Source organism: Marinobacter sp. NFXS11, assembly GCF_040148675.1.
In the GTDB taxonomy this organism is placed as follows: Bacteria; Pseudomonadota; Gammaproteobacteria; order Pseudomonadales; family Oleiphilaceae; genus Marinobacter.
In genome coordinates this window covers 922,747-1,038,089 of record NZ_JAGDDV010000002.1, presented here as the reverse complement: position 1 = coordinate 1,038,089, position 115,343 = coordinate 922,747, and the positions used below count along the sequence as shown (strand labels likewise).

The 115,343-nt window shown below is 54.7% G+C and carries 108 protein-coding genes and 1 pseudogene (2 of these 109 only partly in view); 46 read left to right on the top strand and 63 right to left on the bottom strand.

The genetic code is table 11. The features are described 5' to 3' along the window. The 4 genes from J3362_RS13750 to J3362_RS13735 form a co-directional block, all read right to left on the bottom strand. Positions 1–571, bottom strand: the 5' portion of a protein-coding gene (locus tag J3362_RS13750) for an SDR family NAD(P)-dependent oxidoreductase (protein WP_349520398.1). Its footprint begins 197 nt before the window's first position; only the first 571 of its 768 coding nucleotides appear in the window; its start codon is at positions 569–571; the stop codon falls past the left edge of the window. Positions 572–734: 163 nt separating this feature from the next. After that, entirely contained in the window at positions 735–1,937 is a 1,203-nt protein-coding gene (locus tag J3362_RS13745; RefSeq protein WP_349520397.1) for an acyl-CoA dehydrogenase family protein, read from the bottom strand. A 47-nt stretch (positions 1,938–1,984) separates the two neighbouring features. Continuing rightward, on the bottom strand, positions 1,985–2,425 hold the full coding sequence (locus J3362_RS13740; protein WP_349520396.1) for a PaaI family thioesterase: 441 nt from the start codon (positions 2,423–2,425) through the stop codon (positions 1,985–1,987). Beyond that, the gene (locus J3362_RS13735) at positions 2,425–3,219 is read right to left on the bottom strand and encodes an SDR family NAD(P)-dependent oxidoreductase (protein WP_349520394.1); all 795 of its coding nucleotides are present in this window, start codon (positions 3,217–3,219) and stop codon (positions 2,425–2,427) included. The genes J3362_RS13740 and J3362_RS13735 overlap by 1 nt, the downstream gene beginning before the upstream one ends. 148 nt (positions 3,220–3,367) lie before the next feature. On the opposite strand from J3362_RS13735, the gene J3362_RS13730 reads away from it, so the two are divergent. The 5 genes from J3362_RS13730 (at position 3,368) to J3362_RS13710 (ending at position 8,886) form a co-directional block, all read left to right on the top strand. Beyond that, entirely contained in the window at positions 3,368–4,963 is a 1,596-nt protein-coding gene (locus J3362_RS13730) for a class I adenylate-forming enzyme family protein (protein WP_349520392.1), read from the top strand. A gap of 242 nt (positions 4,964–5,205) precedes the next feature. Beyond that, positions 5,206–6,252: a TRAP transporter substrate-binding protein DctP gene (dctP, locus tag J3362_RS13725; protein ID WP_349520391.1), complete on the top strand. Its 1,047-nt coding sequence runs from the start codon at positions 5,206–5,208 to the stop codon at positions 6,250–6,252. Positions 6,253–6,337: 85 nt separating this feature from the next. Further along, positions 6,338–6,886: a TRAP transporter small permease subunit gene (locus tag J3362_RS13720; protein WP_349520389.1), complete on the top strand. Its 549-nt coding sequence runs from the start codon at positions 6,338–6,340 to the stop codon at positions 6,884–6,886. Next, positions 6,883–8,193, top strand: coding sequence for a TRAP transporter large permease (locus J3362_RS13715; RefSeq protein ID WP_349520388.1), 1,311 nt, complete (start codon positions 6,883–6,885; stop codon positions 8,191–8,193). The genes J3362_RS13720 and J3362_RS13715 overlap by 4 nt, the downstream gene beginning before the upstream one ends. A gap of 99 nt (positions 8,194–8,292) precedes the next feature. After that, a complete protein-coding gene (locus J3362_RS13710; RefSeq protein WP_349520387.1) occupies positions 8,293–8,886 on the top strand; it encodes a hypothetical protein in 594 nt (197 codons plus the stop codon). A 94-nt stretch (positions 8,887–8,980) separates the two neighbouring features. Here the strand turns inward: J3362_RS13710 and J3362_RS13705 are convergent, their stop codons facing one another. From J3362_RS13705 to J3362_RS13695, 3 genes are all read right to left on the bottom strand, one after another. Continuing rightward, a complete protein-coding gene (locus tag J3362_RS13705; RefSeq protein WP_349520385.1) occupies positions 8,981–10,378 on the bottom strand; it encodes a sodium-dependent transporter in 1,398 nt (465 codons plus the stop codon). Positions 10,379–10,544: 166 nt separating this feature from the next. Beyond that, the gene (locus J3362_RS13700; protein ID WP_349520383.1) at positions 10,545–12,119 is read right to left on the bottom strand and encodes a methyl-accepting chemotaxis protein; all 1,575 of its coding nucleotides are present in this window, start codon (positions 12,117–12,119) and stop codon (positions 10,545–10,547) included. 152 nt (positions 12,120–12,271) lie between these two features. Further along, positions 12,272–13,144, bottom strand: a complete 873-nt coding sequence (locus J3362_RS13695) for a carboxylate/amino acid/amine transporter (protein WP_349520382.1) — start codon at positions 13,142–13,144, stop codon at positions 12,272–12,274. A gap of 85 nt (positions 13,145–13,229) precedes the next feature. Between J3362_RS13695 and J3362_RS13690 the strand changes: the two genes are divergently transcribed. After that, positions 13,230–14,651 (top strand): MATE family efflux transporter, encoded by a 1,422-nt coding sequence (locus J3362_RS13690; RefSeq protein WP_349520381.1) that lies wholly within the window; start codon positions 13,230–13,232, stop codon positions 14,649–14,651. On the opposite strand, the gene J3362_RS13685 is transcribed toward J3362_RS13690, so the two are convergent. After that, positions 14,615–15,625 (bottom strand): GGDEF domain-containing protein, encoded by a 1,011-nt coding sequence (locus J3362_RS13685; RefSeq protein WP_349520380.1) that lies wholly within the window; start codon positions 15,623–15,625, stop codon positions 14,615–14,617. The genes J3362_RS13690 and J3362_RS13685 overlap by 37 nt on opposite strands. Before the next feature lie 275 nt (positions 15,626–15,900). Here J3362_RS13685 and J3362_RS13680 point away from each other — a divergent pair, with 275 nt between their 5' ends. Next, positions 15,901–17,025, top strand: coding sequence for an HD-GYP domain-containing protein (locus J3362_RS13680; protein ID WP_349520379.1), 1,125 nt, complete (start codon positions 15,901–15,903; stop codon positions 17,023–17,025). Between the two features lie 14 nt (positions 17,026–17,039). Here J3362_RS13680 and fghA read toward each other — a convergent pair whose 3' ends face one another. Further along, positions 17,040–17,882 (bottom strand): S-formylglutathione hydrolase, encoded by an 843-nt coding sequence (fghA, locus tag J3362_RS13675; protein ID WP_349520378.1) that lies wholly within the window; start codon positions 17,880–17,882, stop codon positions 17,040–17,042. 29 nt (positions 17,883–17,911) lie between these two features. Then, positions 17,912–18,343 carry a CBS domain-containing protein gene (locus J3362_RS13670; RefSeq protein ID WP_148609786.1) on the bottom strand — a complete coding sequence of 144 codons (432 nt, stop codon included), beginning with the start codon at positions 18,341–18,343 and terminating at the stop codon, positions 17,912–17,914. A 182-nt stretch (positions 18,344–18,525) separates the two neighbouring features. Between J3362_RS13670 and J3362_RS13665 the strand changes: the two genes are divergently transcribed. Both J3362_RS13665 and J3362_RS13660 read left to right on the top strand, forming a co-directional pair. After that, entirely contained in the window at positions 18,526–19,887 is a 1,362-nt protein-coding gene (locus J3362_RS13665; RefSeq protein ID WP_349520377.1) for an alanine/glycine:cation symporter family protein, read from the top strand. A 122-nt stretch (positions 19,888–20,009) separates the two neighbouring features. Beyond that, on the top strand, positions 20,010–20,663 hold the full coding sequence (locus J3362_RS13660; protein ID WP_349520376.1) for a peroxiredoxin: 654 nt from the start codon (positions 20,010–20,012) through the stop codon (positions 20,661–20,663). 112 nt (positions 20,664–20,775) lie between these two features. Here J3362_RS13660 and J3362_RS13655 read toward each other — a convergent pair whose 3' ends face one another. The 3 genes from J3362_RS13655 to J3362_RS13645 all read right to left on the bottom strand — a co-directional run bounded on the left by J3362_RS13655 (position 20,776) and on the right by J3362_RS13645 (position 23,419). Beyond that, positions 20,776–21,558 carry a MetQ/NlpA family ABC transporter substrate-binding protein gene (locus J3362_RS13655; protein ID WP_349520374.1) on the bottom strand — a complete coding sequence of 261 codons (783 nt, stop codon included), beginning with the start codon at positions 21,556–21,558 and terminating at the stop codon, positions 20,776–20,778. 188 nt (positions 21,559–21,746) lie between these two features. Then, positions 21,747–22,412, bottom strand: a complete 666-nt coding sequence (locus J3362_RS13650) for a methionine ABC transporter permease (protein ID WP_349520373.1) — start codon at positions 22,410–22,412, stop codon at positions 21,747–21,749. Beyond that, a complete protein-coding gene (locus J3362_RS13645) occupies positions 22,412–23,419 on the bottom strand; it encodes a methionine ABC transporter ATP-binding protein (protein WP_349520371.1) in 1,008 nt (335 codons plus the stop codon). The genes J3362_RS13650 and J3362_RS13645 overlap by 1 nt, the downstream gene beginning before the upstream one ends. A 210-nt stretch (positions 23,420–23,629) precedes the next feature. On the opposite strand from J3362_RS13645, the gene J3362_RS13640 reads away from it, so the two are divergent. Next, complete coding sequence (locus J3362_RS13640) at positions 23,630–25,051, top strand: HDOD domain-containing protein (RefSeq protein WP_349520370.1); 1,422 nt, start codon at positions 23,630–23,632, stop codon at positions 25,049–25,051. Between the two features lie 7 nt (positions 25,052–25,058). Here J3362_RS13640 and J3362_RS13635 read toward each other — a convergent pair whose 3' ends face one another. After that, positions 25,059–25,760 carry an anti-sigma factor gene (locus J3362_RS13635; protein WP_349520368.1) on the bottom strand — a complete coding sequence of 234 codons (702 nt, stop codon included), beginning with the start codon at positions 25,758–25,760 and terminating at the stop codon, positions 25,059–25,061. Further along, the gene (locus J3362_RS13630) at positions 25,757–26,314 is read right to left on the bottom strand and encodes a sigma-70 family RNA polymerase sigma factor (RefSeq protein ID WP_349520366.1); all 558 of its coding nucleotides are present in this window, start codon (positions 26,312–26,314) and stop codon (positions 25,757–25,759) included. The genes J3362_RS13635 and J3362_RS13630 overlap by 4 nt, the downstream gene beginning before the upstream one ends. 153 nt (positions 26,315–26,467) lie before the next feature. Here J3362_RS13630 and J3362_RS13625 point away from each other — a divergent pair, with 153 nt between their 5' ends. From J3362_RS13625 to J3362_RS13610, 4 genes are all read left to right on the top strand, one after another. Then, positions 26,468–27,952, top strand: coding sequence for a DUF4331 domain-containing protein (locus tag J3362_RS13625; protein ID WP_349520364.1), 1,485 nt, complete (start codon positions 26,468–26,470; stop codon positions 27,950–27,952). Between the two features lie 13 nt (positions 27,953–27,965). Next, positions 27,966–28,202 carry a hypothetical protein gene (locus J3362_RS13620; RefSeq protein WP_349520363.1) on the top strand — a complete coding sequence of 79 codons (237 nt, stop codon included), beginning with the start codon at positions 27,966–27,968 and terminating at the stop codon, positions 28,200–28,202. Positions 28,203–28,353: 151 nt separating this feature from the next. After that, entirely contained in the window at positions 28,354–29,397 is a 1,044-nt protein-coding gene (locus tag J3362_RS13615; RefSeq protein ID WP_349520361.1) for a tetratricopeptide repeat protein, read from the top strand. Continuing rightward, on the top strand, positions 29,394–30,524 hold the full coding sequence (locus J3362_RS13610) for a HupE/UreJ family protein (RefSeq protein WP_349520360.1): 1,131 nt from the start codon (positions 29,394–29,396) through the stop codon (positions 30,522–30,524). The genes J3362_RS13615 and J3362_RS13610 overlap by 4 nt, the downstream gene beginning before the upstream one ends. A gap of 17 nt (positions 30,525–30,541) precedes the next feature. Here the strand turns inward: J3362_RS13610 and J3362_RS13605 are convergent, their stop codons facing one another. After that, on the bottom strand, positions 30,542–31,159 hold the full coding sequence (locus tag J3362_RS13605) for a hypothetical protein (protein ID WP_014579014.1): 618 nt from the start codon (positions 31,157–31,159) through the stop codon (positions 30,542–30,544). 131 nt (positions 31,160–31,290) lie between these two features. Continuing rightward, positions 31,291–32,778 (bottom strand): amidase, encoded by a 1,488-nt coding sequence (locus tag J3362_RS13600; protein WP_349520358.1) that lies wholly within the window; start codon positions 32,776–32,778, stop codon positions 31,291–31,293. Positions 32,779–32,830: 52 nt separating this feature from the next. Between J3362_RS13600 and J3362_RS13595 the strand changes: the two genes are divergently transcribed. After that, positions 32,831–33,970: a lysozyme family protein gene (locus J3362_RS13595; RefSeq protein WP_349520357.1), complete on the top strand. Its 1,140-nt coding sequence runs from the start codon at positions 32,831–32,833 to the stop codon at positions 33,968–33,970. After that, a complete protein-coding gene (locus tag J3362_RS19820) occupies positions 33,949–34,275 on the top strand; it encodes a hypothetical protein (protein WP_502882434.1) in 327 nt (108 codons plus the stop codon). The genes J3362_RS13595 and J3362_RS19820 overlap by 22 nt, the downstream gene beginning before the upstream one ends. 405 nt (positions 34,276–34,680) lie before the next feature. Here J3362_RS19820 and J3362_RS13585 read toward each other — a convergent pair whose 3' ends face one another. From J3362_RS13585 to J3362_RS13575, 3 genes are read right to left on the bottom strand one after another with little or no spacing between them, the layout of a single operon-like run. Continuing rightward, positions 34,681–37,803 (bottom strand): efflux RND transporter permease subunit, encoded by a 3,123-nt coding sequence (locus J3362_RS13585; RefSeq protein ID WP_349520355.1) that lies wholly within the window; start codon positions 37,801–37,803, stop codon positions 34,681–34,683. Next, positions 37,800–39,095, bottom strand: a complete 1,296-nt coding sequence (locus J3362_RS13580; protein WP_349520353.1) for an efflux RND transporter periplasmic adaptor subunit — start codon at positions 39,093–39,095, stop codon at positions 37,800–37,802. The genes J3362_RS13585 and J3362_RS13580 overlap by 4 nt, the downstream gene beginning before the upstream one ends. A gap of 5 nt (positions 39,096–39,100) precedes the next feature. Next, a complete protein-coding gene (locus tag J3362_RS13575; protein WP_349520352.1) occupies positions 39,101–40,420 on the bottom strand; it encodes a TolC family protein in 1,320 nt (439 codons plus the stop codon). A 215-nt stretch (positions 40,421–40,635) separates the two neighbouring features. On the opposite strand from J3362_RS13575, the gene J3362_RS13570 reads away from it, so the two are divergent. Both J3362_RS13570 and J3362_RS13565 read left to right on the top strand, forming a co-directional pair. Beyond that, positions 40,636–40,920 carry a hypothetical protein gene (locus J3362_RS13570; RefSeq protein WP_349520350.1) on the top strand — a complete coding sequence of 95 codons (285 nt, stop codon included), beginning with the start codon at positions 40,636–40,638 and terminating at the stop codon, positions 40,918–40,920. A 149-nt stretch (positions 40,921–41,069) separates the two neighbouring features. Further along, a complete protein-coding gene (locus tag J3362_RS13565) occupies positions 41,070–41,336 on the top strand; it encodes a hypothetical protein (RefSeq protein ID WP_181259083.1) in 267 nt (88 codons plus the stop codon). A 119-nt stretch (positions 41,337–41,455) separates the two neighbouring features. On the opposite strand, the gene J3362_RS13560 is transcribed toward J3362_RS13565, so the two are convergent. The 9 genes from J3362_RS13560 to J3362_RS13520 are packed head-to-tail and all read right to left on the bottom strand — an operon-like array spanning position 41,456 to position 49,465. Continuing rightward, entirely contained in the window at positions 41,456–41,944 is a 489-nt protein-coding gene (locus tag J3362_RS13560; RefSeq protein ID WP_108019656.1) for a hypothetical protein, read from the bottom strand. Continuing rightward, positions 41,932–43,062, bottom strand: a complete 1,131-nt coding sequence (locus J3362_RS13555) for a hypothetical protein (protein ID WP_349520348.1) — start codon at positions 43,060–43,062, stop codon at positions 41,932–41,934. The genes J3362_RS13560 and J3362_RS13555 overlap by 13 nt, the downstream gene beginning before the upstream one ends. After that, on the bottom strand, positions 43,055–45,562 hold the full coding sequence (locus J3362_RS13550) for an FtsX-like permease family protein (RefSeq protein ID WP_349520347.1): 2,508 nt from the start codon (positions 45,560–45,562) through the stop codon (positions 43,055–43,057). The genes J3362_RS13555 and J3362_RS13550 overlap by 8 nt, the downstream gene beginning before the upstream one ends. Then, positions 45,559–46,245: an ABC transporter ATP-binding protein gene (locus J3362_RS13545; RefSeq protein WP_349520346.1), complete on the bottom strand. Its 687-nt coding sequence runs from the start codon at positions 46,243–46,245 to the stop codon at positions 45,559–45,561. The genes J3362_RS13550 and J3362_RS13545 overlap by 4 nt, the downstream gene beginning before the upstream one ends. Positions 46,246–46,254: 9 nt before the next feature. Beyond that, complete coding sequence (locus tag J3362_RS13540; protein ID WP_108019662.1) at positions 46,255–47,001, bottom strand: outer membrane lipoprotein-sorting protein; 747 nt, start codon at positions 46,999–47,001, stop codon at positions 46,255–46,257. Between the two features lie 41 nt (positions 47,002–47,042). After that, a complete protein-coding gene (locus tag J3362_RS13535) occupies positions 47,043–47,465 on the bottom strand; it encodes a c-type cytochrome (RefSeq protein WP_349520345.1) in 423 nt (140 codons plus the stop codon). Next, a complete protein-coding gene (locus J3362_RS13530) occupies positions 47,462–48,127 on the bottom strand; it encodes an isoprenylcysteine carboxylmethyltransferase family protein (RefSeq protein WP_349520343.1) in 666 nt (221 codons plus the stop codon). The genes J3362_RS13535 and J3362_RS13530 overlap by 4 nt, the downstream gene beginning before the upstream one ends. Continuing rightward, the gene (locus J3362_RS13525) at positions 48,120–48,353 is read right to left on the bottom strand and encodes a DUF2933 domain-containing protein (protein WP_349520342.1); all 234 of its coding nucleotides are present in this window, start codon (positions 48,351–48,353) and stop codon (positions 48,120–48,122) included. The genes J3362_RS13530 and J3362_RS13525 overlap by 8 nt, the downstream gene beginning before the upstream one ends. 41 nt (positions 48,354–48,394) lie before the next feature. Continuing rightward, on the bottom strand, positions 48,395–49,465 hold the full coding sequence (locus J3362_RS13520; RefSeq protein ID WP_349520341.1) for a YncE family protein: 1,071 nt from the start codon (positions 49,463–49,465) through the stop codon (positions 48,395–48,397). Between the two features lie 188 nt (positions 49,466–49,653). On the opposite strand from J3362_RS13520, the gene J3362_RS13515 reads away from it, so the two are divergent. Beyond that, entirely contained in the window at positions 49,654–50,946 is a 1,293-nt protein-coding gene (locus J3362_RS13515) for an ATP-grasp domain-containing protein (RefSeq protein WP_349520340.1), read from the top strand. A 41-nt stretch (positions 50,947–50,987) separates the two neighbouring features. Here the strand turns inward: J3362_RS13515 and J3362_RS13510 are convergent, their stop codons facing one another. Next, positions 50,988–51,446 (bottom strand): hypothetical protein, encoded by a 459-nt coding sequence (locus tag J3362_RS13510; RefSeq protein WP_041338076.1) that lies wholly within the window; start codon positions 51,444–51,446, stop codon positions 50,988–50,990. Between the two features lie 784 nt (positions 51,447–52,230). On the opposite strand from J3362_RS13510, the gene J3362_RS13505 reads away from it, so the two are divergent. Next, positions 52,231–52,743, top strand: coding sequence for a DUF411 domain-containing protein (locus J3362_RS13505; RefSeq protein ID WP_041338074.1), 513 nt, complete (start codon positions 52,231–52,233; stop codon positions 52,741–52,743). Between the two features lie 50 nt (positions 52,744–52,793). Beyond that, positions 52,794–53,516, top strand: coding sequence for a cytochrome c biogenesis CcdA family protein (locus J3362_RS13500; protein WP_285359621.1), 723 nt, complete (start codon positions 52,794–52,796; stop codon positions 53,514–53,516). Positions 53,517–53,601: 85 nt separating this feature from the next. On the opposite strand, the gene J3362_RS13495 is transcribed toward J3362_RS13500, so the two are convergent. The 8 genes from J3362_RS13495 to J3362_RS13460 all read right to left on the bottom strand — a co-directional run bounded on the left by J3362_RS13495 (position 53,602) and on the right by J3362_RS13460 (position 61,628). Then, the gene (locus J3362_RS13495; RefSeq protein ID WP_349520337.1) at positions 53,602–53,988 is read right to left on the bottom strand and encodes a DUF302 domain-containing protein; all 387 of its coding nucleotides are present in this window, start codon (positions 53,986–53,988) and stop codon (positions 53,602–53,604) included. 31 nt (positions 53,989–54,019) lie between these two features. Next, entirely contained in the window at positions 54,020–56,386 is a 2,367-nt protein-coding gene (locus J3362_RS13490; protein ID WP_349520336.1) for a heavy metal translocating P-type ATPase, read from the bottom strand. Next, entirely contained in the window at positions 56,379–56,606 is a 228-nt protein-coding gene (locus J3362_RS13485) for a DUF805 domain-containing protein (RefSeq protein ID WP_022990675.1), read from the bottom strand. The genes J3362_RS13490 and J3362_RS13485 overlap by 8 nt, the downstream gene beginning before the upstream one ends. Before the next feature lie 27 nt (positions 56,607–56,633). Continuing rightward, positions 56,634–57,989 (bottom strand): APC family permease, encoded by a 1,356-nt coding sequence (locus tag J3362_RS13480; RefSeq protein ID WP_349520334.1) that lies wholly within the window; start codon positions 57,987–57,989, stop codon positions 56,634–56,636. Positions 57,990–58,000: 11 nt separating this feature from the next. Continuing rightward, the gene (locus J3362_RS13475) at positions 58,001–58,357 is read right to left on the bottom strand and encodes a hypothetical protein (RefSeq protein WP_349520333.1); all 357 of its coding nucleotides are present in this window, start codon (positions 58,355–58,357) and stop codon (positions 58,001–58,003) included. A 152-nt stretch (positions 58,358–58,509) separates the two neighbouring features. Next, positions 58,510–59,259, bottom strand: coding sequence for a copper resistance protein B (locus tag J3362_RS13470; protein WP_108019684.1), 750 nt, complete (start codon positions 59,257–59,259; stop codon positions 58,510–58,512). Beyond that, the gene (locus J3362_RS13465) at positions 59,256–61,013 is read right to left on the bottom strand and encodes a copper resistance system multicopper oxidase (protein WP_349520332.1); all 1,758 of its coding nucleotides are present in this window, start codon (positions 61,011–61,013) and stop codon (positions 59,256–59,258) included. Before J3362_RS13465 ends, J3362_RS13470 begins: the two co-directional genes overlap by 4 nt. Positions 61,014–61,100: 87 nt before the next feature. Beyond that, the gene (locus J3362_RS13460) at positions 61,101–61,628 is read right to left on the bottom strand and encodes a cupredoxin domain-containing protein (RefSeq protein WP_108019687.1); all 528 of its coding nucleotides are present in this window, start codon (positions 61,626–61,628) and stop codon (positions 61,101–61,103) included. Between the two features lie 200 nt (positions 61,629–61,828). Between J3362_RS13460 and J3362_RS13455 the strand changes: the two genes are divergently transcribed. Further along, positions 61,829–62,494, top strand: a complete 666-nt coding sequence (locus J3362_RS13455) for a response regulator transcription factor (protein ID WP_108019689.1) — start codon at positions 61,829–61,831, stop codon at positions 62,492–62,494. Continuing rightward, a complete protein-coding gene (locus J3362_RS13450) occupies positions 62,481–63,833 on the top strand; it encodes an ATP-binding protein (protein ID WP_349520329.1) in 1,353 nt (450 codons plus the stop codon). The genes J3362_RS13455 and J3362_RS13450 overlap by 14 nt, the downstream gene beginning before the upstream one ends. Positions 63,834–63,898: 65 nt before the next feature. Here J3362_RS13450 and J3362_RS13445 read toward each other — a convergent pair whose 3' ends face one another. From J3362_RS13445 to J3362_RS13435, 3 genes are all read right to left on the bottom strand, one after another. Then, positions 63,899–64,357, bottom strand: coding sequence for a hypothetical protein (locus tag J3362_RS13445; protein WP_285359629.1), 459 nt, complete (start codon positions 64,355–64,357; stop codon positions 63,899–63,901). Between the two features lie 232 nt (positions 64,358–64,589). After that, entirely contained in the window at positions 64,590–65,897 is a 1,308-nt protein-coding gene (locus J3362_RS13440; protein ID WP_349520327.1) for an MFS transporter, read from the bottom strand. Between the two features lie 13 nt (positions 65,898–65,910). After that, on the bottom strand, positions 65,911–66,189 hold the full coding sequence (locus tag J3362_RS13435) for a metal-sensing transcriptional repressor (protein ID WP_349520325.1): 279 nt from the start codon (positions 66,187–66,189) through the stop codon (positions 65,911–65,913). Positions 66,190–66,269: 80 nt separating this feature from the next. On the opposite strand from J3362_RS13435, the gene J3362_RS13430 reads away from it, so the two are divergent. From J3362_RS13430 to J3362_RS13415, 4 genes are all read left to right on the top strand, one after another. Further along, positions 66,270–66,632, top strand: coding sequence for a hypothetical protein (locus J3362_RS13430; protein WP_349520323.1), 363 nt, complete (start codon positions 66,270–66,272; stop codon positions 66,630–66,632). A gap of 46 nt (positions 66,633–66,678) precedes the next feature. Further along, entirely contained in the window at positions 66,679–67,413 is a 735-nt protein-coding gene (locus tag J3362_RS13425) for a HupE/UreJ family protein (protein ID WP_197463823.1), read from the top strand. Between the two features lie 15 nt (positions 67,414–67,428). Next, positions 67,429–68,109: a hypothetical protein gene (locus tag J3362_RS13420; RefSeq protein ID WP_061331744.1), complete on the top strand. Its 681-nt coding sequence runs from the start codon at positions 67,429–67,431 to the stop codon at positions 68,107–68,109. A 276-nt stretch (positions 68,110–68,385) separates the two neighbouring features. Next, a complete protein-coding gene (locus J3362_RS13415) occupies positions 68,386–69,072 on the top strand; it encodes a response regulator transcription factor (RefSeq protein ID WP_108019702.1) in 687 nt (228 codons plus the stop codon). A gap of 124 nt (positions 69,073–69,196) precedes the next feature. Here the strand turns inward: J3362_RS13415 and J3362_RS13410 are convergent, their stop codons facing one another. Together J3362_RS13410 and J3362_RS13405 are read right to left on the bottom strand one after the other, a co-directional pair. After that, on the bottom strand, positions 69,197–69,925 hold the full coding sequence (locus J3362_RS13410) for a TorF family putative porin (protein ID WP_108019704.1): 729 nt from the start codon (positions 69,923–69,925) through the stop codon (positions 69,197–69,199). Between the two features lie 536 nt (positions 69,926–70,461). Next, positions 70,462–70,692: a hypothetical protein gene (locus tag J3362_RS13405; RefSeq protein ID WP_108019707.1), complete on the bottom strand. Its 231-nt coding sequence runs from the start codon at positions 70,690–70,692 to the stop codon at positions 70,462–70,464. A gap of 304 nt (positions 70,693–70,996) precedes the next feature. Here J3362_RS13405 and J3362_RS13400 point away from each other — a divergent pair, with 304 nt between their 5' ends. Further along, positions 70,997–72,364: a sensor histidine kinase gene (locus tag J3362_RS13400; protein WP_349520320.1), complete on the top strand. Its 1,368-nt coding sequence runs from the start codon at positions 70,997–70,999 to the stop codon at positions 72,362–72,364. An 88-nt stretch (positions 72,365–72,452) separates the two neighbouring features. Here J3362_RS13400 and J3362_RS13395 read toward each other — a convergent pair whose 3' ends face one another. From J3362_RS13395 to J3362_RS13385, 3 genes are read right to left on the bottom strand one after another with little or no spacing between them, the layout of a single operon-like run. Continuing rightward, complete coding sequence (locus tag J3362_RS13395) at positions 72,453–75,650, bottom strand: efflux RND transporter permease subunit (protein WP_108019711.1); 3,198 nt, start codon at positions 75,648–75,650, stop codon at positions 72,453–72,455. Between the two features lie 14 nt (positions 75,651–75,664). Next, positions 75,665–76,915, bottom strand: coding sequence for an efflux RND transporter periplasmic adaptor subunit (locus J3362_RS13390; protein WP_232903143.1), 1,251 nt, complete (start codon positions 76,913–76,915; stop codon positions 75,665–75,667). A gap of 24 nt (positions 76,916–76,939) precedes the next feature. Continuing rightward, a complete protein-coding gene (locus tag J3362_RS13385) occupies positions 76,940–77,944 on the bottom strand; it encodes a TolC family protein (protein ID WP_502881565.1) in 1,005 nt (334 codons plus the stop codon). A gap of 281 nt (positions 77,945–78,225) precedes the next feature. Here J3362_RS13385 and J3362_RS13380 point away from each other — a divergent pair, with 281 nt between their 5' ends. Further along, on the top strand, positions 78,226–78,441 hold the full coding sequence (locus J3362_RS13380) for a hypothetical protein (RefSeq protein ID WP_349520318.1): 216 nt from the start codon (positions 78,226–78,228) through the stop codon (positions 78,439–78,441). Between the two features lie 98 nt (positions 78,442–78,539). Then, entirely contained in the window at positions 78,540–80,681 is a 2,142-nt protein-coding gene (locus J3362_RS13375) for a TonB-dependent receptor family protein (protein WP_349520316.1), read from the top strand. Between the two features lie 425 nt (positions 80,682–81,106). Here J3362_RS13375 and J3362_RS13370 read toward each other — a convergent pair whose 3' ends face one another. The 5 genes from J3362_RS13370 to J3362_RS13350 all read right to left on the bottom strand — a co-directional run bounded on the left by J3362_RS13370 (position 81,107) and on the right by J3362_RS13350 (position 88,667). Beyond that, a complete protein-coding gene (locus J3362_RS13370) occupies positions 81,107–81,451 on the bottom strand; it encodes a P-II family nitrogen regulator (RefSeq protein WP_232903139.1) in 345 nt (114 codons plus the stop codon). 17 nt (positions 81,452–81,468) lie between these two features. Further along, positions 81,469–84,576: an efflux RND transporter permease subunit gene (locus J3362_RS13365; protein ID WP_108019721.1), complete on the bottom strand. Its 3,108-nt coding sequence runs from the start codon at positions 84,574–84,576 to the stop codon at positions 81,469–81,471. A 14-nt stretch (positions 84,577–84,590) separates the two neighbouring features. Next, the gene (locus tag J3362_RS13360; protein ID WP_108019722.1) at positions 84,591–85,775 is read right to left on the bottom strand and encodes an efflux RND transporter periplasmic adaptor subunit; all 1,185 of its coding nucleotides are present in this window, start codon (positions 85,773–85,775) and stop codon (positions 84,591–84,593) included. Positions 85,776–85,822: 47 nt separating this feature from the next. Then, positions 85,823–87,124, bottom strand: a complete 1,302-nt coding sequence (locus J3362_RS13355) for a TolC family protein (RefSeq protein WP_108019724.1) — start codon at positions 87,122–87,124, stop codon at positions 85,823–85,825. A 289-nt stretch (positions 87,125–87,413) separates the two neighbouring features. Beyond that, positions 87,414–88,667: a DcaP family trimeric outer membrane transporter gene (locus J3362_RS13350; protein ID WP_260312596.1), complete on the bottom strand. Its 1,254-nt coding sequence runs from the start codon at positions 88,665–88,667 to the stop codon at positions 87,414–87,416. A gap of 335 nt (positions 88,668–89,002) precedes the next feature. Here J3362_RS13350 and J3362_RS13345 point away from each other — a divergent pair, with 335 nt between their 5' ends. Together J3362_RS13345 and J3362_RS13340 are read left to right on the top strand one after the other, a co-directional pair. After that, positions 89,003–89,299 carry a hypothetical protein gene (locus J3362_RS13345; protein WP_150994150.1) on the top strand — a complete coding sequence of 99 codons (297 nt, stop codon included), beginning with the start codon at positions 89,003–89,005 and terminating at the stop codon, positions 89,297–89,299. Positions 89,300–89,484: 185 nt separating this feature from the next. Then, entirely contained in the window at positions 89,485–90,798 is a 1,314-nt protein-coding gene (locus tag J3362_RS13340) for an ATP-binding protein (protein WP_150994149.1), read from the top strand. A 30-nt stretch (positions 90,799–90,828) separates the two neighbouring features. On the opposite strand, the gene J3362_RS13335 is transcribed toward J3362_RS13340, so the two are convergent. The 4 genes from J3362_RS13335 to J3362_RS13320 all read right to left on the bottom strand — a co-directional run bounded on the left by J3362_RS13335 (position 90,829) and on the right by J3362_RS13320 (position 96,456). After that, positions 90,829–92,370 carry a hypothetical protein gene (locus J3362_RS13335; RefSeq protein ID WP_108019730.1) on the bottom strand — a complete coding sequence of 514 codons (1,542 nt, stop codon included), beginning with the start codon at positions 92,368–92,370 and terminating at the stop codon, positions 90,829–90,831. A gap of 73 nt (positions 92,371–92,443) precedes the next feature. Next, positions 92,444–93,850, bottom strand: coding sequence for a hypothetical protein (locus J3362_RS13330; RefSeq protein ID WP_108019732.1), 1,407 nt, complete (start codon positions 93,848–93,850; stop codon positions 92,444–92,446). Between the two features lie 248 nt (positions 93,851–94,098). Beyond that, entirely contained in the window at positions 94,099–95,088 is a 990-nt protein-coding gene (locus J3362_RS13325; RefSeq protein ID WP_260312598.1) for a porin, read from the bottom strand. Positions 95,089–95,361: 273 nt separating this feature from the next. Next, positions 95,362–96,456 carry a saccharopine dehydrogenase NADP-binding domain-containing protein gene (locus tag J3362_RS13320; protein ID WP_349520312.1) on the bottom strand — a complete coding sequence of 365 codons (1,095 nt, stop codon included), beginning with the start codon at positions 96,454–96,456 and terminating at the stop codon, positions 95,362–95,364. Between the two features lie 182 nt (positions 96,457–96,638). Between J3362_RS13320 and J3362_RS13315 the strand changes: the two genes are divergently transcribed. The 9 genes from J3362_RS13315 (at position 96,639) to J3362_RS13275 (ending at position 103,086) form a co-directional block, all read left to right on the top strand. Next, positions 96,639–97,532, top strand: coding sequence for a cation efflux transmembrane domain-containing protein (locus tag J3362_RS13315; protein WP_349520310.1), 894 nt, complete (start codon positions 96,639–96,641; stop codon positions 97,530–97,532). Positions 97,533–97,536: 4 nt separating this feature from the next. Then, positions 97,537–98,061 carry a signal peptidase II gene (gene lspA, locus J3362_RS13310; protein WP_349520308.1) on the top strand — a complete coding sequence of 175 codons (525 nt, stop codon included), beginning with the start codon at positions 97,537–97,539 and terminating at the stop codon, positions 98,059–98,061. 24 nt (positions 98,062–98,085) lie between these two features. Beyond that, a complete protein-coding gene (locus J3362_RS13305) occupies positions 98,086–98,436 on the top strand; it encodes a DUF3703 domain-containing protein (RefSeq protein WP_108019743.1) in 351 nt (116 codons plus the stop codon). 102 nt (positions 98,437–98,538) lie between these two features. Continuing rightward, positions 98,539–99,453 (top strand): cation diffusion facilitator family transporter, encoded by a 915-nt coding sequence (locus J3362_RS13300; RefSeq protein ID WP_108019745.1) that lies wholly within the window; start codon positions 98,539–98,541, stop codon positions 99,451–99,453. 14 nt (positions 99,454–99,467) lie between these two features. Further along, positions 99,468–99,929 (top strand): SRPBCC family protein, encoded by a 462-nt coding sequence (locus tag J3362_RS13295; RefSeq protein ID WP_349520306.1) that lies wholly within the window; start codon positions 99,468–99,470, stop codon positions 99,927–99,929. 29 nt (positions 99,930–99,958) lie between these two features. Further along, the gene (locus J3362_RS13290; RefSeq protein ID WP_349520304.1) at positions 99,959–100,918 is read left to right on the top strand and encodes an arsenic resistance protein; all 960 of its coding nucleotides are present in this window, start codon (positions 99,959–99,961) and stop codon (positions 100,916–100,918) included. 47 nt (positions 100,919–100,965) lie between these two features. Continuing rightward, on the top strand, positions 100,966–101,604 hold the full coding sequence (locus J3362_RS13285; RefSeq protein ID WP_108019749.1) for a DsbA family protein: 639 nt from the start codon (positions 100,966–100,968) through the stop codon (positions 101,602–101,604). A gap of 22 nt (positions 101,605–101,626) precedes the next feature. Further along, positions 101,627–102,469 (top strand): cytochrome c oxidase assembly protein, encoded by an 843-nt coding sequence (locus J3362_RS13280; protein WP_349520303.1) that lies wholly within the window; start codon positions 101,627–101,629, stop codon positions 102,467–102,469. After that, the gene (locus tag J3362_RS13275) at positions 102,466–103,086 is read left to right on the top strand and encodes an SCO family protein (RefSeq protein WP_349520301.1); all 621 of its coding nucleotides are present in this window, start codon (positions 102,466–102,468) and stop codon (positions 103,084–103,086) included. The genes J3362_RS13280 and J3362_RS13275 overlap by 4 nt, the downstream gene beginning before the upstream one ends. Positions 103,087–103,395: 309 nt before the next feature. Here J3362_RS13275 and J3362_RS13270 read toward each other — a convergent pair whose 3' ends face one another. After that, a complete protein-coding gene (locus tag J3362_RS13270; RefSeq protein WP_349520299.1) occupies positions 103,396–103,911 on the bottom strand; it encodes a hypothetical protein in 516 nt (171 codons plus the stop codon). Between the two features lie 8 nt (positions 103,912–103,919). Continuing rightward, entirely contained in the window at positions 103,920–105,032 is a 1,113-nt protein-coding gene (locus J3362_RS13265) for a helix-turn-helix domain-containing protein (protein ID WP_349520297.1), read from the bottom strand. A gap of 170 nt (positions 105,033–105,202) precedes the next feature. Between J3362_RS13265 and J3362_RS13260 the strand changes: the two genes are divergently transcribed. Beyond that, positions 105,203–105,979, top strand: coding sequence for a class I SAM-dependent methyltransferase (locus J3362_RS13260; protein WP_349520295.1), 777 nt, complete (start codon positions 105,203–105,205; stop codon positions 105,977–105,979). A 5-nt stretch (positions 105,980–105,984) separates the two neighbouring features. On the opposite strand, the gene J3362_RS13255 is transcribed toward J3362_RS13260, so the two are convergent. Continuing rightward, the gene (locus J3362_RS13255; RefSeq protein WP_349520292.1) at positions 105,985–106,212 is read right to left on the bottom strand and encodes a helix-turn-helix domain-containing protein; all 228 of its coding nucleotides are present in this window, start codon (positions 106,210–106,212) and stop codon (positions 105,985–105,987) included. Positions 106,213–106,326: 114 nt separating this feature from the next. Between J3362_RS13255 and J3362_RS13250 the strand changes: the two genes are divergently transcribed. The 3 genes from J3362_RS13250 (at position 106,327) to J3362_RS13240 (ending at position 108,736) form a co-directional block, all read left to right on the top strand. Then, positions 106,327–106,878 carry a VspR family transcription factor gene (locus J3362_RS13250; protein ID WP_349520291.1) on the top strand — a complete coding sequence of 184 codons (552 nt, stop codon included), beginning with the start codon at positions 106,327–106,329 and terminating at the stop codon, positions 106,876–106,878. Beyond that, positions 106,875–108,272 carry a DEAD/DEAH box helicase gene (locus J3362_RS13245; RefSeq protein ID WP_349520289.1) on the top strand — a complete coding sequence of 466 codons (1,398 nt, stop codon included), beginning with the start codon at positions 106,875–106,877 and terminating at the stop codon, positions 108,270–108,272. The genes J3362_RS13250 and J3362_RS13245 overlap by 4 nt, the downstream gene beginning before the upstream one ends. 77 nt (positions 108,273–108,349) lie before the next feature. Continuing rightward, complete coding sequence (locus J3362_RS13240) at positions 108,350–108,736, top strand: HipA N-terminal domain-containing protein (RefSeq protein ID WP_349520287.1); 387 nt, start codon at positions 108,350–108,352, stop codon at positions 108,734–108,736. 253 nt (positions 108,737–108,989) lie between these two features. On the opposite strand, the gene J3362_RS13235 is transcribed toward J3362_RS13240, so the two are convergent. Genes J3362_RS13235 through J3362_RS13220 form a run of 4 tightly spaced genes read right to left on the bottom strand, consistent with a single transcriptional unit; the run spans position 108,990 to position 114,487 of the window. Continuing rightward, positions 108,990–109,433 (bottom strand): hypothetical protein, encoded by a 444-nt coding sequence (locus J3362_RS13235; RefSeq protein WP_349520286.1) that lies wholly within the window; start codon positions 109,431–109,433, stop codon positions 108,990–108,992. Continuing rightward, complete coding sequence (locus J3362_RS13230; RefSeq protein ID WP_349520284.1) at positions 109,430–111,280, bottom strand: tyrosine-type recombinase/integrase; 1,851 nt, start codon at positions 111,278–111,280, stop codon at positions 109,430–109,432. The genes J3362_RS13235 and J3362_RS13230 overlap by 4 nt, the downstream gene beginning before the upstream one ends. After that, positions 111,280–113,358, bottom strand: coding sequence for a site-specific integrase (locus tag J3362_RS13225; RefSeq protein ID WP_349520283.1), 2,079 nt, complete (start codon positions 113,356–113,358; stop codon positions 111,280–111,282). The genes J3362_RS13230 and J3362_RS13225 overlap by 1 nt, the downstream gene beginning before the upstream one ends. Beyond that, positions 113,351–114,487 (bottom strand): tyrosine-type recombinase/integrase, encoded by a 1,137-nt coding sequence (locus J3362_RS13220; RefSeq protein WP_349520282.1) that lies wholly within the window; start codon positions 114,485–114,487, stop codon positions 113,351–113,353. Before J3362_RS13220 ends, J3362_RS13225 begins: the two co-directional genes overlap by 8 nt. A 178-nt stretch (positions 114,488–114,665) precedes the next feature. On the opposite strand from J3362_RS13220, the pseudogene J3362_RS13215 reads away from it, so the two are divergent. Further along, positions 114,666–115,262, top strand: a pseudogene (locus J3362_RS13215) (sulfite exporter TauE/SafE family protein); the annotation flags it as partial. On the opposite strand, the gene J3362_RS13210 reads toward J3362_RS13215, so the two are convergent. Further along, positions 115,245–115,343: the end of a sensor domain-containing diguanylate cyclase gene (locus J3362_RS13210; protein WP_349520280.1), read on the bottom strand. The gene runs 2,250 nt beyond the window's last position; only the last 99 of its 2,349 coding nucleotides appear in the window; the start codon falls outside the window, past its right edge — the gene reads right to left on this strand; its stop codon occupies positions 115,245–115,247. The pseudogene J3362_RS13215 and the gene J3362_RS13210 sit on opposite strands and share 18 nt — an antisense overlap.

The following is a 115,343-nucleotide window of genomic DNA, read 5'->3' as shown; positions in this document are numbered from 1 at the left end:
CGGGGGCGATGCTGTTAATGCGGATACCTTTCGGGCCCCACTCCACTGCCAGATTCCGCGCCAGGGCGGCTTCTGCGGCCTTGGAAACGCCATAAGTGCCGATGGTAGTGTTACCACGGATACCGGCAATGCTGGACAGAAGAACAACCGCGCCTTCGCCTTTTTCCGCCATCTGCGGCAACACCATGTTGGTCAGCCAGAAGGTGCCTTTGACGTTGGTGTCCATGATCTTGTCCCAGGCGTCATCCGTCATTTCGGCGGTGGTGCCGTAGACCGGATTGGTGGCCGCGTTGCACACCAGCACATCGATGGTGCCCCAGGCTTCGTTGGTTTTATCCACCAGGTTCTGCAGCTCGTCTTTTTTACCGACATGACAGGGAATAGCGATGGCCTCGCAGCCCTGAGCTTTCAGCTCATTGGCCACCTGTTCACAGGCCTCGGCCTTGCGGCTGGAGATCACGACCTTGGCACCCAGGCGGGCCATTTCTTCGGCGATGGCGCGGCCGATGCCTTTGGTGGAGCCGGTAATCAGGGCGACCTTACCGGTCATATCAAACAGCGGGTTATCCATTCTTCGATCCTCATGCACTGAAGCACGGGAGTGGGCGGGGTGATGTCCTTCCGGGACTGTGCAAAACAAGGATGTTTTGCTCAAGCCTACATGGACGTATTCACGGCGTGTCCCGGAAGGACATCACCCCGGCCGCTCTCCCCCTGATTCAGAGGTTATCGGTTTAGCGGTATTGGCGAAGCTCTATCTTGGCCACAGAGTCCAGATGCACTTCATCCGGCCCGTCCGCCAGCCGCAAGGTGCGCACCTTGGCCCAGGCTTCGGCCAAGAAAGTATCCTGGGAGACACCGGCGCCACCATGCACCTGAATGGCCCGGTCCAGCACCTTCAGCGCCATACTCGGTGCAATCACCTTGATCATCGCGATTTCCTGACGAGCCACCTTGTTACCAACGGTGTCCATCATATGCGCCGCCTTCAGGGTCATCAGGCGAGCCTGCTCGATCTCGATGCGACTGCGGGCAATATCCTTGCGGATGGAATCAAAACTGGACAGCGGCTTGCCGAAGGCCTCCCGGGCATTGGCACGCTTGCACATCAGCTCCAGTGCACGCTCGGCGACGCCGATGGTCCGCATGCAATGATGGATACGGCCCGGCCCCAGGCGGCCCTGGGCGATTTCGAAACCTCGCCCTTCGCCCAAAAGAATATTCTCCACCGGCACCCGCACGTTCTCGTAATGGATCTCTGCATGGCCATGGGGCGCGTGGTCATAGCCGAACACCGTGAGCGGTCGAATCATTTTTACACCCGGCGTATCCAGCGGCACGAGAATCATCGACTGCTGCTGGTGTTTCTCAGCCTCGGGATTGGTCTTTCCCATCACAATCGCAATTTTCGAGGTGGTGGTCATGGCGCCGGAGGACCACCACTTTTTGCCGTTGATCACATACTCGTCGCCCTCGCGGCGGATTTCACAGGCAATGTTGGTGGCATCCGACGAAGCCACATCCGGCTCGGTCATGGAGAAGCAGGACCGGATCTCACCAGCCAACAGTGGTTTCAGCCATTGCTCCTGCTGCTCTTTATTACCGTAGCGGGCGATGGTTTCCATGTTGCCGGTATCCGGCGCGGAACAGTTGAACACTTCTGGGGCCATGGCAGAGCGGCCCATCACTTCGCACAGGTGGGCGTATTCATAGTTGGTCAGCCCGGCGCCGAATTCGCTCTCCGGCAGAAACAGGTTCCACAGCCCGGCGGCTTTCGCCCTCTGCTTCAGCTCCTCAATGATCGGTACCGGCGCCCAGCGGTTTTCTGCCTGCTCGATTTGCTCGTGGTACTTGTGCTCATTCGGGTAGATATGGGCATCCATGAATTCATTCAGCTGCGCCTGCAGTTCTTTCGCTTTGTCAGACAGCTCAAACATGTCCGCTTCCTCTTGATGTTGTTGTCAGTGAGTCGGTAACCGCTCCGTCAGATCGGAACGCCCTCTGGTTTGTCGCTGCCGGACCGTATCCGGAAAGTGCCTTCGGCAATGGCCAGCAGGTTGCCCTTGTCGTCATGAACCTCGCCGGTGCTGTTAAAGATACGGGTGCCTCCCGCGCGCTTACGACCGCTGACCTTTATGGTTCCGCCGGAGCATTGGCCCGTAAAGGTGGTGGTCAGGGACAGGGTAATGGCTTTGCGCATTCGCCCAGGATAGGGGCAATGCGTGCCCGCCTGGGCCAGCGCAATGTCCAACAGTGATGTGAGCACCCCCCCGTGGATCACTCCACCCAGGTTCAGGTGCCGGGGCTGAAGCTCCAGCTCAAGCACCGCCTCGTTCTCCTCCCAGGAGACCTGACGATAACCCAGCAGGCTGTGAAAGCCGGGCAGGTCCTTACCGTCGGTAAACAGGGGCTCTTGATCATTCATTACACTTTCATTCCTGGCAGGTTAAGGGAGGCGGTATTGCCGCCGTCCACGGGCAAGGACTGGCCGGTGATGTAGCTGGCATCGTCGCTGGCCAGAAACAGGATTGCCGCGGCGATTTCTTCCGGATTGCCATACCGGCGCAGCTCACAGCGGGCGCCGAGCTTATGGGCTTTTTCATTGGCCCGGGCGTAGTCGAACACCGCCCGGGTCATGCCGGTTTCCACCAGACCGGGGCACACTGCATTTACCCGTACGTTGTCGCCGCCCAGGTCACAGGCGGCAGTCATAGTCAGATTGATGACGCCGGCTTTGGAGGCACTGTAGGCGTTGCCGCCCGCGCCGGACCGGATACCTGCCACCGACGCGGTGTTGACGATAGCGCCGAGCTTGCGGGCCTGCATGTGGGGCGCCACGTGCTTGATCAGCAGCATGGTGCCTGTCAGGTTCACCGATAGCACCTGGTCCCACTCTGCACGGTCGTTGCCGGTCACCGGCGGGTGGCCCTGACCGGTACTGGCAATGCCGGCGATATTGCACAGCACGTCGATCTGACCGAAGCTGGCGATAGCCTCGTTGACCAACGCATCGACCTGGGCTTCGTTGGCCACATCCACCAGCCGTCGAAGGCGCGGAGCTTGCTCGGGCAACTGGTTTTCAGTTTCCACCAGACCGGCCTCAGAGGTATCCGCCAGGATCACTGACGCACCCTCCCGAGCGAGTCGCAGAGCCGTCGCCCGACCAATGCCGCTGCCGGCGCCGGTGACAATGGCTACCCGTTGATCAAACCGTCCCATATGCCGATGCTCCCCGGTCTGTCTCATTGTTGTTGATGGTGCTGGGGTCTTTCCATTCAGTTAATTTGTCACGCCTGTTGGTTTTGAGTCAATATAATCGGAAGTTAATTTCACTAGATAAAACACGATAACGTTTGAGGGGCAAAAAATGGAAAGTGGCAAGCGAGACATGCCGGTCTATGCGCCAATCGATCCCAGTGAGTCCATGAACGGAATCGGAAATCGTATCCAGCAACACGCCCAGACCCGTGGCAGCCACCCGGCCCTGATTGACGAACAGGGCACCCTGGACTGGCGAAGCCTTGTCGACCAGGTTAACCGCATTGCCAACCGGTTACGCGAGGCCGGTCTGCGGCCGGGCGAGTCTGTGGCTGCCTTGTCAGGAAACAGCCGGGACGATGTCGCCCTGTACCTCGGCACCCTGGTGGCCGGGGGCTGTATGGTGCCGCTGTCTGGCATGGCCAGTACCGAAGCACTTGCACTGATGGTGACGGATTGCCAGGCACGCTTTCTGTTCATTTCCGGCCAACAGCGGGAGCTGTTTGGCCGCCTGCGAGCACAGCTGACCAAGGTACCCGGCGAGCGCATCATCAGCCTGGCCGGCCCCCTGGACGGAGCCGGTTACACCCTGGTTGACTGGCTGGCGCAGACTACGGCCACCGCCCGGCCCGAACCGGTCACCCTCGACGATCCGTTCAATATCATTTACAGCTCCGGCACCACAGGCACGCCCAAGGGTATCCTGCACGATTATCGCTTCCGCCAGCGTCAGATGGTCAGGATGAGCCGCTATGGGCTGGATGGCGAGGCTATCAACCTCGTATCAACGCCACTTTATTCCAACACCACCCTGGTTTCAGTGTTACCCACGCTTTACCACGGCGGCACCCTGGTGCTGATGGCGAAATTCGATGCCCACAGGTTCCTGCAACTGGCCGAAACCCACCGTGTTTCGCACGCCATGCTGGTACCGGTGCAATACCAGCGGATCCTGGCGCAGCCGGATTTTGACCGGTTTGACCTCTCCAGCTTCAAACTGAAGCTCTGCACCAGTGCCCCGTTGCGGTCGGCGGTGATTGCCGATGCCATGGCGCGCTGGCCCGGCAATCTCCGGGAGGTCTACGGCCTCACCGAAGGCGGCATATCCACCAGCCTCGATTGCGCTGCCCACCCGGACAAGTGGGACTCGGTTGGTGTGCCTACCCAGGGCGCCGAGGTACGGGTGATCGACGAAGATGACAGAGAGCTGCCAAGAGGCGCTACCGGCGAAATTGTCGGCCGTGCCATTTCCATGATGCGCGGCTATGTGAACCGCCCGGAGCAGACCCGGGAGATGCTATGGACGAGCCCGCAAGGTGAGGTGTTTTACCGCAGCGGTGACATGGGGAGAATCGACGAGGATGGTTTTATTTATATCCTTGATCGACGGAAGGACATGATCATCTCTGGCGGCTTTAACATCTACCCTGTGGATCTGGAAAAAGTACTTTTGACGCACCCGGCGGTAGCCGACGCCACGGTCATTGGCATTCCCAGCGAACACTGGGGGGAAACGCCCCTGGGCCTGGTGGTTCTCCAGCCCGATCGTGATGAAACCGAAAACGGGATACTGGAGTGGGCCAACACACAGCTGGGAAAATCCCAGCGTCTGGCGGCCATTGAATTCCGTGCCACGTTGCCCCGCTCTGCCATTGGCAAGGTGCTCAAACGGGAACTTCGCGCGCCTTACTGGCCCGGAACCTGAAGCAGCGCAAGACAGATCGGCCGTCGGTACTGCTGACGTTCAATCCATGAACTATCCTTTTATGAATTCTGTAATCAATGACCAATCAACCGCCTATTGCAAAAAACAAGACATGTGTTAGATTCAGAAAACTATGATTCACCATGCAGTCATCAATTCCGCACTGTGAAACAAAGAAAGATCCATTGGTCATAACTAAACAGTCATTTAATGCACAAGTACAACAACGAAAGAGGCCTACCATGACTCTAGTTAATAACGCTCGAAGAAAACTGACCGTCTTTGCCTCGGCACTGACCCTTGGTCTGTCAGCCGCCCTGGCTGCCACGCCGGCCGCCGCGCAGGACACCGTAACCTGGAAAGTCCAGTCCCACTGGCCCGGTTCCAGCAGCTCCTACACAGACAGCCTTGGCCGGATCAAACGGGTTCTGGAAGAGCGAACTGATGGCCGTCTGAAACTGCAGCTTTACGAGGCCGGCGCGCTGTTCAAGGCCACGGACACTTTCAACGCAGTGAGCCGTGGCATCCTGGAAATGGGCACCATTTCCCCGTCCTATGCCCAGGACAAGATCTCCCTTGCCGGCATTGCCTCTGGCCTGCCGTTTGCCTTCCGCAACGTTTGGGAGGCCGCCTATTTCCACCAGAACCTGGGGTTCGAACAGATGCTCCGGGACGAAGCGGCAGAGCATGACGTTTACTGGGCCACAGACAAAGTCTACCCCACTGAAATGGTGGTCAAGGAGCCGGTTGAAAGCGTGGAGGACTTCAACAGCCTGAAGATCCGCTCCTCCGGCGCCCTGCAAACCTTCCTGACCGAAGCCGGGGCCGCCGCTTCTTATATTCCTGGCAGTGAACTCTACTCAGCCCTGGATTCCGGAATCGTGGACGGCGCCCACTGGGGTGCGGCACAGGGTGCCTACAGCATGGGCCTGTATGAAGTGGCCAAGTACCATGTGCAGCCTGCCCTGAACATTGCCGGCACCGACGTCATCATCGTCAGCCAGAAGGCTCTGAACAAGCTGCCGGAAGACATGCAGAAGATCGTCAAGGATGCCCTCAACGAGCAGTTCTGGATCCGCACCAACGAGTACCAGTACAAGGAGCGCATCACCCTGGCCAAGGCCATCGAGGAACAGGGCGTGCAACTGAATGTCCTTCCGGATGAAGTCCAGGACAAGCTGGTCGCCACCGCCCAGGCCATGTGGGATGAAGAAGGCAAGCGCAGTGAGAATGCCAAGAAGGCGCTCGACATGCTGAAAGGTTACCTGGCCGACCTCGGCTATCTCTGATCAGCCAGCGCTCTGACCAGGGCCGGGGTCTTCGACTCCGGCCTTTCTTTCCCCGAACCAAACCAGCATCCCGTGGGAGAATGCCATGAGTGTGATGATCGCCGCATTCATGAGAGGGGTTACCCGTCTCAACGATTTCATCGGCCGGTGGGTTGCCCTCCTGATTTTCGCAATGTTCGTGTTCCTGCTTCTTGAAGTTGGGTTCCGCTATCTGCTCAATTCTCCCACGGTCTGGACCAACGAACTGACCCAGATGCTTTTCGGCATCTACGCAGTGATGTCCGGTGGCTACATCATGGCCCATCGCGGCCACGTCAACGTGGACCTGTTGCATTCACACCTGAAGCCACGGAAACGCGCGGCTCTGGATATCGTCACCTCCGTGGTCTTTTTCATTTTCACTCTCGCCCTGCTGTGGTTCGGAATCGACATGGCCCAGGAGTCCATCTCCAGCTGGGAGACCTCCTATTCGGCCTGGAATCCACCCATCTGGCCGGTGAAGCTGGCCATTCCCATCGGCACCGCGCTACTGGTGCTGCAAGGGCTGGTGAAACTGCTTGAAGACATCGCCGTGGCCTTCAACCTGGATTACTACACGTCTCAAGAGTCCGAATCTGAAGGAGATCAGCTGTGAGCATTGAAGCCCTGACGCTCCTGTTCTTCGGTTCACTGCTATTTTTCCTGCTGCTGGGCCTGCCACTGGCGTTCGTGCTCGGCGGCGTCTCGGTTGTGTTCCTGTATTTCACCTGGGGTTTTGATTCCTTCTACATGGTGGCCTCCCAGATCTGGGGCACCATGGAAAGCTTCACCCTGGTCGCCATCCCTCTGTTCGTGTTCATGGCCATGATCCTCGAGCGTACCGGTGTGGCCCGCGATCTGTACCGGATGATGCACCTGTGGTGCGGCGGCCTCAGAGGCGGCCTTGCCCTCGGCACCCTTGGAATCTGCGCGGTGTTTGCTGCCATGGTCGGCATCAGCGGTGCGGCCGTTGTTGCCATGGGCACCATCGCGCTGCCGTCGATGCTTGAGCGGGGCTATGACAAGAGCATGGCCCTGGGCGTGATCAACACCGGCGGTGGCTGGGGCATCCTGATTCCTCCCAGCATCCTGATGATCCTCTACGCGCTGATCACCGGTGTTTCCGTTGGCAAGATGTTCGCCGCCGGTATCATGCCCGGAATCCTGCTGATGGTATTGACGGCTATCTACATCCTCGTGCGCTGCCACCTGCAACCGGAACTGGCACCCGCGCTGCCGAAAGAAGAGCGGGGCACCTGGCCGGAGAAACTCCGTGCCCTGCGTGCTGTGCTGCTACCAATCGGCGTTGTCGTTATGGTTCTGGGCTCCATCATCGGCGGTATCACCACCCCGACGGAAGCGGCTGCCATGGGCGTTCTGGGCGCCCTGATATCGGCGGCAGTATACCGGGAGTTCAAGTGGAGCATCCTGAAGGAAGCCGCCATCCGCACGTTCAAGCTTACCGGCATGATCATGTGGATCCTGTTTGCCGCCCACGCCTTCAGCGCCGCCTACCAGAGCATGGGCGCCCAGGAGCTGATCGAAGGCCTGATGAACATGGTCCCCGGTGGCCCTTGGGGCATCATCATCGCCATGATGGTGATCGTGTTCCTGCTGGCCATGGTGCTGGACCCGGTAGGCATCATGCTGATCACCCTGCCGGTGTTCATGCCAATTGTGGAGTCCCTGGGCTTCGATCCGATCTGGTTCGGCATCCTGTTTGTGATAAACATGGAAATTGGTTACATGACGCCACCCTTCGGCTTCAACCTGTTCTATCTGAAGGGCATCGTGCCACCGTCAATCACCATGAAGGACATCTACAAGTCGATCATTCCCTTCGTGATTGTGGAGATCATCGGCATCATTCTGATCATGATCTTCCCGGAAATTGCCACCTGGCTGCCGGATCTGTTTTTCTGAACCTGATCTGAAAGCAAAGTTGCCAGCCAAAGCGGGTAAGCGCTAATCTCGTGGGACTTCCGGACAAAGGAACCGGAAGCCCACACAAGGAGAACAGCCATGCATAACCCGCAACGAGAGCCGATGCTGGTATTGAACAGCGTCATCTTCACAGCCATTTTCTTCCTGTTTCCACTACTCCCTGCCCAGAGCCAGGCCGAGACCCTTTCCGACCAGCGAGTGGCCTCGTTTATCGAGAGCGTTCGGGCTGCACAAACACTGGCACCGGAATTCGAGGAGCTGGAGCGCCAGATGGACAACCAGAACGAGAACGCCATGCCGGATTTCTCCCGGATCGTGTCGGAATCGCTGGAGCAGATGAAAGGTCATGAAGCCTACGACCGCCTGGAAGACGTGGTGCAGGATCACGGCTTCGACAGCCTGGAATCCTGGGGTGCCACCGGAGACCGGGTTTTCCAGGCCTGGATGGCCATCGAAATGGCGGAGCAGAAGCCTGCCGCCAGGCAAGAGATGGAATCCGCGCTCGCCGAGATGGAAAACAGCCCTCACATGACGGCCGAACAGAAAGCCCAGATGCGGGCCATGATGGAGGGTGCGATGGGCGCGATGCAAAGCGCGAGCAACGCTCCGGCGGAAGATATCGAGGCGGTGCGTCCCCACGTAGAGGCGCTGAGACAGCTAGGCGAGGATTAGGAAGCAGCCTCTGGAAAACAGAAAGCCCGGCAAGATATCTTGCCGGGCTTTTTCATTGCCACGTTTTATTCAACCGTGATGTGGACCCCTTTGGTCAGGACATCAGGTTGTAGAAAAAGACGATGGCAACCGCAATGGGCGTAACGAACCGGATCAGGTTGTACCAGAGGGTAAAGGCTCCGCCCTGAAGCGCCAGATCGGATTTCAGCGACTCTTTGGCCACGAACCATCCGACAAACACTGCAGTCAGCAAACCGGAGAGCGGCAGCAGCACGTTGGCCGTGAAGAAGTCCAGCAGGTCAAAGATGGTCTTGCCTTCGAAGCGCTCAAACATGGCGAGCGGCGCCACGTCTGCCCAGACATTCAGCGACAGAATCGAAGCAATGCCCAGCGCCCAGCAGAGAACACCGACAAGGATGGAACTACCTGTACGGGCCAGGCTGGTTTTTTCCTCAACCCACTCAACTACCGGCTCCAGCAGGGAAATACCGGAGGTCCAGGCGGCGAACAACAGCAGGATAAAGAACAGGGTGCCAAACAGGCTCCCCATGGGCATATTGCCAAAAGCCAGCGGCAGGGTCTGGAAAATCAGTCCGGGGCCGGCACCGGCTTCCAGGCCGTTGGCAAAAACCACCGGGAAAATGGCCAGGCCGGCCAGGAGCGCGACGACGGTATCCATGATTGCAACGCTGACCGCCGTGCGGCCAATGGAAACATCCCGGCCAAGATAGGAACCGTAAGCCATCATGATGGCCATGCCCAGGCTAAGGGTAAAGAAGGCATGGCCAAGGGCGATCAGAACCCCGTTGATGGTCAAAGCCCCAAAATCCGGCGTGAACAGGAAGCTGACGGCCTCACCAAAATGACCGGTCGTGGTGGCATAGCCAACCGCCACCAGAAGCAGGATGAACAGCGCCGGCATAAGGATGGTGACCGCCCGCTCGAGGCCACCTTTCAGCCCCTGGGAAACCACCAGGATAACCAGCGCCATAAAGATGGTATGCCAGAGCAGTAGCTGACCAGGGCTGGCCAGCAGGCCGCCAAACAGCTCACCGATGGAATCCGCGGTACCGCCGGTGAAGTCCCCCATGGCGGCATGTCCGACGTAGGACGCTGCCCAACCACCAATCACCGAATAGAAAGAGAGGATCACAAAGGCCGCGATCATCCCGATGATGGCCGAGATCCGCCAGCCCGGCGCGCTGAGGTTGCGCTCTGCCACCAGGCGCATACTGGTAATGGGGTTGTGACGACCATTCCGGCCGATAAACACTTCCGCCATCATGATGGGAATACCGATTACTGCGATACACAGCAGGTAAACCAGCACGAAGGCGCCACCACCGTTCTCGCCGGTAACGTAGGGAAACTTCCAGATATTACCGAGACCGACGGCCGAACCGGTTGCCGCCAGAATAAACGCCAACCGGGAAGACCAGAGACCACGGGCGGCCCCTGAACCGTTGCCCGAAACCGAGTTGGACTGAGTCATGTTGTGTTCCTGTGCTTTTGGCTGAGGAATGTCTTCAAAAAGGGATAGCCACGGCGTTGCCGGGGCAATTGGGGCGGGATTCTGCCAGCACTGGCGCGTCGATGCCAGTGCTGGCGCCCTCCCGGGCCGGGATGATCCGGCGGGAGGGCAAGGAAGGGAAAGCTAACTAGCCGTTTTTGCTGATAAACCTGGCGATCAAGTCTTTCAGGCCACGGGACATGGCGCTGAGCCGGTCACTGCTCTGCTTGGCGGAGTCGGCCTGGGCATCACTGTGATCGGCCAGCTCGGCAATATTGGTAATCTGGCGATTGATCTCGTCGGACACCTGGCTCTGCTCCTCGAAGGCTGCAGACATACTGATAAAGCTGTCGGAAATAGTCTGGATCGAGGTCACGATATCGCGCAGCGAGTTCTCGGCCTCCCGCACCTTTTCAAGGCCCTGACCGGCGACAGCCTCACCGTCCCGGGTTGCCTGAACCGCCGAGTCCACCTGCTGACGGAAATCATCGATCACGTTCTGGATCCGCACAGTGGATTCCCGGGTCCGGCGGGCCAGTGAGCGCACCTCATCCGCTACCACTGCAAAACCGCGGCCCTGCTCACCGGCACGCGCCGCTTCGATAGCCGCGTTCAATGCCAGAAGATTGGTTTGCTCGGCAATCTCGGAAATCAGGTTGGCGGCTTCACCGATGCTGTTAGTGGACTCACCCAGCTTGCTGATCGTCGAACCGATTCCGTTTACACGGGTTACCAGCTCTTCAATCGCAACCAGCGCTTCAGCGCTCCGGTCGCTGCCCACACCAGCCAGACGATTGGCCTCTTCCGCTTCACGGGCGTTGCTGGTCACCGACTCGGCCACTTCCTGAATTGAGGCGGTCATTTCATTGATTGCCGAGGCGGTCTGGTCGGTTTCCGCCCGCTGCCGGGCGATCGCCGCCGCGCCATCGCTAATATAGCCGTGGGAAGCCCTCGCCTGCTCGTAGAGCAATTCTGCCTGGTCATCAATCCGCGCCAGGGCCGTGCGAACCCGGGCCTCTTCACTGACCAGCAATAGCGACAGCTGCGAGAACAGTCCGCGCTCGTCGCTGTAGGTACGGGCGACAATGGGATCGCGGAAGGCATCTGGGCGAAGGTCCAGCAGCTTGCGCAAGCGAGCGGCCAGGGAACTGAACACCAGGCCGAACCCCAGGGCATGACCGATCACGACCAGGCCCGCTGCCAGCCAGGGCTGGTTGAGCTGAAGCGCCCCCAGGCTCAACACCAGGGAGACCAGGAATGGCCAGCCGGAACGAAGCATCGACAAGGCGCGGTTGCTGAAGGATGAGGTCATCTTTCCGGCAGAAATCTTGCCATACAGCCGCTCGGCCCTGGCGATCTGCTCGCGCGTCGGCTCGACCCGAACCGACTCAAAGCCCACCATCTGGCCGTTCTCACGGATCGGCGTAACGTAAGCACTGACCCAGTAATGGTCGCCGCTCTTCGCCCGGTTCTTCACCACACCCATCCAGGCCTTGCCGGCCTTCAGGTAATCCCACATATCCTTGAATACGGCCTGGGGCATGTCCGGATGGCGGATAATGTTGTGAGCCTGGCCAACCAGTTCTTCCCGGGAGAAACCACTGATTTCCACAAACTCTTCGTTGCAGTAGATGATCACCCCTTTCACGTCCGTGGTGGTAATCAACCGCCCGCCTTTCCGCATTTTGACTTCACGCTGGGTAACCGGGAGATTCTTGCGCATAAACGGACCTTCTGACTCGGAGCTGACCACGGGAATAGATATGGGCGAACAAGGGTAAGCCCCGATGAACATCATTGATATTCATCAAAGGTTACCCTGCGTATGAGGAGTGTAACGGCAGCCGTAAACGGAACCTTAGTCCGTGCAGGTACTTATGTGGAAACCGCCAGCCGGGCCCGGGGATGGAAGCGAGCGTTTACCCAGAGGGAGAAGGCAATAACCCCACCCCCAATGGCCAGCCTGAGCAGATCGGCATCGCGGTTCCAGATCAGCAGGTTCACGATCAGGCCCGCAGGCACCAGGGCATTGTTCATGATGGCCAGGGTGCCGGCGTCAACCACACAGGCACCGCGATTCCACAGGAACAGACCCAGTCCGGAAGCTGCCAGACCGAGCCACGCGAGAATGCCCCACTGCACGGAGGTCGTCGGTAGCTTGTCGGCATTGCCGAATATAAGGAAGGACGGGAGCGCTATGATCAGGGCACCAAAGAAGAAATAGCCGAAGGTGCGGTAGGCCGGCAAATCACTCTGGTAGTGTTGCATCACATGCTTGTAACCTACCTGGCCGGCGGCAAAGGTAAAATTCGCCACCTGCAGCAAAAGGAAGCCGGTGATGAAGTCCTCACTGAGCCCGTCGTAGCGTATGATACCCGCCCCGACAGTTGCGATGGCTGCAGCCAGGAGCGCCACCGGTGAAAACCGGCGAAACAGGGCGTCATCCAGCAGTGTCACATACAGCGGAGTGAAAATCGTGAACAGCAGGACTTCCGGGACGGTCAGGTAGCTAAAGGACCGGTACAGACAGAGATAGGTAATCCCGAACTGCAACATGCCGGTAACCAGGATGCCCAGCTTCTGTCCGGAAGCCACGCCGCGCCAGCGGATAAACGGCAGAAAGACCAGGGCACCGAGCAGAACACGGCTAAGCACCGCAAAATCGCTGTCCACCTGGCCGGCCAGAAATTCGCCGATCAGACTGAATGAAAACGCCCACAGAACGGTAACAAAAACCAGAAGTCCCATCGCCACTGCCATCTGTTGTGATCAAGGCGCGTACTTTAACGGTTTTCGGAGAAACTTGCAGTGCAGAAACACGGGATAACACCCCATGGATGAGATCCACCAGCCATTACCGGAATCCCGCCAGCCGCTAGTCACCAGAACGCTGACAGAGTGGCGAACCCTTGCCATTCTGGGCGGGCCGATCCTTATCGCCCAGCTCGCCCAGATGGCCAACGGGGTGATCGATACCATAATGGCCGGCCACGCGAGTGCCGAGGATCTTGCGGGAGTGGGTATTGGTAGTAGCCTGTGGATGCCCCTGTTCCTGTTTTTCATGGGCATGCTGGGGGCGCTGCAACCCATTATTTCCGGCTACAACGGTGCCCGGGAGGTGGGGAAAATCATGCCTGCAACCTGGCAGGGGCTGTACCTGGCCGCCGCGGGGTCCGTGATCATGATCCTGCTGCTGACCCACGTGCACCCGGTGCTGGCGCTTCTGAACCTGGAAGCCAAGACCGCCCGCATCACCCAGGGCTACCTCAACGCCTTCGCCTGGGGCATCCCGGCCCTACTGTTAATGACGGCACTACGGGGCCTGACCGATGGCCTCGGGCACACCCGCGTGATCATGGCGTTCTCTGTACTCAGCACACTGATCAACCTGCCCATGAACTACATCTTCATCTACGGAAAGCTGGGGCTGCCTGCGATGGGCGGTGTTGGTTGTGGCTGGGCCACATCCATTTCCAATGGTGTCGCGGCAGCGGCACTGCTCGTGTATCTGAATCGAAGCCGGGTTTACCGTCAGTTCCACCTGATTGCCGATTGGGTGAAGCCGGACCTGGCAGGCATGCGCTACATCCTCGGCATCGGCGTGCCCATCGGCTTCACCATCTTTGTCGAGGCCAGCCTGTTCTCGGTAATTGCACTGTTTCTGGCGCCCCTTGGCCCGGTGGTCGTGGCCGGGCACCAGATTGCCCTTAACGTGGTGTCTTTACTGTTCATGCTGCCGTTGAGCATCGGTATGGCGCTGACCCTCCGGGTCAGCTTCCTTATGGGCGCCCGGGCGCCCGCCACCGCACGACTTATCTCCCGAAGTTCACTGATTCTGGCGGCTGCCACAGCGCTGGTCTTCGCGATACTGCTGTTTGTATTCTCCCGGGAAATCGCAGCACTCTATACCAGTGATACCGAGGTACAGGCGGTCACCGTGAGGCTTCTGATGTTCGCGGCCCTGTTCCAGATTGCCGATGTTATCCAGGTAACCTGCATCAGTGCCTTGCGGGGCTACAAGGATACCCGCATTCCGATGTTCATCATGCTCTTCTCATTCTGGGGTGTAGGCATGCCACTGGGGTATGTGCTGACCTTCATGGACTGGCTGGTACCGGCCATCGGCGCAGCCGGCTTCTGGGTAGGTCTGACTGGCGGGCTAGCGTCCGCCAGCATTCTGCTGGGATGGAGGCTTTTTCTATATGCACCGAATGACGGTCAGGCCGTTTCGGCCGCAAGCTCCGGCGCCCGCTGAAGATCCGCAAATACGACGCGATCCCGGCCGGCTTCCTTGGCTTCGTAGAGCGCCGCGTCCGCTCGGGCCAGCCAGCTATCCACGCTCTCGCCATGCTCAAGCAGCGCCACGCCGAACGAGGCCGTAACCGAACCGCCGGGGTACTTCATGTATTTGCGCAGCACTTGCTGCAGGTTGTTCATAACTGCCTCGAGGCCAATTCCGTCGACGCCCGGCAGTAGCAATACAAACTCTTCACCGCCGTACCGGAACAGCTGGTCTGATTTGCGGGTGTTCTGTTTCAGCAGGGCCACAAGATCGGTCAACACGCCATCACCCACGCCATGGCCATGTTCGTCGTTGATCTTCTTGAAATGATCGATATCCAGCATAACCAGGGCGTAGGGCAAGCCTGTGCGCTCGGCACCCGCCGCCGCCAGATCCAGTTCCTGATCCATCGAGCGCCGGTTCTTGATGCCGGTCAGCGGATCGATCGTTGCCAGATGCTCCAGACGCTCCCGCTGATCGTGGTTCCTGTGGGCAAAGACATAGGCACAGGCACTGACCACAAATGCCGTTGAAGCAAACGACCACATCTGGACATCAGAGCGGAAAGCCCCACCATGAACCATCAGGGCAATGACCGAGGCAATGTTCAGAGATACCGCAATCCTGGGATTAACAAGAAAGAAGGTAGTGACAAGACACGGGTATAGCCAGAAGAGTCCCGGCTCGCCTACCACAATGCCCACGACGACCGCGCCGCCACAAGCAACACTGGCGACAACCACGCCACTTCGTCGCGTGTCCCCGGTTACCCATGCATAGACCAGGGCAGAGCAGATACCGAGAAGAATCGTTGTATCCACCAGTCCGGCCAACAGATTTCCCTGCAGGTAGCGCATCACGGCAAACGGAGTAATTCCCAGAAATGCGCTCACCCCCAACAGGGTGATGATCGATAATCGGAAATCGGTCTTGAGGCGATGGAGCATTTAGCGTTTTCGTCCGGCAAAAGTACTATCCTGAATTCCAGAATAGCCCAACCAATTTGAATGATCGTTAAAGGACAACGATTCTTTACATATTCTCTATCAAAAAAGACAAAGTGTGAACGCCTGCTCATTTTTATGTATCCCGAAACAGGCCAGCGGTAAAATAAGGTAAAACCGCATTGCTTCTTGGCCAGAGCCAAGCCTCTTCTGTGGAGCCTCAGCCGCATTCGGGGTTACACTGGCGACACAATTAACCTGTACCCGAGACACCTGATTTGACCGAACTTGTCCGAATCGCACCCGGCGCGCTGACCATCGGCCGGCCCCTACCTTGGGACGTCTACGATGCAGACGGCAATATCCTTCTGCGCCAGGGCTATGTAATTCAGACAGATTCCCAGCTGGAACAATTGTTCGAGCGGGGCCGATTCAAACCTCGGAAGATCGAGCGCCCTCAGGAAGAAGTGTTCGAGGATACCAGGGATAGGAACCCGTTTGCCGATTACCCGGACCTGCTCCATTCCCTTGAAGCAACCCTGAAAGCCATTACCGATTCCGATCCTTCGGCCCAAAAACGGCTGCTCGGCCTGGCCCGGATGATCGAGCGCACCTGCACGGAATCACCAGATGCAACCCTGGCACTGGTTCACCTCTACTCAATCGGCCCGGTCATTCACGAACAGATCCTGTTTTACGCCATTCTTTGCCAGTTCATTGGCCGGCAATTCGGCCTGGAGGAGAAAAGGGTGGCAGTACTGACTGCCGCCGCCCTTACCGCCAATCTTGCCCTCGTGCCCATCGCCGACAAGCTTAATGCGTCCAATACAGTGCTGAACGATGAACAGCGCGGCGTCATTCGCAAACACCCCGAACGCAGCATCCAGGCCCTGAAGGCCGCGGGTATCGACAACAAGCTGTTGCTGACCATCATTGCGCAACACCATGAGCAAGCCGACGGAAGCGGCTATCCGAAAGGTCTGAGTGGCACCGAAATACGGCCGGAAGCGGAAATCCTGGCGCTGGCTGAGCGGTACGTGGCCATGATCACCAAGCGTGCCTACCGGCAGCGCATGAACGTGGCCGACGCCCGAAAGCTGATTGCCAACCTGGCCGACGGCAAATTCCGCCCGGCCATTCCAAAGGCCTTGCTGCAGATTCTAGGCGATTATCCACCTGGCATACTGGTGCGTCTGGAAAACAACGAAGTAGGCGTGGTTACCCGCCGGCCGGTTCGGGCCCGGGGGCCTTTCGTTAAAGCCATCTTCGGCCCCCGAGGCAACCGTTACACCGGTACCTTCGAGCGGGATACCAGCGAGCCGGACTTTGGCATCCAGGCTCTGGAAGAGCCTGAAGTCATGCCTTCCATGGACTTCAGCCTGGTCTGGGGCTTCCGCTCCTGACCGTCGTCACCCCGTTATAAACCCAGTGCTTTTGCATGATGATCGAGGTGATCATCAATGAACGAGGCAATAAAGAAATAGCTGTGATCATAGCCTCGATGCATGCGCAGGTTGATGTGATGGTGGAACTTCTCACAGGCGTCCGCCAGAGCATCCGGGTTCAGCTGGCTGTCCAGAAACTCGTCCGCAGTGCCCTGGTCCACCAGTAGCGGCAGCCGCTCCCGAGCGGTTGGAATCAGCAGGGTGGCATCCCATTCTTCCCAACTGCGCGGATCATCTCCGAGATAGCCCTTGAAGGCTTTCTGGCCCCACGGGCACTCGGTGGGATTGGCGATGGGCGCAAACGCCGACACTGAAGCATAGCGGCCGGGGTTTTTCAGCGCGCAGATCAGAGCGCCGTGGCCCCCCATGGAATGGCCGCTGACGGAGCGCTTGTCTGTTACCGGCAATTCATTCTCGATCAACTGCGGCAATTCCTTCACCACATAGTCGTACATCCGGTAATGGGGTGCCCAGGGTTGCTCGGTGGCGTTGATGTAGAAGCCGGCGCCGGAGCCAAAGTCATAACTGTCATCCTCACCCGGCAGGTTCACTCCACGGGGGCTGGTGTCAGGACAAACGATGGCCATGCCCAGCTGCGCCGCCCGTTTCTGGGCGCCGGCTTTCTGCATGAAATTCTGGTCATTACAGGTCAGCCCTGACAACCAGTAGAGGACCGGCACCTTCTTCGGGTTGGAGCCCACAGCCACGGGCGGCAGATACACCGCAAACTCCATGTCGCATTCGAGGGTAGCGGAAGTATGCCGGTAGCGGCGGTGCTCGCCTTCGAAACTGACGTTCGTGGATAGGAGTTCCATAGTGTCCTCAATTCTGGGAAAAGTGTGTTTCAGTATTCGGCACTGGCGTGCTTTGGCGGCTCCAGACCAAAACCGGTGCGTGCCAGCTCGGCCAGGATAGCAGTACGCGTGACAATCCCGATCAGTTTGCCGTGATCCACAACCGGGTACACTTTTGGCTTGCCCGCACCGAGGTTCTGGGCGAGATCGACCACCGACATCTCTGCCGAAATCGTGACCGGTTTCCGGAACATAACATCGTCAACGAGCGGGTCGCCCTCCCGATGATAGCCGCTGACCAGCAGGGCATGGATGCAATCCTGCTCGGAGATAAAACCGATCACATGGCGCTGGTCATCAACGACCGGCAGACCAGTCACGTGGTTGTGGAGCAGCGTCTTCACCACTTTGGTGAGCTGCGTGCCACAACGGATTGGCTCGATGTGGTTCCACATGACATCTGACACTTTCAGTGAACGCATGGGCAGAATCCCTCTCCTTGGTGGATGATCGCCATTGTAATGAGCATAGGCAATCACTTCAGAATCCACCACTTTTCCTGGACCATCGGTTTACACGGCAAAATATCTGACTAAACTCAGCCGGTTATACCCAATCCGGGTCAAAAATCCAAACCAATCCATGGCAGACAGGGGGAGATCCCATGGAAGCTATTTCTGAATTCGTAGGCCAGATCAACGGGCTGGTCTGGGGCCCGCCCATGCTGGTTCTCATTCTGGGCGTCGGCCTGTTCCTCAGCCTCGGGCTCAAACTGATACCGGTTCTGAAACTGGGCGCAGGTTTCCGGCTCATGTGGAAGGGCCGCTCCGCCGCCGGTGCCGAATCCGAGGGTGAAATCCCGCCGTTCCAGGCGTTGATGACAGCGCTCTCTGCCACCGTTGGCACAGGCAACATTGCCGGGGTCGCCACTGCGGTGTTCTTGGGCGGCCCCGGCGCCCTGTTCTGGATGTGGCTTACTGCCCTGGTCGGCATGGCTACCAAGTATTCCGAGGCGGTGCTTGCTGTGCGTTACCGGGAAGTGGACGAACGTGGTGATCACGTCGGTGGCCCCATGTATTACATCCGCAACGGCCTGGGCCGCAAGTGGGCCTGGCTTGGCGTCCTGTTTGCCGTCTTTGCCGCCATCGCCGGTTTCGGCATCGGTAATACCGTGCAGGCAAATTCGGTTGCCGATGTCATGGAGACCAACTTTGGGCTGCCGCACTGGGTGACCGGCCTCGTTCTTATGGTTCTGGTGGGTATGGTCCTGATCGGCGGTATCCGCAGGATTGGCCATGTCGCCAGCGCCCTGGTGCCGTTGATGGCAGTTTCCTATCTGGTCGCCGGGCTTGTGGTACTGGCTATCAACGCCGCCGACATTCCAGCCGCTTTTTCTCTGGTGATCAAACATGCCTTCAGCCCCATCGCCGCCGAGGGTGGGTTTGCCGGTGCGGCAGTCTGGGCAGCCATCCGCTTCGGGGTGGCCCGTGGCATCTTCTCGAATGAAGCCGGCCTGGGCTCCGCACCGATTGCCCATGCCGCCGCCCAGACCCGCAACCCGATCAATCAGGGAATGGTGGCCATGCTCGGCACCTTCATCGATACCATTGTTATCTGCACTATTACCGGGCTGGTGATTATCACGTCCGGCACCTGGACCTCCGGAGAATCCGGGGCGGCACTGACTTCCATGGCATTCCAGGAGGCGCTTCCCGGCGTTGGCAACTATCTTGTAGCCATTGCCCTCGCGGTTTTTGCGTTCACAACCATTCTGGGCTGGTCGTTCTACGGTGAGCGCTGCATCGAGTTCCTGTTCGGCGTAAAGGCGATCGTGCCTTACCGGATTGCGTGGATTCTTGCCATCCCCGTGGGCGCCACCCTGAATCTGGGCTTCGTCTGGCTGGTGGCAGACACTCTGAACGCCATGATGGCGCTTCCGAACCTGATTGCCCTGCTGATGCTCAGCCCGGTTGTGTTCAAACTCACCCGGGAGCACTTTGAGAAGGAGAAGGCGTTGGGGGTCTGACCCCCTTGTAATTGCCTCACCTGGCACCAAGATTTGTCGTATACACTCAGAACATAACCCGGCAGTTTTCAGGCCGGAATAACAAACGAAATTGTCACTAACATGATCAAAGGAGAGTACACATGACTTTACGTCTCGGAGATACCGCCCCCGATTTTGAACAGGACTCCAGTGAAGGGAAAATTTCGTTTCACGACTGGCTGGGCGACAGCTGGGGCGTGCTGTTCTCGCACCCGGCGGATTTCACCCCGGTCTGCACCACCGAACTGGGCCTGACCGCCAAGCTGAAGGATGAGTTCGCCAAGCGCGGCGTCAAGGCCATCGCCTTGAGCGTTGATCCGGTCGATTCCCACCAGGAGTGGATCAAGGACATCAACGAAACCCAGGGCTGCTCGGTAAACTTCCCGATCATCGCGGACCACGACCGCAAGGTGTCGCAGCTGTACGACATGATTCACCCCAACGCCGACAGCAGCCTCACCGTGCGCTCCCTGTTCGTGATCGACCCGAACAAGAAGGTTCGCTTGATGATTACCTACCCGGCCAGCACGGGTCGTAACTTCAACGAAGTTCTGCGGGTGATCGATTCGCTGCAGCTGACCGACGAGCACAAGGTCGCCACACCGGGCAACTGGGAGCGTGGCGGTGATGTGGTTATCGTCCCGTCCCTGCAGGATGAAGACGAGATCAAACAACGCTTCCCGAAAGGCTACAAGGCGGTGAAATCCTACCTGCGTATGACACCAGACCCGAAAGCCAACTGGAGCGGTGACTGATCACCAGCCTCCAGGCTAAATAAAAAGGCCGGGCAGCTTAAGCAGCTGTCCGGCCTTTTTTGTGAAAGCGGGGTCAGACGAACGCTTTCATCCGACGCCGATACTTCAATTATCAGAATGCCGGAACAACGGCACCCTCATACTTCTCCATGATGAAGTCGCGAACCGCATCAGACTTCAGCGCCGCAGCCAGTTTCTGCATAGCCTCGCTATCCTTGTTGTCCGGACGTGCCACCAGAATGTTCACGTAGGGCGAATCTGAACCCTCAATCACCAGTGCATCTTCTGTCGGGTTAAGACCCGCTTCCAGGGCATAGTTGGTATTGATCAGCGCCAAGTCTACCTGATTAAGGATACGCGGCAATGTGGCTGCTTCCAGCTCCTTGAAGTCCAGGTCTTTCGGGTTATCGGCAATATCACGGGGTGTCGCTGTGATCTTGCTCTCGTCCTTCAGGGTGATTAGACCCGCCTTCTGGAGCAGCAGCAGGGCACGACCTCCGTTGGTGGGATCGTTAGGGATGGCGACGACCGCACCGTCTTCAAGTGCGTCCAGCGAATCAATCTTACTGGAGTAGGCCCCGAACGGCTCCACGTGGACACCGGCTACGGTTACAAGGTCGGTACCACGGCCTGCATTAAACTCGTCCAGATAAGGCTTGTGCTGGAAGAAGTTGGCGTCCATCCGCTTCTGGTCCACCTGGATGTTTGGCTGGATGTAATCAGTGAAAACCTTCACGTCCAGCTCTACACCCTGCTCGGCGAGCTGAGGCTTCACGAATTCCAAAATCTCGGCATGAGGCACGGGAGTGGCGGCAACAGAGAGCTCTTCGGCAGCGACGGCGCCGGAGAAAGTAGCTGCTGCAGCCAGTGCTGCGAGTGTTTTCTTCAGATTCATAGATCGATTCTCCTGTTGAGCATCTTGAACAAATGAGTTCGGGTTCGGAGTACGGCCGGCGGTCGGTCGGAGTACCCTTCCGAAAAACGCCCGTGAATACGTCCGTGTGGGGCTCGGTCGCGCCATCCTTGGCGCTCCACGTTTTCGGAAGGGTACTCCGACCGCTCACCGGCCTATATCCAGCTTTTCTACTTTCTGCTGAAGTACAGAACCAGACGGTCGCCGACCATCTGCAGCACCTGTACGAAAATAACCAGTAGAGCGACTGTAATGACCATCACGTCCGTCTGGAATCGTTGATAGCCGAAGCGGATTGCCAGATCGCCAAGACCGCCGCCACCTATGACTCCGGACATGGCCGCATAGGACACCAGCGTTATTGCAGTAACGGTAATGCCGGCGATGATGCCCGGAAGCGCTTCCGGTAACAGGGCACCGAAGATAATCTGTTTTACGCTGGCGCCCATGGCCTGGGTAGCTTCGATGATGCCTCTGTCCACTTCCCTGAGGGAGGTTTCCACCAACCGTGCGAAGAACGGCGCGCCGCCAGCCACCAGCGGCGGGATTGCTCCGGCAACGCCCAGCGACGTGCCGATCAGCATTACGGTGAACGGGATCATTACGATCAGCAGGATGATGAACGGCACGGAACGGAGTACGTTCACCACGAACGAGAGCACCGCATAGGCCACCGGCTGTTCCAGCAGCTGGCGCTTGCCGAACAGGAACAGCAGAACGCCGATGGGCAGGCCGATCAGAACGCTGAACAGCAGGGACATACCCACCATGACCAAGGTGTCCCAGCTGGCCCAGCCGATTTCGTTCCAGTCTACATTGCTTAACAGGTCTTCCATCAGCGCAACACCTCCACGTGAACGTCGGCGGCTTTGAGCGCCTGCATGGCCACATCGAGATCACCGCCCACCAGTGACAGGGTCAGCTGGCCATAGGGTGTGTCTTTGATGTGGTCGATACGACCAGAGAGGATACTAAAGTCCACACCGGATTCCCGGGCAACGCTGCCCAGCAGCGGTTTGTAGGTGGATTCGCCCTTGAAGGTCAGGCGCAGGATGCGGCCGTCGGCCTTGCTCAGGTCTTCCTGGAGTTCGTCCCGGTCAATGCTTTCGCTCTCGAAGACAAAGTCTCGTGTGGTCGGGTGCTTCGGGTGCAGGAACACCTCGCTGACCGGGCCCATTTCAACCACTTCACCGGCGTCCATCACCGCCACCCGGTCGCAGACTCGGCGGACCACGTCCATTTCGTGGGTGATCAGGACGATGGTCAGGCCCAGTTCGCGGTTGATGTCTGCCAGCAGCTTCAGAACCGACTGGGTGGTTTGCGGGTCCAGGGCGCTGGTGGCTTCGTCGCAGAGCAGGATCGTCGGGCGACAGGCCAGGGCGCGGGCAATACCCACACGCTGCTTCTGGCCACCAGATAACTGGGACGGGTACTTGTTCGCCTGATCGCTAAGGCTGACTCGGGCGAGCAATTCCTGAACCCTGTCCCGGATCTCGTTCTTCGAGTAGATGCCCGCCAGCTTCATCGGGAAGGCAATGTTGTCCGCCACGGTTTTCGAGGACAGGAGGTTGAAGTGCTGGAAGATCATTCCCACCTTGCGGCGAAAGGCGCGGAGTTCGGCGGCGTCGTAGTCGGTGATGTTCTCGTTGTCGATCAGAATACGGCCGCCGGTGGGTGGTTCCAGCAGGTTGATCAGACGCACCAGCGTCGATTTACCGGCGCCGGAATGGCCAACGATGCCGAATACCTCGCCGGTTTCAATGGTCATATCGGTGGGATGAAGCGCGGGGATCGCCCGGCCGCCTACCTGATACGACTTCTGTACCTGGTCAAATACAATCACGGTCAGCGCCTTGTGGGTGCAGCGTTAAAACCGGCGATTATAGCCCATACCGTCGTCAAACCCGAATTCCGGAATGATTCTCAGTGTGGGTAGATGTCCCTACACAAACGGTTACCTGACATCCGCCACAGCCCTGAACTAAACTTGGATGTCAGAAGAACCTTAAATTTCCTCAGTTTCGAGAGCCACGCCATCCAGAGATGCCAAAACGTGACCATTGAAAAACAGCCAACGCCCTCACGGATGAACTCCACCCAGGCATGGGTCACTTATCTCAGCAAGGTCGAGCTACCGGTTCTTGCCAACACTCTCAAGCGCATCAATGAGTTGACCGACAGCCGAAACAGCACGGTTAACGAACTGGCCAACGTCATTCTCAACGATGCCCAGCTCACCTCCCAGGTGCTGAGGCTGTCCAATACTGTGTTCTACAACCAGACGCGGACTCAGGTCAGCACGGTCAGCCGGGCCATTACCCTGATCGGCTTCGATGCCGTGAAATCCATGGCTATTTCCTCGCTGATCGTCGACGCGCTCCTGAAACGCAACGACCGCCCGCACCTCTTACGCTGCCTGGCCCGGGCCATTCACGCCGCGGTTCAGGCCCGGTGTCTGATGCCCAAACGGAATGAAACGGCCCTGGAAGAGGTTTTTATCGGGGCCTTGCTGATGAACATCGGCGAGCTGGCGTTCTGGTCCTGCGAGACAGAACAGGCGACGGAACTCGAGGAACGCCTGCGGCTTGAGGAACCTCCGGTTGAAGCCCAGAAAGCCGTGCTGCACTCAACGTTTACCGAAATCACCCGCGGTCTTGTAGATGCCTGGTCCCTCGGGCCATTTATCAGGGATGTTGTTTCTCCGGGACAGGCCAATTCCATGGCCTCGAGCCTGGTGCGAAATTCTGTGGAAATGGCCCGACTTTCGGAACAGGGCTGGAGTGGTCCGGACATGGACAAGGTACTGGAACGCCTGGGCAGGGATATTGGTGAGCCCCCGGCGGTGGTTCGCGACCAGCTCAAGGTGAACGCATCGGAGGCCACCCGCGTGGCCGTTTCCCTGGGAATTCCGCAAGTCACCGCCATGATGCCGGGCGCCGAGGGCAAATCAGGCGACACCGGAGCGAGGGCGCCGGACATGGATGCGGAGCTTCAGCTGGAAATCCTGCGCGAATTAAGCCATTGCCTCGCCGAGAAACCAGATATCAACGAGGTATGTCAGCTGGTGATTGAGGGTATCCACCGGGCGATAGGCATGCAGCGGGTGGCCCTGTTGATGAGTGACCGCACCGGCAACGAACTGGTGCCCCGAAAACTCGGCGGTCGCGGCACCGAGGAATGGCGTGAACACTTTGTGATTCCCAAGGACGGAACCGGGCCACTGGGCTCGCTTCTACCCCATGCCCACTGCAGTATCTTCGAGCCCAGGCCAAACCCCGAAGGCGTGGCCTACGATCGCTGGCTGGGCAAAGTCCCGGCATTGATTGGTCCGATCAAGGCAAATGGCCGGCTGATCGGCCTGTTCTATGCCGACAATGCAGCCGGTGCTTACATGCCATCAAAAGAGCAGTTATCAGCCTTCGGCCATTTTATCCAGAACGCGCAGCTTTGCCTCACACTACTCTCAACCCACTAGCACCCGTTCAGAGCTTGTAGAGCTTGGTAACGTGCAGAATCGGCCCGGTTGGTCCCCCTGTCGGCGAACCACCCTCGGGTTCAAGACTGATGGCAAGGGTCCGGTTCCGGGTCAGGGAACTCTGTGCTTCAACTGACAGCGCCACCTCATGGGTTTCACCCGCCGGGAGGACTCCGAGAGACAGAGGCTCACCTTCCTCTGGCACCACCCATAGCTCGTAATCTTTGCCCGACTCCGCAGAGCCTGCTGCAACAGAGCGCAACTTCAGCAGGTTGCCGGGACCGGCTTCGCTCAGCAGCCACAGCGGATCGCCTATGCCTGCCTTGATGATCGCCCCCGCCAGCAGGGGCCGTTCCAAACCAGGAGACGGCTGCTGGAGCAACAGAACCGCGAAAAGCAATGCCGCAGCGGTTGCCACCAAACTCCAGCCTGGCCAGAACCAACCGGCTTTTGATGCGGCCGGGGCGGTCGCCGTGGCCTGTTCGGGCCACAGCCGCCCCTGAATGCCTGACCAAACCCGGGATGGTGGCGCTTGCGCCGGTGCTGCCGTCGATAATGCGCCGAGCTGCTGCTCCCAGAACCAAACCTCCTGTCGGACGCGGCCTGACTCCATCATCCAGCCTTCAAATCGCAGGCGGGCAGGGCCATTGAGAGACCCTAGAACATATTCCGCGGCAAGAATTTCGACTCGTTCGGGTGATTTTCTCATCGTTCAAGACACCTCTTCAGCGCCATGAGTCCCCTGCGGATCCAGCTCTTCACGGTTCCGACCGGCGAGTGCAGGGTTTCCGACAATTCATCGTGCGTAAAGCCCCTGTAATAGGCGAGCAGAATGCTGTCCCGCTGGACATCGCTCAGCTCCTCCAGGCAGCCGGTCAACTGGGCCGAGCCAAAGGTGCGCAGCGAATCATCCAGGGGCCCGGCCCGCTTGTCTGCAACCTGCTCGAGGTGCTCATCTCCGGCGGTCTGCCGGACCTTTCGGGCGCGCATCAAATCGAGAGTCCGGTACCGGGCAATGGTCATCATCCAGGCCAGGGGCGCACCCCTATCACGGTGGTATTCGCCCGCGTGATGCCAGATCTGTATGAAGCTCTCCTGCATCGCTTCTTCCGCCAACTCGCGATGGCTCGCCAATTTGACGCACAGGCCAAACATTCTCGCCGCTACCTGGCTGTAGAGTTGTTGGAATGCGTGTCGATCCTTCCTCGCCACTGAACGCAACAGTCGCATCAGTTCGTCCTGATCTACCTCGGCAGAAGCCATAAACACCCTCGTTTTTATGGTTAATGCGCAAGGTACGGGCCCACGGAAACGGAAGTTGCGCCGATCAGAAAAGATTTTTTCCTGACCGGTGCAACTTTTCGACACCCCCGTCCGTTTCTTACTCCGACGTACTCAAACAGAGAGGAAAGCAAGATGAAAACAATGATCAAACGGTCCGGCCTCGCAATCGCCGTTGCCGGAACTTGCCTTGCTACCGGTCTTGCCCAGGCCTCAAGCCACCGTGAAGCACCCTTCATCACCGAAGTTCCAAAGGTGGACGGTACCGACTTCTACATGTTCCGGAGCTATGAAACCGGCCGGGGCGATTTCGTCACCCTGATTGCCAATTACCTGCCCCTGCAGGATGCCTATGGCGGACCCAACTATTTCGATCTGGATGACGATGCCATTTATGAGATACACGTCGATAACAATGGCGATGCCGTCGAGGATCTGACGTTCCGGTTCCAACTGGAGGACAACCTCAATGACATCCAACTGCCAGTCGGCCCGGATGGCGACCAGCGTATGGTCTCCGTGCCCCTGAAAAATATTGGCGACGCCAGTGATGACGGTAACGTTCAGTTGCGCCAGACCTACACGGTGGATGTCGTTACAGGTGATCGCCGGACAGGTGCCGTGCAAACCGCGACCAACGTGAACACGGGGACCGAAACCTTCGAAAAACCGCTGGATAACATCGGAGCAAAGTCATTCAGTGATTACGCCGGTTACGCGAACCAGCATGTATTTGATATCAATATTCCGGGTTGCGGCACCAATGGTCGTGTTTTCGTCGGCCAGCGTCAGGAGGCGTTTGCGGTAAACCTGGGGGAAATTTTTGACCTGGTGAACACCAACCCCCTTGGAGCCCGGGATGGTGAGGGGCCGGGGGATCTGGCAGATAAAAACGTGACGTCCTTTGCCTTGGAAGTGCCCACCGAGTGCCTGACCGGCACCGCCATGAATTCCAACGGCCAGCCGGTAATCGGCGCCTGGACAACCGCCAGCGTTCGCCAGGCACGGGTAATCAACCCGGCCCCTGGTAGCGAAAGTCGCGGCGCAACCGTTGAAGGTGGTGCCTATACCCAGGTTTCCCGCCTCGGGATGCCACTGGTGAACGAAGTGGTCATCGGTCTCAAGGACAAGGATCGGTTCAACGCCAGCGAACCCAAGGATGATGGGCAGTTCGCCACCTATGTGACCCACCCGACACTGCCCGAGCTTCTGGAAGTGCTTTTCCCGGTGACCGCGCCGAACAATTTCCCCCGCAATGACCTTGTCACGGCATTCCTGACAGGCGTGCCCGGCGTCAATATGCCCGTTGGCGTTACGGCCTCCGAGATGCTGCGGCTGACACCCTCCATTGCACCCACATCTTTGGGCAGTCAGAACGACCTCGGTGTGCTGGCAGGCGATAACGCCGGCTTCCCGAATGGCCGCCGGCCCTATGACGATACCGTCGACATTGCGCTCCGGGTAGCGATGGGTGTGCTGGCAGATCCCGCCGACGCGCCGGATGGCACCCTTGAGTACACCGACGGCGTCCAGCTGGCATCGGACCCTGCCAACCTGCCGGCAGATTATGAGTCCTTCCCTTACCTGGCGACCCCCATCGCCGGTTCACCCAATCAGTAATCGGGAGATGGTTATGAGGGCATTTACTAAGATTTCGGCAGTCGGAGCAATCGCGCTGTTTATGACCGGCTGCTTTGATGGCTCAAGCAGCCGTGCGGAAGCGCCGGCGCCGAGCGTCGATTTCACGGCATTCGTAAAAACGCAGTTCGCCCGGACCAGTGACACTGCCGAGCCGGCAGGCGTCAACGGGGTCGATCTGAGTTTTAATGACCAGAATAATCCGCAGGCCTACAATGATCTGCTTCAATAAAACCCTACGTGGCCGGACTCCCCGCATCAGCGGCGCGGCCTTCCGTTTACCTGCCCTTCGGGGCAGGATTTTTTGGCTCATCACGGCCTTTGTGCCATTTCAGTTACAGGCAGCGCCCAGCCCAATCATCACCGATTTCAGGAATGAACAGGTGCTCGCCGAATTGCCTCGAAATGCCCCGGACATCCGACAGAACACAGGCTCGGCCGAAGAGGCTGGAAACCACCTGCAAAGGCTGATCACTCAGGCGAGAACCAGTGGCGACCCGCGGTACCTGGGATATGCCCAGACCCTGATCAACGAGTGGTCAGAAGAACACCTGACCGACCGTCTCCGGGTCCTCCGGGCAACTCTGCGCCAAAGCCTTCATCAATTTGAACCGGCAAGATCGGATCTCGAACAGGTGCTCACCACGTCCTCAGACGCGGAACAACGTATCCAGGCTCGCCTGACGCTGGCCAACCTCGAGCTTGTGCAAGGTCGATATGACGTCGCCATAAAACAGTGCAAAGCACTTCAAGCTGATTACCCCGGCCTTGTAGCAGCAAGTTGCCTGGCTTCCGCAGAGGCGAGGACAGCCAACCCGGAACAAGCCTACGCGAGCCTGGCCCTGGCGCTTGTCGAGACAAGCAAACGCCAGCGGCCCGATTCAACCAGTCGACTCTGGACCGAAGGCACGCTCGGAGACATCGCCGCTCAGGCGGGGCTTCCTCAAGCCCAGGTGCACTGGCACAGGGTGCTTGTGGCAACCCCGGATGACTTGTATATCAGAGCCCAACTCGCCGACTGGCACCTTGCGCAGACTAATTTTGAACGCGTTTTGACGCTGACCGACGGGTTCGACACGGTCGACACGCTGGCCGTGATTCGCGCCATTGCCATGGCGCGCATGGGACACCCGGACAGTGACGGACTGAACGATCGTTTGCGACAACGCTTTCAAGAGGCCCGCTGGCGAGGCGCCCTATTGCATGCCAGGGATGCCGCGCGATTTCTCCTGGATGTAGATGGCCAGCCACAAGAGGCTCTGGAACTGGCAATTGAGAACTGGCAGAACCAGAGGGAGCCTCTGGACACACGCCTGCTACTGAGATCGTCCCTCGCCGCGAACGACATAGCTGAATACCAGAACGTCAGGGACTGGCTCAGAGAGCAGGGGCAGCGCGATGCCCGCTATCCGGAGTTTGAGCAATGACGGTAACAAAAAGGATCTGGCTTGCTTTACTGACGTTGGCGCTGGTAACAGCCAGCCCCGTGGCCTTGGCCCACAAGGCCAGCGACAGCTTTCTTTACCTGGATAGCGGCCCTGCGGAGCTGCGTATTGATGTTGCATTGCGGGACCTGGCGTTGCTGACCGGCATTGATTCCAACGGCGATCGTCAGGTGTCGGGCCTGGAGCTGCGACAGGCAAGACCAGAGATCACGCGAACCGTAGAGTCTGGACTTACCCTCTCGAACACCAGTGGAATCTGCACCCTTTCCGGCAGGGAATGGGGCGTCAGTCAGCACAGCGACGGCTCATATGCTGCTGCACGATACTCTATCGAGTGCCCGGATGGTGGGCCACCTGTGGAAATGGAGTACAACCTTTTGTTTGAGCAGGATGCCTTGCATCGGGGCCTTGTTAGCCTTGACCAGGGCGGTCAGGAACGTCTCGCTGTCCTGGGCCCCAACGCCAGAACACTCGATCTCTCAAGCGAGCACGACGCAGGTTATTTCGGTGTATTCACAACCTTCGTTCACGAGGGCGTCATCCACCTGCTGATCGGACTCGATCATATTCTGTTTCTGCTGGTTCTGACCATTCCGGCAACTCTTGCAACCTACAAAAGCAGGAAATCCAGCACCGAAGCACCCTGCTTGCGTGCTCGTCTGGTGGATCTGGCCGGCATTATCACTGCCTTTACGCTGGCCCATTCCATCACGCTTGCCCTCGCCGCCCTGGATATCGTTGCCCTGCCGATAGCGTGGGTGGAAACGGTTATCGCGCTTTCAATTGGCCTGGCGGCCTTGAACGTTGCCTGGCCGGTGCTAGGAAACAAGACATGGAAGCTGGCTTTCGGGTTCGGTCTGGTGCACGGTTTCGGCTTTGCCAGTGTCCTCGGCGATCTCACCAGTGGTGTATCCGGATTGGCGGTAGCGCTGGCAGGTTTCAACCTGGGTGTGGAGCTGGGGCAACTGGCTCTGCTGGTGCTGGGATTTCCGATACTGTACTACCTGGGAAAAAGCCAAGTTTACCGGCAGGCTGCTGTGCCAGTGTTACTGGCGGGCATCGGCGCGGTCAGCTTGTACTGGGTTGTCCAGCGCGCGCCCCTATTCTGAGCGCGCGCCGGATGACCTTAGTGCAGGGCCCGCATCTGGCGCGGGTAAAGTGCGGCACTGACTTCCGGCTCTTCCAGCAGGTCGGCCAGTTCGCGGTCTACCGTGGTCTCTTCGCCTTCTTCCGGCAGCGGCTCGAACAGGGTGCTCAGCCAGGAGGCGACGGAAGGCGCTTCGTCTCGTTTGTAATCGGTGGACAGCGCCTTGATCCGGCGGAAGCCGATAATGCGCTGGTGCTTGGGATCCCGAATCTGCTCAAAACCCCGCCAGTAAACGTGATCCCTGGTGTGCAGCTGCACAAACAGGGTGTCTATAGGTCCGTCTGAATCATCAGAACCTTCAGATTCCTCCGCAAGAGTTTCGGGAGCCGCTTCGGCCTCCACTTCTGGTTTCTTGTGACGGATGGTGGTCCAGGCCGGGTAGAGCACGGCCACGGCATCCGCTTCCACATGCTCGCGGGCAGCGCGGAGGATCAAACCCCAGCGGGCCTTGTCGGCATCGGTTTCAAGGGAATTGATGGGCAAGTCGTAGCTTTGTTCACTGGACAGGACGATGGCCATCATCGGGGCGTCTAGCTCCCCCATGGCCTCGGCTTGTGCTACTGATACCAGTTCATCGATTGCCATCGGTTGGTTCATAATACGCTCGCCTCCTCGATGCCATCAGGATCTATCAGGAAGAAGGGGTCTTCCTGACTAACAGCATAGCCTGTTACGGCTACAAAGATAAACGTGGAGTTTGACCTGCCGGATCACAACCCCCGCATTAATCAGAACGCATCCTCAAGCCTTTCGTAGTTGCCAAACCAGGGGTTCGCCTCTTCCAACTGCCCCGCCAGCTGCAGCAGGGTCGCCTCGGCGCCGTGGGGACCGCCCAATTGCACACCCACCGGCAAACCTTCGGCGGTCCAGTGCATGGGCACCGACATGGCCGGCGTTCCGGTGAGATTGGCCAGTTGGGTAAAGGGGGTTCGCGCCAGGCTTTCCAGCGCCATCTGGTCCACCTGGCCGGTTCGATGCACCAGTTTACCGGCATTGAGTTTCAACATCAGGCGGGCGGCGAGCTTGAGATGGGCTGGTGTTTCCAGCTCCCCGATAGCCGCAGGCAACTGCCCGGTAGTGGGGCTCAGATATAGATCGTAACGGCCGAAGAACACGCCAAGGGCCCGGGCAAATTCGTTCCATTGCTGACGCCGGCGAACGTAATCGGAGAGCGGCATGGTGTTTCCCAGCATGCCAATTAACCGGGTATCCAGCTCGAAATCACTGTCGGCAGCACCGAATTGTTCTTTCGCCTTCGCCATCAGGGCAGACACTTCGCCGAAGTACAGTCCCAGATAACAACGGGCCAGGGCCATGCCATCGTACTCCGGCGCAGCGTATTCAACCTTGTGACCGAGACTCTCGAGAACCCTGGCGGTTTCCTCGACGGCAGCAACGCACTCGGGGGCCACCTCCGTATTATAAGGCGACGAGGTAAACACACCGATTGTCAGGCTGCCGGGGGACCGCTGCACCAGCTCAGCGAACGGCGCCGGCGGCTGCGGAATCACAAAGGGATCCCCCGGTGCCGGACCACTGAGCACATCCAGCATCGCGGCACTGTCTCTGACCGTTCGGCTGACCACATGATCGGTAGAGGCGCCTGTCCAGGCTTCGCCCATGAATGGCCCCGAAGAGATGCGACCACGGGAGGGTTTCAGTCCGAACAACCCGTTGTAGGCGGCAGGAATACGGATGGAGCCGCCACCATCGTTGGCGCCCGCCATTGGCACGATACCCGCCGCCACCGCCGCGCCGGAACCGCCACTGGAGCCACCGGGGGTGAGCTGGGTGTTCCAGGGGTTACGGGTAGGCCCCCAGAGCTCGGATTCGGTAACCGCTTTCAGACCAAACTCGGGCGTGGCGGTGCGCCCCAGGAATACCAGGCCACCATCCCGGGCCCGACGAACAAACTCCGAGTCCCGGGAGGCTATATTCTTCGTCATGCCCCGGCTTCCGTAGGTACACGGGTGGTCTGCCTGTTCCTGGGCAAGGTCCTTGAGCAGCAAGGGGACGCCCGCAAAAACGCCCTGTTCGGGGAAGCGCTGAGCTGGCGCTTCGGAGAACTGGGGATAACAGATCGCATTGAGTTTGCCGTTTACGCGGGTTGCCCGCTCCACCGCCGCCTCGCATACTTCCCGGGAAGTGACGGCGCCGCGGCGGATAAGATCAGCGAGAGCAGTTGCATCGTAACGGAGGTACTCGGATTGCTTCATGGCAGGTTCCATTTGTTATTCTGATTCGAGGAAGGTCACGGGTATAACGTCTATGATCAGATTTCTCAAGAGCTTACGCCAGCTTGCCGTGATTTTCATCCTGACGGCATCGGTCGCTGCGAGCGCGCAGGAGGCCCAACCTGACTCCAGCGAGAACAGCGAGTGGACCCGTGTTGTCCGGACGTCACCCTACTGGGTCAGTCAGGGGGTCTTCGAGAACATCCTCACCATAAGGCGCTGGGTGCTCAAGGAATCCGGCTATTGCTCCAGTGCTGATCGACATGTTCTCTATGACATGCGCGGCCGGTTTCTGGCCTGGATCAGTGACGGTGATGACCGTGAGGCCACCCAGCGCCTGCTGAATGCCACGCGACAATCACTGTTTGAGAATAACAAGGTGGAAGACTGGGTGCCTGGCGAGACGGGCCAGACCGGTTATCCATTCGCCCTTTCCTGCGATCAGCCTCATGTTAACGTGGATGAAGCCGTTGCCCGCTATCTTGGCACCCTGCCTGCGGACCGGATCTGGGGCGCCTGGGACGACCTCAGTTTTGCTACCAGTGGTGCGCCGGAAAGCCTGCATGACGCGCTCATGTACGTCTACAACCACCGCAGCAACCAGAATCGCCTTACCCTGCCGCAAGCCTTGCCCCGATACCTGGCCGGCCAGATCCTGATCGAAAGTGGAGCCCAGGCGAGGGCCCACTCCCGGGCCAACGCCAGGGGAATCCTTCAGCTGTCGCCAGCTGCCCTGTCCGACTGCGAGATTGCCCCGGACAATTTCTGGCACCGACTGGCACAGATAGACTGTGCCCTGCGCCTGATGAACCAGAATGCCCGTAATCTGGCACCGGTTTTCCAGCAACGTTTTGGCCATTTGCCTGAGGCCAAAAGAGACCGATTATTCACCCTCCTGCTGGTTCAGGCGTATCATGGCGGCGCCGGACGGGTGCAGGCGCTTCTGGACGATCCTGTACTGGCGCAGCCAGCCGAGTATTTTGCCGCAAACCATGAACGCTTCACCGCCGGTGATATTGCTTTCGGCCTGATTTTTCACAACCTGGGGCGGGACCGTCTGGGACTTGCCTCGCTCTACTATGTGGCCGACGTTCAGCTGGCAACCGAGGCCCTGTGTCGCACGGCCAAACTGAAATCAACGGAATTTTGTGAATGGAAGTACTCAACCAACTGATACCTGAAAGCCTCAGCCTTCCAGTCGCCGTTTTCCTGCTTGCCAGCTCCACCATTACTTCAATGATCACCGCCAGCCTCGGCGCCGGCGGCGGGGTTTTGCTGCTGGTACTGATGGCCAGCTGGATGCCACCCGCGGCCATTATCCCGGTGCAAGGATTAGGAGGACTATCAAATAGCAATCTATGCTGCTTAGCTCTTCTTCCGGATCATACACGTGCATCGCCCCAATCCGAGCCGATATATGACGAAGCCATCTACATAGCAGAGGTCCATCGAACCTTCGCAAGTGTGCCGGGGAAATAGTTGTGAATTTACCCACAACTTTTCAAATTTTTGAAGCATAAATTTTTCACTACTGAGCCAATCCACTGCTAATAGTGATCCAACTATAGTCTGACGTGAGCGTCCAGATTTTGGTGAGGCAAGTTTCTGAATTACTGCTAGCTAAAAAAGCAGGCCCTTTTAAACAAAAGCGAACACTCGCCGAACCTCAAATTTTTGGCTTTTATCCCCCCGAGTTGCCCAAAAAACGCCCCTGCATGCAGCCCCATTCCAAAGGAATCATCGTGGTAACCGGTATAGACGAGCCTTTTTAAGCAACTGAATACAAGGCGCATAAGTTAAATTTCAGGCACTGTTTCTTTCAGTTCACGAAATCAGGAATGATAGCAAAGTGCCAGGCCGAATCCTGGCACCTTGCTATCGGCGTTACTCACTAAGAGTTCGCTGTTTCCAGAGATAAAAGAGCACAGGAATCACTAGCAACGCCAGAATGATGGCGGAAATCATACCGCCCACCATGGGTGCCGCAATCCGGCCCATCACCTCCGACCCTGTACCGGTGCCAATCATAATGGGCACAAGCCCCCCGATAATGGCGGCCGCCGTCATCATGATCGGCCGAACCCGCATACCGGCACCGTGTAGTACTGCATGGCGAAGTGTTTCTCGCCTTGGCTTCAGCCCTTTGTCTTCACACGTTTCCAGCATTGCGTTATAGGCCTGGTTCAAATACACCAACATGATCACTCCAATCTCCACGGCAACGCCGGCCAGCGCGATGAAACCGACACCGACGGCTACCGAGAAATTATAGCCAAGCAGATACATCAGCCAGATAGCACCGATCATCGCAAACGGCAGCGTGCCCATAATAATTCCCACTTCGGCAAAACGGCGGAAGTTAAGAAACAGCAGGATGACGATGATGGCCAGCGTTAACGGCACCACATAGGTCAGTTTTTCCTTCGCACGGAGCATGTACTCATACTGACCAGACCAGTTGATTGAATAACCGGGAGGTAGATCCAGCTCTTCACTCACGGTAACCATGGCCTGTTCAACATAGGTGCCTACGTCGACACCCTCAATGTCCACAAAGGTCCAGCCGTTCAGGCGGGCATTCTCACTCTTAATGGCCGGCGGGCCATCCTCCACGCCGATCTCCGCCACATCTGCCAGGGCAATGCGCTGGCTGGATGCGGTCACGATGGGCAGTTGCTCCAGCTTCTCGGGCGAATCCCGGTAATCTTCCGGATAACGAAGATTAATGGGATACCGCTCAAGTCCCTCGATGGTTCGGGAAACGTTGATGCCACCAATCGCCGAGGCCACAACCTGTTGAACATCCGCGATATTCAGCCCATAACGAGCGGCACGCTCACGATCAATATCCACCTTGATGTAGCGGCCACCAGCGACCCGCTCAGAGTAAACAGACGCTGTGCCGGGTATGTCGACCATGACTTCCTCAAGGCGTTTACCGATATCCTGAATGACGGTAAGGTCCGGGCCGGCAATCTTGATGCCCACCGGCGTTTTAATACCCGTTGCCAGCATATCGATGCGCGTGATGATCGGCATAACCCAGGCATTGGTTACCCCCGGGAACCGAATCAGAGCATTGAGCTCCTGCTTCAGCTTTTCGGTGGTCATGCCTTCCCGCCATTGATCCCTCGGCTTGAGCTGGATGAAGGTCTCGATCATCGTCAATGGCGCCGGATCGGTAGCGGTATCCGCCCGCCCCACTTTGCCGAACACGGTTTCGACTTCGGGGACGGTGGCAATCAGCTTGTCCGTTTGCTGCAACAGTTCCCGTGCCTTACCAATGGAAATGCCCGGGTAGGTGGTGGGCATGTACATCAGGTCGCCTTCATCCAGTGGCGGGATGAACTCACTACCGATTTTGGTGGCTGGCCAAAGGCCCACAGCCAATACCAGCAACGCAGCAATAACCGTCGTTCTCGGGAAGCGTAACACCAGCTTCAGAACCGGCATATAAACGCCAACCAGCAGACGGTTCACGGGGTTCTTGTGCTCCGGCAGCACCTTGCCACGAATGAAATAGCCCATCAGCACCGGCACCAGCGTCACCGCCAGGGCCGCACTCGCCGCCATGGCGTAGGTCTTGGTGAACGCCAGGGGCGAAAACATCCGCCCTTCCTGCGCTTCCAGCGCAAACACCGGCACAAAACTGACAGTGATGATCAGAAGCGAGAAAAACAGCGCTGGTCCGACCTCAGAGGCCGATCTGGCCACGACCTCCCATCGGTTCTCAGGGGTTAACGGGGTTCGCTCCATGTGTTTGTGCATGTTCTCGATCATGACGATGGCGCCATCAATCATTGCCCCGATCGCAATGGCAATCCCCCCGAGTGACATGATGTTGGCGTTGATTCCCTGCCAGTGCATGACAATAAAGGCCGCCAGAATGCCAACCGGCAGGCTGAGAATCGCCACCAACGACGAGCGGACATGGAACAGGAAGATAATGCACACCAGGCCCACCACCAGAAACTCTTCAAGCAGCTTGAACCCGAGATTGCTGACCGCCCGCTCAATCAGACCAGAGCGATCGTAAACCGTCACCACCTCGACGCCTTCAGGCAAACTGGATTTCAGGTCTTCCAGTTTCGCCTTCACGCCATTAATGGTTGCCTGAGCGTTCTCACCGAAGCGCATCACCACAACACCGCCGACGGTTTCACCTTCCCCATTCAGTTCGGCAACCCCACGCCGCATCTGCGGGCCAACTTCAACGCTGGCCACATCTTTCAGCAATATGGGGGTACCGTTGTCATCGAGTCCTAATGGAATCGACAGAAGATCCTCACGGGACTTTATATAACCGGACGTGCGCACCATGTATTCCGCCTCGGCCATCTCGATGACGGAAGCGCCCACTTCCTGGTTGCCTCTCTTGATGGCGTTCTGAATGTGAGCCAGAGGAATTCCCAACGCCCTGAGTTTTTCCGGGCTGACCTTGACCTGGTACTGCTTCACCATACCGCCTAGCGCAGCCACCTCAGAGACACCCGGCACCGTTTGCAGTTCGTACTTCAGGAACCAGTCCTGCAGGCTGCGCAACTGGCTTAGGTCCTGGTTCCCAGTGCGGTCTACCAACGCATACAGGTAAACCCAGCCAACTCCGGTAGCGTCTGGCCCGAGCTGAGGCCTTGCAGAGTCTGGCAGGCTGGGCGCAACCTGGGACAGGTATTCCAGTACCCGGGAGCGGGCCCAGTACATGTCGGTGTCTTCATCGAAGATCACGTAAACATAGGAGTCACCGAAGAACGAGTATCCCCTGACCGTTTTCGCGCCCGGTACCGAGAGCATGGCTGTCGTCATCGGGTAGGTCACCTGGTCTTCCACCACCTGCGGCGCCTGGCCCGGGAAACTGGTTTTGATAATGACCTGCACATCGGACAGATCCGGCAGAGCATCCACCGGAGTTTGTTTCAGCGAATAAAGGCCGAGCCCTGTGATGAGCAACGTCGCCAGCAACACCAGGAAGCGGTTACGAATAGACCAGTGAATAATAGCGGCAATCATGACTCGCCTCCGCCATGGCTCATGGTGCTGTGATCCATGCCTTCATGATCCACCCCCTGCTCATCCATATCCTGAGGCGATGACATCCGTTGGAAGTCCGAGGTTTTGCTGGATTCCGAATCGATCAGGAACTGGGCGGATGTGACCACCGTGTCGCCTGGCGAGAGGCCATTGAGTATTTCCGCATACTTGTCGCCGACGCGCCCAACGGTCACGTTAACCGACTTAAAGGCGCCCTTTTCCATCGCCAGAACCAGTCGGTCGCTCTGTCCGGTGCGGATGACCGACTCCCGCGGCACCAGAAACTGCCGCGGTCCCCGTTCGCCCTGAACATCCAGGCGGGCGAACATACCTGGCATCAGGGCGCCATCATCGTTATCAAAGCGCATCCGCACTTGCGCCGTCCGGGTTTTCGGGTTCACTTCAGGGTAGACGTAATCCACACTTCCACGCCATTCGCGACCGGGCATGTAATCCAATGTCATCTGCACCCGGTTACCGGCCTCTACGGCGGAAAGCTGGCTTTCAAACACTTCACCGATAACCCAGACCTCGTCCAGTGCGGCAATCGATAAAACCCGGTCTCCGGGCTTGATGAACATACCCTCACGAACATTCAGATTCTCGATCACCCCGGAACCCGGAGCGTAAACCGTCATGGTTCTCTGCACTTCGCGGTTTTGACGCAGTTGGCTGATCAGGCTAGCTGGTACATTCAGCGCCACCAATCGCTCGGTAGCAGCATCAACCAGTCTCTGATTGCCGCGGTTCATCGCCAGAAGCAGTTCTTCCTGCGCATTTACAAGGGTGGGCGAGTACAGCGTGTACAATGGCTTGCCTTGCTCAACAGGCTCGCCCTCGGCTTTTACATAGAGCGCTTCGATCCAGCCTTCAACACGAGGGTGCACGTGGGCCATCTCGTCTTCGTTGTACTGCACGTAGCCTACTGTAGTGACGTTGTTGGGCAGGCGTCCCTGAATCACCGGCTCCGTGCGGACCCCAAGGTTGTTCACGACCATTGGTGAAATACGGACCGTGCCGGCTGGATCCTCAGCCGACCCACCCTCCTCGTATACCGGGATCAGATCCATCCCCATCGGTGATTTTCCGGGTTTTTCACTTTTGAAATTGGGGTCCATCGGGGCTACCCAATACAGCGGCTCCTTTGGGCCTGAAGCTGCCATTTCAGCTGCAGGCGTCGAAGGAGCATCAGTATCAAGCCAGTACGTGGCCCCTGCACCGGCGAGACCGCCGAGCAATACAAAGCCCAAAGGGCGAGCAAAATTAGCCATGATGGTCAGTCCTGGTAACGATTCAGTGAAAAGGAAGGTATGTCGGAAGTGTCGGTCGTCAGATAACGGAAACTCGCCAGATTCTTGGCCCGCTCGGCCATCATCTGTATCAACTCAACCTGGGTATTAAGCTCTGCAATTCGTGCTCGCACCGCTTCGGCGAAGTCGCCATCATCGTTGTTGTAAGCCGTCAGTGCGGCGCTTGCCTGCTCTTCCATTTGCGGCAGCAGTGTCTGTTCATAGAGTTCTATGCGGTCATCAAGCCGTTCGATCCGGGCCACGGCAGCACGGGCTTTGGCCTGAAGTCCCCGGATCTGCAAAATACGCTCTGTTTTTGCCGCCTCCAGTCGCGCCACTGATGCATTCAGTTTTCGATCCTGCCGGTTGCCGGTAAAAATCGGGAGATCAAAACCAATGCCTACAGAAAACAGATCGGACCTGTCCTGACCGTTAGGAGCCCGCTCCCGATACCCGTATTGAGCAGATACTGACCACTCCGGTTTATAGGTCTGACGAGCCAGGTCAACATCAACAGTCTGCGCATCAATCAACTGATCAGTGGCGCGGATTGACGGGTGACGGATCACAATCTCTGTGGAGGTTTCAGCCCAGCCCAGAGGAAACACTCTCAGCAGCTCATGGGGTACATCGTCCGTGACTGAAAGTTGGGCCTGGTCCAGGCCGATCCATTCTGCCAAAGCCTCGCGACTCGCTGCCTGCTGCGAATGCAGCGCCGTCAGCCGGTCCTCAAGTCGCGTCAGCTCCAGCGAGGCACGGATAACATCCTGCTGCCTGGAACCCATGGTTGCAGAGGTATACCCCGCCTCGGCGACGTCCTCTAACTGTTCAAACAACCCCCGGTTGCCTTCAATCAACCGGATGCTGTGCTCAGATCGCCAGACCTCAAGCCAAAGATGTGTCACCGTTTCCATGACCAGCGCCCGGCGGTTTTCGCGTCGAAAAGGCTGAGCGCCGGCCATTTCCTCTTTTTTTGCGCTGGCCAACTGGCGGCTATTGCCTCGCGGAATTCGCTGGGTAAATCCAATGGTGGCCTGAGTCATTGCCTCCTGTCCGGTATCAAAAGTATCCGTGGGCAAATTCGCGGCACCAATCGTCATCCGGGGGTCCGGGAGTGCGCCATCGGCAATAGATTCTTCCAACAGAGCACTCTGCATCTGAACACTTTGGCGCAGCCAGGGATCATTCTCGATAGCCGCATCAATTGCGCCCGTCAATTCAAGTCTGGGTACCGCCCAACCGGGCAGACTGGTTAAAAGCAGAGCACCGAGGAAGGCCGGCTTTATAAGGCGAAGAAGAAGGGACAATTTAAAATCTCCATTGAATTATTTCTGAAACGCAATCTTATAGCGCTTATCTGAAACCAAACTGAATTACAGATCAAAATGGTTTAATTTGATTTATATCAAACCGCTGTTATTCCTGAATAAAATTACTTTTTTTGAATTCTTTATCTTAATTTCAGGATCAATTCAGAAACCGATGTTTTAATTAGCACATCAACCAATCAGGAGGTGTGATTATGAAAAATGTACTTATATTTGCAGCAGCAGTTACCGTTTCAACATCCGTGCTTGCCGGCAACATGTCAGACAGTAAGGACATGAAAGTTATGCACAACCAAATGATGGATAAATCATCTGTTGAAGAAATACTTCAGAATGAAGATATGCAGCGTTTACATAGAGAAATGACACGTTATGCGATGTCTGAAGGAGGTTTTGAGGCTCGCGTGCAAATGATGACGGATGAAGGCCGGGCTTATCATAAGGCGCTGAAGCAAAGCCAAAAAAATACCGCAAGGTAATCATTGCGGTAAAGTCAACTCGTGGAGACACAAGCGTCGGCTGGCTCGGGCTTCAAGCAGTCGACGCCCTGATCACGCTCAAGTAAACCACAGAAACCTGAAACTGAACTGAATTTCTTGAACAGTTTAAGGTTATTAAGGAGAGCATCATGAAAAAAATCATTATTGCTGCAGCAGCTGCCACTTTATTTTCTACCATGGCCACTGCCAATTCAGGGTTGGCCGACCGGATTAATGAAGCGCGCACTTACCCGAACAAAACAGCCAGCACCGAAAGTACGCAAATGCACTGTATGAAAAACAAACAAAGCGATCGGCATATGGGTAAGCATCAGGTAATCCGGGGTGAGTTACGACATTTAAATTACGAAGCAAAGGATTCAGATGCCCATTCCATGGGTCATACTCATTCCTGATAAAAGCAGTGATTATTAAGTAAATAAATAGTCGATCACCTTTTATAAAAGGTGATCGACTATTTATTGAATATTTAAACTTTTAAAGGTACCTCCCCTCAGTTTCCATAGTGAATCTTTCATTTGGCTCTCAAGGTCAACCATCCAAGAAACATCCATTCGACGACTAATACCGTTAGCAGTGGCAGGAAGACCCATTGAGCGAGAGGGAGCACCCCGGTGCCTGTCCATGAGAGCACGGGCATCAACTCACTATAGTTCCACCTTTCACCTTCCCCTGTCGCCCAATACTCAAAAACGATCGTTACAACTAGTCCGCCTGCAAGGTAAACCGACAGACTGGTTCGTCTCCAGCCGCTCACTGCCCAAAACCAGTCCCTTGATATCAATGCCGCAACGGCATATGCGCCGATGGCTATATTGGCATCTCCGATAGTGGCGCGGGTGCATAACCACACCACATCCAAATGACGGGCCTCAGTCATATCGGTGAAGAACGGAACCTGCACCATTTCCCAGAAAAAGTGCAGAAAAAAACTGACGCCCCAGATCATCAGAACGAGTACAACAGCGGCTCCTGGCCGGTAGGTACTATTCAGAAAAACCATTGAACCTCCATCAGCCCAAGCGCTTCCAATTTCCCGTACTCGCTCTCTCTGTCACCCCCGAACCACTGGGCCCCAGCAGTGAAATAGATCTCGTGGCTCAGCGGTAGTATCCACGTGGATCTCGGGTAAAGCACCCAACTGGCATCATCGACATTCCGGATGGTCACCAGCCGATACTGCCAGAAGGGGGTGATATCCTGCCATACCAGAAGCCCGGCATAATGGCGCCCTGCATAGACTGGTTGCGTGGACACCAGGCCGGCCAAGCCAGGAAGTCCCGGTGATACGGGCCGACCATTGTAGAAATATTCAACGGCCAGGTTGAGTCCGTTGCGAAATGCCCAATTCAAATCTGCAACTCCTTGCCAGTAGCTGTCCCCGGCATCCGGCTCGCTCCAGACGAGCTCAGAACGCCAACCGGTGCCAGCCACTGAGCCACTGCCGCTGAAACCCGCTTTGGTGACGTCGGCGAACTCACCCACCATCAATCCTGCATCAACGCCGGCGAAAAAACGCTTGGCCCGCGCCGCCGTGCTGGCATTCTCGCTACTATCCTGCGGTGCATGAACGGCACTGAATCGGCCGGTTGCGCCCCAGGATCTATCCCATAACAGGGCGTCTACGCCAATCCGTTCATCGGGCTCTAACTGAAGAGGGCTGACAGGATTGAGGATGTCCATGGGGTTCCAGATCAGGGCTGTGGACCAGTTGACCTGTTGACGCCCCAGTCGGAAGTCGCCTACCGGCGAGCGCCATTGCACGGTACCCCGGTAGAGTTGGTGGCGGGCGACCAGATCACCGGAATCGTGGAGTTCGTCTTGCAGCGTCCAGTAGCGCGGGTCCGGCGCACTCTTGAGAATTTCGAATTCCGGTGAATCCAGGAAGCTGCCGGTGAGCAGCTCCAGATCGTAGGCCGCCTCCAGAGCCCAATCGACCTGGCGGTAGCGCGGCTCCAGGCGCAGCCGGGTCAGATTGGACAGGTAAGGGTCACCGTCCACCAGCGAGCGTGAACCCACTGTCTGATTCTTGAGGGAGCCAGAATGGCTGAAATCCGCCTGGACCCCGGACGCTGAAAGTGCCGCCAGCAGCCCCAGAATGGGACGAAACCGCCTAACCATGGCGAATGGCCTCCACTGGGTCCAGCCGGGCCGCCCGTCGTGCCGGGTACAGCGCCACCAGCACCGAGCAGGCGAACAGCAGCAGGCTGGGCAACCAGACATGGTCGATGATGAGCACCGGGTACACCTTGTCGGTGATGCCGGGAATGGTCTCGAAGGAGCCAGCGATGGCAGACAGGTCGATGCCGCTGCGGTTCAGCCAGGTGACGAGCAGCCCGCCCAGCACTGTGCCCGCCACCATGCCCAGCAACGCCAGGAACAACGCCTCGAACAGGATGGTCAGCACCAACTGGCTGCCCCGAGTGCCCAGGGCAAGCATGACCCCCAGTTCCCGGGTGCGTTCCATCACCGACATCACCATGGTGTTCATCACCCCGATGGCCACTACCACGAACACCACGGACAGAATCAGGTAAAAGTCGATCTGGGTCATCTCGATCATCTGCACCACCACCGGCAACAGGGTTTCCCAGTCCTGGGCCATCAGTTGGGTATCGGCCAGTTCGCCATTGAGCCGTCCGGCCAGCGGCGTGCTCTGAGTGCGGTCCTGCAACCGCAGGGCGATGCGCGAGGCCTGGTCCGGGGCGAACCCTGCCAATTGGCGGGCCTGGGCGATGTTCAAGAACACGTATTCGCTGTCGAACAGGTCACTGCCGGTGCGGTAGATGCCACGAATGGGATAGGCGCCGGAGGCCAGGTCACCGCCGGCCTGCTGAACGGTCACCACCAGCTTGTCGTTCAGGCGGGCGCCCAGCTCGTCCGCCAGCTTTCGACCGATGACGACGCCATCACCACCAGCCTGAACGTACCGGCCTTCCACCATGTAGCGGGCCAGTTGGGTAACCTGCTGCTCCTGATCCGGCGCCACGCCCACCAACTCCATGGGCTGGCTGGTTTTGGGATTGGCCACCATGCCTTTCAGCAGGATACGCGGGGCGGCGGCCTGAACGGCGGGTTGATCGCCCAGCGTCGTCAGCTGTGCGCTCACATTGTCGATGCGTAGTTGGGGCGAAAGGTCCACATCGTGCCCCTTCGCCATCACCTGAACGTGGCCACTCAGTTGCTGGGTGGAATTGCGGATCATCTGCTCAAAGAAGCCGTCGGCAAAACCGTAGAGAAACAGATAGGCCGCCAGACCGAAGGCCGTGGCCGAGGCGGTGATGAGCGAACGGCGAGGGTTGCGGAAGACCGAACGGAGGGCCATCTGGGCAAAGATCACGACCATCCGGTTAGACGTCACCTCGCTATGGATGCGACGTAACCGGTTGGTGGCACTGCGGTGGGCATCCATAGCCTCCAGGGGCGTATGACGGCTGGCAATCCAGGCCGGCAGTATTGCTGCCAGCAGGGCCACCACGATGACCACCACGCCGATGATCGCCCAGCGATCGGGGCTGGTGGCGGGATAGACGATGCCGCTCAGGCCGGGCATGGTATCCATCGCCTTTATGTAGGCGGTGAAGTCCAGGCCATGGCTGGCAAAGTAGGCGGTTACCGCCAGCCCAAGGGCCAGGCCGAGGGCATAACCCACCAGGGCCAGCAGCGCAGTCTCCAACAACACCAACTGCACAATGCGCGAACCCGAGGTGCCCACCGCCATCATGACGCCGAACTCCCGCCCGCGCTCCATCACCGACATCAGGATCGTGTTGACGATACCGGCGGCCACCACCACAAACACCACCAGGATAACGATGTAGGTCACGGCATTGTGAAAGTCCACCATCTGCACCAAAGACGGCATCAGCTCGGGCCAGCCCAGCACCTCCACCTGTCGCGCCTGTAATTGCGGTTGCAGGCGGTCTATCACACTTTGCAACTGGTCGGGGTCGTCCACCCGGGCGGCCACTTCAGTGACCCGGCCCCAGAGCGCGTAAACGGCCTGAGCCGCCTCCAGGGGAACCTGGGCAACTTGGCCGTCTATGCGTTTGACGCCGGTTTCAAACACCCCCACCAGGGTGAAACGATCTGCGCCGATGGAGCCGTCGGCGGCCTGCACCACCAGCGCCAGTTCGTCGCCCACCTCAGCTTCCATAGCCTGGGCCGCGCCAGTGCCGAGCAGGATTTCGTTTCCAGATTGCAGGTAGCGACCTGCCACCAGGGAGCGGTCGAGCCGCGTCAGCGCTTTTTCCCGGGCAGGGTCAACGCCGATCACCTGCATCGCCCGGGATTGGTCGGCCAGGCTGGCCAGGGCGTGGCCGGTCAGGCGCGGCGCTGCGGCCGTCACCCCTTCGGTTTCGGCCACCGCCTGAGGCAGATTCCATTGTTGCGGCAGGGCGATGTTCATTTCCCGTTCGTCATGGAAGCCGCGCTTGTGAACCTTGAGATCACCGGTGACATAGCCGGTCATGTTGTTGATCATCTGGGCGTTGATGCCGTCGATGAACGCCCACAGAAACACCAGGCCCGCCACACCCACGGTCAGCGATAACAGGGTGATCCCCGTGCGCCGTCGGTTGGTCCGCAGGTTACCGAGAGCCAGCCGCAGCCAGGCCATCATGGGCGGCGTTCCTCGCGTTCGATCTGGCCGTCCTTGAGATAGACCACCCGCCGGGCACGCTCCATAACCATGGGATCGTGAGTGGAAAAAACGAAGGTGACGCCCTGCTCGTCGTTAAGTCGGCGCATCATGTCCAAGAGCGCCGCGCCAGTCTTGGAATCCAGATTGGCCGTGGGCTCGTCGGCCAGCACGATGGCCGGTTTGCTGACAATGGCCCTGGCCACCGCCACCCGCTGCTGCTGGCCGCCAGAGAGCTCATTGGGCAGCCGGGTTTCCAGCCCGCCCAGCCCCACGTCAGCCAGGATCGCCCGGGCCTGCCGGCGGCGCTCGCCAAAGGGCACACCCCGCAGCATCAGCACGTATTCCACGTTTTCCTGGGCCGAAAGCACGCCAATCAGGTTGTATTCCTGAAACACAAAGCCGATCTTCCACAGGCGCAGGACGGTTCGCTTCTTGCGGCTCAGGCCTGTGATCTCCTGGCCATCTATCTGAATTTTACCGGAGGACGGCTCATCCAGCGCTCCGATCTGGTTCAGCAGTGTGGTCTTGCCGGAGCCGGACGGCCCCACCAGCGTGGTGAACTCCCCGGCCTCGATGGCCACCGACACATCGTCCAGAGCTTTCACGGCAACGCTGTCCTGGCGGTAGATGCGGGAGGTGTGTTCGACATTCACAAGCGTCATGAGCATGCCTCACTGTGGATTGCGCAAGCGGCGCAGGGTGAACAGGTCGTCGTCAAGCGGAAGATCGAACTCGATGGCGTCAATCTCAATCACCGTGCGGGACTTGGGGTTGTCCGCATCCACCATGGTCCAGACGGTGGGGATTTTCCGGCCGCCCAGACTGTTAATGTCGCTGTAGGTGATGGTCTTGATCGCCCGGTCCCGTTCGCCGAAATAGGTCATGGCAACCGGAATGTGATCGTCACGAATCTGGAATTCCAGGCGGCTCCAGACCACCGGCGCGTCGGGCCTGGGGGTGGAAACCACGCGATAGGTCGTCGCCCCGCCCTGCTCTTCGCTGCCGGTCACTTCATGGGTGTAGTCATCAACAAACGAGCTTTCCTTGACCAGGTCGTCGTTGCTGAAGTTCGAGCCCATCCAGGGTTGCAGCATCATCGAGGGCGGGATTTTGAGGGTGCGGTCCACCTTGGGCAGGTAGTTCCACATGGCATCACCTATCCGTAGCGAGCCGATGCCGGCTTCCTTCCTGGGGGCGTGGATGCGGATCAGGGTTTTGTCCGGCCGGTCCATCCAGGCTTCCAGGTCCAGTTCCCGGGTCCAGTATTCGGTTTCTATACGCATGGTGAAACGGCCGTGGTTGCTGTCCGACCACAGGGTGGCCTCCATCCCCTCAATCAATGATTCCGCCGAGGGCGCACCACCCAGCGCACTGCCCGGAAAAACACTTAGAAAAGCCACCACCCATAAGCATTTCATACACTGCCTCCTTGAGTTAATCGTCTGATTACCCAGAGAAATCAGAGCCCACTCCTTTCAGACCATGCCTCATAGATCCGCTTTTCCCATTTGCTCTGGAAATAGGCGATAGCGGCTTTTTGATCGTCCCTGGAGAGCTCGCCTGCGAAGGCCGGCATTTTCCCACCCATGGGGGCGCCACCTTGATTGATCGTACCCATCAGCGTGTCGAACGAATGGTGCCAGGCATGGCCCGTTCCGTTGAGCGGTGGCGGCGGATAGGAGCCATCCCTCAGGGTCTTTTTCCAATTGAAAGCGCCTTGGGCATTGCCGCCATGGCAGCTTGCGCAGTTGTCGTCGAAGACCATTGCGCCGCGCTCGACCTGGGCCTGTGTGTACCAGCGGTCATCCACCGTCTGTTTACCGCAGCCGCTGATTAGCGCGACCAAAAGAACGCCTACTGAGATAGTTACCACATGCATCATTCTTGTTCCTCGATTTCCTTGCGCCTCAAATTCCTCAATCGCGGAATAAAACGGGGAGTTCTGGCTGCATAGGCCTGCCAATCGGAGCCGAACGCTTGTTCTGTTTCACGCTCCTCGTGAATAGACAGGCGCGAGTACATCCACACCAGCACCGGGAACATGGCCAGCGTCAGCAGCGTGGGCCATTGCAGCAGAAAACCGAACATGATGAGCACAAAGCCGGAATACTGGGGGTGGCGAACGTGGGCATACAGGCCGGTTGTGGCCAACTGCCCTGCCTTTTGCGCGGCGTACAGGGTACGCCAGCCAGCCGCAATCAGATAAAACCCGAGGCCAATAAACACTGTGCTCAAGAGATGAAACGGCCCAAAGTGTGGGGAACCCTTCCAACCAAACAGCATTTCCAGCAAGTGGCCACTGTCGTGAGCCAACCAGTTAACGTCGGGATACTGGCTCTGCAGCCAGCCGGAGAGGAAGTAGAGCGTCAGCGGGAACCCGTACATCTCGGTGAACAGTGCCACCAGAAACGCGCTGAAGGCACCAAACGAACGCCAGTCCCGGCGGGTCTGTGGTTTGAAGAAACTGAAGGCGAAGAATATGAAAATCGCCGAATTCAGCACCACCAGGCTCCAAAGGCCATAATCCGATGCACCATCAGTCATCACGCTGCTCTCCACTCTTTCCCGGTTGCTCTGCCTGGTGGTGGTTATGTCCGCCATGTCCTCCATGCCCTCCATGCCCTCCGTGCATAAAAATATGGATCAGCGGACAAGCAAGCAGTATCAGCCAAGGCAAGGCGCCAAGCAGATGAACCTTGTGTTCTCCCCAGAGTAAAACCAGTGCGATAACGGCAAATATTGCCAAGGTAATTTTAAAGCGTCGATCCATGAGCGGTTCCTTTGCGAAAAAAACATTGTCAGAACAGAGTACTAATGGGCTTCAAGGGATATCTGATGGCCTATGCCGCTCAGCGCGATCTCATCAACCACATCGAGGGATTCCGGGTCGAGCACCCAAAGCTTGTTCTCTGCCCGACTGGTCACCAGTAGCTGGCCATCGTAGGGAGAGACCGCAAGATGATAGGGCGCAGGAGCCAGCGGCCTGGTGTGGCGGGCGCCGCTGGCTAGCTCAATCCGGACCACCTGGTTGCCGCCCTGGCTGGTGGCATAGAGGGTCTGGCCATCTGCGCTCAAGCCAACGCCATGGGGCGCCTCGCCAACCTCGTACCGGTCCGCCACCGCGCCTTTGGCAAGCTCAAGGACAAGAACCTGGCCGGATGCAGCATCATTCACGTAGAGCCGCTGGTTGCCGGGGGCAAGCACCATATGCTCTGGGTTGCCGCCAACCCGCAAATTGCGCTCGACGAACCAGTGCTCGGTATCCACTTCGCTGACCGTGCCATTACCGGTATTGCTGACCAGAAGGGATTGGCCGTCGTCGGTTTGCACCAGATAGTTGGGGGCCGGCCCCGTCGCCACAGTTTTGACCAACTGACCGGAATCCAGATCCACAACGCTGATACTGCCACTAGCAGGATGCGTGGAAACGGCATAGCGACCATCGGAAGTCACCAGCACATGGTGCACCGGCCCCGGCACTTCCAGTTTGCGGTCAATCGTCTTTGTGGCCGTATTCACCAAATAGAGCAGCCCGGTACTCCCTGCTTCCAATTCAGTAGACTTCCCGCCCCCATGATGAGCGGCGTGTTCATCTTCTGAAACGCCTTCGGGGCGACTAACCGGCTCCTGACGATCATGCGCCGACAAACTACCCACCACCAGATACCGGCCATCCGGGGTCAGTGCCGAACCGTGGGTATTCCGTGTGCCGCCAATGGACGACGTCACCTTGCGGTTTTCCAGATCAATAACGCCGACGGCATCCGCTGTGCCCATGGGAACAAATGCCCGGTTCGTGTCTGCGGCCACCATCAGCGAAAAACTCATAGCGACACTGGCCGTAATTCCAGCAATCCACTGCTTGCGAAACGAATGTTTCATAGCGTGCCCTTTTTGGTCAGAGAGTTTCAGTAAGATTTCCTCGCCCGGTTAGCAAGATCCCGAACAGGCATGGTCATTACTTGGCAGTCCATCACACCAAGCTGAAACAGGCCTGAAAACAGTTGCGAAACATGCATCCGTTTGACCAGAATCAAGGTGGAACGATTCACAATGACCATGGACGACCAATGCAATACGAGCCCCAGGAAAACCAGCGAACAACCAAAACCCACGCCGACCAGCTCAACCGGCAGTGTTACTGCATCACTCTTGATCAGAAAGCCCTCACCGATACCCTCAAAAAGCAGTTTTCAGACGCCGGGAACGAATCGTCGGCGGTTCCCGAGCTCCACCACCTGTTTTCAAACACGCCGGTTTTTGTACCCCGGGCGGACATCGCGACGATGGAGCGGATCGTTCAGGCGATCGAATCGGCTGCCGAGCTTCCGTTCTACCGGGAACGAGCTCTGTCCTGGGCGCCCGGCATCGCCGGTTTTGATCCAGGCCCCATCGGGGCCTTCATGGGCTACGACTTTCACCTGGGCGAGAACGGACCTCAGCTGATCGAAATCAACACCAACGCCGGCGGCGCATTTCTGAACACGGTATTGGCCCGGGCTCAACACCGATGTTGTGACCCGTCCCAGCAGACCGCTGGCACCAACCGTGCATTGGATGGGTTCGAGGACGCGGTGTTTGCCATGTTCCAGCAGGAGTGGCAACGGCAAGGTGGCGACTCGACGCCCGGTTGCCTGGCCATTGTGGACGATGCCCCAGAATCCCAGTTTATGTTCCCGGAATTCCAACTGGCCCAGCAGTTATTCCAGGCCAGAGGTATTGAGACCTTGATCCTCAACCCATCGGAGCTTGAGTATGTTGATGGCGCTCTGAGCGCCCACGGCAAGCCTATCGACATGGTGTACAACCGCCTGGTGGATTTTGCCTTGGAGGCCCCGGCTCTTGGGGCGCTGAGGCGCGCCTACCTCGACGGCGCGGCGGTCGTCACGCCCAATCCACGCGCCCATGCGCTTATGGCCGACAAACGGAACCTGATCCTGCTATCTGATGCCCAAACCCTGCGCGACTGGGGCCTGAGTGAAACCGAGGCAGGATTTCTGGATAGAGCTGTACCGAAGACCCGGCTGGTTTCAGCAAGTGATGAGGCGGAGTTGTGGAGCAACCGGCGTAAACTGTTTTTCAAACCGGTAGCGGGCCATGGCAGCAAGGGCGTCTATCGGGGCGAAAAACTAACCCGCCGCGTTTTCGAAGAGATCCTGAAGGGTGATTACATCGCGCAGAACTTCGTTCCCGCCGGAGAACGCACGCTGAGAGTGGATGGCACGGTCACCACCAGAAAGGTCGATATCCGTTTGTACACCTATGCTGGGCAACCTCTGCTTTCCGCTGCACGGGTTTACCAAGGCCAGGCCACTAACTTTCGTACCCCAGGCGGTGGGTTCGCACCCGTCTTTCAGGTGTGATCACTACCGCTTACCCTGGCCTCTCGATCTATTTGGTTGCTTTAAAGGTCGTCCATGCGCCCTACCTGGCGAGCGAGACGCATGGATTCGTTCTGCTCCATGGTCAACAGTGATTCCAGCAGTTCCTTTGCTTCTGGAATCTCGGCCTTTCCAACCAGTGTCTTGTAGAGATCAATAATCTGATCGTGGAAGTCAAAGACCTCGCGGGAGATGCCAGCAAAATCCAGCTTTGCGTAGGGCTCGTCGCAGGTTCGGTGAGTTTTGATCGGGTTATGAGAGAGGTAGTCGATAACTCGGGTCTCCAGAGCCTTCGCATCTCCCTGGCGCTCAAACTCGTTTACGATGCGCTCCATCTCGGACTCATGGGTTGCCAGGTAGTCCAACAGCGCCCTTGCCCGTTCCTCTTCATTCTTTGTTGCGCAATGGGACATGCAACGTGCCAGGTTCGCATGAAGATCACGTGTCCACTCAATCAGCTCTCGAAATGTTCTAATGTCCATTCCAGATTACCTCTTACACATGGTTAATGATGTTGGATGCAAAAACACGTCCTTGTTCGGACCCAGGAGGGAGTCGGTGACGTTCTGCCAGCAAACCACATTCACCTGAATTCAAACTGAATGACCAGAGCGGTCCGGCTCGGACGTTGATCTCAATCAAATGCCTCATCGCCCGACAAAAATAACATTGTCGTAGCTTGACGTATGACCAGATCAAAGGTTTTATATTGAATAAGAGGGACATCAGGATCGCTATAGCCGTTCAACTCATGGAAACCAACATGCCTTCTCGCCAATTCCTTGCAGCATTGTTAAGCATTCTGCTGTTAATCGGCGGCCCGACTCAGAGGCTTGCCGGGGTAGCGAATACCGATGCGGCGAACACGAGCATCAGCGCAGCCGACTGGGACGGAATGACCCAGACCAGGGCCAGTACCTCAGGCATAAATCATTCCAAAATGGCTGTGGATTGCGATACCTCCGAGCAACAAAATTGTCACCGGGCGGCCTCTCACTGCGCTTCAGCTTCGGTTTATGGCATGGCCACAGCAACATCAGTGCCTTCCATTCAAACTGCTGCCCACGTTGACGCCATACCTTTCTGGGCGGTTTACCGCAGCCCGATTTCCGATGTCCTGACGCCCCCTCCTGACACCCTCTCCTGATCCTCTCACAGCTTCATCACCGTGGGCCGCAACGCCCGGAAAACCGGATTTACATTCATATTAACAGGCTGGGCCGGCTTCACAGAGTCATAGGCGGGCAAGCCTGTCAGGAGATCACCATGAAGACCAGAAAACTTGCCCTTTACACTGGCGTAGCTGTCATTGCGCTCGCCGCCGGCGCCACCACGCTGGCAATCCAGGCCAACGAATCCGCCGAAACATCACCCCCTCCGGCCTCGATCAGCCAAGCCGGGCCTGCCATTACCATCTATAAAAGCCCAAGCTGTGGCTGCTGCGAGGGGTGGGTTGAGCACCTTGAGGCCAGCGGCTTCAAGACCCGGGTAATCGATACCGACGACGTCAGTGCGATCAAGCAGACCCATGGCGTACCCGGAGAGCTAGCCTCCTGTCACACCGGGCTGATCGGTGACCTGGTAATCGAGGGCCATGTGCCGGCGGACGATATCCTCGCTTACCTGGAAAACCCCCAATTCAATACCGTCGGACTGACAGTTCCGGGTATGGTCCAAGGCAGTCCCGGCATGGAAACCGGGCGGAAGGACGACTACCAGGTTATCGCCTTCCGCGCCAACGGCCAGCAAAGCGTATTCCGCGAACACAGCGATTACTGAGACCAGTCCCTGCCAACGGCAAGGAATACCACGGATTCTGGAGATTCTGAATGCCAGACCTTGCAACCTGGGGCACCCTGGCCGCTTTTCTCGGCGGCCTGGTGTCCTTCTTCTCACCCTGCACCCTGCCACTGGTTCCGGGCTACTTGTCCGTGGTTACCGGTGGTGCCGTAACCGAGGCCTCGAACCGGCTCAAAGCCCTGTGGCTGAGTGTCTGTTTTGTGCTCGGCTTCAGCCTGGTATTTGTTGCCCTGGGCGCAAGCGCAAGCCTTCTGGGGCAATGGCTGATGGCCTACCGTCAGGAAGCCAATCTGGTGGCCGGCGTACTGATTATTCTCATGGGCCTGTTCATGCTGAGCTGGTGGAGCATGCCAGCCCTGCAACGGGACTGGCGTCTAGGGCATACGCTGGAGGGCGGGCGACCGACCGCCGCTTTCGTGCTGGGGGTGGCATTCGCCGTCGGCTGGACGCCGTGTATCGGCCCCATACTCGGAGCCATACTGGCACTCAGCTCAACCCATGCCAACGCGGAAACGGGCATGCTGTATCTTGCGGTGTATTCGCTGGGTCTGGCGCTGCCATTCCTTGGAACCGCACTGTTCATCGAGCACTTTCGCGAGCGAATGCGAGGATTCAGTCGTTGGAGCAGACCACTGAGGGCAGTGGCGGGGCTGGGGCTGGTGTTAATGGGCGTGATGGTGTTGACCGGCCAGATGACCCGCTTTGCTTCGTGGATGCTATCCACCTTTCCGGTTCTGGGGGATCTGGGCTAGTAGATAAAGAAACTCCCGGCTCAAATATGCCGGGAGGTTTTTATGGCTTCGGGTCGATAACAGATTCCTCTTCGTGTTAAGACAATCAGATCGCCTGAACGACTTCAGAAAGCATATCCCTGACTTTCCCGGCAACCTGCTTGAGATCTTCATTATCAATGGCGGACATGGAAGCCACCGGATCCACTGCACTTACCTCAATGCCCTCCGAAACCTCACGAAGAATAACGTTGCAAGGCAGCATGGCACCCACGCGAGGCTCCACACCGATGGCTTCCCAGGCCATGCCAGGATTGCAGGCCCCGAGAATCCGATAAGCCGACATGTCCTTGTCCAGCTTTTTCTTCATGGTGGCTTTGACATCAATTTCCGTCAGTATCCCGAAACCGTGGTCGGTAAGGGCCTGGCGCGCTCTTTGATCTACGCCCTCGAAGCTTGCATCTTTGATAATTCGATTGATCGTGTATGACATGGCTATCTCCAATGATTCGGAAGTTCATTGTTTATTGATTGAGCTTCACCACCCTCAAACGCAGCGCATTCACTATCACGCTGACTGAGGACAGCGACATAGCGGCCGCTGCAAAAATCGGCGAAAGCAGTATGCCGAAAAACGGATACAGCACTCCTGCCGCAATAGGAACGCCAGCAGAGTTGTATATAAATGCAAAAAACAGGTTCTGCCGGATATTGCGCATGGTCGCCAGAGACAAACGGCGCGCTTCCACAATGCCCATCAAATCGCCGCGCAGCAGCGTAATGCCGGCGCTTTCGATGGCGACATCGGTCCCGGTGCCCATGGCCACACCGACATCCGCCGTTGCCAGTGCAGGCGCATCGTTAACGCCATCACCCGCCATCACCACAATGCGGCCTTCATCTTTCAGACGCTGGACGATCTTGCCCTTGTCTTCCGGCAGGACTTCCGCTTCCACTTCGTCGATATGCAGTTTTCGGGCAACTGCTTCAGCTGAAGTGCGGTTGTCGCCGGTCAGCATGACCACCCGGATGCCGTCTTTTTGCAGCGCGGAAATAGCGGCTTCGGTGGTTTCCTTGACCGGGTCGGCGATGGCTAACAACCCCGCGATGCTTCCGTCGACGGCGGCAAAAATCACGGTAGCGCCATCCTTTCGGAGCTGGTCGGCTTCGCCGTCAAATGTCGCAGTGTCGACATTCTCCGACTCCATCAGAAGACGGTTGCCAAGTAGCACCCGCTTGCCGTCGATTCGACCGGTGACCCCTTTGCCATTCGGGGAGTCAAAGTCTTCCGCATCCGGCAGTTTCAGGTCCATGCCCTTGGCTTTATCGAGAATGGCGTGGGCCAATGGGTGCTCACTGCCTTTCTCTAGGCCGCCGGCATAACGCATCAGATCACTGTCATTGAACCCGTTCGCCGCGACCAGGCGGGTGACTTGCGGCTTGCCCTCCGTCAGCGTGCCGGTTTTATCGACCACCACGGTGTCCACCTTTTCCATTCGCTCCAGCGCTTCCGCGTCGCGGATCAGCACACCACTCTGGGCACCGCGCCCGACACCCACCATGATCGACATGGGAGTTGCCAGACCGAGCGCGCAGGGGCAGGCAATGATCAGCACGCTAACTGCAGCAATCAAACCGAACGCCATGGGCGGTGCTGGCCCAAAGAAAGACCAGGCAATAAAGGCAACAATGGCAATTACGATCACAGCGGGCACAAACCAGCCTGCTACCTTGTCTGCCAGCCCCTGAATCGGTGCGCGGCTTCGCTGGGCGCTGGCGACCATCTGCACGATCTGGGACAGCATGGTATCGCGGCCAACCTTGTCGGCACGCATGATAAAACTACCCTGCTGGTTGATGCTACCGCCGATCACCTGATCGCCGGATTTCTTGCTGACCGCCAGGGGCTCACCGGTCACCATGGACTCATCCACGTTGGAGCTGCCTTCAAGGACCTCGCCGTCCAGCGGCACCTTGTCGCCGGGGCGCACCCGCAGACGGTCACCGACCTTTACCTGATCCAGCGATACATCCGACTCACCGCCATCATCGTCCAGTTTTCTGGCGGTAGCGGGCGCCAGGTCAAGCAGAGCCTTGATGGCACCGGAGGTTTTCTCCCGGGCCCGTAACTCCAACACCTGCCCCAGCAGCACCAACACCACGATGACCGCTGCCGCCTCAAAATACACTGCCACCGAGCCATCGTCCTGCCGGAAGGCGCCCGGGAATACCTGGGGTGCAAGTGTGGCTACCAGGCTATAGATCAGCGCTACGCCGGTGCCAATGGCAATCAACGTGAACATGTTCAAATTTCGACTGACCACGGATTTCCAGCCCCGGACGAAGAAGGGCCAGCCGCACCAGAGCACCACCGGCGTTGCCAGCGCTAACTGAATCCAGTTGGACATCTGAGGAGCAACAATATGGTCAAGCCCGGTCAGGTGCCCGCCCATTTCCAGCACCAGGACCGGCAATGTCAGCACCAGGCCAACCCAGAATCGGCGGGTCATGTCCTTGAGTTCTGCCGACGGCCCGTCGTCCAGGCTCACCTGCTCTGGCTCCAGGGCCATCCCACAAATGGGGCAGTCCCCCGGTCCTTGCTGGCGAATTTCCGGATGCATAGGGCAGGTATACATGGTCCCCGGCGCTACCGGCTCTTGCTGCTGCTTTTCCTCACCGAGGTACTGTTCCGGGTCCTCGTCAAACTTGGTCTGGCAGCGTGACGAGCAGAAGTACCAGGTTTTGCCACCGTGTTCGCTACGGTGCTCTGCCGAGTGGGGATCCACCGACATGCCGCAAACCGGATCTTTCACTGCGTGCTCCCCGGCAGCTTTTTGATCATGACTGTGATTATGACTGTCATGGTGGTGGGCGTGTTGATGCTCAGCCATTCTGATCTCCTGTTTTATCGGCGGGCCAGTCTGCAAATGCAATGAAATACAGCAGAACCAGATTGACGATAGGGATCAGTATCAGTACACCCATCCACCCCGGATACCCCGTGCGCTGGCAAATACGCCAGGCCGGAATGACGACCACAATGGCAATCACCAGCATCCACAGCCAGTGGCCTGCCCACATGGTGTTCCCGAACATGTTATCTCCCATCATGGCAATAGCCTCACTTCCTGATTCTGGTTAATGGTGACGATGCGCGTGACTCTCTTCCTGTTTCGCTTGCGCGGATTCCGGCGATCTTTTCAGGAAAATCTGCTCGGAAACTGCAAGCACAATCATGGTGACCACTGCCACGCCAATGACGAACGGGTCCGTATTCAGTTTTACCCAGACAAAGCCGCCCAGAGCCAAAAGATCCAACAAGATGGCTGTAGTTGGCACCCAGGTGTTGGCCTTGATGTCTTTGCGAAGATAGCGCAGTACACCCCAGTGAATGGCAATGTCCATAATCAGGTAAAACACGATACCCAGCGCGGCAATTCGTGACAGATCAAAGAAGGCGGTGAGGATCAGCCCCAGGACAACGGTATACACCAGTGTGTGTTTCTGGATGCTGCCGGGCATGCCAAAATGCCGGTGTGGTACGAGCTTCATCTCCGTCAGCATCGCCAGCATGCGGGATACCGCGAAGACGCTGGCGAGAATACCGCCCGCCGTGGCCATCATGGCAATAGCGACAGTAAACCAGACACCGTAATCGCCGAGAGCGGGACGCGCAGCAGCAGCGAGGGAGTAATCCTGCGTTTTGATAATTTCAGCCAGTGACAGGTTGCTGGCGACCGCAAAGCCCACCAGCGTGTAGATCACCACGCAGGCGGCAATGGAAATCACGATGGCGCGCCCGACGTTTCGCTTTGGGTCTATTACTTCCGAACCACTGTTGGTGATGGTCGTAAAGCCTTTGAACGCCAGAATCCCCAGTGCGGTTGCGCCCAGGAAGTTGCCCAGCGCTCCGGCTTCACCGGGCTCCGAAAAATCAACCGAGACTGAGTCGGCAATCCAGATCCCGACCAGACCGAAAATCATTATGCCGCCGATTTTCAGGATCCCAATAAAGGAAGCCACCCCCTGAATCATCCGATTGCCCAGCAGGTTGATCACGAAAGCCACGAGGATTAATGCCACCCCCAGAATGGGCACCATACGGCCGCTTTCGTCCCCTCCGAATAGTTGCATGGTGTAAGAGCCAAAGGTGCGGGCCAGGAAGCTCTGGGCGATCACCATGGAAAAGTACATCAACAGGGCGTTGAAAGCCGTTGGCAGCCGGTTTCCGTAAGCCTTGTGCAGGTACATGCCGATACCGCCGGCGGACGGGTAGGCATTGGAGATCTTGATGTAGGAATAGGCGCTGAAGCTGACAATCACCGCCGCTGCGAGAAACGCCAGCGGGAAAAGCACGCCGGTCATCTGTGCCATCTGCCCGGTCAACGCAAAGATACCGGCGCCAATCATGACGCCGGTACCCAGCATGACAGTTCCTGCGAGTGTGAGACTGCCTTCCTTATAACGAGTGGTTCTGTCCTGCTCCCCGCTCATCTAACCTCCGGTTATTTTCGCTTCATGGGTGGGATTTTTGAACAGCAGAACGGCTCATGCTTGGCATTTGCCCGGACGTTGTCGTCGGTAACCCGGTACCAGGCCAATTTGCGCCGGCTCCACCATCCGGTTTTCAATCGGCCACCGTTAGCCTTGATCAGTTCCAGTAATTCATCGACGGACCAGTGGGTTCCGTCGTACGTCACCTGCAATGTGCCATTCGGCTCACGCTCGGCGAAATCAACGCAGGGGTGGTGATTAAGATCGTGGATGAGCCCCTCCCACTGATCCTCTCCAAGCCCCTCGACGGCCATTTTTCGGCGCAACAAAAACTGCTCCTGATTGGTTGCTTTGTGTGCTTTGGTCATGGGGTGACACCTCTCTTCCTGATGACTTCTCCCTGTATCAAAACACTTCAATCTGAACTGCGACTGAAAATGGACACAGACTTTCGGTGGATTTGAGTTACATCAAATCATAGACGAAAAAGGGCCGTGGGATTCCCCATGGCCCATCAGCATCAGAATGCGATTCGAGCGCCGATCACGGCAAACCAGTCTTCTGTCCCACCGCCTTCAGCTTTCGTAAAATCGGCTGTATCGCCGTACTTGCGCTCATGCACCACGCCCACGTAGGGAGAGAACGCACGATCGATCAGGTCATACCTCAACCGAAGGCCAGTTTCGGTGGAAACCAATCCCTTTCCGACACCGATTTCTTCATCCTCGCTAAACGCAACAGTGGCATCCAGCGTTGCGGCCAGGATCCAGTGGTTCGTGAACAGCAACTCGTACTCTGCGTCAAGTTGGGCTGACGTATCGCCATCTTTGCTCACATAAAGGTTCGCATCGATCTCAAACCACTGAGGCGCCAACCCTGCTACGCCCAATACCGCGTAGGTCCGATCCGGACCCTCGGGGGTATCGAATCGAACACCTGCCTTGGCATCAAAGAACTTGGAGATGGGCACTTGGCCTACAAGCTGGTTTTCCAACGTTTCGTAGGCCTTTTCTTCAATCGCATACTCACCTTTTGTCAGCCACCGAACTTTGAGATCGTCCGTGCCGTAGAAGGCATCTGCATTCCAGACACCCAACTCCTCATCGTCGTCACTGTAGCGGTATTCAAATTCCTCGAACTGAATGCCCCAGGTTGTGAGCGGCTGTTTGCGAGCGGTGGTGTCGGAGATCATTTCCTGAGCTGTCGCCGCCGCTGAGAATCCAATGGAGGCAAGAAAACTGACAGCAACAAGTGATCGAATAGATCTCATGCATCACCTCCTTCCGCGGTTGTTGCGTCCGCCTTTGCTTGAGTCGACTCGGGGCCACCCTCAACAATCACTTTGCGGAACATACCGGCCGCCGCGTGATAGGACAGGTGGCAGTGGAAAGCCCACTGGCCAGGCTCGTCCACCTCGGTTTCCATATACACCGTCGTGCCCGGCTGGACGCTGACCGTGTGTTTGATCGGGTTCCACTGACCAGCGCCAACATCGAGGATGGACCACATGCCATGCAAGTGCATGGGGTGCGTCATCATGGTTTCATTGACGAACTTGAAGCGAACGCGCTCACCGTATTTCAGGCGAATGGGGTCAGCGTCCTCGTACTTCACGCCGTTAATACTCCAGGTGTACCGTTCCATGTTGCCAGTCAAACGAAGCTCGACTTCCCGCGTCGGTTCGCGGTCTTCATACAGTGGGTCCTGAGCCTTCAGGTCTGCGTAAGACAGGAACTTGCCGCCATTGGCTGCCGTGGGCACAAGGCCGCTTCCCTTGGCATAGAAGGGATCGCTTGGGCCTGCTTTTCCCATCGCCATGGAGCCATGGTCCATGCCGGACATGCTCGAATGATCCATGCCTTCCATATTCGACGGGTCCATTCCTTCCATTGAGGAGTGATCCATGCCCGGCATCTCTTCTGAGCTATTCATATCCATGTTGCCATGATCCATGCCAGCCATATTGCCGTGGTCCATGCCGGGCATACCGCCCATATCCGCCATAGTCAGACGGGCAGGCTCGCGCAGTTGCGGCACGGCGGCTTCCATACCCTCTTCAGGGGCCAGTGTTGCCCTCGCATAACCGGAACGCCCCATGGATTCGGCGAAAATGGTATAAGCCTGCTCATCTTTCGGGCGCACGATCACGTCGTAGGTTTCCGCTACACCGATGCGGAACTCGTCCACGTTGACGGGCTGAACGTTATTGCCATCTGCCTGCACAACGGTCATGTCCAGACCCGGGATACGGATATCGAAATAGGTCATCGCCGAAGAGTTAATGAACCGCAGCCGGATGCGCTCTCCGGGTTCAAAGAGGCCAGTCCAGTTCTGCTCGGGCCCTTTGCCATTGATCAGGCCTGTGAAGCCCTGTAGGTCTTCCACATCCGCTTTCATCATCCGCATGTCACCCCAGGCCATGCGGTCCCGGATGGTGTTCATCAGACCGTTTTTGGACGCGTCCGAAAAAAACTCCCCTACGGTTTGCTGCTCACGGTTGTAGTAATCCGGCATCATCTTCAGGTTGCGCATGATGCGGTCACCAGAATGAGGATGCTTATCAGTGAGCTGCACAACGTATTCGCGGTCGTAACGGAACGGCTCACGGCCTTCGGGCTCAATAACGATGGAACCGTAGGCGCCGTCCGGCTCCTGAAAACCAGAATGGCTATGAAACCAGTAGGTGCCTGCCTGCTGGATCGGAAACTCGTAGGTAAAGGTCTCACCAGGCTTAATGCCCGGAAAGCTGATGCCTGGCACACCGTCCTGATCAAAAGGAAGGATCAGGCCGTGCCAGTGGATCGATGTCATCTCATCCAGGTTGTTGGTCACGTTGATCCTGACGTTTTCGCCTTCCTTGAAGCGCATCACCGGCCCGGGGGACTTTCCGTTGTACCCGATACCCTCTTTGACGAAGTCACCGGTGTCGATTTCAACCCGGTCGACCGTTAAGTCGTATTCGCCGGCCAGAACCATTGCCGGCATCAACAGGCTCAATAGCCCCGTCAGTAGACGTGTTTTCATCTGTTTTACTCCAAACTGCACTTCGTTGAAGCTGGGCTGGCATTCAGTCGCCAACCCTTGCATTCGCGTGGTTGTCAGAACACCGAATCACTCAAAGTTAACGTCACCGTACATGCCCGCCTGGTAGTGCCCCGGCACGTTACAGGCAAACTCGATATCGCCCTTTTCGGTAAATTTCCAGACAACTTCCTTACTTTGACCCGGTTCCAGCAACACGCTGTTCGGATCGTCATGCTTCATGGTTTTACCGTTGCCCATATCCATATTCATCATGTTCTGATTGAGCTTTCCGCCCTGGATCACGCCATGTTCAACCATCATCATCATTTCCTTCTGATGGCCTTCATGCATGGAAGGGGTGCCGATGTTGAACTCGTGGACCAGACTGCCTTCGTTCTTGACGACAAAGCGTACGGTTTCGCCAGGTTCAACATTGATTTCTTCCGGTTCGTAGTAGTTGTCGTACATTTCGACGGTAATAGTGCGAGAGGCTTCTGATGCCTTGCCCGGTTCGCCACTGCTGGCACCGTGGCCACCGCCATGGGCACCAGCGGCGAGGGTCACTGCCGACATCGACATGGCAACGGCTGCGACAATCAACTTGGATGCATTCATCTTGTCTTCTCCTCAGATTACTGGCCGGAAATACCGGCAACGGTTAGCCCTGAACTCAGAGCAGTGTCAAAATACGAGTGACACCATCGCGCACCAACCTGAATTCTTGCTGAAAATACCCAACTCTTTTGTTGTTCAGCCTGAATTCAGGTAAGTGGGCGACACTGTTCGCCCATCCGGTTCAAGAGAAGGACAGCCCGATGCGATTACTGCTCGTTGAAGATGACCGTTTGCTGGCTGATGGATTGAGCGGCCAGCTCGAAAAGGCGGGATTCAGCGTTGATACGACCTACACGGCCAGAGAAGCCATGGTTCTGGGAGAACAGGAGAATTATCGAGCTGTTATCCTTGATCTTGGCCTCCCCGATGGCAACGGTCTGGACATCCTGCGAAAGTGGAGAAGAAATCGTATCGCCTTTCCGGTGCTCATCCTGACCGCTCGTGGAGACTGGCACGACAAGGTGGAAGGGCTCAAAGCGGGGGCCGATGACTATTTGGCGAAACCCTTTCAGACCGAAGAACTGATCGCCCGCCTGAATGCCATTGTGCGTCGAAGCGAAGGCCGAATTCACTCGATGGTCAAAGCCGGGCGCTATGAGTTGGACGAAAATCGCCAGAGCCTTAAGTCGGACGATGGCACTGAACACAGTTTGACCGGCACTGAATTTCGCCTTCTACGGTGCCTGATGAGCCGTCCCGGCCATCTATTTTCAAAAGAGCAGCTAATGGAACAGCTCTACAACCTGAACGACACCCCGAATGAGAACGTGATCGAAGCTTACATCCGCAGATTGCGAAAACTGGTTGGCAACGACGCCATCTCAACCCGTCGCGGCCAGGGGTACCTGTTCAATGACACTGTTTAGAAAGCCCACATCCGTCAAGGGCACCCTGCTGGTACTGCTGTTGCCTGCGGGCATCGCTCTGATGGGGCTGGCTTGGCTGGTTCATGGTCTGCTGCTGGACCGCATGTCACGAGAATTCGTAGAAACACGCCTCAAGGATGAAGTTGCTTTCCTGGAGCACCAAATTCGCAATTCTGGTGGTAAGCTGGATAGCCTCCAGACCGGTGATTACTTTCAGGAAGTCTTCCACCACGCCTTTGCCATCCATGCGCCTTCCAAAACCATCCTGTCACCGGATTCCTGGGCGCCGGTACTGGGGTCGATGATCGAATCCGGGCAGGATGGAACCTCTCGGGTGCAGGGGGGGGAAACAGCCGAAGCGCCGGAGGATATCCTTGCTTACCGCAAGTCATTCCGTTTGGGCGACACCCCCATCGTGGTGATTGTGGCGGAGGATCTGGGAGCCTTGAAACGCAGCCAAGCCGAGTTGCACGTCTGGACAGCCATCGTTTCCATACTGCTGATTCTGCTGCTGGTTGCCGTGATCTGGTTCGGTATCAACCTGTCCATGCGCCCCGTTGTCGAGCTGAAGGCCACATTAAAAAGGCTTCAGGACGGCGAGGTTTCGCGGATTCATGTGCATGCGCCCGAGGAATTTCGCCCGCTGGTTCAACAACTCAACCAGCTACTCGACTCACTGGATCAGCGTCTGGAACGATCCAGGGATGCGCTGGCCAACCTGTCTCACAGCGTCAAGACTCCCATTGCAGCCGTCCGGCAGGTACTTGAGGACACGAGCCGCCCGCTTCCCAATGAACTCCGGCTCCAGATGACGGCGAGACTCAACGACATCGACAAACAGCTTGAAGCCGAAATGCGACGAAGTCGTTTTGCCGGGCCACAGGTCGGGAAAAGCGCCTACCCACTGAAACAGGCACGGGACCTGCTCTGGATGCTGGGGCGACTGTACCCGGAAAAATCCTTTGAACTGTCGAGCTCTCTGCCAGAGGACGTCCGCTGGCCGATTGAGGAGCACGACCTGAATGAAATTATGGGTAATCTTCTGGACAACGCTGGCAAATGGTCAGAACGCTGCGTGGAGCTGTCATTGGCGCAACACTCCGGAACACTGCACATAGGTGTTATCGACGATGGGCCGGGCGTTGCTGACGCCGAAATCGGCAAGCTGGGTCAACGGGGATTGCGGCTGGACGAACAGACACCGGGCCATGGCCTCGGGCTCGCCATCGTTCGGGAAATCGTCGAACGCTACGGAGGAACCCTCCACTTTACGGCCGCTAAGAAAAGCGGTTTGTGCGCGACAATCGACATTCCCTCTGCGATATTGGCCGCCAGTTAGTATCTTGGCCGCCTTAGATGCAATTCAGGATGGATGATCGCTTGGCAAATCAGGAAAAATCACTTTTAATTCAAATTTCGCTCATGTTGCAGGATCTGCTCAATCATCAGCTGCATTTGATCCATTCGCTGTTGCATCATTTGCAGTTTCTGGTCGGTACTCGGTCCAGTACCTTTATTGGATTCACGGTCGTTCATCATGTGTTGCCCGTTCATCATACCGTGACGCCCCTGCATCATGCCGGGCCCCATCATTCCATCGTGCATAAGATCCATCTGTTCTTGCATCGATTCCCAGTGCTCACGCATCAACCGTTGCCGCTCTTCTGGCGAAGCCTCATCCTGCATGCGTTGCATCGACTGATTCATGCGCGACCAATTTTGATGCATCTGCTGCATTTGCTCCTGATCCATCATCATTCCAGGACCATGTCCTTGCCAAGGGCCCTGATCACCATGCGCCATTGCAAATGCTGGAAGCGCTGCAAGAACGGCAGTTGCGACGAGGTATTTGATCGGCGTCATGTACCTTCCTCCACAAATCAGAGCCAATACCACCTATTTACTTTAGACCACAACTCGAAATAACGCGCAACCATGAGTTTAGAAATGCCCGCAGGTCATTGATATTTCAAAAATCCAGGGTTTTGAACTGGTATTTCTGTAAGCTATTCCAGCATTTAAAGAAAGATCAGATCTAAACGGTGTGGGGGTTATGCACGACGATCAACATTCCCACTGAGATATCAGCGGCCAATCAGTAACCCGGCCACCTCGGATGTAATTCATCGATCACATACCGATGAGAATGTTCTGGCCCGGACTCTACTCTGTGCGGATGATTGCTGGGCAGGTCGGCGTGACTGTGTGCTAGCACCAGCGGATCATCAGCAGGCCAAAGTCTTATCGCAGCGGTCAGGAAAGCGAGCCCCAGGGTCGCCAGCACCATCAACGTTAGTTGAATGCCTGCACTCGATCCCAACCATCCCGCCAGTGGATAGGCGAACAGCCAGCCTGCATGGGATAAGGAAAACTGAGCGGCGAAAACAGCCGGCCGATCTTCGCCGTGAGAGGATTGGGTAAGCAGCCGGCCAATCGGCGTCTGTACTGTTGAGAAGCCTGTGCCAAGGACTACCCACACTGGCAACAACGTTTCAATCGAATCGGCCAACAGGGCCGCTCCCAGGCCACCGAGTAACACCCACGCCCCCGTCAGCATGACCGGGCGATCCTTCCATCGTTTGAGCAGTGTGGGCAATGCGATGGCCGCAAGCATGGAGCCGCCGCCGAAAGCGGCAAACGCCATGGCGGTATGCTGGTCCGTTAGGCCGAAGCTGCCACGCACAATCACGACAGTGTTCACAATCACCATCGAGCCAGCCATGCTGACTACCACGTTCAGTGCCATTAGGCCTCGAAGACGTGGCGTAGCAAAGAAGATTCGAAACCCCCGGCGCGCCCGCTCAAAAACCCCACGACGTTTTTGGGGTGCAGAACCGGATGGCAAAACCACAGACACCACCAGAAATGCAGACGCAATGAAACCCACGACTGTGCCGGAGAACAGCGCCTGCCAACTGGTCGCCAGCAGGATTAACCCAGCCAAAGCCGGGCTCACCAGGTTCTCAAGATCATAGGCAAGACGAGAAAGAGACAATGCTTTGGTGTAGTCGTCCTCGTTCGGGAGCGTGTCCGGAATGGTGGACTGAAATGCAGGGGTAAAGGCGGCAGACGCGGACTGAAGTACCGCAATTAGGGCATACACCTCCCAGATTTCAGATACGAACGGTAAAGCCAGGGCGGTAGCCGCTCGCACCAGATCCAGTGACACCAGCATCATCCGACGGGGCATTCTCTCGGCAAGCGCTGAGGCCAGCGGTGCAATCAGCACATAGGCCACCATTTTTATGGCCATCGCGGTGCCCAACACCTGGCCTGCGTCATTCCCTGCCAGATCAAATGCCAGCAGGCTTAACGCCACCGTCGCCAATCCAGTTCCCAAAAGGGCCACCACCTGAGCGAAAAACAGATGGCGATAGGTTCGGTGTTGGAGAATCCCTAACATCGGTCAGCTGAGCTCAGAGATAACGGGCAATAGCCTTGAATTCATCAACCCGCCTTTGCTGGTCAGGTTCCAGCGCTCCAATCGCGTCGTCCAGGCAATGCTCGATATGATCCTGTACCAGCACACGTTTGGCCTGCTGGATGGCCCTCTCTACCGCATGAAGCTGTTGTGCAAGCTCCAGGCAGGGCTTTTCCTCTTCGATCATGTTGATCACGCTCTGAAGGTGCCCGTTGGCGCGCTTCAGGCGTTTCACGATCTCTGGATGCGACTGGTGTTTGTATTCATTAGCCATTCTTCATTCCTATCCCCCCTAGGGGGATGCTATCCTTAACCAGTCTTTAAATCCAATTACCAGACGGCATCGCCACATTTATGGTCACAGCGATTCAGCGCAAAAATCTGCTGCAAATGCTCGTCATGCTGTTCGCATTGATAGGCATGTCGTTGTCGGTTATCGGCGAAGCCTCTTCACACGGTGCTGCGGAGCTTGCTGCCCCGACCACACTGGATCATGAAAGCCACCCACACAGCCATGACAGTGGTGGTGAAGACTCTGAGAATCACATTCACCATGACACTGGCAACCATACCCATGAAACCATGGGTCACCTGACCAACCGACTGCTCGCCAGCCAGTCGATGTCACTACGGCAGATTATTCCATTTGCCGCAGACTCCCCTCGCAGTTTTCGTTACCGGCTCGATCGCCCCCCGAAAGACTCCATGACGTTCTGATATTCGCTGCGAAGCAGCTTTTGTAATCAAATCTATTGGAGTCACTATGTTGTCAAATCTCTTTGACGGCCATTGGCGCGCGCATGTCGGCGCCGGCGGACACCGTCTGTTATGGATGATCCTGACCATTGGCCTGTTGGGCATGAGTACTGACGTGCTCGCCCACGCGGTTGCCCAGGGAGACAAGGGGTACATTCAGGAAATCACCGGTATAAACCTCATTGCGTTCACTTACCTCGGGGCCAAACACATGGTCACCGGTTATGACCACCTGCTGTTCCTGCTAGGCGTCATCTTTTTCCTCTATCGCATGCAGCACATCGCGATCTACGTGAGCCTGTTCGCTCTGGGACATTCCACAACGATGCTGTTAGGTGTCTACTTCAACGTCGGCATCAACAGCTACCTCATTGACGCGATTATTGGCCTGTCCATTGTGTACAAGGCATTGGACAACATTGGCGCCTACCAACGCTGGTTCGGATTCCAGCCCAACACCAAGGCCGCAACTCTGATATTCGGGTTCTTCCACGGCTTTGGGCTCTCGACCAAGATCATCGAATACGACATCTCACCGGACGGGCTGATACCCAACCTTCTTGCATTCAACGTAGGCGTCGAAATCGGTCAGCTCGTTGCGCTGGCCATGATCCTGATCCTTATGAGCTTCTGGCGCAAAACGGATGGCTTTTTTCGACACGCCTACACCGCCAACGTGGCCATGATGAGCGCGGGCTTCTTGCTCATGGGCTACCAGCTCACCGGTTATTTTGTTGCTTAATTCTGGAGACGATTTATGTACAACACAGATATGCCTTCACGCAGTGATCTGCCCAGCACCGCAAAACTGATTCGTTCCACTATCATGGCCGCGATAGTGGCATTGGTGCTGCTAGTGACTGTGGTAATGCCGGCCGAATATGCGCTGGACCCCACCGGCGCGGGTCGCCTTTTGGGCCTGACGGAAATGGGTGAAATCAAAGGCCAACTCGCGAACGAAGCCGCGGCTGACGAGACAGCGCAATTGGTCGGCGTTCAATCAGCCGGCGCAACAAAACCGCAGGAGCCAGACGCCTCCGCGACGGAAACAACCGCTGCCCCAGAACCAGTCGCCGAGCAGACAATCAAGGAGGAGCCTCTTCCTGAACCCGCCCAAGAACCACTATGGCAGGACGAAGTCCGCGTTGTCCTGGCTCCAGGAGAGGGTACCGAGTTCAAACTCACCATGAAGGAAGACGCCGTCGCGCGATTCTCATGGACCTCTGAGGGCGGCCCGATCAACTTCGATACCCACGGTGATGGCAGCGGTCAATCCATTTCCTATGAGAAAGGCCGTGGCGTTCCAGAAGATAAGGGAGAATTGGTGGCGGCATTCACGGGCAACCACGGCTGGTTTTTCCGCAACCGTAACGATAACGACATCACGCTGGTGCTCCGTACCGGGGGTGACTATGGTGAGCTGAAGAAGGCAATGTAAGGGAGTGCCCCTGATCATTCATCGCATGCACCAAGTCTGTCGAAAACAGACAAACTCGGTGCATCGATTACGATCAGCGATGGAAGACCAACTTGCCTCGGCCCATGCTTCGTGGATTGCCACGCCTGTCCGAAAAGTAACGTGTTTTTCAAGCTGAATTCAGGTTCGTCTGTTTTTATAGTGGGCTGCTTGAAATCCACTTTCTGAGCTATTTTGATTTGCGCACGAGATAGGTGGCGACCAAAATCACCCAACATCCACAAACGGCGTTCATAGATGAAAGTTCTAATTGTCGAGGATAACGCGATACTCGCAGAAAAAATTTCTGGCTGGCTTGCGAAGGAACACTTTACTGTTGATGTAGCCAAAAACGGCTCAGAGGCCAATTCGTTCGTAGAAGCAAGCAGTTACCAAGCGATCGTACTCGATATCGGACTGCCCGACCAGAACGGACTTTCCTTGTTGCAGAATTGGAGAAGCAGCGGCAAAGATGAAGCTATTCTTATTTTAACTGCCCGCTCCAACTGGACAGAGAGAGTTGAGGGCTTAAATGCCGGGGCAGACGATTATCTTCCAAAACCCTTCGAATTCGATGAACTAAAAGCTCGACTTAGCGCCATAATAAGAAGAAAAGACGGGCGAGCAACTGATAAGATTATCGTGGATGGCTTTCTACTTAATGCAACCTATAGAACCCTAACAACTCCCGATCACAAAGAGTTCAGACTAACCGCAACGGAGTACCGCCTTTTACAATGCTTTCTTCGCTCTCCTGACAGAGTCTTCTCGCAGGACGAACTTGTTGAAGCACTCTATAATATCGAAAGGTGCCCAACCAGAAATGTCGTTCAAGTCTACATAGCTAGGCTCAGAAAAATACTCGGGAAAAAACGAATAAAAACATTGAGAGGGCAAGGATATTTTTTTGCAAGAGATCCTCTTCAGAAAAATGCTAAAGCTTGACTTCTTTTACTGTGATTTAACTATTCTTCTTCAAGTAACAGGGTTCGCCAGATAAACGCGCTGGCCCATAAACTGGGCCAGCTTTATTAACAATTAATCATTTCGGTGAAAAATACCAAATGGATTAAAAAGATTTAGTCCAGCCCAGCCAAAACTTCGGGTCGTCCGAATTGACCGAACCAAGTGCGTTACTTGAATCGATATCAGCGTATTCCAGATTAACACTGAAAGCTCCAAAGTTCCCCGCATCTTTGGTGACATTAACAGCTGCATGCCCATAACTCGCATCACCAACAGACGCCTTGCTGTCATCAGTGAAATCATAATAACCAATCAAAACACCTGTGCTGAAATCGTCTTCCAGCGGCACATCAACAGATGCGTAATAATAGATATCGCCTTGAACGAACAGCCCCTCGCCGCTTACGTCGCTATTTGCTGTGTAAGCCACACCAATAGATGCAATGCTGTAACTCAACTCTCCGTATATTTCGCCAAAGTCAATAGATTCAGGAGCGTCAGGGTAAGAGTAATAAATGTATCCAACATCGTAACCGATATCCTCGATTGCACCGGAGAAGCCAGCATAGAGATCAAGCTCGTAGCTCGTCCCATCGCCGAAATCCACATTGGAGCCCCAGCCGCCAAAATAAAGCCCCGATGCATGCTCGTAGTCAAACCCACCTTGGGTCGCTGTTGAGCCATCTGTTTGTGTCACACCGCGAAATAAGTAATTGCTTGTTATGCCCAAATTTGCACTAACATCTGCGCTGGCAATTAACGGGACCGCTTGGAGGGTTACGAGCAAACCAACACTCAGCAAACAATCTTTAGTCGAGATACGTCTTTTCATCGTTTTCACCTTCAATTTTGACAGCTTAGTTATTTGCGCATTGAATAACGCATCTACAATGCATTCACGTTTTGTGCCATCTTTTCCAAAAACTTAAATTATGGGCAGTTGTCGTCAAATCAGGGCCGTAATTAATAAAATTTGTTAAATATTTAATCATTCAATGCAATAAACACTATGCTTCAAGTGTCGCATTGCTCGACGATAGTGCACTTATTAATAAGCGCACCAAATAGAAACAAAACTGCAAGAAAACGATAACTAAAATAGAATTATTTTTAACGTGGAAGTTCGAGATCGGATATGGTTCTATGAGGAAAATAGAGGAAGGTCTTAATTGGTCATGAATACTACTGAAAATTTTCTCAGTAGAGAATGCAAATTTCCAACCATTTGCACTCTGTCTTTCTTTCGAGATTCATTAATCTTAAAGCGCGACCTGCGCCGTTTTTTTGCAAAATTAATAAAATGTATCATTAAATTAATACTGGAGCCACGCAATTGCCCGCTTGGCTCCAAGTAAACAACGATAAGTGTTATTGCTTTTCCAAGAGATCCCCAATCAACTCTTTAATCAATCTATGTTCTTCCTTCAGTTTTTTGACGGTCTCGCTCTCTTCCGCACGATACTGGGAGGAACGTTCATCTATGCTCTTATTAGGATAGCTTCTTGCCTCGTTGTATCTGTCCGCTTGCCCTCCTGCGAGGGCTATTGAAGCACCACTTGCCAGGAAAGAAGCTACTAGAATCATGGATACTTTCTTCATAAAACGGCTCCGATATTTATTTCAATTAGACCAGCGAAATTCAATGGCCTCAGATTCCTAGTAGAACATCGAAACTTTAAACACACTTGAAAATCTATGCTGATGAAACGTTTTTTTCAGCGTTTACCTCTAGCTCAAAAGCCATTCAGGTCGGCTTTGATGACACTAAACCGAGTTATTCAAATGCCTAAGAAGATAAGACCAGGCCAGACCTATCTGTAGACCAGAGCCGCCCTCTCTCAGGCTCGCATCCGTTGCGGCACGCTTCGATTCCAACTATGCTTTTGGATAAGAACACCTCTATGTGCCTTCAACTGAAGCCTTCCGCTCAATCGACAAAAGCACCTTCATGACATCGCAGAAAAGTATCCGAAAAACTGCTTTCCAATATGGCATCTTTTTTAGCCTCTTGTATTTTCTACTGATTTTTTTCTCACACACCTATGTGATGGAGCAGCTCTCGAACGAGTCCAGAAAACATCGCCTTGAAAAGGAGGTGGAGAGTTTTCAAACCATCATTGCAAACGAAATGCCGACGGTTGACGAGATCGGCAGCATGATCGATCGATTCCAATTGCTACTGGAACACGCCCTCATCGTTGAAATGAAAGATGGAAGCGTCATTGCCAGTAACAACGTAAATCAAACGAAGTTGCGTATGGTTTTAGAAAAGCCGGCGGGCTTTGTCGAAATATCCCACGGTGCAGATGGCCTTCTCGGATTAAAACGTGGTGTCGGAATTGACAGTTCGCTTTCGTCAATCACCATCCTGGAAATGGAGAGTGGACTCGCTGAGCGATCCATTGGAGCTCACATGACCTTGCTTGCCGCCTCCGCTTTGTTGCTCGTTGTTCTCTTGGCCCTGGTAGGCATCACGACTTACCTGGCCTTGAAACCGATCGAACACATCAAGGACGACATGAGACGGCTGCAATCTGGCAAACAACCTCGGTTGAATCCTGACGCACCAAAGGAGTTCAGTCCGCTGATCAAACAGTTCAATAATCTACTTGAACTAGCAAGTCGTCGGCTTGACCGCCATCGCCGCCTCAATTCTGATCTTTCTCACATGGTAAAGACCTCAATCTCTGCCAATCTCGCAATCCTGTCAGACACTGGTTCGTTACCTCCCTCCCGCGACGACATAGAGTTCATGACCTCCAACCTAAAGGATCTAAGCCGGTCCTTGAACTACCGCATGAGCAAGGCAGATATATCTGGCAGGCAGATGGGGCAAACATGTTTGCCGGTTGAAATAGCGAATAACGTCATCTCTGTCATGGAAAAAATCTTTCCCGACAAGAGTTTTCGTATTAATACATCTTTGCCGAATAACTTCAGTTGGCCCATGGAGCGTCAGGACCTATCAGAGTTATTCGGTAACCTGCTCGAAAATGGCGGGAAGTGGAGTCGGGCCACGGTTGACGTTTCAATTAGCCCGACCGATTCAGGGCTAACGATAGAAGTTGCAGACGACGGCCCTGGGATTGATCCAGAAGCGGCCTCAAAAGTGATGGATAGAGGTTCCCGGCTTGACGAAACCGTTTCTGGGTTTGGACTGGGGCTGTCCATCGTGTCCGAAATACTAGAAGACAATTTCGGACAGATGAACATTGGATCCTCAGACACAGGGGGCGCCAGAATCACAGTTATGCTTCCTTTCCCAGAGTAGAGCAACAACCATAAATCCCCCTCCCCGCTACGACGGCGAGAATACCCTTCCCTGCTCGCGACAACAATTTTGTAATTCCAGCTTCCTTCTACCGTTGTATATCCTCGAGTTTAGCCTTTGAGAAGTGCTTGAATAGAGCCGGTAAAACAAAAAGGGTTAGGAAAGTTGCCGTCACGAGACCACCAACAATCACGCTGGCCAGCGGCTTCTGGATTTCCGCCCCCACACCCGTCGACAATAGCATCGGTATCAAACCGAGCGCCGAGGTTATTGCTGTCATCAAAACAGGACGTAAACGGGAGACGGCACCTTCAAACACCGCGGTATCCACATTCAACCCGTCCTGTATTCGCTGATTGATGCTTTCGACCATAACGACCCCGTTAAGCACCGCCACACCAAACAGTGTGATGAATCCAACGGAACTGGGCACTGAAAGATACTGGCCGGAGATCCAGAGTGAAAAGACGCCACCAATAACGGCAAGCGGCACGTTGACCAGAATCAACAGCGCCTGACCAACCGAACTGAAAGCAAAGTAGAGCAACAGCGCAATCAGCCCCAGAGATACAGGTACCACAATGGTCAATCGCTTCTGAGCTCGCTGCTGGTTTTCAAACTGACCACCAATATCCACCGAATAGCCGGGGGGAAGGTTTACTTCTGACGCGATGGTATCCTGAATATCGGCAACCACGCTGCCCATATCACGACCCTGCACATTGGACTGAATGACCACACGGCGCTGGACGTCGTCGCGGCGGACCTGAGGCGGGCCGGATTCAATAGACACATCAGCCACATCACCGAGTCTCACCCAGGCCCCGGACGGCGCCTGTAACCTGAGATCGGCAATGGCATCCCGGTCTTCCCGAAAACGTTTCGCCAGACGCACATAGATATCGTACCGCTCATTTCCATTAATGATCTGGCCCGCAGCGGCACCACCCAGCCCATCCCGGACGACACTCATCACATCAGACACGGCAAGTCCGTATCGGGAAAGTGCCTGACGGTTAGGCTGAACCACCAACTGCGCTTCACCGGCAATCTGCTCCATGGCCACGTCTCGTGTTCCCTGTACTGTTCGGACCGCCGCTTCGATCTGCTGGCCTTTCTCCGCCAATACATCGAGATCCGGGCCAAAGAGTTTGATGGCCAACTGCGCACGAACACCTGACAACAATTCATCAACCCGAGTCGCGATAGGCTGAGAAAAGTTAAACAGTAGCCCCGGGTGCTGTTCGAGCTTCTCCTCAAACAGGGCCTGCAATTCATAGCGATTACTGGCGCTGGTCCATTCCGAAGTTGGTTTTAAGCCGATATAGATCTCTATGTTGTTTACGGGCTCCGGATCGCCGCCTATTTCTGCTCGACCAGCCCGGGACAGAGCGTAAGTCACTTCTGGAAATTCCATCAACATGGCTTCCAGTTTTGGCGCAACTTCAATCGCCGTATCAAGGCTTGATGAAGGGGCCAGCGTCACCCGGAGGTTGATTGTCCCTTCTTCCAGTTCAGGGACAAACTCAGTGCCGAGTCGAGGCACGACCAGGGCCGCCAGCACCACAAGAACAGCGGCAGCACCGACAACAGATCGGGTGTGTTTCAGCGACCAGTCAAGGCCCTGGCGATAAAGCTTCTCAAGAGGTTTTAAAACGAAGCTTTCCCGCTCCCGGATACCCTTGCGAAACACAAACGAAGCCAACGCAGGCACAACGATCAGAGCGACGATCACAGCGGAAACGATGGCCAGCATGATGCTGATTGCCATTGGCTGGAAAAGCTTGGCTTCCACACCTTCAAAACTGAACAGAGGCATAAAAACAACCAGGATAATCGCCGTCGCGAAAAAGATGGGCCGGGCCACTTCCCGACCGGCTTCCTGGAGACGAAGCGCAATGCCATGATCATCGTGTGACGCGTCCAATGGATCAGGGTCGTTTTCGACCAACTCGTCCCGTTGGGCGTCATGCTCAGCATCGGGATGGGTCAGATGCTTGAACATGTTCTCAACCATAACAACAGAGCCATCCACCAGCATGCCGATTGCCACAGCAATACCGCCCAGAGACATCAGGTTGGCCGAGAGGCCGAACCAGGCCATGATCATCAGCGCAATACCGATGGAAATCGGTATTGAAAGCAGCACGAGCGTTGTTGCCCGCAAATTCATCAGGAACAGTGCAAGCACGATCGCAATAAACACAAAAGCCAACAGAAGCGCATTGGTCACCGTTTCTACCGCTTTGGTCACCAGATCCGCCTGGTTGTAGTAGGGCTCAAAACGAACCCCACTCGGAAGCGCCTGGTTTATGCGATCAATGCGGGCCTCGATGCCGTCGATGGTGGCTTTGGTGTTGGCCCCCATTCGTTTGAGTACAATGCCAGAAACCACTTCACCCAGTTGTTCAACTTGACCATCTTCATCCTTCCGGGTCATGGTCACCGCACCCTGGCGAATTTCAGTGCCAAGTCCCACCTGAGCGACATCGTCCACGGTTACTGTGATGCCGTCACTGGTTTTAACGGGCACCTGACGGATCTGCTCCAGGCCCTGCTCGCCATTGCCCAGCCAGCCCATACCCCGAATAACCAACTGTTCCTGTCCGCGGCCCATGTACCAACCACCGACATTGGAGTTGTTGTTCTCCAGGGCTTCCATGACGTCGTTCTGTGATAAGTCATAGGACAGCATTCGAGCCGGATTCAGGTTCACCTGGTACTGGCGGACCTCTCCGCCAAACGACAGGATTTCTGTAACCCCTTCTGCCGGTATCAGCAACAGTTTGACCAGCCAGTCGTGCAGGCTGCGCAATTCCATTGCGTCGTACCCCGAATCCGGGTCCGCTATCAGCAAGTACTGGTAGACCTGGCCAAGACCGGACGTATTCGGGCCCATTTCAGGCACCCCGACACCGTCCGGAATCAGCTCCCGCGCGGCCTGCAAACGTTCGAACACCAACTGGCGCGCGAAATAGATATCCGTGCCCTCTTTAAAAACCACCGTGACACCGGACAACCCGGTTTTGGAGATGGACCGAACCTCCTCAACATCCGGCAACGCATACATCACCGCTTCAATGGGATAGGTGATCAGTTGCTCTACTTCCTCAGCCGCAAGTCCGGGCGCCTCTGTATTAACAGCGACCTGGACGTTTGTAACGTCAGGAAAGGCATCAAGATTCAGTTTTGGGATCTGAAACGCGGCCGTGGCGATAAGCACTGCAAGCGCAATAAGAACCAACAGGCGGTTCTGAACCGCCCAGTCGACAACTCGGTTGAACATAATGGCTCCCGGAATCAGTGGTTGTGTGGGTCAAAGCCGCCTTTGGCAATTTCAGAGGCCACAAAAAATGCGCCCCGAGAAACAATCCGTTGGCCTGCAGTCAGGCCGGAAATTTCACGGAGTCCGCCAATTGAGCGGCCCAGTTCCACTTCCACAGGCTCATACTCCCCTTCAGCCTCTTCCACATAGACCGTCCAGTCGCCATCGGCGCCTCGCATTAACGCACTCTCCGGCACCGCAAGCACCGGCTCCGTGGTTTTAAAAAGGAAATACACATCTGCAAACATTCCGGGATGGAAACGATCTTCAGGATTGTCCAGCTCCAACCGAACAATCCGCGTGCGGGTCACAGCGTCAATGGTATGAGCTTCCTGTGATACCGTTGCCACAGCGACACGGCCTGCAATTCTTACTTCCGCTTCTGCTCCTTGCTTAAGGACAATATCGGAGTTTGCCGGCAGGTGAGCCTCTACCCAAAGTTCGCTTTCATTAGCCAGAGTCACCAGCGGTTGGCCTGCCTCAACTCTTTGTCCTTGCTCAAACTCATCGGTCAGCACTGCACCGTCCACGCGAGCCCTGAGCGTGTATTCACCGAGACTACCCATGCCGCTGGCCTTCAACGCACCAATGTCATCCTCGTTTAGCCCATAAGCAAGCAGAGTCGCCCTCGCCGCTTCAATATTGGCTTTCGCGGTATTAAACCGTTGATCACCAACCACGGAACGACCCAGCCCGCTGATTCGCTCCCATTCAGGAAAAGCTTTCCTGTAATCAGCCTGCGCCTGTGCCACCGTCTCACTGAACAGGGTTACCAGCGGCTGGCCTTTGGTTATGTGCTCACCCAGCTCCACGTGACGTCTCAACACCACCGAGGCAACCCTGGGGGACACGTGATAACTGGTATAGCCGTTGGTCAGCAGCTCACCGGGAGCGTAGATTTCATAGTCAACGCGCTTGCTCTTGAGGGTTGCTACTTCAATGCCGGCGAGCTCTTTCTGTTTGGTATTGATGCTTGCGGTGGTTGCTTCTTCATGACCACCATCGCTCTCCTCTTCGTGGCCATGACCTTCTTCCTCTTCATGCTCACGTTCTTCAGCATGCCCGCCCTCATGCTCACCCTCGTCACCGGTGTCTTCTCGATGATCGTCGCCACCGGCGGCATGATCATGGCCCGCCTCCTTATGAGCATCTTCCTCGGCCTGTACCAGTGAAGGGGGGACTATAAACAGCGTCAACACAAATACTGAAATCAGAGCTTTTTTCATGATGAATATCCAGTTTCCAGAATATTATTGGAAGGGGGTGATCAGTTCGCCAGACTGGCTCAAGAGCTCAATCAGGCCCAGCTGCGCCAGCTTTTCCAGTTCAATACCGGTTTTCAGGCTCTCCGCGCGCTGGCCCAGCGCCTGGAGATACTCAGAGGTGGAGAGGTCGCCGACCTGCCACTGCTTCTCAAGCAAATCGGCACTTCGCTGTACACGCCCCTGGGATAATTCTTTCCATCGACGGAGTTGCTTGTCGTATCGCTTCCAAGAAGCGCGAGCGCCTGCCAGGTCATATTGTTGTTTCCGGTAGAGCGCCTGAAACCGCGCTTCGGCCTGCAGAGCCCGTCGATTCGCAGCCCGGATTTCAGCGCTGTAGTTATTACGGACGTTCAGAGGGATCGAGAATGTCAGGCCAACCACGTTCTCGCCACCGTCACGCCCTCCGCTCAGCCCTACTGTCGGCGATGCTGTAGCTTTGCGCCTGGCAACCTCTGCCTCACTTTTCAGCACCTGCCACTCGGCTCGAGCGGCTGCAACTGACGGGTGTGCCAGCAGTTCAGCATCACCAATCTGGGACTCCAGCGCTGGCCAGATATACTCGGGGATTCCCCCATTCTGAGGACTCCAGTCCGGCAGACGTTCTCTAACCTGAGTTTCTGCACGATCAACTGCGGCCTTTGCCTGGGCGACTTCGCTCAACTGACGGGATAGGTTTAAAAACAGAAGCTCTGCGTCGGCACGCCCCAGATCGCCTGCCTGCTGGCGCTGTTCAACCTGGTCCAGCAAGGCATCCAGGCGCTGCTGTTGAGATTCAGCAATTTCTTCAAACAGCTTAGTGGCGCGCCACTCGACAAGCGCAGACAATGATTTGGACGTTTGTGTCAGAACTGCGTCGCTCAAGCCAGCTTGCGCAGAAAGCCTGATCAGCTTTGCCTTCTCCTTTAATGCACCCTGCTGATCAGACCAGTCGATCGTTTGTGACAGCCCTGCCTCAAAGTTATTCTCACTGCCCGTTCTGTCTGCTCCCACGGACAACTCCGGGTTATACAGCGGTTGTTCGCTTGCCTCAGCGTCCTCTTTCCGCGCTGCCGCCCGCTCCGTCGCAGCCAGCACCTCTGGGTGCTTGCTTATCTGGCCAGTGAGCCAACTCGCCCAACTAACAGTCTCCGCTTGACCTAACAGAGGAATGGCCAATAGTACTGAACACAGCAACGCCCGAGGCGAGTGCTTGCTTGCCTTCATCATCGTTCTCCCGAAGCGATTAGTAGCCAAAAAATCATGGGCGTAAAAAGCCCGTGGCGAGGTAGGAAGTGATCGAAATAGTAAGCGCAAACTTTGAAATGAGTTTGAATTTGCAGCTTATTTTAGAAAAATCGCCTAGGGTCTGCGCGATAGAAGCTTTTGACCTGCCGTGTTTTGAACCGGGGGCCAGCATGGCTTACGGCATCACCCTCAGACCGAGTAATCAGGAAGAGGTTGTTAACCGTTTTCAGCCTGGTGACACCCTCCCGCACCATGAGCATTGACTATTGACTCGATAGTTACAGAGCCGTAAAGTTGCGGCACCTGAATCAGAATGATTTTTATTTACATTAAACCCGCAAAGGATACGGAGAATAACCACGTGTTTAAACCTTCCCGACTATCACTGGCCGTGGCAATTAGCCTTGCCCCAGGTCTGAACTGGGCCGCCGGGGATGAGCAGCCCGAGATGCTTGAACCCATGGAAATCATTGGCGATGCTTCTGCCGCCCAGACCTTGCCAGGGTCAGGCTACGTTGTTGGTGAGCAGCAGATGAAAACCGAAGTTGAGACCGACATCAACCAGGTACTGAAAACCGTTCCGGGTGTCTATGTGCGGGAAGAGGAAGGTCTTGGTCTGCGCCCTAACATCGGCATCCGCGGCGCCACGGCCGAGCGCAGCAGCAATGTCACCCTGATGGAAGATGGCATTCTTATCGCACCGGCACCCTACTCCAATCCGGCCGCCTATTATTTCCCGACGCTGAAGCGGATGTCCTCGCTGGAAGTGCTCAAGGGTGCCCCGCTGCTGCGCTATGGCCCGCAAACCACCGGTGGTGTCGTCAACCTGATTTCCACACCCATTCCCGATCAGCGGCAGGGCTATATTGAGTCCGTCACCAACGACCGCGGCTCCACCGACGTTCATGTAACCTATGGTGACACGGTCGGCGACTGGGGCTACCTGCTTGAGACCGTCCAGCGCTCCGCGAAAGGCTTCAAGGAAATTGACCGCAGCAACCGCGATACCGGCTTTGATATCGAAGACTATGTCGGCAAACTACGCTGGCAGGGAGAGCGCCAGAGCGTGACCGCCAAGCTGCAATACTCCGAAGAAACCTCCAACTCCAGTTACCTCGGCCTGACCGATGCGGACTTCAGCCAGGATCCGAACCGGCGTTACGGGTTGTCCAGCATCGACCAGATGAACAATACCCACTCCGGTATCAGCCTGACCCATCAGTTCGACTGGAGTAATACCGTAAGCAGCACGGCCACCCTCTATCGCAACGACTTCAAGCGGAACTGGTTCAAGCTCAGCGGCGGCGGAAGCATCATCGACTCGGCAAACGGCGGCGACGCCAATGCCCAGGGTATTCTGGACGGCACAGTTGACGCCAGCGGCCTGGATTACAAAAACAACGCCAGGGACTACCTGTCCGAGGGCGTGCAGGTAAACTTTGATGTCGACATGGGCAGCCACCAGTTTGATTTCGGCGCCCGCTACCACGAAGATGAAATGGATCGTTTCCAGCCGGTCGATGTTTATGACCAGGTCAACGGCTCTCTGGTGTTCCAGAACACTGTCGCCCCCACGGGCAGCAATAATCGCTTTGAGACCGGCGAAGCCCTGAGCTTCTGGGCGCTCGACACCTGGCAGGCGACGGACAAGCTCAGCGTTAACCTCGCCCTGCGCTACGAGGATGTGAAAACCGGTCGCACCCAATACGCGGATCCCGACCGCACAACCGTCGACAGCACCCGCGCCAATGACAGCGCTGAACTCCTGCCCGGCGCTTCCTTTACCTATGACCTGTCCCAAAGCTGGCAGGTTCTAGGGGGTGTGCACCGGGGTTTCTCCCCTCTCGGGGGTGGTGCCACGGCAAACGAAGAGCCGGAAACCAGCAAGAACTGGGAGGCCGGCCTCCGGTACTTTGGCAATGCGTTCTTCGCGGAAATGATCGGCTTCTACAGCGACTTCTCCAACAAGGCCGAAAACTGTTCCGTGGGCTCGCCGTGCAGCAATGGCGCCACCTCCGGCAGTTTCGTAACCGGCGAGGCCGAAATTGCCGGTGTTGAGTTTCAGCTCCAGACCGGCACCCGGGCGGGCGAGTTCTACCTTCCGGTCAGCCTTACCTACACCTTTACCCAGGCCGAAATCAGCAAGGACAATGCCGCCTCGGGCCTGAAAAAAGGTGAGCAGCTCAAGGACGTACCTGAAAACCAGATGAGCTTCCGAACAGGCATGGAACATCCGAGTGGCTGGGACAACTACCTTGTGGCCACCTACACCGATGAGATGTGTGTCAGCGCGGGATGCAACAACACCGCCACGAAACTGGACGAGACCGAGTCCCTGTTCCTGGTCGATTTCATCAGCCGCTACGCACTGACCGCCAGTGCCGATGTCTTCCTGAAAGTGGACAACCTGTTTGATGAGCAGCAAATTGTCTCACGTTTGCCCGATGGCGCCATGGCAAACCTGCCACGTACCGCCTCATTGGGGGTAAGCGTCAATTTCTGACGAATAACCGGATGGCGCCTGATTTCCGGGTAACTTCGCGGTTGCGTCACGACAGTAAAGAGCCCGAGGCTGGGGCTCAGATCGCTGACAAACCCTCGCCATTTCGGCGGGGGTTTGTTGTAATTTGGGGCCTCGACTTTTTAGAGACTGACCCATTCTCAAAGCGCCGCTTCCGCAGCAATACGAACATGAGGTGGTCGGCCGGCGCAACTCGCCGTTCAACCCACGGACGATGCTAAAGTTGTTGATTTATGCCTACGCGACCGCTGTCTTCTCATCGCGCAAGATCAAACAAGCAACTTGAGCCCTTTGACTCGTTGCGGGCGACCTAGGCGAGGTCTGAAATCTTTCAGCCGGGAATGGAGCTGTGATGGCGGCTCGCGCGACCAGCACAGCCGCGATGCCACCATCCAGCTTAAAGAGAACTAGCTTAAAGTGGGTTGGAGTGCGCTTTCGTTGGCCGCACCATCCTCGATGCGAACAGCCCGGACCAGGCGGGATACAAGTACCTTGCCATCCCCCGGGTGTCCATCCCGGGTCCTGCTCGTTCGCACAATGATGTCCACAACTTCATCGGCAACAGTTTCGGTCGCTACATCTACTTCCAGCTTGACCATCTTCACCTTCTCCAGAGGCGACTCATCGCCGACCAGATGACCAAATTCGTTGAGAGACACGACGGCAATGCTTGCCACTCCCTTGACTTTGGCCAGAGCATCAACCACATGCTCCGCCATAACCTCTCTGACATAAGCCTTTATTTCATACATAAACCTTCTCCTGGCTATCAGACTTCAACGTCACGACGTTCGGATGCAAACCACTGATACACACTGGGCAATACCACCAACGTCAGCAGCGTTGAGGTGATCAGACCGCCAACCACAACCGTTGCCAGTGGCCGCTGGACATTGGAACCAATACCGTCGGCCAGCAACAGGGGAATCAGCCCCAGAATAGCCACCGAGGCTGTCATCAGAACCGGCCGCAAACGACGCTGTGCTCCAAGCTTGACCGCCTCAATGACGTCGTAGCCTTCGTCCCGCAACTGGTTGATGTAACTCACCATCACCACGCCGTTCAGGACGGCCACACCAAACACCGCGATGAATCCCACGGCAGCCGGCACTGAGAGGTAAAGCCCCGTCACAAACAGCGCGACAATGCCACCGGTAACCGCAAAGGGCACATTCATGAAGATCAGCGCCGCATAGCGCAGACTGCTGAATGCCGAAAAAAGAAGCAGGAAAATAAGCGCCAGGGTAATAGGCACAACAATTGCCAGCCGAGCCATGGCCCTTTCCTGGTTCTCAAACTGACCGCCAAACTCCACGAAATACCCCGGCGGCATATCTACTTGCTCCTCGATCCGCTTGCGCAAATCCTGAACAACGCCGCCCATATCGCGACCACGTACGTTCATTTGCACATACTGACGGCGACTGGCATTGGAGCGTGAAATTTTCTTGGGACCCGAGTACATATCAACATCGGCCACCCGTGAAAGCGGGATAAGTTCGCCACTGTTGCCCCTGAGGGGAAGCTTCCTGATTTCATCGATGGACCCGCGATAGGACTCTTGCAGCCGGGCGAAAATCTCAAATCGCCGGACACCGTCGAAGACCAGCCCGGCACCTTTACCGCCAATACCGGTTTCAACCGTACTCATCAAGTTATCGATGCTGATGCCGAACTGCGCCAGCACTTCACGGTCGGGGCGAATAACGATCTGTTTTTTACCCGCACTCTGCTGAGCGCGCACATCCGTTGCACCAGGCACCTCTTGCGCCAGTGCCGCCACTTCCCTGCCGATCCGGCCCAACTCGTCCAGGTCGTCGCCGAAAATGCTGGCAACCAGTTGTGCCTGAACGCCTGACAGGAGTTCGTCGGTTCGCAGCTGAATCGGTTGGGACAGATTGTTGGCAAGCCCGGGAACCCGCTCATCCAAAGCCTCTGCAATCCTGCCCTGGAGATCCTCATAGCTCACGTCCTCTCGCCACTGATCCAGGGGCTTCAGATTGACGAGCGTCGCCACAACGTTCACAGGTTCTGGATCGCCACCCACTTCGGCGCGACCGATCCGGGCATAGGTGCCGGTGACCTCTGGGAATTCGTCTACAACGGACTGGACCCGTTTGCCATATTTGATGGCGGATTCCAGACTGGCTCCGGGAGGCAGTGTCGAGCGAATCTGGAACGTGCCTTCCCTGAGCGTGGGCACGAATTCGCTCCCGAGATAAGGAAACAGCAGGAGACTGCCTGCAAAGGCAATAACCGCAATGCCCATCACAACCTTTGGTGCTTTGACCACAGCATTGACCACGGGTTTGTACAAACGGTTCAGGAACAGAACCAGCTTCGGTTCCTTATGCTGCCCGCCCATCTTGAATGATAGCGAGGCCAGAACCGGCACCAACGTCAACGCAAGCAGCAGTGCGCCGATCAGAGCGAAGCTGATGGTGTAAGCCATGGGCGAAAACAGCTTGCCCTCAACGCCCTGCAGCGTAAACAGCGGCAGAAAAACGATGATAATGATGCCGATGGCAAACACGATCGGACGGGCCACTTCCCGGGCGGACTCACCCACAAGCCTCAGAACGCTGACCTGTTCATCGGATCGCTCCTCAAGGTGTCGGAAGATGTTCTCTATCATCACGACAGCGCCGTCCACCATCATCCCGATCCCAATGGCCAGCCCCCCCAGACTCATCAGATTGGCGGACAGGCCCGAAATCCGCATCGCAATAAATGCGACAAGCACAGACAGCGGCAGGGTTGCGACCACAATCAGCGTGGAACGGATATTCCCCAGGAACAGATAGAGGAAAATCAGCACCAGAACCGAGCCCTCAAGCAACGCTTTCTCGACAGTGCCTATGGCCTTGCCCACCAACTCCGCCTGGGAGTAATAGGCTTCGATCTTCAACCCCTCGGGGAGTGACTTGTTCAGGTCGTCGATTTTTGCGTTGACGTCCTCAAGTACCTGACTGGTGTTGGTCCCGATCAACTTCATCACGTAACCGCCCACGGATTCCTCACCTGAGGACACCTCTGCGCCACGGCGAATTGCCGGTCCAAGGCCAACCTCCGCCACATCCTTGACGTAAATAGGGGACTCCCCCTCACTCTTGGACACAATGATGTTCTGGATGTCTTTGATGCCTTCGGAACCAGAGTTGACCCAGCCGTAACCGCGAACAATGTATTCTTCACCGCCTCGCGTAATGAAAGAGGCGCCGACGTTACGATTATTCTGGGTGAGGGCGCCGCGAATATCAGATACCGTCAGGTTCCTCGCCTGAAGCTTCTGCGCATCGATATTGACCTGGTACTGTTTTACCTCGCCGCCGATGGACAGCACACCGGTTACGCCCGGCACGGTCCTGAGCTGCGGTTTAACAATCCAGTCCTGAATCGTGCGGATTTCCTGCAGGCTGTATTGATCTTTATCCTCAGCTTCCAGGGAATACATCAGGATGCGCCCAAGACCGCTCGCTATGGGGCCGAGTTCCGGCTGCCCCATCCCTTCGGGAATCTGGCGCTTGGCCTCCGATAGCCGCTCGTTAACAAGCCGCCTGGCGAAGTAGATATCGGTGCCATCTTCGAAATAGATGGTCACCCGCGAGAGCCCGAAAATCGACGTGCTCTGCACTTTTTCTAACTTGGGAATTCCATACATGCTGATCTCAACGGGATAGGAAATCAGCGTTTCAATATCAACCGGCGACAAACCAGGACTGGTAGTGAACACCTGAACCATGGTCGGTGTCGCGTCCGGAAACGCATCCACCGGCAGTTTTTGAAATGAAAATATGCCGGCAACGATCACGGCGATAGCAAAAACAAGCGTCATCAGACGATTGTTCAGCGCATAATTCACAATTGCGTTGATCATGCTCCCCCCGAGTTTTAGTGTCCGTGAGCGGCGCTGCGGCCACTGGCGGTAATGGCCGACATCAGATCAAAAGCGCCCACTGAAACCACTTCCGTGTTTGCGCTGATGCCGGACTTAATCTCTATCCAGTCGTTTGCCTCCTTGCCAAGTGTGACGGGAACCGCCTTGTAGGCTCCCCCTTCACCACCCGGAACAAATACAACGGTCTCATCGCCGATGGTTTGCACGGCATCGTCTGGAACTAGCGGTAGTGATGCCCCCGATTGAGTCATGACTCTCGCTTTGGCATAGGTATTTGGACGAAGGTCGCCGTTGGGGGATTCGAGCACGACTCGAACGGGAATGGTGCGGGTTTCCTCATCAAGCTCATTTGAGACCCAGGAAACTTCCCCGGTATGAAAGCGGTCCGCGACAGACTTGGAGAAGACCTGAACTTCATCTCCGACGGATACCCTGCCAATATCAGTTTCCGCAACTTGCAACATCACCCACACCACAGAGGTATCGGCCACAGTAAAAGGCGTGTCTGAAGCGCTTAAGGTTTGACCCAACCGGGCATCCATGCGCTCAATGCGCCCCTGGATAGGAGAACGGAGCGCGTACTGTGCGAGACTGCTATCTGCGCCTGACGAATCACTGCCAAAAACCTCCAGTTGCTCACGAATCGAATCGTACTCCGCTGTAATCTCAAGATAAGCGGCCTTGGCGTCCAGGAACTCTTCTTCGCTGGTGAAGCTTTCACTCCGCAATTGCTTTTCTCGCTGATACTCCGCAGTCGCGGCTTCTTTCCGAGCTTTCAACGAGTTCAGGCGGGAACGAATGCGTGCCAACTCAACGCTGTTCAATGTGGCCAACAACTGGCCTTTTTCAACCTGGTCCCCCAGATCAACAGCCAGTCGCGTAAGCTTTCCCTGCAATAACGGCCCTACCTCAGCGACGCGATCCGGAACATAGTGAACTTCAGCTGGCGCAGTGACGATATTGTCAGCACGGCCTCGGGGTACCGTCACAGTCTGCACGGAGAGTAACTCCCGCTGCTCTGGAGTCAGGTGAACCTCGCGAGCCTCACTGCCTTCAGCCGCGTGCCCAGCCTCATCCTCTTGGTGCTGCCCTCCTTCGGCGTTTTCGGCGCCAGACACCAGTGGCTGATAGACCAGAAAACTGATCGCGACAAACAATATCTGCATATTTCGAATCATCTAAACACCTTCGATGTAAGAGAATGTTCAACCATTAATTTTTTTCATCAGGACCCGGATGACATTGAAAGGGCACCACCGGTGCTCACTTCCAATGCCCGGACGGCGTCGATATAGTCGTGTTGCACTTGGACGTATTCCTGCCTCACCGACAAAAGATTGTCCTGGGCGGCCAGGACATCGGAAGCATCGACTTTTCCCGCCTGAAGGGCTTTCTGCATCAGTTGCAGCGTTTCCTCCGAACGTTCGAGAATCGACTCGTTCATCTGGCGCAATCTGCGTGCGGCGGATTCGTACTGGGCCACAGCGGATACGACCTGGCGCTCAGTAGCCAAACGTAGCGCCTCGGCCTCAAGCTCGGAGATTTTCAACTGAGCCGAGGCCTTCCTTTTTTCACCGGAATAATCATGAAACACGGTCAGAGGCATCGACACACCTGCACCAAAAAGGTTGGATCTTTCCTCCCGCTCGTAGAATCCGAATACTTTCAGGTTCGGAATCGTCAGGCTCTTGGCCAGTTCCAGGCTGGACTCATTCGCAGCAATTCTCTCGGCCGCCGCCTTCAGATCCCCTCTCTGGCGCTGAGCCATCGCGACAAGCCGATTAGTTGGTGGCAAGTTGGCACGAACTACATTGAGTTCTCCCGTCACCCCAACCGCATCGGAGGGGGACACTCCAAGAACTTCCGTCAGGTCAATTTTTGACTGCCTAAGCTTTTGCGCCGCTTCAGCCTTTTGATTTTTAGCTCTTGCCAAGCCAATGACGGCGGTATTGAGCTCAATTCGAGTCTGCTTACCCCGCTCAACGGACACCTCAACCAGCTCTTTGGTTCGACGCATCAGCTCAACGGTGCGGGTTGCAGTTTCCAGCTCTTTCTGAGCAAGCAGTATCTTGAAGTAAGCTGACCGCACTCGCGCCTTGGTGGCCACTTTCAGGTATTCGAGTTCCTGCTGTTGAGAAGTGAGAGCGCTCTGAGCACGCGACTGACCGAGATCGCCCCGATTGCCCATCCAGACTTCCTGAGTAACCCGAACCTCGTAGTTCAGTGACTGATCCGCCTGATCTGGATTGTCACGGCCACTCAGCTCAAGCTCTGGGTTGCTTGGCGCCCAGCGGCTGGCATGGTCGAGCTCAGCTTCTTGCATGGACACTGCAGCCCGTCTCAACGCCAACACCGGGCTATTCTCAAATGCCATTGCCATTGCCTCATTCAAGGAGACAGACTGGCTGGCCTTGGCTCGCTGGAACTCCTTGAGTGAAACGCTCTCCCCGGCAGTGGCAGCCACCGAAGGTATGACGTTCAAGACTCCGGGTACTATCAGCACCCACAACAACAGTCGTTTGTTCATTCAATATCATCCTGGCTATTTGACTGAGATACATGAATCAGCGTTTTCGCCGTAACTACCAGGACAACCCTACAGACAGACCTTTAAATCAGTCTGAATTCGGCCTAATCAAACCTAAACTCGTACGGGGTTCGAGCAAACTATGGCGGGGTATATTCAAAAAGTGGTGAAAGAAAGGCACAAAAGAGGAGGGCATCATCCAGCACATAGGAGGGAGCGGAAACAAAAAACGACGGGCCTATTTAAGCCCGTCGTTGGGTCCAACTGCGTGAAGCAACACTATGAACGATTAAAAATCGAACTGCGCAGCCAGTTGCAGACGAGTGTTGTCAGCAGACTCACCGTTGGCCAGCTCTTTGTCCGCGAAGGAAAGCTCCAACCCCAGCGTTACCGGGTCAGCAACTTTGTAGAAGTTGCTAAAGTGAACGCTTTGCAGGGTTTCAAAGGAGTTCGGGAACAGATCTGCTGGCTGATCACCCTCTACGCGCCCATAGGACAGTCCAGAGGAGAACTTTGGCGTCCACTGCTGACTGATAGCAACGTTGGCACCGTATGCCTCAATGGTTTCAAGATCGCCGTTGGCATCAATGTATGCCTCGCCAATGCCAGAGCGGCTAGCGCTGCTGTCATTATTGCTGAAGGAACTGTAGATGTAGCGTCCCACGCCGTCACCAAAGATCGCCCCTGCCATGACCGTGGTGGCGTCGGTGAGGTTTAGTCGGCCAGCAACCAAAACGCCATAACCAAAGGCGTTATCATCGCCCGTAGCAGTTGCAGAGTCAGTCTGCAGCGAACGTGCCAGGCCGGCAACTTCAATGCCACCTGCACTGCCTGCCCACTTGTACTTGGCAGTCAGATCCGGCGCATTATCGCGAGAGTCTTCAAATCCGGTGGTTTCCGGATTCTCAGCGGACACTGAGAAGTTAGCGCCACCGCCAAGAGGCATCGTGTAGCGCAGCTGTGCCTGACGAATAAAAGAAACACCTACAGGGCCATCAAAATCAACAGTAGACGGATATGCGGTAAATTGCATGAAGTTACTCCAAGTCTGACCCGCAAGCAGACCGTTCAATTCGCCATAGGCGTGACGTATACGCAGGCCTCTGGAGTTGGAGAAGATTTCGTTACCGCCACCACCGTAGAAGTCACCTTCAACGGTGGTCTTTACCTCGCCCGCGTCGGTTGGAGTGGTTGTCTTGATGCGGACACGTGACTGCCGGGCATGGGCGCGAAAAGAAGGATCGCTTTCATCGTTAGCCGTGTCGAGGCCAGCTACGAAAAGACTGTCACCCATGTCCTGATCAAAATCGTAAATCATGTCCAGCTTGACATAACCACCGATTGTTACGGCGGTATTGGTGCCGGGCACCATCCAACCTTCCGAACCCTTGCTTTCCGCCATGCCATCCAGTTGACGCTGCAAATCATTTATTTGTGTCTGAAGTTCAGTTGCAGATTGCGCATGAACAGACGGGGCCAGCAGACCCGTTACCGCAAGCGCCAGTGTCGCTCTCATCGCTAACCTGAGTTTATTAGTTTGCATTGTAAATCAGTCTCCATGAGCCTTCGTTGTATTTCATCTGACCGGTAATTGGCATCGAACAAACCGACCGCTAGCGCGTCTCAGTTGTAGGCCACTTCCGGTAAGTGGGTCGTTGATCTCGCACTTTTCGCCAAATCAACGACGTGCCATGTATAGCAGGTGAACTTGAAACGAAATTGAAAAAAAATGCTCTTTAATACCTTTGTATTAACGATCCCGTCGCAACGTTTTTCTAACGGTGTTCTCTTTTCATGATCTAATTTTATTTTTTCAAGCTGAGTTAAAGTTCATCTGTTTTCATAAATGTGAAGATCATTCAACTTAAAGGTGACTCTATGAGAAAACATCTCTTTCTCGCATCTCTAGCATTAACCTTGGCTGCAGGAAGTCTCCATGCCACTGAGGCCAATAGTGGTAAGCTGGCACAAAACATGCTTTCCGAAAGCGGCATTCAGGACATGAAGAGACAGCATAGAGTAATGACACAGGCAGCCGCATCTGAAGTGGGCATGGAGGCTCGCCGAAAATTGATGCTATCGAATAAGGACGATATCTATCACGAGATGATCGAATCGGGAGATATCAATCTATCTGAATTGGACCAGTTTTCAAAAGATCAGTTTAGTCATTAGAACAAGTTTCGCACTAAGCGCCTGTTGATTTAAGAAGAAAATTCTTTCGATAAATGACGTTTCAAAGCCAGTTGCATCGTGAATGGTCTCCACCATTCCGTCTTGCCGCACTACTTTTGTAGTGCGGCTTTTTTAGTCCTAGATTTAATCGATAACAACTTCTAACCAACTGCTTGGCAGACAACATGCCCAGAAAAAAACGACGCCCTTCAATAAAACGGAAACTGCTTACTTTTCTGACACTAACGGGTTTCGCGTGTACCGGGCTAATATTCTTCTCACACACCCTTTTAATCGACTATATCCATGACGAGCTTCACAGACAGCAGCTACAGGCTGCAGCTAACCAGCTCTCAAAGATACTAACCAATGATAAAGAAGTAATTACAAAATCCTCTCTCAGAAATTTTTCATTGTCTCAATATTCTGTTCACATCGAAGACAGTCAAGGCCGGAGTTTTACAAGCGAGAACATTAAACCGAAATTACAGGTGGTAGAATCGTTCAGAAAGCCTGGAATTTTTCACATATCGGATGATGATCGATCAATCCTTGGCTACTACAAAATGTTTAATAAAAGGCAAGATAAACTAAGCGTTACTATAATTGAAAGAAGCTCCTACTCCCCAAACACACTTGACAAAATCCATGTTATTATATGGATCATATCGTTTACAATTCTCGTTACGATATCAATGATCATATTTATTGGGGTAACTATCGCACTAAAACCTTTAAAAATGATGAGCGCCCAATTAACTTCGCTTAAAAAGGGTGAGCGTAATAGACTGGATGAGAGCGTACCTGAAGAATTCGATGAACTTGTCAAACATCTTAATCGTCTATTAGAGTCGTACGACAAAAAACTTGCCCGTTCACGCCACCTAGCCGCAGATATTTCTCATAGCTTAAAAACCCCCCTTGCCGTCATAAACTCCATGATCAATGACGAAGCCATTCCCACCACAATCGCGAGTCAAATTAAGTCTCAACTGTCTGAAATGCACGAGCTGATCGACACTCAAATGAGAAAAACCGAAATGTCCGGTCAGTACATTGGAAAGGCGACACCAATCATTGAGAGAACTCTGGCACTGGTGGACGTCGTCAGCCGAATCTATCCTTACAAACAGATCCATCTTCAAGAAAGATTACCCAGAGAGCTTGTCTGGCCAATTGATGAGCGTGATTTTAATGAGATCTTGGGCAATGTTCTTGATAACGCTAGCAAATGGTGCTCCCAGGAAGCTCATCTACACTTGAAACTTCACGATGACATTTTGACTATTCTTGTTGAAGATGACGGCCCAGGAGTGGCTTCACACCAACTTGCCGATCTTACCAGGCGCCAGAAAAGATTGGATGAAACAACTCCTGGCTACGGTCTTGGACTTTCAATCGTTCAGGAAATCATAAATGACTACGGTGGCGCCATGCACTTTTCAACATCACCTAAAGGCGGTCTTCGGGTTCTAATCGAGCTTCCCAGAAGCATTTGACGACTACAAGGGCAACTTATCCAGCTTTAGTCAGCGACCAGCAGGCATAGCACCCCGATACACCAACGTCTCAACGTCAAAACTGTCGCTTTGAACTGAGTTTTCATCAGGCGACATAAAGAATAACCCTGTATTGCCTGATACGGGGGACACCGGAGCCGACGTTAGAAGACTTTTTGACTGCGTTTTGGGGGATTTCCCGGATCTCAGTGTCAACCAATCAACTCGCGTCTCATAAACACCTATCCTATCTTCGGCTGCACTGGATTCCTGTGGAATCCCGATATTTACTGCGTCCTCACCGGAGCGTACGAGGAGGTTCGGCAAGAACAGTGTTTGCCTCGGACTAAACACCGCCTCAGGCGACACGTCGTAAGTCATATTCCTGCCCGCAATCCGGTTTCCAATCTTGTAGCCCAGACGGGGTCCCTCTGTGCCAGCAGGGAAAAATGAAACCTCCCCTTGAGAGACGGTCACCATATTCAAAGGTCCCGATTTGCTCTGAACAACGGCATCGATTACCCGAAACACTGGCGTGTATCGGCTTAATTTTTCATGATCGGCCTTATCAAGATCAGGCCCGTTTGGTGAGATTGATATTTGATAAACCTCTGAACCAAACCCCTGATCTGAGTAGAAAGACTGCCCGAGAATAGTTTCCCGGCGGCCGTCAGCATCCAAATCCTGCAATCCCAATATTAAGGGAATGAAACCAATGGCTTCGGCCTTCCCCTCGGCCAACTGGATCAAAGAACTTGAAACGCGACGGCCATTCCACTGATTCAAAATGAGGTTGTATGAGTTTTCTGAAACGTACCAGTCCATTCGGATGACTTTCTCCCGACGGGGCACCTCAATGGACGTCAGGCTCTGAACAGCCCCACCGGAATCAACATGAAAAAAGCTGAGTTTGTTTCCATGCTCCGCCGCAAAATAGTAATCGCTGCCAGAACGAAACGCGGACAACGACTTTGCGTTGATGGGCAGTCTGGCAAATGGAGACGCTAAAGCTTCCTCCTCCTCAACCGAACCTACCCGACCTTCTTCAGCATCGGTCTGTACAATGCCGACCAACCAGGTGTTATTGTAGGTCGCGACGGCTTGACCTCTACCAGTAACCTGAAAACGCACCAATGGCAGATCACTTGACGCCTCTGGCTCCTCCCGCCACAGGAGATCAGGAAACCTGGATTTCAACGCCGGCGTTACCGGCCTGGGATCGCCGGCTCTGTCAGTAAACACCGCCGGAATACCGTAGAAGCGCTTCGATACAGCTCCAACGGAGGGCATCGTTCCAAACAGCACTTTCCCTACCGCCCGATCCTTTCCGATACTCTCGATACCGATGACTGAAAGGTTTTTTTCCGGGATGCCCGCATCGCCAGGTTCCCGCAACACAACAAATAAATCACCCACCTCAACACTGGTATCGCCAACTGTGAGGGAAAGCACTTTTTGATCACGATCTACCTGAGTGACTTCTGCCTTTGCTGGATGCTCGCGCTCAACCGCCTGTACCGCGCCAGCTAGTAGTAGCATCAGGAACACAAATACTGGAGAACGAGTCATCATAGGAAAAAGTCACTCAATGCGGATTCATTTCGTATAACGAAAACGGGGTGGCGCTCCCACCACCCCGTTTTTGTTAGAACTTGTACCTTACCCGACCGGCGACATGAACAATGTCCTGATCACTTTTGCCGTCCTGCAAGGCAGTTTCCTCCAGCGCATCCATGGCATCGCCTGATGCCAGGTATGCAGCTTCTGCCGCGAGCTCCAGCGAAGGGTATGGGAAATAGGAGATCTTGGAACCAAATTCCAGTCCGAGATCTTTTGAGGACGATCCATCTGCAAGTGCAATATTCTCAGCCAAGCGGTTGTAGACCATCATTCCGCTGACCGTAATATTGGCCGCTAGTTTATGATCGAGCTGAAGCTTGTTCATGAAATACCCTTTGTCGAGGATATAGGGCGTTTCGGCGAAGTAGTCATCGCTCGTCATGTTTTCCTGAAAAATCATACTGTCGCTGAAGTCGACATCCGTGGCGATGAAGGCGTCGAAGTCCGCATCTTGCTCATTGCCATCGCCCGATGCGTAGAGCAAGGTGTACGTCAGTTGGTTTGGTCCAAATTGCAGCCCGAGCTCGCCGCGTCCCAGAAAGGTGGAAAGGTCGTAGTTCGTATTGGGATTCGTAGCACCATTCAAAGGAACGAAATTGACCCCCTCTATTGTGCCGCTTTGGCCAATCACCGTACCCTTCACGAACATGCGGCCTAGCGACGTCTCCTGATCATAATCCATCTCCACCCCAAAGCTTGAAACGGAATATTTGGAGTTATCAGCGATGCTCTTCAGTTCATATTCCCTGCTATTTACCGTACCTACTCCCTCAGCAATTTGATCATTCATCTGATAGAGGTAGAAAAGGCCTGCGCTCAGGTTCGGTGAGTAACGCTTGTTCAGGTTGATCGCGAAGTTGTCCGCGCCATCCCAGCCTTCGTCCTGTTCTGAGTCGACGCCGCTCTCATTGGAAGAGTCACCCCGCCCCCATAACAACTGATAGTCAAATCCAGAGCCCAGTGAGCCTTTCCAAACAGCGGCTGTGGCAGTTTCATTCCAGACATGTCGGTTTACTGACACTGGCTGCAAGCCTAGCGATACGCGCTGATCTAGCGTGTTGGGCACCAAAAAATCCACATAAGCCCACCGTGTTTCGATGTTGACACCATCACCGGAATAGTCGCCACCCGAGCCCTCACCGTAGCGGATGCCACCAATCTCCGTCGCAAAAACACCGGTAACTTTTTTGTCATCGGAAGTTGCTTTCGCCCAGAAGCGATATTTGACCTCGCCGAAGCTCTCGGTCGGCTCGTCATCTTTCAGCGTACCGCCACCTGAGTTACCACCAGAAAACCAGTCTCTTTGATTGGTGTAAGCCTGAAAGCGGTTATCCATATCACCGTGGAATTCAATCTCCGCTGCCGTCGCGGCCCAACTTCCCGACAGTGTTGTCATCCCTGCAATCGCAGTGGCCAGAATGTTGCGTTTCAACGTAATCCCCTCCAGTTTCTTTCTTGATTGTTTGTGATATCCGATTCGTACGGATCGTGGCGTAAATCTTAAAACCAGCTAGAACAACGGACTAAAGGTCAAAAAAAAGGCGGGAATGAAGCATTCCCGCCATTAAATAACCTTAGTTAACTCGCACGTAGGATCTCACACGAACCTTAAATGAACTTGAAATCCGGAAAAGATTTCAGATACGTCGGTCTCCCTGTATTCAGCGACCGCGCTCGACCCTACATGGAAAACTTATGCTCGAAGCCCACACCAAATGTGGAGTCCTCAGAGTCAGCCAAGTCCGCCTCCACCTGAGACACGTAAGCATAAACCTTACTCTTGCTAGCCAGTTTATAATCGAGCCCCAAGGCCAGCAGGGTTAGCTCCTCGTTTGTTGTCTCAGCTTCTGTCAGTCCGTACTGCGCCTTGATCTTCCAACGCTCAAGGTTAACGGCACCGCCAACCAGATAAGACGTATCTTCTCCAGGGCCATCGCTTTCTTCTGCTAACTGGTAAACTGCACCGACCTCAAAGTTACTCAATCGGACCTTCCCTACGGTTCGCAGGATATTGAGACGACTATCGCCACTGGAATCGGCTTCCAGTGAATCTTCGATATCAGAATCGTAGGCAATACTGCCGTAGAAATGTTCGTTCTCAAACGTAAAAGAGCTGGAAACTGCATCCGCGGGTCCGTCGTTCTCTGCCCCAGCTGACTGCTCTTCACCCGGGATGACGGCAACACTAACGCCCACAGCATCAAACAGACGTGGGGAACTGTATTGAACAATGTTGCTGGTCCGATTTTCACCAGCCATGATATTTTTTATATCCGCCTGTAGGTCGTTGAACTGGTCAACCTTGCCCTGCGCTGACTTTAAAGGTGTGTCAAATTTTCCCGCAATCAGTGCACCAAGGTTCGCCTGCTTGAAGCCACCGTAAATATTACGCTGAGAGAAGGTTTGGCCATCTTTATCTCCATCATCAATCGATATTTCAAATTCTGCTTTGTAGATCGCCTCCAAGCCTTCGAGGTCGGTATTGAGCGCCCCTTTTACCCCCAGACGGGACGCATTACTCTGGAGCTTCCAGGTATCGCTATTACCGTCGTCCTGGTTTTCATACGAAACATTGGCTTTGCCGTACAGGATAGGACCGTCCGCCGCGAGTGCATTCATTGAAGTTACTGCAACCCCACCAAACACCAACATTGATAGACACTTATTCATGGACACCTCTTCAGATTAGATAGATTCAAAATGACACTTGAAGTCTTTCAAATGCTGAGTAGATGGTGCCTTGTACCTATTGCAAAACTGTTACATTTAAATATTTTTTCGATTTATTTCAATAACCTAAGTTAAAAACTTTCTATTATATCCTTTGACACTGAATTGAACTTGAATATAAGCGGCCGTCTTCATACATCGCGTCGTGGGCACGGAAGCGCTTTCCGTCTGACTCCAGATTCATCCATCAGATTTTTCTGTTCACTTCCCGTACTACTCACCAAATCGATACCAGAACCCCTCTTCCTGAAGCTTATCGGGAAACCTCTTGTCTTGACTGGCCCACTCACCCAGATATCCATAGCCCGGGCGCATGCCTGCAGCCTCCATAAGAGACGTGCAAAGGATCGCGGCAGGGATTGCGGTTGCGCGATACAGATCAGAATGGCCAATTGATATTCGGCGCGATGCGCCATCAGCTCGGCTCTCTGCGGTCAATACCAGGCCGAAGGGCTTTTTGGTAAAGCGCTGAAGAGCTGAATAGAATGCGCGTTGACGCGATTCGAATGAGAAGCATCCGAGTATGCCGGTTCTCTCGAACGTCATCAGCGCATCGGTTACCGGGTTGAGACCAGCGTGGTAAAAGCTGAAGCGCTCAAGGGAGAGCTCCTGCGGTAAGGCTTGAAGTTCATCCAGAAAAACCGGAACACAGATGCTGCTTCCCAACCCGCCTTCAAACCTTCTATATCGAACGTCCCAAACACGGGAGTGTATCCATCCACCATTATATTTCCAACCCTGGCTTTCAGCGGCAGTCAGGATGTCGGCAACACCGCCCCAGCCTATGTCAGCGGATCGATAACGCCCATACATCTTAATGTCCGTCACTGTCCCCGTAGAGGCCTGGCAAAGCCATCGAGCCAGCCACCCAGGCAGCCCCGGATCAGCACCTGCATCCAGTACGAATCGGCTGTCGCTCGCCTCAATGCGTGTCCGCATGCTCTGAAATATTTCAAGCTTGCGCGGATTCGGCGTGATATCGATGTAGTCGGCTCGATTCGCGATACAGCCTTGAACCAGGCTCTCAATTGCAGACACCGAAAGACCACACGCGACAATAACGACATTCTGCCCATGCGGGCATTGCCTCGTTTGTTCAGCGTCGGCCACATCAACTGACCTGGCGCTGAAACGCCCTGTGGCACCGGCTTCGCGATCTAACTTTTCCGCCCGTTTGCGCCCTTTTTCCAGCGACCGGCCTGCCAAGACAATCTTGCCTTCGATCCGTTGCCCCAAAAGAGTTGCAATGGCCGTTCCTGCAGCTCCGTAGCCGCCAAGGATAAGTACGCTCTTGCTGCCCCGTTTCACTTCTTGCTACTCCATTCCATATTCCGAAAGCTTCAACTCGGTAGCTACTATAGGGTCAAGTGGTGACTCTTAAATATGTGCTGACTCATGAGTCTCCTATCCAGCCATAGGCTAAACATTGACTCTATAGTTACTACAGGGTTTTACATAACGCTATTGGAACGAGCACCGGAGACGTGAAAATGAGTAGCGACTGTAATGGACAGTGTGGCAGTGAAGTATCTGTCGTCGACAATAGCTTTAAGGGACCCACCACCGCTTCTGACGCCCAAGTCAGCATTTATAAAGTGCCCAAGATGGATTGCCCCTCGGAAGAACGAATGATTCGAATGGCGCTCACGGGTTTTGACAACATTCAGTCACTCTCATTCGACCTATCAAACCGAAAGCTGGAAGTTATCCATCAAAGCGCAGCCGCACCTATTACCAGCAAACTGGAAACCCTGGGGCTGGGCGCTTCCCTGCAGACGACGGAAGACGCAAGCCCTGAATCCGTCAGAGCGGCTGAATCATCGAATGCCAATGAGACCGAGGAGTCCGGCACTTTATGGATACTGCTGGCAATCAACGGTTTGATGTTCCTGGTCGAGATGACGATGGGCCTGATCGCCCAGTCCGCTGGCTTGATTGCAGACTCGCTTGACATGCTTGCTGATGCGGCCGTTTATGGTATAGCGCTTTACGCCGTTGGGCACGGCATCAAAATGCAGGTCAGAGCGGCGCATGTTGCCGGTATTCTCCAGCTTATCCTTGCCGCTGGGGTATTGGTTGAAGTTGGCAGGCGCTTTCTGTTTGGCAGTGATCCGCAGTCGCTGATGATGATGGCCGTCGCATCTGTCGCCCTTATCGCCAACATCAGCTGTCTGCTCCTAATCGCCAAACACCGCGAGGGCGGCGCCCATATGAAAGCCAGTTGGATCTTTTCAGCCAATGATGTGGTTATCAATCTGGGAGTTGTCCTTGCGGGACTTCTTGTTGCCTGGACCGGCTCCAACTACCCAGACCTAATTATTGGCGGCGTTGTGGGTGGCGTTGTACTCATTGGTGCCAAGCGCATCCTTGCACTAAAAGGATAATTCGATGTCTGAACATCGTGCTAGATTTTCAACGCTTATCTTTCTCGGCTTTTCCGCACTGATAGCGCTTGCCGACCAAATGATTAAATGGCTCGTACAGCAATCCATGGCTTACGGCCAATCGGTTGAGATCACTCCTTTCTTTAATTGGGTGCACGTTTGGAATAAAGGCGCAGCCTTCAGTCTCTTTGCCGATGGCGGGGGCTGGCAGCGATATTTTTTTATTGCGATAGCCGTTGTCGTCTCAGCTGTTCTGGTCAAATTGATTCGGGACAGCCATCAGCGAACAGAATCCTTGGCCTTAGCGATGGTACTTGGCGGCGCATTCGGAAATGTCATCGATCGGGTTTTTCGAGGTTATGTTGTCGATTACCTGGATTTTCATTGGCAATCCTGGCATTGGCCGGCGTTCAATCTTGCCGACGTCTTTATAGTCCTGGGCGTGATCATGATTTTGGCCACTAGCTTTAGAACCCAAAAAAGTCCCGATGAACAAGTGGAAGACCCGCGCTTAAAAACGGGCGACTAAGGAAGAGAGTAGGAGGAGGAATCAATGCACAGTGAATTGAAACGCTTCTTTGGTGCGGAACTTCAGGCTGCCCACGAGGCAGAAAAACGGGGCGATTTCCAGTCTGCCTTCACCAATCTTGAACGCGCCCATATCCTCAGCCAGAAATACGCTCTAGCGCACGCCGGAACTCATATACGGATGCTCAGACTGGGTTGGCGGACGAGAGATGCTCGCGAAGTCCTTGGGCAGCTTACTCGGGCGATTGCGGCCCTGCTCTTCTCCCGCATCTGGGTTCCGGTTGGAAACACAGGGCGCGCAAACGTCAGCGCTTTTACGCCCATGCCGTTACCAGAGGATTTGGCACGCGCATTGGAGGAAACACGCGAACGGTAGGTTAGCTGCCTAAGCAGGAGACGAAACCAACGGTATGCATTTGACCCTATAGCTACTACAGGGCTCATGACTGAATACACACCTTCTTTGATAGAGGCCGACATGCACGACCACAGTCACGATCACAGCCATCATTTCGACACTCATAACCGTTCATTTGCGATTGCGGTGTTTCTCAACACGCTGTTTGTGGTGATTGAAGCGGTGTACGGGGTCCTTTCCGGTTCGCTGGCATTGCTCGCCGATGCGGGCCACAACCTCAGCGACGTGATGGGGCTGATACTGGCCTGGGTAGCCAGCTGGCTTGCCAGCAAAGCGGCAACCTACAGCAAGACCTATGGCCTCAAGAAGACCACCATCCTGGCGGCCCTTTTTAACGCGCTTATTCTGATCGCTGCTGTTGGCGGCATCACCTGGGAAGCCATTCAACGCCTGACAGAGCCTGCCGATGTTGCGGGTCTGACTGTGGTGATCGTGGCTGGTATTGGCGTATTGATCAACGGCGCCACCATGATGCTCTTTCTCAAAGGGCAGAAAGGCGACATCAATATCCGCGGCGCTTTTTTACATATGGCCGCAGATACAGCGGTATCAGTGGGCGTGGTGATCTCCGGTACGGTACTGATGTTTACCAACCTGACCTGGATTGATCCCATCGTCAGTCTTGTTATCGCCGCTGTGATCTTTGTTGGCACCTGGCAGCTACTGAAAGATTCCGTAAAACTGGCCGTCGATGCCGTTCCCAAGGGCATTGATCCTTCGGCAGTCCATGAACGCCTGGAGAATCTACCTGGCGTTCAATCGGCCCATCACCTTCACATCTGGGCACTGAGTACCACCGAAAATGCCCTGACCGTGCACTTGGTGAAGCCCAATTCAGAAAGTGATGACCAGGTTATCAGTGAGGCCGCTGACATGCTCAAAGAGCACTTTGGCATCCAGCATACGACCATCCAATGGGAACGTGAGGATGATCAATGCCCAAACACCGCCCACTGCGCGACGCAGTTCAATTGACAAGGAATGTAAGTGTGCGTGTAGAAATCTCAACAACCTTTCCCGCGCCCGCGGATGACGTTTGGGCGCTGGTCAAGAAAAGCAAAACACTGCTTTTTGTCTGTAAGGGCCTCCTGGGTTTTGGTGACGCCAAACATTTTCCGCAGCAATGGAAAGAAGGTGAGACGCAGGTTACACGCTTACAGTTTTTTAACTGCGTTCCTGCGTGGAGACATTCAATAACGTTCGAAAAGATCGACGATAACAAGCGAACTCTTTCTACTAAAGAAGGCGGAGGGTTGGTCCCCGTCTGGGACCACGTCATTCGAGTTTCACCTAACGGGAACGAGGCCTGCACCTACTTGGACGAGGTGGAGATCAAAGCGGGCGTTCTCACGGTCATGGTGTGGTTATACGCCCAGATTTTGTACCGGTATCGCCAGCTTCGTTGGCGAATCCTGCTACGTAAAGTTCTTCAAGATGTAACATCGAATTAATTGTTGAATCACCAAGGCGCAAGGACCCCATGCGAGACATAATTGAACGCCATCAGGTCTGGGCCTACCTCATCGCTGTTGTCCTCGGCCTTTTCGTAGGTTGGAAGACTTCTCCCGGCGAGGTTGTGCCGGACTACCTGATCTGGACACTACTCGGGGTTCTGCTCTACGCCACATTTACCCAAACTCCGTTGACTCATCTGTCAGGTGTATTCCGGGATCGTCGGTTCATGGGTGCCTTGCTGACCGGCAATTTCTTGGTGATGCCAGCGATAACCGCCTTGTTGGTATTGGCACTGCCAAACAATGATGCGCTGAAGCTGGGCGTGCTTCTGGTATTGATGATGCCCTGTACCGACTGGTTTGTCACCTTTACTCATCTTGGGAAGGGGGACAGCACCCGAGCCATTGCGGCAACGCCGGTTCTGCTGATTGCTCAATTGGTTCTTCTGCCACTGTACTTGTGGCTCTTCCTAGGCAACCAGTTTGGGGTGAATCTTGAGCTTGAGCGGCACCTCCTACCTGCCTTTATCGGGCTGATTGTCGTTCCGCTTATCCTGGCATTTCTGACGCAAACATGGGCCGAAAACTCCAGAGGAACTTCCCGGTTCGTTCGCGCAACGGGACTGATGCCAGTTCCTCTACTCACAATCATACTCTTCATAATCTCGATGGCACAGGTCAGCCAGATCGCCAGTACCAGTGGCATTGTCTGGATCTTGATGGTTCTTTTTCCGACTTATCTACTAGCAGCGGCATTGGTTGGGAAAGTCCTGCGCCAGGTCTTCCAGTTGCCGCCCGAGACCGGACGAACGATTGTCTTCAGCCTTGGCACGCGCAACTCCTTTGTGGTTTTACCTTTGGCACTGTCAATGCCAGAAGCCTGGGCGGCGGCCGTTGTGGTAATTGTCGTCCAGTCGTTAGTGGAACTGTTTGGAATGATGTTCTATCTGAGGTGGGTGCCCAACCGGCTGCTACCAAACACTTAAAAGTCTGACACCAATAAAACTAATCAAAAAATATATGGAGATCTAACGTGCGAACCCGAACTTTGGTCGTGAGCCTCATCCTTTTCTGCCTAGCGGTATTCACTGCCGCTTTTGTTGTATATGACCGCTCTCAGGTTACTAGCGAAACTGCCACTGTCGACAAAACTCCCTTGGTAAGGGACTATTCTCCTATCATAGGCCCCGAAGACGCACCGGTAACCATTGTTGAGTTCTTCGATCCCTCCTGCGAAGGGTGTCGGGCTATGCATCCCTATGTGAAACAGATTCAGGCTGCGTACCCGGAAAAAGTGCGCCTGGTCCTGCGCTACGTTTTGTTTCACAAAGGCTCGGAGGAGGCCGTCAGAATCCTGGAGACGGCTCGCGAACAGAAGGTCTATAAGCCGGTGCTTGACGCTGTCATGGAGGCACAGCCCCAATGGCATGATGACCCCGATATCAAGGCAGCATGGGATGCAGCAAAGTCAGCGGGACTCGATGTTGAGGCCGCCCGTGCCAGTATGAACTCTCCCGAAATTGACGGCATTATTCAACAAGATGCTGCGGACGTTAAAGGGGTCGGAATTTCTGGTACGCCGACATTCTACGTTAACGGAGAAAAGTTGAGTCGGCTGGGGCCTCAGGAACTGTACGACCTTGTGACGTCCAAGGTAGAGTCATCGAAATAACAACACCAGAACCGGCAACGCTATGTCACTGCTAGACTACCTTCTACCCTACGATTTCTCGCCGCTAACCGTGCTGAGCTACATGCTCGTGATGGGGTTCTATGGCATCGGACTGCTTCGGATGCCGGATCAGGATCGGCCGGGCGCGCTGCGAATCTTTGCTTTCACATTGGGGGTAATAATCTGTTATGCGGTGATGCAGACCCGCTTTGATTACTACGCGCAGTACATGTTCTTCGTTCATCGGGGCCAGCACCTGATTCTTCATCACATCGGACCTATCCTGATCGCACTGTCCAACCCCTTGCCGGTCATGCGGTTCTGGTTTGAAAAAATAAGCCCGGGCTGGAAACGCAAACTCCGGCCTCTGGGTTGGATTTATCAGGTTCTGCAGCAGCCCTTCATCGCCCTTTTCCTTTTTGTTGGGCTCATTTATTTCTGGCTGTGGCCATCGATCCATTTCGACGCCATGCTCAGCCGGGATCTGTACTGGGTCATGAACTGGAGCATGTTGCTGGATGGTCTGCTGTTCTGGTGGTTGATCTTTGATCCAAGACCGCCGGCGATCACCTCATCACTTGGGTATGGCAGACGCATGTTGGTTCTGGCTGCCGCAGGTGTGCTTCAGATGTTTCTTGGGGCGTGGATCGTGTTCTCACGTGACATGGTCTACGACGTTTACGAAGTCTGTGGCAGAGCCTGGCCGCTGGACCCGGAAGTCGACCAGCTTCTGGGCGGCATGCTGACCTATATCCCTCCAGCCATGATGAGCATCCTTGGCATTCTTCTGATGCTCCGGCGAGCCATGCATCAGGACGGAAAATATACCAATCATTCCAAAAAACTGAAGGAAACAACCTCATGAGGACCGGTTTCTGGCGACAGCCCACCAAAATCGTACCGGCCATTTCAATGATGGTTTTGGCCATGTTGCTTACGGGTTGCCTCGGCAACGACGAAGTCTGGCATGGGAAAAACATCAGTGGCCTGATGCCTGAGCTTGAGTTCGACCTGATCAACAGCCAGGGCGACCCTGTATCTGGCAGCGATTACAGTGGCCGCGTGAGAATGCTGTTTTTCGGGTTTACCTCATGCCCCGATGTGTGCCCGACTGCCCTGCAAAAACTTAATCAGGCAACCAGTGGCTTGTCTCCAGAGCTTCAGGACGAAGTGCTCACTTTATTCGTGAGTGTCGACCCCAAACGTGACAAGCCTGAGCGCCTCGCAGAATACGTCGATTTTTTCGGTGATAATATTGTCGGTCTCACCGGAAAAGAGCAGCAACTTCGGGAACTGGCTAAACGCTATCGGACAACCTTCGGTTATGACGAACCTGGCCCAGACGGCAACTATGCGGTTTCCCACAGTAGCGCGATTTATGTATTTGATCGCGAAGGCAACCCTCGCTTGTTAATGCGGCCAGACCTGAGCAAAGAAGAAATCAGACACGATCTCGTTGCTCTTATTCAGGAAGACTCTTGAGCACAGTAAAAGTAGATTTCCCTGTTCAAATCTCCTTGCCCAGGGCCTTCCGCATTAACAAGCGAGGGTTGCCTTTTGTCAATACTGCCGACGGATCTGGGGGGGCGATCATAAAGCTTTCTTGAGTTGCGTTATTAACTGGGGAAGTCCATACGGAGACCATTGCAAAGTTCTTGATCGGCTACCCGAATGTCTGCTTTGCGACCTCAGCGGGCTGAAAGCTCTAATCCTCTATGCGACTAAAACAGGGGTTCTTACATACTGACAGGAACCCGTCAGAGCAGAGAAGGGTAAATTGTACATATAACTTTAATTTTTGGTCGAGAGGAGTAGGTTACTCCGCTCTATTGCGTGCCACTTCTCGGTATACTGACTTTTAAAAGCCTTTCTAGGTTTGGTCCCGACCCTCTTGGCCATGCTCTCTAACGAAACTAATTTGTTCGTCAAATTTAACTCTGATATGAATCTCATCGCAGCTTTGTCTGGGCTCGCTAATAGCCAAACGTCATCGGTCCGACCAAACGCGTGAACAATTAGATCCCTTTCACCAGCATCCAAGTCATCCAGGCTCTCGTGCTCCAAACGAACAGCGAAACGGTCCTCTTCTGAGGGATCATGGACCGTCACAAAAGATGTGAGGAGCAAAGACTGGTCAATCTGCTGCTCCGGTGTCCTATTTTGGTACCCAGTCTGTGTCTCTTCTACGCACTTCACTACCGTTTCAAGGGCAAAGAAGTCTGCTATTGATTTCCACACGTTTGTAGCATGAGCTTCAATAATGACATTAGTGTCTACCAGAACAACTTGATCCTTGTCGTAATTCATTTAAATCTCTATAAATCTATATTTGTTTCCAGCCCGTAATCATCGAGGAGACATAACATATCGTCAATCGTCATATCCAAAAGCCTCGCAGCCTTACGTGCAGATATCTTCCCTTCAGCCAGCCCCCAAAAAAGTGTTTCCACAAACACAGCACTGAAGAGTGGTGGCCTCTTACGACTAACAAGGACCTGACCATGGTTTCTGAGCGAACTGTCGTCAATCTTCCGAGCATCCACGGCACTCAACTCACCGAGATTTACTAACCTCCACTTGAGTGCCACAGCGGAGACCTCCAGTTCTTTACCTAACTTGTTTAACCACTCGGTTAGAGCACTAATTCCACTAGGCAGGGTCTCGAGATGACGCGCCAATGCAGAACTCGGCATTAGCAACCCTGCAGCAAAATTGTTTGCTAGATCTTCGACTCGCTTTTGCTCTCGCTTCTTAGGTAGCGTGGTCGTTTCAAAATGCTCCGGAGGCATCACATCCCACGTAAGAATATGAAAGAGCTCATGAGCTAAATCAAAATGTCGACGCTCATCAGACTCATCCCTGTTGATAAGAATCACATTGAGCTTACTTACTTGGCAGGCGGCCCCCGAAATTCCTTTGTTGGAATTAACGTGTAGGACAAGGGTTTTCAAACTTTTTTGGACTGCCACCTCCAAGTTTCTGGCCGGGATGGGGCCAAGCTCAAGCTGTTCAGCCAACTCCTCACCATACTTCTGAGCCTCTTCAAACGAACTCTTTTTTGTCAGATCCATTCGAGGCAATATCGGGCTATTACATTCACCCCTTTGTTCGCATAGCCTACGATACATCGCTATCCAAACGCCTGCCTTTTCCTCAAAAGCGCACAGCTCATCTGTGGAAGCGTCAGTATGTCTCCAAGAGAAGCGACCTTCGCCAACTAAACGGTATGGATCGGTGAAGACCTCTGGTGAAACTCCTAATTTTGAGGCCGCGCGAATTAGCTCATCAGCTTTAATCCTCCGTGCACCGGACTCAATCGCTGAAAGAGTTTGCCTATCTTTAAAGCCCATCGCTTCCGAAAGTTCACTTTGGGGAATGCCGTGTACCTTTCTTAGGTGGGCAAGTCTTTGGCTGATAACGTCACTCATAACGAACTCCATTCCGAGAGCGCGCAAGAATATCTTGCATCTTATCAATATGCAAGATTAGTCGAAGTTCGCCGAAAACAATAGTTTTTATTTGAAACGATGCGCCCAGAAAGGGGGGCTATTACAATTCCGGCGTAGCGAAGAAAATTTAAGCGCGAAAGAGGCAGTACATGACCGACAATTCTAAAAAAAGCAGAAACTGGTTTGATCAAGGCGGCGCTGACTACGCACGCTTCCGTCCTGAGTACCCCCCTGAACTTGCTACCTACCTGGCTCATGTGTCCCCAAGCGTCCAACTTGCTGTTGATGTCGGGTGTGGCAATGGCCAACTAGCACAACTTCTCACCCCACATTTCAACAATGTTATCGGAATAGATCCCAGCGCAGACCAAATTGGAAACGCCAACTCAACGGAGAAAGTTACCTATAAGTGCGCGCCGGCAGAGCATTTACCCCTGCCCGATGGGTGCGCAAACCTTATTACTGCAGCCCAAGCTGCGCACTGGTTCGACCTACATGCCTTTTATAGTGAAGTGCGTAGAGTTAGCACCCCCGATGCTGTCATAGCCCTAATAAGTTATGGGGTTCTCACTCTCGAACCAGAACTCAATAACATCTTCCAGAATTTCTATCTAAATGGAGTCGGACCATACTGGCCTCCCGAGCGCGCATTGGTAGACTCTGGTTACTCAACTATCGCCTTCCCATTCGAGGAGCTTAAGGCACCACCCTTGGAAATTAGGCAAAAGTGGCGGCTGAGAGAGTTCCTCGGCTACCTCTTTACCTGGTCTGCAGTTCGGAAGATTAGAGAGGCTGGTCATGAGGAGGAGCTTTTGGCTTTCACTCATGAATTTTCGGAAGCTTGGGGCAATGAAGATACTCAACGCTCAATTACTTGGCCAATCAACATGCGGATCGGCAGAGTAGCGCTACCCACCACACTCTAGCCCTATCAATTCGAGCGAGGACAATCAGGCAGTAGGTCTCTGGGACTGCAGTTCAAGCACTTAGCGAGCAAATAAATCCTTTCTATTGTGAGATTTACCTCCCCTCTCTCAACCTTTCCAAGATAGCTTCTGTCGATCCCAGCGTCATGAGCCAAGCGCTCCTGAGAGAACCCTCTCGATTTTCTAATCTCGCGGAGATGCCTTCCAAACGCTTCACGTACCGGTGACCCCATTTCTTGCCCTCATAAAAGGCAAGACTATGGTTTCTTGAGGCATAAGGGGCCACGGCATATACTACCCATTTTTTAATTTTCGACTCCTCAGTTTGGCCCATTAAGGACTCTCCCATGAGCAAAAAGAAGCGAATTCGCATCGATCAAATCCTGCTTCAGACACTGAAGCTTCGCGGAGATACTCCTTTTTCAACGACCAAGATCAGGGATCTGTACGTTACGCAAATGACTCGCTCTCGTGACTTAGATCGTAACTCGATCCGTAAACACATTTATAAAGAGGTGCTCCGGCTTGAGTCAGCTTTTGTGATCAAGCGGCACAAAGGTGAAAAAGGGAGGGGCTGCAGGTTCATCTACGAGGGTGCGCCCGAGGGGGTCCTTCTTGAAGCCAAACCCTCTCCATTTGAGCCTTCAGAGGGAACAGCTGCTCCCCCGATGGAACCGGCCATTCTCGAAGGATTAATGGAAGAACTGTCGACGCGCAAGGTAGAACTCATCGCTAGCATCGGTGAGGCTGAGGAGTATCAACGCTTGTGTAAGAAGTTTCCTTCGCTGCAACAAACCGTTAGAACACAATATTTAGAATCCCGGGAAAGAAGCACCAAACTACTTGGCCAACTACGGGCAGTGGAGACAATTCTAGCCGATATCGGTAGCCATCGATGACTCAGATCAAGCTCCGTAATTGGCAGATAGAGTGCGCAGAGAGCGCTTTAGCGGTCTATGAAAGACATTCTCATTTTCTCTGTCATGCGACACCAGGGGCAGGAAAAACTGTGATGGTCGCGTCCGTTGCCAAAACGCTCTTTTTAGAGAATAAGATCGATTTTGTAATTTGTTTCTCCCCGTCACGAGCCGTCGCACGGGGTGTGGCAGAAACTTTCAGTCGAGTTCTTGGGCGCAGTTTCAATGGCCAAATGGGCGCCGCCGGGGGGTCGTACACCTATCAGTCAATGGACACTCTGCCCGATGAGCTATGGCGAGTACTGGACGAGTACCGAGTCTTCGTTGTTCTGGACGAAATTCATCATTGCTCTGGTACCAATTGGAGCGATTCCTCCATTGGCAATAGTTGGGGCAGAACTATTCTTGAGAGGATTCAAGGTAAAGCAAGCTACACCATGTCTCTTTCCGGCACTCCATGGCGAACCGATAACTGCCCGATCGCTCTATCTCACTACAGAGACTCGGACGGGCAGATTTCCTGCGATTACGAATACGGTCTGCGGAGAGCAATATCGGACCAAACGTGCCGGGCACCTCAAATTGTCCTCGTGGATAATCGCGAAATCAGCCTTCAATCATCAGCGTTCGGCTGCAGGTCCTTCGCAAGCATTAGTGAGTCGCTTGAAAATAAGCACATCAAATACCCGGATTTTTTATTCCGAGATGAAATCATTGACCAGATTCTCTCTGAGGCATCAAGACGATTAACTAACCTCCGACGAAGCGCACCTGAGGCGGGAGGGCTTGTCGTGGCCTCGTCCGTGGCACATGCGGAACAAATTGCGAGGCGCCTTTCGATGATTGATGAGACATCAATCATCGTCACATATAAATCGCCTGATGCACAAAAAACCATTTCAAAGTTCAAAACCTCCAGCGCGCGTTGGATCGTATCAGTCGGTATGATCAGCGAAGGAACCGACATTCCCAGGCTTCACGTTTGCTGTCACCTAAGTCGTATTCGAACAGAATTGCATTTTCGACAGGTTCTTGGGCGAATCCTCAGACGGCAGGAAACCGAGATGGCGGATTCAAACGCGTGGCTTTATGTACTTGCAGAACCAAGTCTTACGGAGTTCGCTCGTAGAATTGAAGAGGACCTTCCCGGGGAAAGAGTTGTGTCAATCCACTCAGACTCAGTGAGTACAGATGGTCAAACATCGAAAAAGATTGAATTAGTGGAGGGCCAAGATCTTTCGCTACCATTGGATCCAGTTGGACGAAATTCTGTCGAAGAGTCGATCCATAATGAGGGATCGTCTGAGAAAAACAGTATCGATCTACACGTCAGCAATCGATTCTGGAATGAAATTCTCTCCCTTTTTGTAACTTGACTAAAGCCGCGGCAAGAACCTGTCGCGATAAGAATACGAAACAGGATTTGTCTGGCTCATACTCCGTTGAACTAGTCTTGGTAAAAAAGCAAGAAGCCAGCGTCCCCAAAGCGTCATCAGCTAAACTTGAGGAGAATAAAACTTTGCCGCAAGCACAAGTATTTATGCATGGCAAATTGGCGGGGACCCTTGAACGCGAAGGGACGGTTGTTCGCTTTATCTATGATCCTAATTACGTAACCAATCGGCTACCGGCGTTGAGCTTGAGCCTTCCTCTTCAGCTTGAACCTTTCGAGCAAGATGGTGGACTACCTGCTTATTTCAGCGGATTGGTGAGCGAGGGGTGGTTACGAAGGGTTCAAGCATTCGAGCAAGGAATCGACCCCGCTGACGAGTTTCGGTTGCTGATAAATAACGGTCGCGATCTTGCGGGCGCTGTAACAATTCTTCCGCTGCGTCCATAGGCCCATTCGCCAACATTGATGCTGGGTTTAGAAATCCCTAGAGAGTGGCTCAAACATATTGGCGGGTTAACCCGCCCCCCTCTGGCCTAACCGTTTTCAACTTAAAAATGTTCATCACTGACCCTGACCCCGTATGAACGGACACTAGGCAGGACTCATCATTACGTCGAATTTCTCTGCAGGGTACATGTGTAAAGGTCATTTGTTTTATTTTCCGATTTCGCACGCCTTGACCGGCCCATGATATGTGACGTTAATTTTTTAGGCGTTCAATCTTGTTTCTCAAGCGCGCATTCTCTCGCTGATAGAAAATGGTTTCGGACTCCCATATTGCTATCTGGGACAGGGACTTATCTATGTCTGACTTCAGTTTTTCGATTTCCTGTCGCAATGCCTTATTGGTGATCCTTAGAGTTTTACGCTGGGACTGGCCCTCTGGTCCCAGATCAGCCTCTCCTCTTACCGATCTATTATGATCTTCTATCGCCTCTTTTACGTGGGCATTCCAGGGACTATCCAGTGCAACGTTGCTCTTCAACCCAGCTCCAGACCAAACCTCTTTGAAAGACCACAGTGAGCTTGGCTTCTCTTTACGTAAGCGAATAACCTGCCGCCACAACGCTTCAGTGTTCTGACGTTTTGTTTCTTCTCTATTTTTTAGAAGCCCCTGATGACTCCCTCTTTGCTTCACTTTCATGGTTGGTCCTCTGGCCCGTCAAGTTGGCGAAGAAGTTTATCGATTTCTTCGATACGCCCCCTCAAAAAAGACACTTTGAGAGGCTGATTTTTGAAGAACGAAACCATCCTTTCATTCTCTTGTTTTCGCCAAATCAACGTTCTTTTCTTCCCACTTGCAGGTATCCACGAGTTGTTGCAATCAGCTGGCCTGCAGTTGCTTTTGTCACCTCCACAAAGAGCTTTCTTCGCGCGATAAAAACACAACCCATCATCCGTTTGCTCGACCAAAGCCCTTTCTGGGAGGGATTTGAGGAAAGCACCACGATCCTTTTTAGCCAGGCCGATGAATTCTTTCCGCAGTGCATGCAACTCCTCTGCGCCACCGCCAATTACTGGAATTTGAGATCCAACGAATTCTTCCAGGAGCTCCTCAGACAATTCAAACTTTTCAGCCTGAAGTTCGGCATAGAGGTTTGGGTCGCCATAGACTTTGGTCATTTCGATATCGTAGTGCTTCAACTGATCTTGGAGTGCCCGCAAACCTAGGCCTTGGCGGACCAAAATTCTTGCGAACTTTTTCCGAAATTGGTGGCTGGCCAGTGGCCAAATATCACCGGCGTGACGAATACGGTGCACCCGTGCAAATGCCTTTAGAGAGAAATCAAGGGAGGTCTTCGACACCGAATATTTCGACCTTGGACTTGCGAATAGGTAAGGATTACCTTTTTCAAAAAACGGGTAGCTAACCTTCTCAAGCGCTTCGATCGCCTCCTGTACGATCGGAATAGTTTGCCAGTGATACTCTCTCGGTCTCGGCTCCAGCTTTCTCGTATGGGTCACTACAAAGTGCAAATTTTTAATTCCGCCATCGATATCGACTTTCTGAACCAACCAGTTGTTCTCCGCGCCAAATCGGATTTCTTGTACTTCGGAGATTCGCATACCGGTAAAAATTGCAACTATCACATAAGCTGCTGCTCTAAGGCGCGAAGCTAGCTTTCTTTCTGTACAAGGAGAGCCGGGATCATAGACACCATATTCTTTGAATACCCCTGAGATCCTTACCGGAAGCTCATCTTGCGTTACCTCTCGGCATTCATATTGGGCCTTTAAACGCCGCATCTCGACAAGGGCATCGGCCAACTGTAGGTCTTTGATCGCACACGCAACCAATTCTCCGGCGACTGAATCAGGCATTTCTCTGGTACTGGATTCCTTTCTACCCAAGGCAATCTCTGCCGCAGATGCTGCCCACTGTGTACGTGATCCAAAATCGCGAAATGGGTTGATGCGCAGGCCGTGCCTCATCTTCGTTGACTGCTCATACAACCAGTCAAGCCCCTGCGAACGACTGGTCAAAGTCCTGTTGGTAATGGCCCTACCAATACAATGGTTTCTGATCGCCAACTGGCCTAAAAATTCGTCCAAGTCATATTTATCTAACTCAGATAGGTAATTGAAGCCATTCTCAAACATATAATTGAAAATCGCCTTCAATCCATTCTTTATACTCGAAAAATAGGTCGTGAGTTTTGGCCTTGACCAAGGCGGTTGAACCAACAATGTGTAGACGTACTCTTTTGCTTGATCTAGATAGAGTGATTTTTTTAGATCCGTGATGTCACTTCCATCTGAAAATTTTATTTTTCGAAAATTGAGAGTAACATCCGAAGAACGGTACTCTGGATACTCTTGAGTAAAGTCCCAAACATTTTCTCGATAACATGAAGATCCAGAAACTCTAAGTTTATCTTTCCCCTCTTCACCTAAACATTTAATATCTAGATACCTTACTTCATCTTTCTCAACGCCCTTAAAGCGCTCCCAAGCCGAAGGTTCAATTTTCAAATGGCTTGCGCTAGTCACTATCTCCTACCCTCATACAATGCGGGGTCCCAAACTGGAATAGGTGAAATCCTTGACTCAGTCCTTATTTTTTCGACAACAGCGTTTGGGTACTTAGGCAAAATATACTCTTCCCAAAAAAACTTTTTATTTTCTGTAGCTCTTTCAAACTCTTCTTGTGAGATCTCATCTATATTTAATAAATAACAATGAAAACTCATGAAGCAAAAGTATTTTTTTATGTCTTCGGGAGTTATTACAAGATTTTGACAACCTTGACAAACCTCGACATCAGCATCACAGATTTCTCCTTTCCGTTGTCCTAGGATCTGCGCATCGAATGGATTTTTACAATGGTTCAGAAGTCCATCATGGATTCCGTTGGCCGTATCCTTGGCTATCACCCTTGACTCGTTGGCCTTAAGGTAATCCTCGGAGACCGAACCGCCCTCAGTTAACCCAAGGAACATCGCCTCCTGATGAATTGCGCGCCTTGATCTAAAAAGGGGGTCCTCAACTCTTCGCAGATACTCTGCGGTTGTAGATGAATCAGCATGCCCCAAAAGTGATTGTAGGTACCTCAGATCTTCAGTCCTGAGGTACTCATTCCATGCGAGGGTAGGCCGAATTTGGTGCGCCTGCACCCAGATTCTGTCGCCTGTATCCGAGGCTTTAATTGGGTGCCTATCGAAGAATCTCTTCACACCTGAGTGAAAATACCCGGAACCGAAAGTTTTCGGCTCCTTTTGGGGGTTAGCGTTACTTATCCAGAGCTCTGCTTGACCTTTCGTACGAATCCTTTCCGTAATTTTGATTACACGTTCTATTATTGAGATCGCCCACGTATCGTTTTCGGATTCCTGCTCAGGTATTGTTTTACCCTTCTTTGAAGACCTGTACTTCGTCCAGTCTATATATTTTCTTTCTGGGTCAATTGGATCAGGTTTTATGCAATCGACTGTCAGCCGTTGAATGGTGCTCGGATTCAGCCCCGTTCTGAGTAACAGCATCAAGTAATAGGGAGCTAAATCGTAAGCAGAGATCCAAGACCAAGCCTTCATTTCCCTGAAAAATTCGCCATAGCCTCTCCAATTTTCTCTCATTGCTGTACGAAACTCAGGATACTTCCGCCTTAACATTTTGTCTGTATAAGGCTTCGCCTCCATGAAATTTTCCCAATACCAAATAACATATTCTTTATTTTTCCACGGAGTTAAATATTTTATCGGCGTCGTCTGCCCCAGGTATTTAGGTGTATAATTCGAGTCAGCGCCAATACAATCATAGAACTCCTGGACGGATGAATATTCTTCCGTTGGATAGTCACGCTTCACACCGTACCAAAACGTGTGCCCCTTTGGGTATTTAATGATATCGGTATAACTCGAAATACGCTGGCAACTCAACGTATTTTCAAAATACCAGATAAGGTGTTCCTTGCTCGCCCATAAAGCCCTTTTCCCTGTAGATGCATTCAATTCAGCGACTCCCTCCATCGGAGGGGGCTTCCCGATATATATTGGCGTGTAGGTGGTTTCGAATTTATCTTTTTGGTTTCGAAGCTCCTGGACCACCGCTTTAAAAATCTGCTTAAGCTCCTTTTTGTCATAACCAATATTGGGGCTCTGGAGACTCGTAGACTTCGGGAAGACATTTCTAGGTGGGACAAACTCCTCTATCAATTTTGGGTGATTATTCATCTGAAGAAATACAGATTTCAAAGATCGATATCGCGAAGCAGCTGTCGAATAACTAATTGGTGCATATCTTTTTAGCCATTCAGCAAATCTAGAAAGGAGCGCTGAATTAAGCTGATCCGGTTGGTAAACCGAATGCCTCTCAAGAAACTCAAAGAATCTATTTGATGAATCATATATAGCTATTCGAGTATTATTTCCTTGCAGATACCGAAGTTTGAATAATGCCCAGACAAAGATCTCCAGAATCTGCCGGGAGCTTTCAGCATAGGTTTTCTTCGAGAAATCAAAGGTCTTTCGTTTACCATCATTTTTGCAGGTAACCGAGAAAACCAGATCGGACTGCACACGCTGCTCTGCAGCCCCCAGGGCCATAACACTAGCGTACTTTTTCTTACCCAAGAGAGGCCTCTATCATTTGATCAAGCTCGCGTTGAAGACCTGAATACGTTCCCGAATAGGAAACTAATGTGGCCGTGTGGACATAGTATAGGTGTGTCGTGGTCTCGGATTCATGGCCCATAAGCTTTGCTAAACCAACCAGATCTCGATTTAACAGATAATGGTATGTTCCGAACGTGTGCCGAAGAATATGTGGCGTTGACTTGATCCCTACGTACTGCCCAGCTTTTCTGAATAATTTTTGGACCCAATTGGTAGCAATCGCTTGACCTTTATCCGAGAGGAAAAGGTTTTGCCGAATACAGTCCTCACTGACTTTGGAGATCCTATCGCTGACAGTCTCACGGTCAAGATCCACGTACTCCCACAACTGCAATAGCAGCTGGTTTGGGATCAGGATCACTCTGGCTTTCGCCCCCTTGCCTATCAGTCGCGCAGGTGTCGAGATTCTTCTTGAGTTTACCTCTGGTAAGTCGCTAAGCGGAAAATTACATACCTCTGACACCCTTGCACCTGTTTGAAGCATGAACGCGCCCATGAGGATATTCCTTCGTTTGACATGTGGATGCGTACGCCCTGAGACCAAACCCAACGCGTCAACGAACCTGATTGCATCCTCCATAAGCAAGAAGCTTATAGGCTCCGCTAGCGGGCGAGAGGGATGGCCTTTACTTTGGTATTTACGCTTCGCGCTTAAATTAATGTTTTTAGCTTCAACAGGATTAAGGCTAGGGCAAATGCCTTGTTCGTATGTCCATAGTAAAAACCTGTGGGCTGCCGAGGCCCGCGAATTCACGGTGTTCCAGCTTAGCTGACTACCATCAGACTTCTTATAAACGCACAATGCTTCTACATAGTAGTCAAAAGCATCCTCGTCGATATCTTCAATCGCCAGTTGAGAATTTGAAAGCCAGATCAAGAGCTCTTTGAGATGCTCAGAAAGGGTGAGCAGGCTCTTAACCGCCAACCGGCCGGACATCATTCGCATGTATAGATTAGCGGCTGGGATGGGTGCTAGTTGATCATCGAAAAACTGAGGAACTGCAGCACCTAGCAATCGCACTTTCTCTATGCTGGAATTTCTGAAGTCAACCTTCACACATTTTATGTGGCCATCGCCCAATTTCACCGTTTCCCGCTCTTCAGTTACTTTAAGGATATCAATTGCAGGTGTCTGCCTAATAATTGGCGACCTAGAACCACCATGATCTCAGCGTAGATCAAATTTCGGTCCTGTCTACTGAATAATTTTGGGTTGAGAGAGGGGCGAGAATACATAGATACAGCGTTTCGCCAGGTCCTTCTAACACGGCATGATTCAGTTGGGCTCGAACGTTGGCCGGGCGGCTCTGACGTGGCGCCACATAGACTGGCGGGTGATTGCCGCGTTTCTGCCCGGCGTAATCGCAGGGGCGGCGCTGGGCGCCTGGCTACTGGTGAATCTTCCCGCCCACATCTGGCAGTTGACCATCGCCCTGTTCGTGCTCTATCTCTGCTGGGGGCCGTCGCTACCCAAGGGTGCATTTGGTGCCCCTGGCGTATTCCTGGCGTCGGCGCTGACCAGTTTCGTCAGTCTTTTCGTGGGCGCCACCGGGCCACTCGTTGCAGCGTTCATCAAGCAGATTCATACCGACCGGTTCAGAACCGTGGCCACGTTTGCCACCGCTATGACCCTTCAGCACGCCCCGAAGGCGCTGGTATTCGGAGCCGCCGGGTTCATGTTCTTCGAGTGGCTGCCCTTCATTCTCGCCATGATTGCCTGTGGCTTTGCCGGCACCTGGCTCGGGCTCCATGTACTCAGCTCCCTGAGCAACCGGAAGTTCACACTGATATTCAATATCGTGCTGACAGCGCTGGCGATCCGCCTGCTCTGGCAGGCCAGCCTCTCAGCCGGCTGGTGGTGAAGGCACCACCACAACCCTGTTACGCCCCCGGGATTTGGCGATGTAGCTACCCTCATCCGCCCGGGCCATAACCTCTCTGGG

Bases quoted from the DNA above. Each gene is read 5' to 3' on its own strand.
- J3362_RS13745 (WP_349520397.1), bottom strand. From the start codon at position 1,937: ATGTTTGAGCTGTCTGACAAAGCGAAAGAACTGCAGGCGCAGCTGAAT.
- J3362_RS13740 (WP_349520396.1), bottom strand. From the start codon at position 2,425: ATGAATGATCAAGAGCCCCTGTTTACCGACGGTAAGGACCTGCCCGGC.
- J3362_RS13735 (WP_349520394.1), bottom strand. From the start codon at position 3,219: ATGGGACGGTTTGATCAACGGGTAGCCATTGTCACCGGCGCCGGCAGC.
- J3362_RS13730 (WP_349520392.1), top strand. From the start codon at position 3,368: ATGGAAAGTGGCAAGCGAGACATGCCGGTCTATGCGCCAATCGATCCC.
- dctP (WP_349520391.1), top strand. From the start codon at position 5,206: ATGACTCTAGTTAATAACGCTCGAAGAAAACTGACCGTCTTTGCCTCG.
- J3362_RS13720 (WP_349520389.1), top strand. From the start codon at position 6,338: ATGAGTGTGATGATCGCCGCATTCATGAGAGGGGTTACCCGTCTCAAC.
- J3362_RS13710 (WP_349520387.1), top strand. From the start codon at position 8,293: ATGCATAACCCGCAACGAGAGCCGATGCTGGTATTGAACAGCGTCATC.
- J3362_RS13705 (WP_349520385.1), bottom strand. From the start codon at position 10,378: ATGACTCAGTCCAACTCGGTTTCGGGCAACGGTTCAGGGGCCGCCCGT.
- J3362_RS13700 (WP_349520383.1), bottom strand. From the start codon at position 12,119: ATGCGCAAGAATCTCCCGGTTACCCAGCGTGAAGTCAAAATGCGGAAA.
- J3362_RS13695 (WP_349520382.1), bottom strand. From the start codon at position 13,144: ATGGGACTTCTGGTTTTTGTTACCGTTCTGTGGGCGTTTTCATTCAGT.
- J3362_RS13690 (WP_349520381.1), top strand. From the start codon at position 13,230: ATGGATGAGATCCACCAGCCATTACCGGAATCCCGCCAGCCGCTAGTC.
- J3362_RS13685 (WP_349520380.1), bottom strand. From the start codon at position 15,625: ATGCTCCATCGCCTCAAGACCGATTTCCGATTATCGATCATCACCCTG.
- fghA (WP_349520378.1), bottom strand. From the start codon at position 17,882: ATGGAACTCCTATCCACGAACGTCAGTTTCGAAGGCGAGCACCGCCGC.
- J3362_RS13670 (WP_148609786.1), bottom strand. From the start codon at position 18,343: ATGCGTTCACTGAAAGTGTCAGATGTCATGTGGAACCACATCGAGCCA.
- J3362_RS13665 (WP_349520377.1), top strand. From the start codon at position 18,526: ATGGAAGCTATTTCTGAATTCGTAGGCCAGATCAACGGGCTGGTCTGG.
- J3362_RS13660 (WP_349520376.1), top strand. From the start codon at position 20,010: ATGACTTTACGTCTCGGAGATACCGCCCCCGATTTTGAACAGGACTCC.
- J3362_RS13655 (WP_349520374.1), bottom strand. From the start codon at position 21,558: ATGAATCTGAAGAAAACACTCGCAGCACTGGCTGCAGCAGCTACTTTC.
- J3362_RS13650 (WP_349520373.1), bottom strand. From the start codon at position 22,412: ATGGAAGACCTGTTAAGCAATGTAGACTGGAACGAAATCGGCTGGGCC.
- J3362_RS13635 (WP_349520368.1), bottom strand. From the start codon at position 25,760: ATGAGAAAATCACCCGAACGAGTCGAAATTCTTGCCGCGGAATATGTT.
- J3362_RS13630 (WP_349520366.1), bottom strand. From the start codon at position 26,314: ATGGCTTCTGCCGAGGTAGATCAGGACGAACTGATGCGACTGTTGCGT.
- J3362_RS13625 (WP_349520364.1), top strand. From the start codon at position 26,468: ATGAAAACAATGATCAAACGGTCCGGCCTCGCAATCGCCGTTGCCGGA.
- J3362_RS13620 (WP_349520363.1), top strand. From the start codon at position 27,966: ATGAGGGCATTTACTAAGATTTCGGCAGTCGGAGCAATCGCGCTGTTT.
- J3362_RS13610 (WP_349520360.1), top strand. From the start codon at position 29,394: ATGACGGTAACAAAAAGGATCTGGCTTGCTTTACTGACGTTGGCGCTG.
- J3362_RS13605 (WP_014579014.1), bottom strand. From the start codon at position 31,159: ATGAACCAACCGATGGCAATCGATGAACTGGTATCAGTAGCACAAGCC.
- J3362_RS13600 (WP_349520358.1), bottom strand. From the start codon at position 32,778: ATGAAGCAATCCGAGTACCTCCGTTACGATGCAACTGCTCTCGCTGAT.
- J3362_RS13595 (WP_349520357.1), top strand. From the start codon at position 32,831: ATGATCAGATTTCTCAAGAGCTTACGCCAGCTTGCCGTGATTTTCATC.
- J3362_RS19820 (WP_502882434.1), top strand. From the start codon at position 33,949: ATGGAAGTACTCAACCAACTGATACCTGAAAGCCTCAGCCTTCCAGTC.
- J3362_RS13585 (WP_349520355.1), bottom strand. From the start codon at position 37,803: ATGATTGCCGCTATTATTCACTGGTCTATTCGTAACCGCTTCCTGGTG.
- J3362_RS13580 (WP_349520353.1), bottom strand. From the start codon at position 39,095: ATGGCTAATTTTGCTCGCCCTTTGGGCTTTGTATTGCTCGGCGGTCTC.
- J3362_RS13570 (WP_349520350.1), top strand. From the start codon at position 40,636: ATGAAAAATGTACTTATATTTGCAGCAGCAGTTACCGTTTCAACATCC.
- J3362_RS13565 (WP_181259083.1), top strand. From the start codon at position 41,070: ATGAAAAAAATCATTATTGCTGCAGCAGCTGCCACTTTATTTTCTACC.
- J3362_RS13560 (WP_108019656.1), bottom strand. From the start codon at position 41,944: ATGGTTTTTCTGAATAGTACCTACCGGCCAGGAGCCGCTGTTGTACTC.
- J3362_RS13555 (WP_349520348.1), bottom strand. From the start codon at position 43,062: ATGGTTAGGCGGTTTCGTCCCATTCTGGGGCTGCTGGCGGCACTTTCA.
- J3362_RS13550 (WP_349520347.1), bottom strand. From the start codon at position 45,562: ATGATGGCCTGGCTGCGGCTGGCTCTCGGTAACCTGCGGACCAACCGA.
- J3362_RS13545 (WP_349520346.1), bottom strand. From the start codon at position 46,245: ATGACGCTTGTGAATGTCGAACACACCTCCCGCATCTACCGCCAGGAC.
- J3362_RS13540 (WP_108019662.1), bottom strand. From the start codon at position 47,001: ATGAAATGCTTATGGGTGGTGGCTTTTCTAAGTGTTTTTCCGGGCAGT.
- J3362_RS13535 (WP_349520345.1), bottom strand. From the start codon at position 47,465: ATGATGCATGTGGTAACTATCTCAGTAGGCGTTCTTTTGGTCGCGCTA.
- J3362_RS13530 (WP_349520343.1), bottom strand. From the start codon at position 48,127: ATGACTGATGGTGCATCGGATTATGGCCTTTGGAGCCTGGTGGTGCTG.
- J3362_RS13525 (WP_349520342.1), bottom strand. From the start codon at position 48,353: ATGGATCGACGCTTTAAAATTACCTTGGCAATATTTGCCGTTATCGCA.
- J3362_RS13520 (WP_349520341.1), bottom strand. From the start codon at position 49,465: ATGAAACATTCGTTTCGCAAGCAGTGGATTGCTGGAATTACGGCCAGT.
- J3362_RS13515 (WP_349520340.1), top strand. From the start codon at position 49,654: ATGCAATACGAGCCCCAGGAAAACCAGCGAACAACCAAAACCCACGCC.
- J3362_RS13510 (WP_041338076.1), bottom strand. From the start codon at position 51,446: ATGGACATTAGAACATTTCGAGAGCTGATTGAGTGGACACGTGATCTT.
- J3362_RS13505 (WP_041338074.1), top strand. From the start codon at position 52,231: ATGAAGACCAGAAAACTTGCCCTTTACACTGGCGTAGCTGTCATTGCG.
- J3362_RS13500 (WP_285359621.1), top strand. From the start codon at position 52,794: ATGCCAGACCTTGCAACCTGGGGCACCCTGGCCGCTTTTCTCGGCGGC.
- J3362_RS13495 (WP_349520337.1), bottom strand. From the start codon at position 53,988: ATGTCATACACGATCAATCGAATTATCAAAGATGCAAGCTTCGAGGGC.
- J3362_RS13490 (WP_349520336.1), bottom strand. From the start codon at position 56,386: ATGGCTGAGCATCAACACGCCCACCACCATGACAGTCATAATCACAGT.
- J3362_RS13485 (WP_022990675.1), bottom strand. From the start codon at position 56,606: ATGATGGGAGATAACATGTTCGGGAACACCATGTGGGCAGGCCACTGG.
- J3362_RS13480 (WP_349520334.1), bottom strand. From the start codon at position 57,989: ATGAGCGGGGAGCAGGACAGAACCACTCGTTATAAGGAAGGCAGTCTC.
- J3362_RS13475 (WP_349520333.1), bottom strand. From the start codon at position 58,357: ATGACCAAAGCACACAAAGCAACCAATCAGGAGCAGTTTTTGTTGCGC.
- J3362_RS13470 (WP_108019684.1), bottom strand. From the start codon at position 59,259: ATGAGATCTATTCGATCACTTGTTGCTGTCAGTTTTCTTGCCTCCATT.
- J3362_RS13465 (WP_349520332.1), bottom strand. From the start codon at position 61,013: ATGAAAACACGTCTACTGACGGGGCTATTGAGCCTGTTGATGCCGGCA.
- J3362_RS13460 (WP_108019687.1), bottom strand. From the start codon at position 61,628: ATGAATGCATCCAAGTTGATTGTCGCAGCCGTTGCCATGTCGATGTCG.
- J3362_RS13455 (WP_108019689.1), top strand. From the start codon at position 61,829: ATGCGATTACTGCTCGTTGAAGATGACCGTTTGCTGGCTGATGGATTG.
- J3362_RS13450 (WP_349520329.1), top strand. From the start codon at position 62,481: ATGACACTGTTTAGAAAGCCCACATCCGTCAAGGGCACCCTGCTGGTA.
- J3362_RS13445 (WP_285359629.1), bottom strand. From the start codon at position 64,357: ATGACGCCGATCAAATACCTCGTCGCAACTGCCGTTCTTGCAGCGCTT.
- J3362_RS13440 (WP_349520327.1), bottom strand. From the start codon at position 65,897: ATGTTAGGGATTCTCCAACACCGAACCTATCGCCATCTGTTTTTCGCT.
- J3362_RS13435 (WP_349520325.1), bottom strand. From the start codon at position 66,189: ATGGCTAATGAATACAAACACCAGTCGCATCCAGAGATCGTGAAACGC.
- J3362_RS13430 (WP_349520323.1), top strand. From the start codon at position 66,270: ATGGTCACAGCGATTCAGCGCAAAAATCTGCTGCAAATGCTCGTCATG.
- J3362_RS13425 (WP_197463823.1), top strand. From the start codon at position 66,679: ATGTTGTCAAATCTCTTTGACGGCCATTGGCGCGCGCATGTCGGCGCC.
- J3362_RS13420 (WP_061331744.1), top strand. From the start codon at position 67,429: ATGTACAACACAGATATGCCTTCACGCAGTGATCTGCCCAGCACCGCA.
- J3362_RS13415 (WP_108019702.1), top strand. From the start codon at position 68,386: ATGAAAGTTCTAATTGTCGAGGATAACGCGATACTCGCAGAAAAAATT.
- J3362_RS13410 (WP_108019704.1), bottom strand. From the start codon at position 69,925: ATGAAAAGACGTATCTCGACTAAAGATTGTTTGCTGAGTGTTGGTTTG.
- J3362_RS13405 (WP_108019707.1), bottom strand. From the start codon at position 70,692: ATGAAGAAAGTATCCATGATTCTAGTAGCTTCTTTCCTGGCAAGTGGT.
- J3362_RS13395 (WP_108019711.1), bottom strand. From the start codon at position 75,650: ATGTTCAACCGAGTTGTCGACTGGGCGGTTCAGAACCGCCTGTTGGTT.
- J3362_RS13390 (WP_232903143.1), bottom strand. From the start codon at position 76,915: ATGAAAAAAGCTCTGATTTCAGTATTTGTGTTGACGCTGTTTATAGTC.
- J3362_RS13370 (WP_232903139.1), bottom strand. From the start codon at position 81,451: ATGTATGAAATAAAGGCTTATGTCAGAGAGGTTATGGCGGAGCATGTG.
- J3362_RS13365 (WP_108019721.1), bottom strand. From the start codon at position 84,576: ATGATCAACGCAATTGTGAATTATGCGCTGAACAATCGTCTGATGACG.
- J3362_RS13360 (WP_108019722.1), bottom strand. From the start codon at position 85,775: ATGATTCGAAATATGCAGATATTGTTTGTCGCGATCAGTTTTCTGGTC.
- J3362_RS13355 (WP_108019724.1), bottom strand. From the start codon at position 87,124: ATGAACAAACGACTGTTGTTGTGGGTGCTGATAGTACCCGGAGTCTTG.
- J3362_RS13350 (WP_260312596.1), bottom strand. From the start codon at position 88,667: ATGCAAACTAATAAACTCAGGTTAGCGATGAGAGCGACACTGGCGCTT.
- J3362_RS13345 (WP_150994150.1), top strand. From the start codon at position 89,003: ATGAGAAAACATCTCTTTCTCGCATCTCTAGCATTAACCTTGGCTGCA.
- J3362_RS13340 (WP_150994149.1), top strand. From the start codon at position 89,485: ATGCCCAGAAAAAAACGACGCCCTTCAATAAAACGGAAACTGCTTACT.
- J3362_RS13335 (WP_108019730.1), bottom strand. From the start codon at position 92,370: ATGATGACTCGTTCTCCAGTATTTGTGTTCCTGATGCTACTACTAGCT.
- J3362_RS13325 (WP_260312598.1), bottom strand. From the start codon at position 95,088: ATGAATAAGTGTCTATCAATGTTGGTGTTTGGTGGGGTTGCAGTAACT.
- J3362_RS13315 (WP_349520310.1), top strand. From the start codon at position 96,639: ATGAGTAGCGACTGTAATGGACAGTGTGGCAGTGAAGTATCTGTCGTC.
- lspA (WP_349520308.1), top strand. From the start codon at position 97,537: ATGTCTGAACATCGTGCTAGATTTTCAACGCTTATCTTTCTCGGCTTT.
- J3362_RS13305 (WP_108019743.1), top strand. From the start codon at position 98,086: ATGCACAGTGAATTGAAACGCTTCTTTGGTGCGGAACTTCAGGCTGCC.
- J3362_RS13300 (WP_108019745.1), top strand. From the start codon at position 98,539: ATGCACGACCACAGTCACGATCACAGCCATCATTTCGACACTCATAAC.
- J3362_RS13290 (WP_349520304.1), top strand. From the start codon at position 99,959: ATGCGAGACATAATTGAACGCCATCAGGTCTGGGCCTACCTCATCGCT.
- J3362_RS13280 (WP_349520303.1), top strand. From the start codon at position 101,627: ATGTCACTGCTAGACTACCTTCTACCCTACGATTTCTCGCCGCTAACC.
- J3362_RS13275 (WP_349520301.1), top strand. From the start codon at position 102,466: ATGAGGACCGGTTTCTGGCGACAGCCCACCAAAATCGTACCGGCCATT.
- J3362_RS13270 (WP_349520299.1), bottom strand. From the start codon at position 103,911: ATGAATTACGACAAGGATCAAGTTGTTCTGGTAGACACTAATGTCATT.
- J3362_RS13265 (WP_349520297.1), bottom strand. From the start codon at position 105,032: ATGAGTGACGTTATCAGCCAAAGACTTGCCCACCTAAGAAAGGTACAC.
- J3362_RS13260 (WP_349520295.1), top strand. From the start codon at position 105,203: ATGACCGACAATTCTAAAAAAAGCAGAAACTGGTTTGATCAAGGCGGC.
- J3362_RS13255 (WP_349520292.1), bottom strand. From the start codon at position 106,212: ATGGGGTCACCGGTACGTGAAGCGTTTGGAAGGCATCTCCGCGAGATT.
- J3362_RS13250 (WP_349520291.1), top strand. From the start codon at position 106,327: ATGAGCAAAAAGAAGCGAATTCGCATCGATCAAATCCTGCTTCAGACA.
- J3362_RS13245 (WP_349520289.1), top strand. From the start codon at position 106,875: ATGACTCAGATCAAGCTCCGTAATTGGCAGATAGAGTGCGCAGAGAGC.
- J3362_RS13235 (WP_349520286.1), bottom strand. From the start codon at position 109,433: ATGAAAGTGAAGCAAAGAGGGAGTCATCAGGGGCTTCTAAAAAATAGA.